Below are 115,343 nucleotides of genomic sequence, written 5' to 3'. Positions count from 1 at the left end.
ATAATAACCTTGCCAAGAATATCCTTGTAACCATCATCGGCTTATTCCTGATGGGACTAAATATTGCGGGGGTCCGGGTTACCGCCGTTCTTAATAACATTGTGACGGTTGGTAAATTAATTCCAATTATCATGGTGGCGGTACTTGGTCTATTCTTCCTCCATCCTGCCAATTTCACTCCCTTCTTCACCCCCGGTCACAGCGGCAGCGCTAACTTCGCCCAGGCAACCTTGACCCTCTTTTACGTCTTTACTGGATTTGAAGGTTTGGTAGTTGCAGCCGGTGAAATGAAGAATGCCAAGCGGAACCTGCCACGTGCCTTGATGATCTCCATGGCAACCGTTGTCGTTATCTACCTTCTGGTCATGGTTGCTTGCATCGGAGTTCTTGGCTCAGGCCTTACTAAGTCAACCGTCCCACTCCAAGATGCAATGACGAAGATGGTTGGTGCCTGGGGTGGCGCATTAGTTGGCGTTGGTACCCTGCTTTCAATTGGTGGGATTGCCGTGGCCTCCTCCTTCATCACCCCTCGTTCTGGTGAAGCCCTGGCTGACCACAAGATGATGCCAAGTTTTCTCGCAAATAAGAACCGTTATGGTGCACCATACAACGCAATTATTATTTCAACCGTAATTGGCCTGCTGTTAGCATACAGTGGTACCTTCTCCAAGTTAGCAATGATTTCTGCCATCTCACGGTTCGTTCAATACATTCCTACTTGTCTAGCAGTAATTGTCTTCCGTCACACCAAGAAGGATGTGGCACGGCCATTTAAGGTTCCACTGGGACCCGTTATCCCCGTGATCGCCCTACTAATTTCTGGTTGGCTACTCTTCAACACTCCTAGTGCCAACCTTATCTGGGGCTTTGGTGCCTTAATCGTCGCCATCCCGTTCTACTTCTTAACCGGACGGCATGCGGACGAAAACTTTAGTTGATAAAAAAGACTGGGAAAACTCTTCTCAGTCTTTTTTATCGGGGCTGTGATATAAGTTCACCTATATAGATCAAAAGCGAACAGCGCGGAAATAACAGCTCCTCACCCATTCCATTAGGATCTGAAATTTTCCAGCTTTCTTACTAGTCTTTTCAGTGGTCATTCTTACATGATTGTCTTGTCTTTACTGAAAATGCTTACTAAAATAAAAACAGACTTGAAAGTGGGTGACATTATGACGAAGAACTTATTACTGTTGTCAACTGGGGGAACAATCGCTTCGGTTGCCTCCAATGAAGGACTAAAGCCAGGAGAATCAGGCGAACAACTGCTGAAAATGCTTGGCGCTATGCCCTTCAACGTAACAGTCAAGGATATCCTTGAAATGGATTCTTCCAATATCCAGCCAGAAGAGTGGGAATTGATTGCTAAAAAGATCAATGAATACCGGAATGATTTTGACGGAATTGTTGTTTCACATGGAACAGACACGATGGCTTATACCGCCTCAATGCTGACGTTCATGCTGCAAAACATCAATATTCCCATCGTCTTAACCGGAAGTCAGGTACCAATGAACGTTCCGCTCTCAGATGCGCCAGACAACATGAGCCTGGCTTTTACCGCCGCTGCTAAGTGCAAACCCGGCGTCTACCTTGCATTTAACCGTAAAGTCATGCGGGGATGTCGGAGCGTTAAGGTGCGGACAACATCCTTTGATGCCTTTGAGAGCGTAAACTTTCCGCCAATTGCCCAGGTAACCTCAGACGGCTTCCAGATTATGCGGGAACAGCCCGCAGTTAACGGGCAGTGCCACCTAAATACAAAAATTAATACAAACGTTTCACTGGTCAAACTCTTTCCCGGCTTTGATCCTAACCTATTACACGCGATGGCTGACAATGGCTGCCAGGGAATCGTGATTGAAGCATATGGTCTGGGAGGAATGACCTTCATCCGGCGGAACCTTGTTGCCGCTGTCGGCAAACTAATCCGCAATGGAATCCCGGTAATTGCTTCTAGCCAGTGCCTATATGAACGAAGTGACCTTACCAAGTATGAAGTCGGTAAGCAAGCATTGCTAGAAGGTGCCATTAGTGCCCATGATATGACTTCAGAATGTGCAATCACCAAGTTAATGTGGGGCCTCGGTCAGGGGATGAACGTAAATGAAATTGCTAAATTCTTCAATACTGATGTTGCAGGTGAAGTAACATTATAAAATCATCGATATTCATACTATAAAACTGCACTAAAAGTGACCTCCTTAATTGTTTTCGGGTAATGGCCTTAATTAATGCTTTTCAATACTACACATTAATTTATGAGCCTAAATCCCTGCGTCAATAATTAAGGAGATCACTTTTTCGTTTTACTCATCATTTTCACCCGCTGTATTTGGCCGCTGCTGGGGCTGCTGAGGACGATTTAAGATATAACGCTGGATAATATCAATTACCTGCTTATTTTGCGGGAGGGCCGAATGCTGGGCCAATTTACCAGTAATTGTGATCTGGGTGTAATGTTTAACGTTTCCTTGATAAATATACTTACCCGCTTCAACACTTGAAACTGGAACCAGCCCATCTTCAATATAATTTTCTGACCCGGCGACAGAATAGACAGTTAAATTCTTTGGCAGATTATCCCGGTACCTTTCAAAATCACTCAACATCTCCGTTTTCCGGTTAGTCGGTTCCGCAAAGTTATACGGACTCGCAATCGTTAACAAGCGGGTAATCCGGATCTGGCGTTCATGAAAGTAGTGCTCAAGAAAGTAGGTGTAAACCAGGCCCCCGTTAGAGTGACCAATCCCCTTAAAGTTATTAAAGGCATACCGGCTCTTTAGCTGGTTAAAGGCCTTATTGAACATCTGCGCTTGGAGCTTAATATTGTTATAGCCATCATGGTTATTTTGAAAGCCAACCACGATGAAGGGTTCACGGTCACGAGGTCGTATCCGCCCGGTATAAGTAATTTTGCCATTGTTATAAACTTTCACTTTGAGCAAACTGTGGTTCTGGTGGTCCACCTTATTTAATTTCCGAACTAACGGGTCAAAGCGGTTAACCGTGGCGCTTGAACCGGGAATCATAATTACTGGTGACATTGTCGACCGTTGCCGGTTCTCCATCAATTCAACATTATGGTCCGTCCAGTGGCCCGCTAAAATACCAAGGATAATAATCGCGCATGTCAGGCTAACCACTAACCAACGCCGGCGCCGTTTAATCTCTTGCATGTGGTTCACCCACCTTTCGTTGACCCTGGAGCCAGTCTTCTACCCGGTCCGCAATTTTAACAAACGGGATATAGGCAAGCACATCAACAATTAGCAACAGGACTGCCCAAACTAGTGCCCACCAGTCGCCACCGGTTCCAATTAGTGGCGCTAAGATACCCGGAGTCCCCACCGGTACCGGGTAAACCAGTGGCGGCAGAATATGGAGCATGATTAATCCACTAGCCACCAGCATGTTAAAGATCGGCAGCAAAACGAACGGCAGGAGGTAAAGCGGGTTGAGCATGACTACAGCTCCCAGCATTAGCGGTAAATTGGTGTTGAAAAACACTGGTAATGCGCTAGCCTTCGCAACGGCCCGTTGGTTTCGGTGATGGTTGACCCAAATAATCGCAATTAACAGTGCCAGGGCAACACCGACACCACCAAACTGGCCAAAACCGTTATATAGTGCCGCGGGCGTAAATGGGTATGGCACATGTACGTTACTCTTATGGGTCAGGGCGTAATTGAGGTTAGCAAAGAGTTCCGACCGAAACATCTCGTTTGAAATACTCAATGACTCTGCAAAGCCAAGCCAAGTAAGGATGGTTGCCAATAATGAAATTAACATGGTTAAGGCGTAGTTACTGTGGTTATTTAACACTTCAACGATTCCCTGGTTAATTGCCATGTCGATCCCCAAGTAGCGGATTACCGCATAACTAAAATGAAAGATGAAGGCTACCGTTAGCGCAAGTAAAATTGGCTTCATGTTTGAAAAAGCGCTCTTTAAAATATCATTACTCTTAAGTTGGAAGTCATTGATGGTGGTCTGCTGACCGAAGCGGACAAAGACCAGGCCAACGAGGTAGCCAATTACCACCCCAACAATAAACCAATTTGCCGTATAATAGCGCATATCGATCACACTACCATTCTGACGGACCCCATGATAAAAGACTAGGACGTAGCAAGCCATTGCAGTGATGCCTGCTGAAGGAATCTCGCCACGATGCAAGCGGGTTGTCAACTGGGCACTGGTATATGCAGCATAAGGTGCCAGGAAGCCAACCGTGACGACACTAATATCATTTGAAATTGCCCGCCAGAAACGGTAAGTGGGTAGCCACCGTTTAATGTAGAGGACGCTCCCCAGGAAACCACTAGGGGATAAGAAGACGTAGCTAATGACTCCTGCAATACAGCCAATTAGGGCGATTGGAAACAAGGTAACCATTGTCCGCTGAGCTATTTGAATAAAAGATAATTGCCGAAAGCGGACTAATTTGTCCACTAATTGGTCAGTTTTAGTCATTTTGCCATCCCCTTTTCGGCTTTAATTATAACGAACTTTACTCCTTTATTTCGTAAAGAATTAATGAAACCTAGGTAGAATCCTGGGGCAACGGTTTTAATTTTTAAAACAAATGAGGTCCAGCGCCCGGCAAGACCGAACTTTGGACCTCATTTGTGCTCATAGGGGCTCCCAGAAGATACCTTCTGTCGTGCTCCCTCTTAGCCTTATTATTCAACTATTTATCATAAAAGTGTTGCCACTCTTTGTTAACATTTTGCCGGGTCGTCTTTGTCCCAGTCCATGATGGCACCTTTACTACCCCATCAATCTTACTCTTTGGTACAAAGCCCCAGTAACGACCATCATTTGAAACACTCCGGTGGTCCCCAAGAACAAAGTACTCGCCCTTTGGTACCGTGGTTGTTCCATTATGCTTCAACCAGCTATTTTGAACGGACACACTCTTCAGCGTCCAGTTACCAGTTCCCGCCTTTCGTTGGTCCATACTGATGTAGCTTTGGTTGATCTTCTTACCATTAACATAAATATTTCCATTGTCAGACCGAACCTTGTCACCAGGTAATCCAATTACCCGCTTAACATAGTCAGTCTTTTGGGCTACTTGGGGGTCAACCCCATTAGCATCAAAGATAACCACGCTACCGTGGTGGATCTTAGCTGTCTTTAGGCAAAAGACCCGTTCATTGTTTACCAGGTTGGGTTCCATTGATGGCCCATCAACCCGGACGATTTGAAATACAAACTGTTTAATCAGCAGTGCAATCAACAGACCAATGACAATTGGAACAATCCAACTCATCGTTTCCCGAAATGCTTTCATATTTGCGCCTCACTTAATTAGTTACTTTTCAATTTCCTGAATGTAATCAGCTGCAATTTTACTATCCGTTGCGTATGGCGTATCAACACCCTTAATCTTCTGGTATGGGTCTTCACCCTTACCAGCAAGGACTACAATATCATCACTACCACTAGCATCAATGGCTGCTTTAATCGCCTTTTCACGGTCCATGATGTATTGGATTTCACCAACCTGTGCATGGTCGATATGGGAATTTATTTCCCGGGCAATATTCATTGGATCCTCAAAACCGGGGTCATCAGTTGTTAAAATTATCCGGTCTGGATGCTCTTCAGAAAGTGCCTTACCAAAGCCTTGCCGCCGGGAAATCCCCTTATCGCCCGTCGCACCAAGAACCACCGTAACTTTACCCGCAGCGGTTTGCCGCTTGAGGAAGGCCAATAGCCGCTTCAAGCTAGCGTAATTATGTGCGTAGTCAATATAGATAGTACCATGTTGCTTCGTTTTTTGCATTTCCATCCGGCCACGAATATGAACATGGTCCAAAGTTGCTAATGCATCTTCTGCCGTTGCGCCAGCAAGTGCGGTCGAAATAATGGCCGCAACCGCATTTCCTTCGTTATAATCGCCAGGAACGCTGGTCGTATACCGCTGATGAAGGTTTAGCCTGTCCGCTTTTTCGGAGCAAGCAACCAGTTCAAACTCACTTTCATGCAAGTCTTCGAGGTCGTTACGGTATTCAAAATCAAGCGTAACCCCCGCAGGTAAATCAACCTTTGCACCATGACGGGCAAAGAGATAAATATTCTCCGGTTGTGTCGTCGCCTTAGCAGTGTAGTATACATCAGCAAAGTGATCAGTTTCCGCATTAATAATACAGGTTTGCGAATTGACCAGGAGCTGTTCCTTACAGTGGAGGTAGTCCGCAAAGGTAGGGTGTTCGTTTCGTCCAATATGGTCAGGCGTAATATTCAAGAAAATCCCAACGTCAAAGTGCAAGCCGTAAGTCCGGTTCTTCTTATAAGCCTGGGAGGAAACCTCCATTACTAAGTGGGTCATCCCGTTATCAACGGCGGCCCGCATATCATGGAAGAGGTCCAGTGATTCCGGGGTCGTTAAGTCTGACTTAAAACGGTCAGTTGGCCCATTACCCAGTACCCGGTCAAGGGTTGAAAATAAGGCTACGTGTTTGTCGGTAGCATGTTCCAAAACGTGGTCAGCAAAGTAGGCTGTCGTTGTTTTTCCCTTCGTTCCCGTAATGGCAGTGATTGTCAATTCATTTTGCGGGAAGCCATAAAAGGCCGCGCCGAGTAGCGCCATTGCCTTTTGCTCATTTTTAACAATAATTGCGGGCAAGTCACTGCCTTCCGGGTATTCTTGTTCGGCCACGTAGGCAATCGCGCCCTTTTCCTTTGCCATTGTTAAGTATTTTGGCAAAAAGTTTCCCTTGCAAAAGAAAAGCGTTCCCGGTTCAACCTTTCGTGAATCGTAGGATACCTTGGTTGCCGTGAAGTCGGTTAAATTATTAGTATGATCCAGTAAATGGTGCTCGCGCAATAACGTTAGTGCAGGCGTAACATGCAATTCCATGTGTTATTGACCCCTCTTGATTTTCTCTCTTAAAACTCTATTATTTCATTTTTTGCTATAAAAGTGAACATGTAATAAAAAAGGCCGTGACAGTAACTGCCACGGTCCAATATTATTAAGCTTCAGCAGCAGTTGCCTTCGCCTTATCAATTCCTGATTCATCAATCTTGAAGTCATCGATAAAGTACAACTTGTACCAAATTAAGAAGGTGTAGACTGTCCAAATCTTCCGACGACCGTCGACCTTGCCTTCAAAGTTGTCATCAGCTAACTTCAACAGCTTATCTTGGTCAAAGAATTCCTTCACGAAGTCCTGGGCAAACAAGTCGCGAACTTCTTGGTAGTACTTCTTTTCCCGTAGCCATGCCCGAACTGGGGTTGGGAAACCAAGCTTTGGCCGGGTAGCCCATTCTTCTGGCAGGTGACGGTTGGCAGCCATCCGGAAGGCCCACTTAGTCCCCTTGTAGTTAAAGAGGTACTTAGTTGGCGTCGTTTCAGCTACCTTCATTACTTCCTTATCAAGCAGTGGTACCCGGATTTCGACCGAGTTAGCCATACTCATCTTATCGGCTTTCAGGCAAATATCACCAGGCATGAAGCGGTGAAGGTCAACGTATTGCTTCCGGGCAACGTCATCAACGTCCGTGCCTTCGTACTTATCATAAAGTGGCTTCAATAAGTCGGTAATCGTTGGCCCACAATCAAATTCTGGCTTCAGGTAGTCAGCCGCTTCTTCTGGACTAAAGATGTAAGCCTGGCCAATAAAGGTATCACGAGCTGGTGCCAAATTCCGGTAGAGGTGTTCAGACCCATGGAAGTGCTTGCCTTCCAGCCATTGGCCAAACTTGTACCGCTTCTCCCGTGGCATCTTCTTCAATTGGTCGGTCACCCACCGGATAAACTTAATCTTAGTGTTGAAACCATAAGCCGTGTAGCCAGCGAACAGTTCATCAGCCCCTTCACCAGACAGGAGCGCCTTGTAGCCGTTATCCTTAGCCAGCTTGTTTAAGAAGTACAAGGGAACAACGGATGGGTTGGAGTCTGGTTCATCCAGGTAGTATTGAATCAATGGGAAGGCGTGGAAGGCTTCCTCATTGGTCAGTTTCTTATCAGTGTTCTTCAGGTCCAACTTAGCAGCCAGTTCACGAGCTTGCTTAGTTTCATCGTAGGTACTGTCAAAGCCGATTGAGAAGGTGTTATTTGGCCGCATCAGTGCAGTAACTAAACTAGAGTCAACCCCGGCGGACAGGAATGAGCCGACCTTAATTCCGTTATCAGCATAGGTGTGGGCCTTAACGGAGTTGTCAACGACCTTATCAATCTTATCAACGGCTTCATCAAAGCTTTCATTTTCTGGTTCAAAGTCTTCGTCCCAGTATTGTTCCATGTCAAACTGGCCATCCTTGTAAGTAAAGTAGTGGGCTTCTGGCAAACGGAAAACTCCCTTAAAGAAGGTTTCCTGGGTAACGTTATACTGGAAAGTCATGTACGGCTTCAGCGCTTCCTTGTTTAACTTCTTTTCGAAGTTCGGGTGATCCAAGAAAGCCTTGATTTCAGAACCGACAAAGAAGGTCCCATTCATCTTGGCGTAGTACAATGGCTTAATTCCGAAGTGGTCCCGGGCACCAAACATTTCCTTCTTCTTGGTATCCCAAATAATGAAGGCAAACATTCCCCGGAGCTTTTGCAAGACATCCTTACCCCATTCTTCGTAACCATGCAGGATAACTTCTGTATCAGCGTGAGTGGTAAAGGTGTGGCCTTTTTCAATTAATTCGGCCCGCAACTCTTCAAAGTTGTAGATTTCACCATTAAATTCAATGATCTTGGAATTATCTTCATTGAAAATTGGTTGGTTACCGGACTTAACGTCGACAAAGCTCAGCCGCCGGAACCCAAGGGCAACGTCATCATCCACGTATTGGCCTTCTGCATCAGGGCCCCGGTGGATAATCCGTTCTTTCATTTTTTTAATTAAAGTATCTTTTAATTGTGGTTTTTCGTTATCAACAAACGCAACAATTCCACACATTGCAAAGTTCCTCTTCTTTCCCTAAATTTTTAACCGTAATAATAAAACTTGAACCTAAATTATAACATATCACACTAATTTTCACTAAAGGAACTCTTATCTTTAAGAAGATATTAAAAAAGGCTGGGAAGAAATGCTTTCTCCTCGACCCTATTATTTTATATTTCCCGGGAAATATTATTTATGATCCTTCTTCGAGAATTTCCCTTGCCGAATGTAGACACTCAAGATTGCCAGGTCAGCCGGATTTACCCCACTGATCCGTGAAGCTTGAGCTAACGTTTCTGGACGGATCTCTTCAAGCTTTTGCCGCCCTTCAGTTGCTAGGCCATCGATATCTTCATAATCAATATCGTCCGGAATCCGCTTGGCTTCCATCCGCTTCATCCGTTCAACCTTTTGTTCTTCCTTCTTGATGTAGCCCGCATATTTGAGTTGAATCTCAACTTGCTCAATCACGTGACGGTCCAACTCTTCAGCTGGCGCCGGAATAAACTTCAAAAGGGTTTGGTAGTCAACATATGGCCGCTTAATAAAGTCGGCTGCGGTAATTGCATCTTTCAGCCGGTTGTCACCATTTTCCTCAATAAAGTCATTAACTGCCTGGTCACTTGGCTTGAGCTTGAGTGACTTTAACCGCTTAATCTCAGCCGCAATCTTAGCCTTCTTATCTTCCATCTTTGCAAGACGTTCGTCACTAACTAGGCCAACATCATGACCCTTTTCCATCAAACGCAGGTCAGCGTTATCGTGACGAAGAATCAACCGGTATTCAGCTCGACTGGTTAAGAGACGGTAAGGTTCCTTAGTCCCCTTAGTAACTAAGTCATCGATCATCACACCAATGTAAGCATCGGACCGTCCCAAAACAAATGGTCCCTTGCCCTGGGCACGAAGACCGGCGTTGATTCCGGCAATTAGTCCCTGCCCAGCAGCTTCTTCATAACCGGAACTCCCGTTAGTCTGACCAGCAGTGTAAAGATTCTTAACAATCTTAGTCTCAAGCGTCGGGTGGAGTTGGTACGGTGCCACCACATCGTATTCAATTGCATAACCTGGCCGCATCATTTCGGCCTTTTCCAGCCCCTTAATTGAGTGCACAATCTTTTGCTGAACCTCTTCCGGCATGGAAGTGGAAACACCATCCAGGTAGTATTCGTCGGTGTCCCGGCCTTCTGGTTCCAAGAAGACCTGGTGACGCGGCTTATCAGCAAAGCGAACAATCTTATCTTCAATTGATGGGCAGTAACGAGGGCCAACCCCCTTGATAATTCCGGAGAACATCGGTGCCCGGTCCAGGTTAGCCCGGATAATGCTGTGGGTGCCCTGGTTGGTGTAAGTCAGCCAGCATGCTAACTGGTCAGTTACCGAGATGTACTTACTGTCGGGAGTATCAAAACTAAAGTGGTGAACTTCTTCATCCCCTGGCTGCTCCTCAGTTTCATCAAAGTTAATTGTGTTCCCATTAACCCGTGGTGGTGTACCGGTCTTAAACCGTTCCAGGTCAAAGCCCAGCTCCTCCAGATTTTCGGACAACTTAACCGCTGATTTGGAGTTATTTGGGCCAGATTGATACTGTAATTCACCAATGATAATCTTGCCCCGGGCTGCGGTACCAACGGTCAGGACAACCGTCTTAGCATGGTAACGGGCACCAGTATTAGTGATGACTCCCTTGCAGACACCGTCTTCAACAATCAATTGGTCAACGGTTCCCTGACGGAGGGTTAAGTTTGGTTCCCGTTCAATTGTTAACTTCATTTGCCGGTGGTAGGCATGTTTGTCGGCCTGAGCCCGTAATGCACGGACGGCGGGACCCTTACCAGTGTTTAGCATCCGCATCTGGATGTAAGTCTTATCAATGTTATGTCCCATTTCGCCACCGAGGGCATCGATTTCACGGACAACGATCCCCTTTGCTGGACCACCAACAGATGGGTTGCATGGCATGAAAGCTACCATTTCCAAGCTAATTGTTACCAGGAGGGTCTTATTACCCATCCGGGCTGCTGCTAGTGCCGCTTCACAACCAGCATGGCCAGCACCAACAACGATTACGTCATAATCACCGCCCTCGTATTGGACAGCGTCTGAGGTCTTTAATGATTCACTTGACTTCACGATTTTCCCTACTTTCCTAGACAGAATTGGCTAAATAATTGGTCGAGGAGCTCGTCTTGGTATGAGTCACCAGTAATTTCTCCCAAAAGGTCCCAGCACCGGGTCATGTCGATTTGGACTAGGTCCACCGGCATCCCATCGTTAATTCCTTTTAACACGTCAGACAGAGCATCATTAGCTTGGTGGAGGAGGCCAATGTGACGGGCGTTGGTAACCATCACATTGTTTTGACTGCTTTCAATCCCCTCATCAAAGAACATCTTACTAATTCGTTCACCGAGTTGGTCCATCCCTTCATGCTTAACAATGGAGGTCTCAATCAACGCATCCCCGTCAACCAGCTCCTTTAATTCATTTAAGTCTACCTTCATCGGTAGGTCGGTTTTGTTTAAGATGACGATCCGCTGCTTACCTTTTGTGGCATTTAATAAGTCGCGATCCTCATCGGTTAGTGGTGCAGAATTGTCGATTAATAAGAGAATTAAGTCCGCCGCATCGAGGGCCTTTTTACTCCGCTCTACCCCAATCTTTTCAACTGTATCATTGGTATCACGAATTCCGGCAGTATCGATCAGCTTCAGTGGAACCCCGTTAACATTGACGTATTCTTCAATCACATCCCGGGTAGTTCCGGCAACGTCAGTGACAATCGCCTTATCTTCATGCAGAAGTGAGTTCAGCAGACTCGACTTACCGACGTTAGGCCGACCAATAATTGCGGTTGCCAAGCCTTCTCGTAAGACCTTCCCCTGCTTAGCTGTCTTCAAAAGGGCTTGAATCCGCTGTTGGATATCAACCGCCTTTTCCTTCAGCATCTTCGTGGTCATTTCTTCAACCGCGTCATACTCAGGGTAATCAATATTAACTTCTACCTGGGCTAAGACATCAAGGATATCCTTTCGCAGGTGCCGGATTAGACGGGAGAGGTCCCCATCTAGTTGGTTTAATGCCACCTTCATTGACTTGTCAGTCTTGGCCCGGATTAAGTCCATTACCGCTTCAGACTGTGACAGGTCAATCCGCCCATTCAAAAATGCCCGCTTAGTGAATTCACCTGGTTCGGCCATCCGGGCACCATAACTTAGTACTAATTGAAGGATCCGGTTGGTTGCCAGCAATCCCCCGTGGCAGTTGATTTCAACCACGTCCTCACAGGTATAGGTATGAGGTGCCCGCATAACAGAAACCATCACCTCATCTACTTCTTCACCATTATCAGGATCAATAATGTGCCCGTAGTTGATGGTGTGACTAGCTACTTTTTCTAGGTTTTTACCCTTATAAATCTTTTCAGCAACCGGAAGTGCATCTTCACCACTAATCCGGATAATCGAAATGCCCCCTTCACCTACTGGGGTAGAAATTGCCGCAATGGTGTCATTTTCACTATTCGCCACTAGTCGATGCTCCTTTCAATAAAAAAAGTGCTAGTCCACGTCAGCTACTGCAAACATGGTCAAAGCACTTTCACTACTTTAACAACTCAATTTTGATATCGCCCATATTTTAGGTTCTTAACCGCCAATTGTCAACTTTATTACTAATCTTTTGGCGCAATTACAACGCTCCGGTAAGGCTCACGGCCGTGGGAATATGTCCGTACATGGCCATTATTTTCCAACTCCTTATGAAGCTGTTTCCGTTCACGTGCCGGCATCGGATCCAGGTAAACTGCCTGTCCACTAGCAACTACTTCCGTCACGGACCGTTCCGCAATTTCGTGTAGTGCCTCCCGCCGCCGTTGACGGTAATTTGAAGTATCCAAAATCACGGTCGTCTTCGGTGAACCATGGTAATTCATAAAGGCGGCACTAATTTGCTCCATCGCATTAATCCGCCGGCCGTGGTGGCCAATTACCCGGCCAGAATTAGGCGTCTTAATGTCGATTTCAATCGCATGGGCCTCAACCTTGGTAATTTCAGGATTAGCTTTAATGCCTAAAGTGTGGAAGACCTTTTTAAGGTAGCTGGTTAGTTGCTGACCAGCATTACGAGTATGGCGGACATTGGCCTCATGCCGGGCCGCAATTACTGCCGGGTCCTCTTCATCCCCCATCCCATTTTCATTTGTTGGTACGACGACATCCTTGCTTACTGGCGCCTGTTCTTTTACCACCTTTGGCTTTGCCTTTTGCGATGACATCGCAGCCTTGGTCGTTGCAGTCGCCTTCATTGGCGTTTGCTCTGCAAGAGGCGGCTTAACCGTTGCTTCAATTTTCGCCGGGCGCCGGCCAATGCCAAGAAAGCCATGACGAGGCTGGTCGATTATTTCCACTTTAAGTCCGTCTTCTGGTTTATGTAAGGAATGACTCGCCTTTAGGATGGCATCCTTAATTGTTTTTCCCGTAAAAACTACCATAGACATTTCCTCCACAAATTAATCTTTACTGTCCATTATAAACAAAAAAAGGCCATGACGTTCCCGTCAAAGCCCTATTTACAATATTAATTTTACTTACGCTTGCTTTGGTAAGCACGCCGCTTAGCCTTTTCCAGCTTACGTTTCCGCGCTTTGGCTGCCTTTTGCTTTGCCTCCCGTTCGCGCCGAATCTTAAATGGATTCTGGATCAAAAGGGTTTGAACAACCTGGAACGCGTTGGATACTACCCAGTAAAGGGTGATGGCAGATGAGAAGCCAAGCGCCATGAAGAAGACCATGATCGGCATGAACCACGTCATCGCCGTTGACATACTGTTTTTCTCTGGCATTGATGCCATTGACAGCCATGAACTAATAAAGGTAAAGACGGCCGCCAAGATTGGCATTACATAGTAGGGGTCGGTGTGCCCTAATTGCAGCCATAAGAAAGTCCCGTGCCGCAATTCAGGAGTCCGCCAAATAGCTTGGTACAGGGCCCACATGATTGGCAACTGGATGATCAGTGGCAACATGGAAGCCATTGGGTGAACGCCAGCTTCCTTGTAAATCTTCTGGGTTTCTTCCTGCATCTTCATCATGGAATCGCGGTCCCGTGATGAGTACTTATTTTGAATTGCCTTTAATTGCGGGGTCAATTCTTGCATCCGCATCATTGACTTCGTTTGGTAGAACATCAGTGGCAATAACAATACCCGGATGATGATCGTAAAGATAATGATCCCCATCCCGTAACCACCGGTGTGATTTGAGAGCCAAATAATGAATTGCGAGAAGTTATAGACAATGTAGTGGTCCCAAAAACCGGTACTATGACTCGTAACTGGTTTATTGGAACAAGCAGCCAGCAACATCGTCAGACTGGCGATCGCTGCCAAGCTCAGGGCTTTTTTCTTCTTTTTCACGCTATTGTTCCTCACTTTTTACTTGATTAACTTGGCTAGCTTTAAGGCGTGAACCAAGTTCTTTTTTGTTTCTGCCATCTCAAGGCCATCAGCTGCCGGCCGGGCAATCACCAAAAAGTCAACGTCTGACCGTAGCTGAGGTTTGACTTCGAGGAGGGTTTGTCGGATCCGCCGCTTCACCCAATTACGGTGAACCGCGTTACCAATCTTTTTACCAACCGAAATACCAACCCGGAAATGCTTCTGCCCCGGCTTAGCCATTTGATAAATAATGAATTTATGGTTGGCAACGGAATTATGGGTTTCGAAGACCCGTTGAAATTCACTTTCCTTTTTTACTCGGTATGACTTTCTCATGATGTCTTATCTCCAGCCTTACTCTAAATATGAAAAAAGGGTAGGCAAACAACAACGCCAACGATCGTTGTTCGCTGAATTGCTTGCCCGCCCTATACAATAAAAAAAGCCACTGTAACAGTGGCCGTGGTTATGCAGATAATACTTTTCTGCCCTTTTGACGCCGACGTGCTAATACCTTACGGCCATTGCTGGTGCTCATGCGCTTACGGAAGCCATGGACACGTGCACGGTGACGCTTCTTTGGTTGAAACGTGCGCTTCATGCGGTTGCACCTCCTATTTTTTCAATGGGTTTGTTTCTTTTCTTTCTTCAAACATACTTTGGAAGTATAACATACTTTTTACGATTATTAAACGGCAAAAAAATATTTAAACTTTTTAGTTATCCACAGAAAGTGCGAAATAATCCACAGCGTTGTGTAAATCACCTAATCACCGCCACCTAATCCACAGGCTTTTTCCTGCTCCATCCCCATAATCACACCCTGTGATCAAAGTTATCCACAGGCCTGTGATTACCTGTGTAAAACCTGATTAAACACTGCTATAACAGCTTTTAGTTATCCACAGGTACTTGTTCATTAGTCATTGGTTTTTACAAGATTCCACCGTTTCCACACCCGATCTGCAAATTTACACACAGAGTTGTGTAAATTTTTTTCACTCGTCCACTAACCTGTGGAAAACTTTTTAGGAGAATGATAAAATACCGGTTGGACTTATATATAACCTAGGAGGAATTATTTTGACTGAGCTCGATTCTCTGTGGGAAGCGATCCAAAATTCTTTTCGTCAATACACCGGCCAGGTGACTTTTGACAATTTTATTGCTCCGGCAAAACCGATTTCTCTCTCGCAAACACGTCTAGAAATTGAACTTCCGACGCCAATGCATCGCGATTTCTGGAATAAGAATTTAACTGAAAAGCTCAAAGAGTACGTCCAGCGCGAACTGGGCCGCCCGGTTGAGCCTATTTATGTTTTAACGGGAGAAAAGACACAATCGCAACCCCCCAAACCTACTACTGCACCAACTTCTAACATTCCATTAAACCCGTACTATAACTTTGAAACATTCGTTGTTGGTGATGGCAACAAGATTGCCCATGCGGCGGCCCTCAATGCGGCTGAACGCCCGGGTTACATGAACCCCCTCTTCATTTATGGTGGAGTGGGACTCGGTAAGACCCACTTAATGGAAGCAATCGGTAACTACATGCTTAAAATCAACAAGAATGCCCGGGTAAAGTACGTTACTAGTGAAGAATTTACTAACGACTTCATCAATTCGATTCAAAAACGGACTACCGAACAGTTCCGTGAAGAGTACCGTAACCTTGACCTACTATTAATTGATGATATTCAATTCCTCGCCGACAAAGAAGGGACCCAAATTGAATTCTTCAATACCTTTAACACCCTTTACGACCAGCAAAAACAAATCGTGCTTACCAGTGACCGGATGCCACGGGAAATCCCTGAATTACAGGACCGGCTCGTTTCACGATTTATGTGGGGAATGCCAGTAGAAATTACCCCTCCAGACCTCGAAACACGGATCGCGATCCTGCGTAGTAAGGTTGAAGAAGATCATATTGATATTGGCAATGACACGCTAAACTACATTGCTGGTCAGATCGATACCAATGTTCGTGAACTTGAAGGTGCCTTGACCAAGGTGCAAGTCTACGCCGACTTAAGCAATGAAATTATTACGCCACACCTTGCATCACAAGCATTGAAAGATTTCCGCCACTCTACCAAGCGGCAAATCACAGTTGAAGATATCCAAAAGCAGGTTGCTTCTTTCTATAACATCACCCAGACCGATATTATGGGGAAGAAGCGGGTTAAGCAAATCGTGGTACCACGCCAAATCGCGATGTACCTTACCCGTGAACTAACCGATTACTCCCTACCAAAAATTGGGAAGGAATTCGGCGGTAAGGACCATACAACCGTTCTTCACGCTATTGATAAAATCGAGGCTTCCATTAAGGAAGATTCACAACTGCAACAGGACATTCACAAGCTAAAGGACCAGCTCAATGGTTAGCTGTGGATAAGTGCCCTACTTATCCCTGAAGTTATCAACAAGTTATCCACAAGCAGAATTCTTTAGCATAACAGGGTTAAACGACTTTTCCACAAGTTTAACAGGCCCTATTACTACTACTATTTTTAAACTATAAAATATATTTATATATAAAAGCAAAAAGGAGTGCAATTCTATGAATTTCACAATCAATCGATCTGCATTCATTAGCCAATTGAACAATGTCTTACGGGCAATTTCATCCAAGACTACTATTCCAATCCTAACTGGACTAAAAATGGTGGTTGACCAAGATAAGATCACCCTTACTGGTAGTAATTCTGACATCACTATTGAAAGCGTAATTGATGCTAGTAATGAGGACTACGCTTTAACAGTTAAGGAACCAGGTGCCATTGTGTTGCCTGCTCGTTTCTTCAGTGAAATTGTTAAGAAGCTACCAGATAAGCAAGTAACTATTGAAGTTACAAATGGCTTCCAAGCCGATATTACGTCTGGGACCGCTAAGTTCCAAATTAATGGTCAAGATGCAGGCAACTTCCCTCACCTTCCAGAAATTGAAACTGATAACACAATTACCCTGCCAAATGATGTGCTAAAGGAAGTTATCCGCCAAACAGTAATTGCGGTGTCTAAGCAAGAAAGTCGGCCGATCCTGGCTGGTGTTCACTTCACCCTGCAAGATGGCTTGCTGACAGCCGTTGCAACTGACAGCCACCGTTTAGCACAACGGAAAGTTACGTTGGAAAATGTTGATAGTAATATCAGCTTTGACATTATTATTCCTGGTAAGAGTTTGGATGAATTATCCGGAATGATTAGCGACGTTGACGAAGATGTGAAGGTACAAGTTAGCGAAAACCAGGTTCTGTTCATTTTCGGCAACACGCACTTCTACTCCCGTCTACTAGAAGGTAACTACCCAGAAACAAGTCAGCTGATCCCAACGACTGCTGATACGACAGTTGAACTGGATGCTGGGACCTTCCTGTCATCAATTGAACGTGCTTCCCTGCTTTCACATGAAAGTCGGAATGACGTTGTTAAGTTAACGCTGCAGCCAGGTTCTAACCGGGTTCAAATTAGCAGTGATTCCCCTGACATCGGGACGGTTGAAGAAGAGGTCGCAACCTCTGCTCTTGAAGGACAAGACCTTGAAATTTCCTTCAATCCTAACTACATGAAGGATGCACTCCGGTCCTTTGGCCAGGCGACAATCAAGATCTCCTTTACTTCACCACTGCGGCCATTTACCCTGGTGCCAACTGAAGACAAGGAAAACTTTGTCCACTTAATTACACCGGTTCGGACCTTCTAAATTAACAAATTAGTGAAAAAGGTAAAACAGGCTCCCGCCATTTTTGATGGTCGGGGGCTTTTTTACTTGCTTAAATTTAGTGAAATTAGTTTATTTGCGAAATGAGCCGTTTTAGGCCAATTTTGATAAAAACGGTTCAAGAAAGTCGAATTGGCTGAGATGGGCTAATAACGGAATTTGACTTGTGATTGTGATATAATAGATAAAGTAAAGTAGGTGAAATACAGTGGAAATGAAAAAAGTAATAATTGACCGGCCATTTATCACGCTTGGCCAATTACTTAAAGAAGAAGCAATCATTCCAACTGGCGGTGCTGCAAAATGGTACCTTAAAGAAAACACCGTCTTGGTGAATGGTGATGCCGATGACCGGCGGGGACGGAAGCTATACCCTGGTGATGAGGTGACTCTGCCAGACAGCGGTAAGTTAGTCATCGAAAGTAAGTAGACCGGCTATGATTCTGACGGAGTTACACTTACATCATTTTCGGAACTATGAAGAACAAACCGTTCACTTCGCGCCAGGGGTGAACGTTTTAATTGGCCATAATGCTCAGGGAAAGACCAACATGCTAGAGGCAATCTATGCCTTGTCATTGACCCGGAGCCACCGGACAAACAACGACCGTGAATTGATTAACTGGCAAGAACAGTCAGCATCAATTAGTGGAGTGGTTCAAAAGGCAACGGGGAAGGTACCGCTTGAATTGCAGTTTACCAAGGAAGGCAAACGGGCAAAGGTCAACCACCTAGAGCAGGCACGGCTCTCTTCATACATTGGCCAACTTAACGCAATTTTATTTGCGCCGGAGGATCTCTCCTTGGTAAAAGGGGCCCCATCAATCCGGCGGCGTTTTATGGATATGGAATTTAGTCAGATGAGTAGTAAATACCTCTACAATGCCAGTCAGTACCGGTCATTGCTCCGGCAACGAAACAAGTACTTGAAGCAGCTGAAGTATGGGCAACAGCATGATCAAGTATTGCTTGACGTTTTGTCTGACCAGCTAGCGGCGTACGGGGCAGAGATAATTATTGCCCGTTATCACTTCTTAAAGCAGCTTGAGAAATGGGCAGCTGACCTCCATTACCAAATTTCGTTAAATGCTGAAAAACTGCGGTTAGTTTATGCGACTCAGCTACAGGTTGGTGACGAGACGACGGTTGATGAGGCCTACCAACAGTTGTTGACGATTTACAAGGAGAATAAGCCCCGCGAAATTGAACAGGGAAGTACCATGTTTGGTCCACAGCGGGATGACATTCGGTTTATGGTGAACGGCAAGAACGTTCACTCATTTGGTTCACAGGGACAGCAGCGGACGACAGCCCTTGCCGTCAAGCTGGCAGAGATTGACTTGATGAAGGAACAAACGGGTGAGTACCCACTTTTGCTCCTTGATGATGTCCTCTCTGAACTTGACACGGTTCGGCAAACACACTTATTGACGGCGATTCAAGACAAGGTCCAAACCTTCTTGACGACGACTAGTCTTAGTGATGTTGCCCGCCAACTAATAAATGAGCCGACAATCTTTAATATTAAAAATGGGACTTTGATTAAGGAGGAAGCATAGTGAGCGACGAACAAAAAGAAACAAAAGCGCAACGGGCGAGCGAATATGACGCCAGCCAGATTCAAGTCTTAAAGGGCCTGGATGCTGTTCGTAAGCGTCCGGGGATGTACATTGGTTCGACCTCGGCCCAAGGACTTCACCACCTGGTATGGGAAATTGTCGATAACGGGATTGATGAAGCCCTGGCTGGTTTCTGTACTGAAATCAACGTTGAAGTTAACCCCGACAACAGTATTACCGTCCGCGATAACGGACGGGGGATCCCGGTTGATATTCAAGAACAAACCGGTAAGCCAGCCTTGGAAACAGTCTTCACGATCTTACACGCCGGTGGTAAGTTCGGCGGTGGCGGATACAAGGTTTCCGGTGGTTTGCACGGTGTTGGTGCATCCGTTGTTAACGCCCTTTCAACCGAATTGGACGTTGAAGTTGCGCGGCAAGGCAAGCGTTACTACATGGATTTTGACCATGGTCACGTCAAAACCTCAATGAAGGTAATCGACGAGAACTTGCCAGAAGAAGAACACGGGACGACAGTACACTTCAAGCCAGACCCGGCAATCTTCCGCGAAACCACTACTTATAACATCAAGACGTTAACTAACCGGTTGCGCGAACTGGCCTTCTTAAACAAGGGCCTGAAGATCACCATCGAGGATAAGCGTGATGAGAATCCGGAACGGCAAGAGTTCCTCTTTGAAGGTGGAATTCGCCACTATGTTGACTTCTTAAACGAAAACAAGACCACCCTCTTTGAACCACCAATCTACGTTGAAGGTAAGGAAAACGGGATTACGGTTGAAGTATCACTTCAGTACACTGATTCGTACCGGAGCGAGTTGTTAACCTTTACTAACAACATCCACACATACGAAGGTGGTACTCACGAAACCGGGTTCAAGATGGCCTTAACCCGGGTAATTAACGACTATGGGCACAAGGCTGGCATCCTCAAGAGCAATGAAACTTTGTCAGGGGATGATGTTCGTGAAGGGCTAACGGCAGTCGTTTCTATCAAGCACCCAGATCCACAATTCGAAGGGCAGACTAAGACCAAGTTAGGTAACTCCGATGCCCGGACTGCTACTGACCACGTCTTCGCAGCCACCTTTAACCGTTTCCTGCTCGAACACCCAGACGAAGCTAAGCAAATCATTGAAAAGGGACAGTTAGCATCAAAGGCGCGGGTTGCCGCCAAGCGGGCCCGGGAAGTTACCCGGAAGAAGAGTGGGTTGGAAATCTCCAACCTGCCTGGTAAATTAGCCGATAACACTAGTAAGGATCCAAATATCTCTGAATTGTTTATCGTCGAAGGGGACTCCGCCGGTGGTTCAGCTAAGCAGGGACGGTCACGGCTGACCCAGGCAATTCTGCCAATTCGGGGGAAGATCTTGAACGTTGAAAAGGCCACCCTGGACCGGGTCTTGGCTAATGATGAAATTCGTTCCCTCTTCACTGCGCTTGGAACTGGCTTTGGTGACGACTTTGATATCACGAAGGCTAACTACCACAAGCTGATTATTATGACCGATGCCGATGTCGATGGTGCCCACATTCGGACATTATTATTGACCCTGATTTACCGCTTCATGCGGCCAATGATCACCCACGGCTACGTTTACATTGCGCAGCCACCGCTATACCAAGTTCGGCAAGGGAAGTTTGTTAAATACATTGAAACTAATGAAGAACTGGACCAAGTGGTTAGTTCACTGCAGCCAAGTCCAAAACCAGTTATCCAACGGTACAAGGGGCTTGGTGAAATGGATGCCGAACAACTCTGGGAAACGACAATGGACCCAGAAAACCGGCACCTACTCCGGGTTCAGCTTGATGATGCTGAACAAGCAAATGAAATCTTCCCAATGCTGATGGGGACAAAGGTTGGCCCACGGCGGGACTTTATCGAGCAAAACGCTAAGTTTGTTGAAAACCTTGACCTGTAATCAAGGAGACTGAAAAGGAGGAACGACATTGGCTGAGAATATGTCAGATAATCGAATTACGGACGTTAAACTGACGAGCCAGATGAAGAATTCATTCTTGGATTATGCCATGAGTGTTATTGTTTCACGGGCTTTGCCGGACGTTCGTGATGGATTAAAGCCCGTTCAGCGGCGGATCCTGTACGGGATGAATGAATTAGGGGTTACCCCAGAAAAGCCATATAAGAAGTCTGCCCGGATTGTTGGGGACGTCATGGGGAAGTTCCACCCCCACGGTGACTCCTCGATTTATGAAGGGTTAGTCCGGATGGCCCAGGACTTTAGTTATCGTTATATGTTAGTTGATGGGCACGGTAACTTTGGTTCAGTTGATGGTGATAGTCCGGCCGCCATGCGTTATACCGAAGCACGGATGAGTAAGATTGCCGTCGAAATGCTGCGGGATATTAACAAAAACACCGTTGACTTTATGCCAAACTACGATGGAACCGAAAAAGAACCGGCTGTTTTACCAGCCCGTTTCCCGAACCTGTTAGTCAATGGTGCCTCCGGTATTGCCGTTGGGATGGCAACTAACATCCCAACCCACAACCTGGGTGAAGTAATCAGCGCAATCCATATGCTGATGAATAATCCCGACGCTACTATCCCAGACCTGATGAAGGTATTACCTGGTCCGGACTTCCCAACTGGTGGGGTTGTAATGGGCAAGGCCGGTATCCGGAAGGCCTATGAGACTGGCCGGGGCAGCATTATTGTCCGGGCAAAGGTTGATATTGAGGAACAAAAGAACGGTAAGCAACGGATTATCGTCCACGAAATTCCATTCATGGTTAACAAGGCCAACCTGATCAGTCGAATTGCTGACTTGGCCCGGAATAAAGAAATTGATGGGATCACCGATGTTAACGATGAAACTGACCGTGATGGGATGCGGATCGTAATCGATGTTCGCCGGGACGCCAGTGCGGAAGTCATCTTAAATAACCTGTACAAGATGACATTGATGCAGACAACCTTCAACTTCAACATGCTCGCCATTGTTAATGGTGCGCCAAAGATCTTGAGCCTGAAACAAATTCTCCAATATTACTTGGAACACCAGGAAGAGGTTGTTCGCCGGCGGACCGAATTCGACTTAAAGAAGGCACAAAGTCGTCTGCACATCGTTGAAGGTTTGCGGATTGCCCTAGACCACATTGATGAAATCATTAATATCATCCGGAAGTCCCAAACGAGTGAAATTGCCAAGAATGAATTGATGGGTAACTATGGCTTGTCAGACCGGCAAGCACAGGCAATCTTGGATATGCGGCTGGTTCGTCTGACCGGTTTGGAACGGGAAAAGATTGAAGCCGAATACAAGAAACTCACTGATGCCATTGCTGACTACAAGGATATCCTGGCCCACAAGGAACGGATTAACCAGATCATTTATGATGAATTGATGGAAATCCAAAAGAAGTTTGGTGACAAGCGGCGGACGGAACTTCAAGTTGGTGATATTACCAACATTGAAGACGAAGATTTGATTGAAGAACAAGACATTATCGTTACCTTGACCCATAACGGCTATATCAAGCGGTTGCCAGTGGACGAATTCAAATCCCAGCACCGTGGTGGTCGTGGTGTTAAGGGGATGGGTGTTCACCATGATGACTTCATCGAGCAGTTAATCTCTAGCTCGACCCATGATCTCCTGCTCTTCTTCACCAATTCAGGGAAGGTTTACTCCATGAAGGGGTACGAAATCCCAGAATATGGTCGTGCAGCACAGGGAATCCCGATTATCAACCTGCTAAACATTGATAGTGATGAGAAGATTAGTGCGGTGATCAATGTTTCACATGAAACAAATGATGACGACAAGTACCTCTTCTTCACTACTAAGCATGGGACCGTTAAACGGACACCAGTTCCTGAATTCAAGAACATCCGTAGTAATGGTTTGAAGGCAATTAACCTTCACGATGGTGATGAACTGATGGCGGTTGATGTGATTGAAGATCAACAACCAATGATCATCGGTACCCACCATGGTTATGCCTTGAGCTTCAACTCATCCGTTGTTCGGTCAATGGGTCGTGGCGCTGCCGGTGTTCGGGGAATCCGTCTCCGTGATGACGACTACGTTATCGGTGCTGCACCATTACACAAGGACGACAGTGTCTTGGTTATCAGTGAAAATGGGTTTGGTAAGCAAACGCCAGCTGCTGATTACCCAATCAAGGGTCGTGGCGGCCTTGGTGTAAAGACCGTTAACGTTACCAAGAAGAATGGACCACTGGTTGGGATGACTACCGTTGCCGGGGATGAGGACATCATGCTGGTTACTGACCAGGGTGTTATCATTCGTTTCGGTATCGAGAGCGTTTCACAAACTGGGCGTTCAGCTGTTGGTGTCCACCTGATTAAGATGGATAACGGAGCAAAGGTTGCAACGATGGCAAAGGTTGAAAAGGAAGACGATAGTGACGATTCTGCTGATGGTGATTCAACGGATAACACTGCTTCTGCCGACCAAACAACCGAGACCGAAGAAAATCCAGAATAAAAAAGAACAAATCCTGAGTTTTGCGTATTTATTAAGTAGCCGCAAAACTCAGGATTTATCGTTATTTGCACCTTGTTTTAAATTTGTATCTATGCTATATTCTATATTTGTGAGTATACGTACAGACGTCTACTCTCCTTGTTCTTTCCTACTGTTGGGAAGGACCAGAGTCCATAAGGAGGTGTAACATTCATGGAAACACGTAAATATGAAATTACTTACATCATTCGTCCTGATATCGAAGAATCAGCTAAGAGCGAACTGGTAGACCGGTTCGACAAGGTTCTGACGGACAATGGTGCAACCATCGCTGAATCAAAGGACTGGTCAACTCGTCGCTTTGCTTACCCAATCAACAAGTACACTGAAGGTACTTACCACGTAGTTACTTTAACTACTGATTCTGACGAAGCATTAAACGAATTTGACCGTCTTTCAAAGTTCAGTGACGATATCCTACGTCACATGATCGTTAAGCTTGATGCTTAATTAGATTGTCAATTTAATAGAGAGGAGAACGATCGATGATTAATCGTGCAGTCTTAACTGGGCGTTTAACGAGAGATCCTGAGTTGCGGTACACTACCAGCGGAACAGCCGTGGTATCATTTACCTTGGCTGTTGACCGGCAATTCCGGAACCAAAATGGGGACCGGGACGCCGACTTTATTAACTGCGTCATTTGGCGTAAGTCCGCGGAAAACTTTAGTAACTTCACACATAAGGGTTCACTCGTTGGAATTGAAGGCCGGATTCAAACCCGGAACTATGAAAACCAACAGGGTAACCGTGTGTACGTTACCGAAGTGGTAGTTGACAACTTCGCATTGCTTGAACCCCGTCAAAATAACGGGATGAACCAGGGCGGCCAGCAACAACCATTTAATAATGGCAGCAATCAACCGTTTGGTGGTCAGCCTCAGCAATTCGGTGGCAGTCAACCACAAACTAACAATGCTCCTCAAGGAAATAATCCATCATCAACTGGCTTTAGTGGTAATAACCCAGCCAACAATGCGCCATTCTCAACCGGCAATGATAACAATGACGGTGAAAAGAAGATTGACGTTTCAGATGATGAATTACCATTCTAAAATAAATTTTTTACCGGATAGGAGGGTAATTTCATGGCACAACAACGTCGTGGCGGACGTCGTCGTCGTAAGGTCGACTTCATCGCCGCTAACCACATCGAATACATCGATTACAAAGATACTGACTTATTACGTCGGTTCATTTCTGAACGGGGTAAGATTTTACCACGTCGGGTTACTGGTACCAGTGCTAAGAACCAACGTAAGTTAACCATCGCTATCAAGCGTGCACGGATCATGGGTCTTCTGCCATTTGTTGCTGATGACTAATCTGTGAAATTAAAATAGCTGCGGTAAGCATATTGTGTGTTTACCGCAGCTATTTTTTTGTCCTTTTTTCACTACAATTAATTTACAATATTTCATATATCATTGAACATATGTAAAAAATACGGTAAGATAAGAACGTAGAAAAAAGGAGTGAGTTTAAGATGAAGTTAAACAAGTACATTGACCACACACTGTTAAGCCCAGACGCAACCGAAGAACAAGTGGAGACGGTTATTAAGCAGGCAATTGATAATCACTTCCACACCGTCATGATTAACCCGTACTGGGTTGCTAAGACGCACAAGGCACTTGAAAGAACCGACGTTGTTACCGCCACCGTGATTGGTTTCCCACTCGGTGCAACCACCACTGCAGCAAAGGTTTTTGAAACGGAGCAAGCGATTAAAGATGGCGTTGATGAAGTCGACATGGTAATGAATATCGGCGAAATGAAGGGTGGCAACTTTGCCAAGGTTGAAGATGATATCAAGGCAATCGTTAAGGTTGGCCACGATGCTAACAAGGTTGTTAAGGTGATCATTGAGACTGCTCTTTTGACTGACGATGAGATCACGAAGGCAGCTAAGATCGTTGCTGATGCAGGGGCAGACTTTGTTAAAACGTCAACTGGTTTTTCAACCCGTGGTGCCGCTGTTCATGATGTTGAGTTGATGTCTGCAGCCGTTGCTGGTACCGATACCCAGGTGAAGGCTTCTGGTGGTATTCATAGTGCAGCGGAAGCAGAAGCAATGATTAATGCTGGCGCGACCCGGCTTGGTGTCAGCCACAGTATGAAGGTTATCGGTAAAGAATAATTAGCAAAAATATGCCAAAATCCAGGGATGGAAGGGACGCGACGAAACTTTTTCAGCTTCGTGCTCCCGTTCATCCCCTTTTTATTTTAGAAAAAATTCAAGTATACTAGGTACATGATAAAAGTCAGAGGAGGACGGTATGATGGACAATCGGCGGCAAATTAAGCAGGCAGTTGAAATTAGCAAGTTATACTACCTGGATGGTGCAACACAAGCTGAAATAGCTAAGAAACTGCACCTTTCGCGGCCAACGATATCGCGGGCCCTCCAATTTGCACGGGATAATCAAATTGTAAAAATTCAGGTAAGTGACCCCCTGAGTGATTTAAGTGATTTACGGGAACAGGTTAAGGAGCGTTACCACCTGGATGAAGTTGTGATCGCAACGCCGGATGGTGATGGGACAGCAGCAACGCTTGACGCGCTTGGGGCGGCTGCTGCTAAGTACCTGGAGGAGGTTGTTGTTGACAATGATACGCTAGGAATTAGTTGGGGACAGACGCTTGCAGCGGTTGCCCGCCACCTCCAGCCAAGTGCACGGAAAAACATCCGGGCAGTTTATCTGAAGGGGACGGTTGCAAATTCAACGCACAATAATTATGTGGTCGAGGTGACGAAGGCCTTTAACCGTTGCTTCCACACCCAGGCACAGATCTTACCCTTACCGGTAATTTTTGAAAATAAAGACGTGAAGGAAATGGTGGTCAAGGACCGCTTCATCAATGAAATCCTCATGACTGGCCGGCAGGCAACGGTGGACCTCTTTACCGTTGGCACCACCGAGCCTGATGCAACCCTGTTTGAATTGGGCTACCTGTCCGACCAGCAAATTGCTCAGCTGCAGAAGGAGTCGGTGGGTGATATTATTTCCCAATTTGTTGATGAGAAGGGAAAAATTGTTGATGAGGACCTGACTGCACGGACTGTGGCCCTACCATTAAATGAACTGAAAAATACGCGGCAATCGATCCTGATTGCTGGAGGGATGAACAAGCTAAAACCAATTAAGGCGGCCTTGGCTGGCCGGTATGCTAACGTATTGGTAACCGACGTTGCAGTTGCCCAGCACCTAATTGGTGAATAATAAGTGACTTTATATAGAGACTAGCATAAGGCCTGTAACAAAATTCAGTTCTGTCACTACCCTTTGTTATTTTGCCATTCTAATGGTGCGCTATTGTATTTTGAAGTGACTGAATGTGATATGATAGATTTATCCAAGAAAAAATTGGGTTACTGTGCCCTTTTTGGGAGGATTACTATGCAAAAGTTTTTCAGTCGTGAAAACTGGCTGTTTTATTTTAAACACCCAGCAGTCCGCTGGAATGTCTGCTATTTGCTATTATTAACCGTTATTAGTTTATTTTTTGCCTTTATTTTTAACTGGTTAATTGGTGTGATTGTGCTGGTAATTGCCTTAGTTGGTGGGTTTACCAGTATCAAGCAACTACGCCGGCTCGTAATCGATGCTAATGAATATTTAAACCATTTACTTTATCAAATTAAGCAGGGACAACAAGAAGCCCTGCTCGAAATGCCGATGGGGATGATCATGCTTAACCAAAAGAACGAGGTTGAGTGGATTACCCCCTACATGGCCCGCTACTTTAGCCTTGAGCGGGTTGTCGGAAAGTCATTAGCGGAGGTAGATAATGAGTTAGCACAACTAGTTCAGCAGCATGCGGACGATGAAGAATCACAAGTAGTTTCATGGCAGGGACGGCAGTTTGAGTTCCTGGTTCAAAATCAAAATCACGTTGTCTACTTGATGGATGTTACCAAGTACGAACAAATCAGCAAACGCTTCAAGCAGGAACAAATTTTCCTGGGAAATATCTACCTGGATAACTATGATGAATTGATTCAGGGGATGAGTGACTCGGATGTGTCCAACCTTCACAACTACGTTACCTCGGAGATTAATAAATGGGCGACCGAGAACCACCTGCTGATGAAGATTATTGATGATGATAATTACCTGATTATTGGACATCAGCTTTCACTTGAGGCGGTCGAAAAGAAGAAGTTCAAGATCCTGGATACTATCCGGGAGAATACTTCCCAGCAAAACTCACCGGTAACGTTGAGTGTGGGAATTGCTTACGGTGAAAATAACTTGATTAGGTTGGCTGATACCGCCCAGGATAACCTGGACCTTGCCCTCGGGCGGGGTGGTGACCAGGTTGTTGTCCGGTCAAAGGATAAGCCCGCTCGTTTCTACGGTGGGAAGACCAACCCGATGGAGAAGCGGACCCGGGTTCGTGCCCGGATGATTAGCCAGGCCCTAAAAGAATTGATTAGCCAGGCGGACCAACTCTTTGTTATGGGACATAAAACCCCTGATATGGATTCCCTTGGTGCCTGCTTGGGAATTCGCCGGATTGCAGAAATGAACGGTAAGGAGTGCTGGATTGTCGTTGATGATGAGCACCAGCACTCTGATATCCAGCGCTTGATGCGGGAAATTAATAATTACCAAAGCATCAAGGATCATATTATTTCGCCAGCCGAGGCGATGGAAAGAGCAACCGGCAACAGCTTGCTGGTGATGGTTGACCATGCTAAGAAGAGCATTACGATCTCACCAGAGCTCTACGAGAAGCTCCAAAACCGGCTAGTGATCATTGACCACCACCGGCGGGGCGAAGAGTTCCCTGAAAATCCGCTGTTGGTTTACATTGAGCCGTATGCTTCCTCAACTTGTGAACTGATTACTGAAATGTTTGAGTACCAGCCACGTGAAGGTGAGGGGCTCAATAAGCTCGAGGCAACAACCATGCTGACAGGGATCCAGATTGATACGAAGTCATTTACTAAGAGTGCCGGGACGCGGACCTTTGATGCCGCTAGTTACCTTCGTTCGGCGGGGGCTGACGGGATGATGATCCAGTCCTTCATGAAGGAAGATTCCCGGAGCTTTATGCAACGGAACCACCTGCTTGCACGGGCTGAGATTAATAGCCATATTGCAATCTGTGCCGGTGAAGAAGACCGTTACTATGACTCCGTAACTGCTGCCCAGGCGGCGGATATGCTTTTACAGATTTCAGACGTCGACGCTTCCTTTGTGATTACGAAGCGGACTGACGGTGAAATTGGGGTTTCTGCCCGGTCACTAGGCGACTTTAACGTACAGGTAATTATGGAAAAAATGGGTGGTGGTGGCCACTTAGCCAATGCTGCTACCCAGATTAGCGGCAAGACAATTGCGGACGTTAAGCAGGAATTGCTTGATATCCTCAACCATAAAGATACTGCTGCTAAGGATGAAGAAGAAACAGAGGAGTGACAGAGATGAAAGTTATTTTTACACAAGATGTTCGTGGACGCGGTAAGCGGGGACAAGTTAAGGAAGTTCCTGATGGTTACGCACAAAACTTCTTGATCAAGAAGGGGATGGCTAAGCAGGCTACTAAGGCTGCAATGAGCCAACTTGCTGGTCAAAAGCGGGCCGAAGAAAAGCACGCTGAAGAAGAATTAGAAGAAGCAAAGCGGGTAAAGAAGGTCTTGGAAAATGACAAGACGATCGTTGAACTGAGCGGGAAGGCCGGTACTGACGGCCGGATGTTTGGTTCAATCTCCACTAAGCAGATCGCAACGGCATTGCAAAAGCAATACAAGGTTAAGATCGACAAGCGGAAGATCGAACTTGCAGCGCCAATCAAGGCCCTCGGTTACGTTAATGTGCCGATTAAGCTGCACCCAGAAGTAACTGCCGAAATCCGCGTTCACATTGCAGAAAAGTAGGTATTTTGATTAGTAAGTCAAAGGAGCGGTATCGTCATGGATAATGCACCGATACAAGAAGAACCCCGCGATCTTGAAGCCGAAAAAGCAGTTCTTGGGGCTGCTTTTTTAAGTAAGAACGCGCTGGCCGATGCAATGGAATATTTGGAGCCGCGGGACTTTTACCGGCGTGCCCACCAGATAATTTTTGAAAAGATGGTCGACCTTTATGAAGACGACCAGCCAATCGACCCCATTACGATGAACAACGCCTTGACTAAGGATAACCAGACGGAGAATGTGGGTGGTTCAGCATACATCGCAGAACTGGCTTCCTCGGTGCCTTCTGCGCGTGACGTTGGCTACTATGCCAAGATTGTTCATGATAAAGCGACCCGGCGGCGGTTAATTGAAACTGCGACGAAGATCATTAACGAAGGGTACGCTGATGACCAGGGAATCGATGACCTGCTTGATTCTGCCGAACGGGGAATTATGCAGGTTTCTGAAGGGAATAACCAGACCGATTTTAAGAAGATTTCGTCGGTCCTGGATGAGTCCCTTGCCCATATTGATGAGTTGTCCCAGCAAAAGACTGATGTTACTGGGCTGAAGACTGGCTACAAGCAGCTCGATGAAATGACCACTGGTCTTCACAAGGATGAACTGGTAATTATTGCTGCCCGGCCGGCCGTTGGTAAGACTGCCTTTGCCCTAAACATTGCCCAAAACGTCGCAACGCGGACTGATGAGGATGGCAAGCGGACAACGGTTACTATTTTCAGCCTTGAAATGGGGGCCGAGTCACTGGTTAACCGGATGCTGTGTGCGGAAGGAAATATCAACGCCAACCACCTGCGGACAGGACAACTGACGCCCGAAGAGTGGGAAAGTATGTACATGGCAATGGGGACCCTCTCGAATGCCCAGATTTACATCGACGATACGCCGGGAATTAAGGTGTCGGAGATTCGGGCCCGTTGCCGGCGGCTGGCAAAGGAAAAGGGAAACCTAGGCCTGATCGTAATTGACTACCTTCAGTTGATTGAAGGTAATAATCCCGATAACCGGCAGCAAGAAGTTTCGGAAATTTCCCGGCAACTCAAGAAGCTGGCAAAGGAGTTGGAAGTTCCCGTCATTGCTCTTTCGCAGCTATCCCGTGGAGTTGAACAGCGTCAGGATAAGCGGCCGGTTTTGTCTGATATCCGTGAATCAGGGTCAATTGAGCAGGATGCCGATATTGTCAGCTTCCTCTACCGTGATGATTATTACGAGCATGAGGGCGATGATGAGGACCAACAAGATGGCGGTGGCGCCGCTCAACAAGAGGACGACGATGACGCTGCCAACGTTAGTGAAGTTGAAGTCATAATTGAAAAGAACCGTAGTGGTCCGCGGGGAACTGTCAAGCTGCTGTTTGCAAAGTCGTATAACAAGTTTGCATCGGTAGCCTACGTACCAGAAGACCATCAATAACAAGCGATAAAGGGCTGCGTCAATTTGCTTTGTCACAGTCCTTTAAGTCTAGCTAACAACTGGGAGATGGCCGTAGTGCAACAAGAGAGTGGTGTTAAATTAAAGTGGCTGCTGGTTTGTATGTTTATTAGCAGCATTGGAAACAGCTTTGTTTGGCCGTTAACGACCATATACATGCATGAACAATTACATGAAACATTAACCATGTCGGGGATTATCCTGCTCTTTTATTCCGGCGCCAATGTCGTTGGAAGCTATATCAGTGGGATCCTCTTTGATCGCCACAATCCGCGCTGGCTGCTTTTCGGTGGCACTGCCCTGGCAACGGTCGTGATCGCCCTAATGATCTTTTTCAATGGCTGGCCAATCTATGCCTTCCTGTTAACGGCAATTGGCTTTTTTAACGGCTGGATTATCACGATGATTAATTCTTATGGGACTAAGATTAGTAAGGACGGACGCTACGTTTTTAACATGCTCTACTTTGCCAATAATTTAGGAATGGTGCTGGGAACAACAATTGTCGGCCCGCTTTACCAGTATTCTGATGGTAGTATTTCCCCCTTATTCTCAATCACAACGGTCCTCTACGTCTTTTTCCTGGCGATCATCCTCCTCTGCTTTAAGGATAGTAAAGCGCCAGCAGTGGCCGCTCAGCCATTGACAGACGAGGAAAATGCCAGGGGAACGACAAAGATGCCTGCAGCCAACCTCTGGATCTGCTGGACATTCTTCCTCAGTCTTTGTGTAATCTGGACGATGTATGAACAATGGTCTAGTAACTTGTCAGTTTTTATGACCGAGCAAGGAATCTCAATGACGAAGTATAGCCTGTTGTGGACGATTAACGGAATTTTGATTGTCCTCTGCCAGTTACTTATTTCCTGGCTAAACCGGTGGTATAACAACCCTTACATGCTGGTATATATTGGAACCTTTACGATTGCCCTTTCGTTTATCCTGTTGTTAGCGGCAAAGTCATATGCTTGGTATATTTTGGCGATGGTTGTATTAACGATTGGCGAGGCAACGGTGATCCCAACAATGCCGGCAATTGTTAACAGCCTGTCGCCCGTGGCAGTAAAGGGAAAGTACCAGGGAATCCTGAATGCCTATTCCTCACTAGGAAAGGCGTTTGGTCCGTTATTTGGGGGCATAGTAATTGGAGCTGCCTCCTACCACCTGCTGTTTATTATCTGTGCGGTGGCAATTTTTGCGGTTGAACTGGTAATTCTCCTGGTGGCCCGGCTAAAGCGGCAAGCGACGAAGGAGTACTAGTGATGTTTTACAATAACTTCGATAATGTGCATGGTGAAGATCGTTATGGAATGGTCGGAAAAACGGGTGATGGTTTCCGGGAAAATTGTCGGTTAACCATTCCGTGCTACAAGTGCCACCAGCAACCACTGATAATTGCTGAGCGGAATTGGATGGATACCAATAATGACGATTCCCAGCGCTATCAGATTGTGGTAACCTGCGAACACTGTGGAGCAGTTGACCAGTTTATCGTCAATGAAGGTCGTGAAAAACGGATTAGTAAATTAAAGTACGGGCACCAACGCCCAAGCGAGCAGGAATTGGAATGAGCTAGCAAAAAGGTGGGGAACAAAGTCACACAAACGACTTTGTTCCCCACCTTTTTGCTTTATTTTGTTATTAATTGAACATAGTAAAAAACGAATTTTACTAGTAAAATTGCTTATATATCAAGATTTTTTAAAATAAACATTAGAGATAAAAGAAAAATTGTGATACTTTAAACATTGTAAGCGATTTAATCAAGGAGATGCTTCTTATGAAAATTAAAGCTGCCGTTGTTGATAAAAAAGGCGCAAAATTTGATATTCGTGATGATGTTGAATTAGCTGATATGCAAGCTGACGACCTTCAAATTCACATGGTTGCCACTGGTATTTGCCACTCTGATGAAGCCCTTCGTAAGGGTGATGCCGAAATTGGTTACCCAATCATCCTTGGTCATGAAGGTTCTGGGATTGTCGAAAAGGTAGGCCCAGAAGTTAAGGACTTCAAGCCTGGTGACCACGTTATCCTGTCATTCTATGGCTGTGGTAACTGTATTAACTGTTTGAAGGGTAAGCCAACAAAGTGCTTGAACTACGCTGCTAATAACTTATCAGGGGTTCGTCCTGATGGTAGTGCCCACTTTACCGAAAACGGCCACCAAGTTGATGATATGTTTGACCAATCATCATTCACCACGGCGACCGTTGTTCGTGAACGGAACGCTGTTAAGGTACCAAAGGATCTGGACTTGCGGAAATTGGGACCGCTGGGTTGTGGTTACGTAACGGGTTCAGGAACGGTCTTTAACACCTTGAAGCCGGAACCAGGTTCTACCATTGCCGTAACTGGTACTGGTGCTGTTGGTTTGGCTGCAATGATGGCCGGTAAGATCTCTGGCTGCACGAAGGTAATTGCCATTGACCGTAACGATCCACGGCTTGAATTAGCTAAGGAATTAGGTGCAACTCATACTATTAACACTAATGACCAAGACATGGTTAAGGCAATCCAAGACTTAACTGATGGTAAAGGTGTTGACTACATTGTTGATACGACTGGTGCTACTAAGGTTATGGAAGACGCTATCCAGGCCCTGGCACAAGGTGGTGTCCTTGCAGCAATCGCTGTTACTGCTAACCATATTGACGTCAACACTTGGAATGACCTTTGCCCTGCTGACCGGACAATCATCGGTGTTAACATGGGGGACTCAATTCCACAAGTTGATATTCCACGGTTAATTGAGTTCTACAAGCTTGGCATGTTTGATTTTGACAAGACTGAAAAGTTCTATGACTTTGACCAAATTAACGAAGCTAATGCTGATTCAATTTCGGGTAAGACTATCAAGCCGGTATTGATTATCGACAAGGATTACAAGCCAGGAAAGTAATCACCTTATTTAGTATGTAAAAAGTCCACTAACGTTCGTTATCCAACGAATGTTAGTGGACTTTTATGCTTTTAGCGGTGTATTAATGAATGCCGAGAAAATTTCCCGGGAAATAAACTAAAGTTCGTTAGCGACGATGTTATTTTGGTCACCTAACTTGTCATGATCAAGTTCACCCATATTCTTAGCGGTAACTACCCCGGCAAGAATTGAGTCATTGACGTTTAAGGCAGTCCGGGCCATATCGATGATGGGGTCTATGGCAATTAGGACTCCCATGATAGCAACGGGAAGGTTTAACGTTCCTAATACCATCAGAGTTGTAAAGGTTGCCCCACCACCAACACCAGCAACCCCGAAGGAAGCAATCACGTCAATCGCGATCAAGGTCAAGATAAATTGCCAGGAGAGAACGTTAATACCAGCAGTTGGGGCAATGATTGCCGCAACCATTGATGGGTAGATTCCGGCACAGCCATTCTGACCGATAGTCAATCCAAAGCTAGCGGCAAAATTAGCAATTGAAGAACTTACTCCTAACGAATCACGTTGGATTTTAACGTTGATCGGCAGGGTGCCGGCACTAGTCCGGGAAGTAAAGGCAAAGATCAGCGCTGGCCAGGCCTTTTTATAGTAGGTAACCGGGTTGATCCGGTTGGCAATCAAGATTAGTGTGTGGACGATAAACATAGCGATAATTGCAACATAGGCCGCAATAATGAAGGTTCCAAGCTTGGCAATTGAAGCAAAGCTGCTGGTAGCAGTTGCTTTAACCATCAAGGCGAAAATACCATATGGCGTCAATTCAAGAACCATCTTAACCAGGCGGCTGACGATTCCTTGCAGGGCGGCAATTCCCTTAGCAAAGACCCGCGCTTCTTCTGGTTGGTTATCCCGCAGCCAGAGGTAAGCAATTCCTACCATTAGTGAGAAGATTACGACCGCAATCGTACTTGAAGACCGGGTGCCTGCAAAGTCAGCAAAAATATTTGTTGGCAGGAGGCTCGTAATCTGTTGGGGAAGTGTCAGCCCCTTTAATGTTGCCTGATGAGTTTTAATGGCATCAATGGCGGTTGAATTAGCAGCCATCCCCCTGATAAACCCAGCTCCTTGGAGGTTGAAGAGGAGGACGCTCATGATTCCGATAAAGGAAGCAACCGCGGTGGTAGAGAGGAGAATTCCCAAAACATTGGTGGTCATCTTCTTCAGGTTAGTCTTGGCCTTAAGACGGGTAAAGGCGCTTACCAAAGAAACGAAGACCAGGGGAATTACCAACATTTGGAGGAGGGCGATGTAGCCGTTCCCGACAATGTTAATCCAATCAATGGCGTTAGTAACGGTTTTACTAGTGGGGCCGTACATAAGTTGAATGGCCGCCCCACCGATAATTCCCAGTACTAGGGCCAGAAAAACTAACTTATTAAATCCCCAGTGGCGGCGGTGGAGGTAGATCATCCCCGCCATGATTGCGGCGGCGATAATGACAATTATTAGTGCTTGCATATTTAGTGCCTCTTTCTAAATTTCATGGAATGAGTTCAAAATCTTAGCAACAAAAAAGAGTTCCCAGTGCGCGCACTCTGAGAACTCTTATCGGCAAATATTTAAAAACGACAAAACTACTTGTTGATTAACTTTGTCGTCCGTTTGCTGAGTAATTATCAGGTAACGCAAATAGCATGTTGGCGTTCGCACAACATGCACAACAAGCAGTATTCTTGGTAAAGATTGCGTTAGTCATCATAATTACTCCTTTCGTTTCTAAGATTACACCAAATATACCTGCCAGCTTACTTTTTGTCAATATAAATTTCGACAAATTGCAGTTTTTCTCTCGGCAAAGACTACCGGCAACGAAATAGGGTTAACGACTCCCAAGAAAGTGGTGTAACATTAAAGTGACACCCTAAAGGAGGAACTAATATGGACAACAAGCAATACCGTTACGTTGGTCATAACTTTAAGATCAAACAAGCACCAACCTTTGTTGAAGATTCTAGCAATGAATTAAAGGCAATTAAAAAACAAATCAAAAAGAATGTTAAACGAATCCATGAAGCCCAGGAAAAAATGTATGCCCAACGGAAGTATGGTGTCTTAGTAGTCTTCCAGGCGATGGATGCTGCGGGGAAGGATAGCATGATTACGCATATTTTTTCTGGCGTAAACCCAGTTGGCTTTAAGGTGGCTAATTTTAAACAACCAACATCAAATGAATTGCGTCATGACTACCTCTGGCGGATCAACCGAGAACTACCACTGCGGGGAAATATTGGGGTCTTTAACCGTTCCTACTATGAAGACGTGCTTGTCTCCCGCGTCCACCCGGAAATTATCCTGAACGCCAACCTGCCACAAATTCATTCACTAAAAGACGTTAATGACGACTTCTTTGCCAACCGTTACCAGGATATCCGTGAATATGAAAATTACTTGACCCGTAATGGCTATGTGGTAATGAAGTTCTTCCTCCACGTTTCCAAGGAAGAGCAACGGCAGCGCTTCTTGGCGCGGATTGATACGCCAGAAAAGAATTGGAAGTTCTCAGCTGCTGATATCCGTGAACGGCGGTACTGGGATCAATATCAGACAGCATATGAAAAGGCAATTAATGCGACGGCCAGCAAGGAAAACCCGTGGTATGTCATTCCGTCAGATGATAAGTGGTACTCCCGACTAATTGTCTCCGATATTTTGACCAAGCAAATTGAGAAGTTACCATTGTCGTACCCAACGATGACACCACAGCAAAAGGGTGAGTTGGCAGAAGCACGGCAGATGTTAATTAACGAAGATAAAAAATAACAACTTACTATTGACAAGTGATTCTTTGATGGTATACTAACCATAATTTAATTTTCTAACGATACTTTAATAATACGCTGATGAGAAGAGTAGGAACAAGAGGTTTCGTCAGTGACTGTCGATGGTGTGAAGGCAGGTTACCAACTGTTCTGAAGATGAGCTCGGAGTAATAAATAACGGTTGAATGGCTGTTATTTCGGCAGGATCCGTTACCATCCCTGGCATGTTTGTGCTGTTGAGGCCGGGTTTTCCGGTGAAAATGGGTGGTACCACGTTGTTGACGTCCCTTAGTAGTTTAATGCTGCTAAGGGGCGTTTTTTATTTAAGGAGGAAGAGAGAATGACCAAATTTGATACAAAATTAGTTCATACACCAGTCCAGGGGGACAACAACACCGGTGCCGTGACCGTCCCGATTTATAAGGCAACGACTTTTGGCTATCCGCAGATTGGTGCCAAAGTGAAATATGATTATTCACGCTCTGGAAATCCCACACGGCAGGCGCTAGAGGACCAGTTAGCAACACTTGAAGGCGGGCAGTGGGCCTTTGCTTTTTCCTCCGGGATGGCGGCGATCCACGCGGCATTAGCAATCTTTAAGGCGGGCGACCACCTAATTGTTGGTAACCAGATTTACGGTGGGACCTTCCGCCTCCTCTATCAATTTTTCGCCCAGTGGGGTCTTGAGATTACGGCAGTTGATACCCGTGACCTTGGGGCAGTTGAACGGGCAATTAAGCCAAATACAAAGGCAATTTACTTTGAACCGGTTACTAACCCGCTGCTGCAAGTTACCCCGGTTCAAGCAGTTGCTAATCTTGCCCACCAGCACCACTTGCTGACAATTGTTGATAACACGTTCTTAAGCCCCTACTTACTGCAACCATTACAGCTGGGTGCGGACATTGTTATTCATTCAGCAACTAAGTACCTTTCTGGCCATTCTGACGTTTCTGCTGGGGCGGTAATAGTAAACGACCACGAGTTAGCTGACCGGATTTACTTTGTTCAAAATGCTCTTGGCGCCATCCTTTCGCCAGAGGATAGCAATGAATTAGCGCGCGGAATTAAAACACTGGCAGTCCGGTTAGACCGGCAGGTAGCGAATGTCAAACGGCTGATTGCTGATCTTCAGACGACGGAAGTAGCTGATCGTATCTACTATCCAGGGATAGAAGGCTTAGCGGGATACGATACACTTCACCAGCAAGCTCGTGAAGCTGGCGGCGTCTTCTCATTTGAGTTAAGTGACCGCTATGATCCAGTTGCCTTTGTTAATAATTTAAAGATTTTTAGTCTGGCAGTAAGCCTTGGGGCAGTAGAAAGCCTGGTTGAGTTGCCAAGTAAGATGAGTCATGCTGAGCTTAGCCCGCAAGAACAGCTAGCAGCTGGAATCAAACCGGGATTAATTCGGGTGTCAGTTGGAATTGAAGACGTTAACGATTTAATCACAGATATCCATCAAGCCTTAGACATCGCTAAAAAGTCAGGAGGAACTTATATGTGTAAAAACTCAATTGAAACAATTGCAGCGCAGGCTGGTAATAAGGAAGATGGCAATGGGGCAGTAACCTTACCACTTTACTTTTCTTCTAACTACCGTCATTCAACCTTGGAAGAAGCTAAAAATTTTGACCCCCACCAATGTTATACATATTCACGGATTGCGACGCCTAATCGTCGAGTATTAGAGCAGACGATGGCCAAGCTAGAAGCGGGCACGAAAGCCTTTGCCGTCAGTTCAGGAATGGCCGCAATCCAACTAGCATTAAGCATCCTTAAAACCGGTGACCAGCTTATTTCATTAGATGACTTATACGGCGGTGACTTTCGTTATTTCCGCTACTTGCATGAACATGCGGGAATTGATTTTGCCCAGTGGGATGGTGAAAAGATTGCGGACCTATTAAGCAAAATTACTGAAAAGACGCGGATCGTTTGGCTAGAGACCCCGTCAAATCCAACGATGAAAGAATTAGATATTGCAGCAGTTGCGAAGGCCGTGCACGAGGTAAACCCATCAATTCTGATTGCTGTTGATAATACCTTTTACACCCCCGTTTACCAACGGCCACTGACTCAGGGTGCTGATATCGTGGTTCACTCAGCAACCAAGTACTTGTCAGGACACAATGATTTACTCGGTGGAATTGTTGTCGTGAAGGACCAGAAGTTGGCGGAAGAATATTATGAATACTACATTACGACGGGCGATACCCTTGATTCGTTCGATTCATGGCTGCTATTACGGAGCCTAAAGACGTTAACGGTCCGGGTTAAGCAACACACCGCCAATGCTCAAAAAGTAGTTAAATTTCTCAATGCTGATCCCCGGGTAACAAAGGTCCTTTATCCAGGAAAGGGCGGGATGATTAGCTTCTACCTTGAAACAGAAAAGGAGGTTGAGCGAATTCTAAATAACGTAAAGGTCATTTCATTTGCTGAAAGTCTGGGTGGAATTGAAAGTTTAATCACCATTCCCTTTTACCAAACACACGCCGACGTGGAGTTAAAACAACGGGAACGGCTCGGAATAACACCAAAGTTGCTGCGGATTTCGGTTGGCTTGGAGAATCCACGGGATATTATTAATGACTTAAAGCAGGCGCTTGATGGTGAATAAGTAATTTCCCGGGAAATAATTTAAAAACAAAAAAAGCACTTGCAATCGCAAGTGCTTTAGTAATGGGCAGTCAGGGGATCGAACCCTGGACCCACGGATTAAGAGTCCGTTGCTCTGCCAGCTGAGCTAACTGCCCATGTCATATCGACAACACAAATTATAATATCAATTTTTCTTAAATTTGACAAGCCTTTTTTAAAATTTTCTTGAAAAAGGTGAAAAATCGATGGTGGGTTGCCGATATTGAATACTAACTATTCATAATTTGATCAATTGCCGCTAATTCATCACCACTGAAACTTAGGTTGTTAAGTGCCTTAACATTGTCGACTAACTGACTAGGACGGCTAGCGCCAACAAGAACACAGGCAATCTCTGGCTCCCGTAAATTCCAGGCAATTGCCATCTCTGCCAACGACTGGCCCCGTTGTTGGGCGATGGCGGTTAATTGCCGAACCTTATCGATGGTTGCGCCAACCTGGTCTTCATGAAGGAAGGGGCTGGTGGATTTAGCGGCCCGTGAGTCTGCAGGAATCCCGTTGAGGTAACGGTCAGTCAACAGACCCTGGGCAAGTGGACTGAAGCAGACAGCAGCCTTGCCCTCTTCTTTCAAGACCGGAAGAAGGTCACCTTCAATATGGCGGTCGAACATATTGTACCGTGGTTGGTGAATGATGAACGGGGTGTGGAGGTCCTTAAAGATCTTCGTAATCGCCGCCGTTTGTTTGCCATCATAGTTGGAAATGCCAATATAAAGGGCCTTCCCTTCCCGAACTAGCTGGTCAAGGGCTTCTGCCGTTTCCTCAATTGGTGTTTCGGGATCAGGACGGTGGGAGTAAAAAATATCAACATAGTCTAATCCTAACCGTTTAAGACTCTGGTTGGTACTTGCGATAATGCTCTTACGTGAACCCCAGTTGCCGTAAGGGCCATCCCACATTTCATAGCCGGCCTTACTGGTAATGATCATTTCATCGCGGTAAGGCTTCATATCAGTGGCCATAATCCGGCCAAAGTTTTCCTCGGCACTTCCCGGAACAGGACCGTAGTTATTAGCGAGGTCATAGTAGGTAATTCCAAGGTCGAAAGCCTGGTGGACGATTGCCTTTTGATTTTCGTAAGGGTCAACACTACCGAAATTGTGCCAGAAGCCGAGACCGATTGCGGAAAGCTTAAGGCCGCTATTTCCGACCCGGTTGTAACGCATTTGTTGATAGCGGTTTGGGTTTGCTTGATACATTAAGTAATCCTCCTTTTAAGGCAGCTTGTGACCGGCAGCCAGGTAGAGGTCGTACCATTCCTGATTAGTGAGGTCAACATTGGCACCCTTAGCACTGTCAGCAATATGGGCAGGAGTCATTGTCCCCATGATCATTTGGATTTGGGCCGGGTGCTTAAGAATCCACGCAGCAGCAATGGCATTCTTACCAACACCATACTTATCCGCTAACTTCTCCAGTTCCTTATTTAATTCTGGATAATCAGGGTTGTTAATAAAGGTCCCTTCGAAGTTGCCGTATTGGAATGGGGACCATGCCTGGATAGTAACGTGCTTGCGCCGGCAGAAGTCGAGTAAGCCGCCATCATGGTCCGTGCCGTCAGCATTACTGATGTTAGTATTGATTCCAAAGTCCACCATTCCGGTGTGCATTAAACCGAATTGAAGCTGGTTGAACATTAACCGTTGGGTAATGCTATCTTGAACCATTTGGAATTGTTGCGGGTTAAAGTTGGAGACACCAAAGAAGCGGACTTTCCCACTTGCTTGCAGGATGTCGAATGCTTCCTTAATTCCCTCAAGGTCCATTAGTGGGTCAGGACGGTGGAGTAAAACGGCATCCAGGTAGTCGATATCCATGCGCTTCAGTACCCCATCAACTGCATCGAGAATATGTTGCTTCGTAAATTCGTACCGGCTACCGAAAACAAAGCTACCGTGACTACGGGCGGGGTCAACGATGATCCCAACCTTAGATTGGATAAAGAGGTCTTCCCGGTTAACCTTTGCAAGTTTGAGTGCCTTACCAAAGACCTCTTCAGACTTGCCTTGGCCATAGATATCTGCCGAGTCAATATAGTTAATCCCGTTGTCGTAAGCAGTGTCGATTGCCTTTGCTGCTTCTTCAGGTGTCTTGGCCTCCATCCGCATAATTCCTAGTCCCATTGCGGGAATCTTCAGACTGGTCGAGCCTAAGTTAATTTGTTTCATAAATAAAAAACCGTCCTTTCAGTCAATACTTGTTAAGCTACTTTTATGGTAGTAAACAAGTGATGAACCGACAAGACGGCACTTTATTTTTACTAGGTTACTTTGAGGTGCTCTGGTTATCGTTAGGGAGCCAGTCACCAACATGGTCTGCTTCAAATTGGTCATAGAGGTCATGGAGCCGCTTTTCCTTGATCTGCCGGGTATGGTCATTGTACTCACAGGTAGGGTGTTTGATGTTGTAGCCACCTTCGTTGAGGTAGCCCCAAGCACACATTATATCCAGGATGGGGAATAGTGACCGCCCATGGTTAGTAATACTGTATTCAACCTGGACAGGAACGGTGGGGATGACGGTCCGCTTAATGATATCATCTGCTTCCAACTCACGAAGTTGGGCAGTTAACGTCTTCTTAGGTGCCGTATCAAGGTAGCGTAAAATTTCGCTATACCGTTTAGTACCCGTTTTTTCCAAGTAATGAAGGATCAATGGCTTCCACTTGCCACCAATCACGTTAAGGGTAATCTGGATTTCAGTAAGTGCTTCTTTCTTTGCCATGGTGAAGCTCCTTTCAAATTAACCAAAAAAAGAGACTGAGAAAAAATCTCAGTCTCTGTAAACCTCTGATGGGCAGTCAGGGGATCGAACCCTGGACCCACGGATTAAGAGTCCGTTGCTCTGCCAGCTGAGCTAACTGCCCATAACCTTTAACAAGGTACTTTAATAATTTAACATCGTTAGGCGGACTTGTCAACGCTTCGTGCTAAAAAAATTATAGGTAGCTGTGCTATAATTGTATTAGCTATTTAAAGTATTAAATATATGGTCATTAACACCCATTGGAGGGATTATTGATATGGCAAAAAAGATCTTAGTTGTGGATGATGAAAAGCCGATTTCAGATATCATCAAGTTTAACTTGGAAAAAGAAGGCTACGAGGTAGTAGTTGCCTTTGACGGGGAAGAAGCCCTGGAAAAGGTTGAATCAGAAAGCCCAGACCTGATTATCCTCGACTTAATGTTGCCAAAGATTGATGGCCTGGAAGTTGCCAAGCGGGTACGGGCAAAGCACACCACCCCAATTATCATGGTAACTGCCAAGGATTCAGAATTAGATAAGGTCCTCGGCCTCGAATTAGGTGCCGATGACTACGTGACAAAGCCATTTTCAAACCGTGAATTAGTCGCACGGGTTAAGGCTAACCTGCGGCGTGAAGCGGCAGCAAAAGCACCAGCTGAGGAAGATAAGAATACTGATATTAAGGTTGGCGATATTACGATCCACCCCGAAGCATACACGGTAACTAAACGGGGTGAAAACATCAACCTTACTCACCGGGAATTTGAATTACTTCACTACCTGGCCCAACACATTGGTCAAGTTATTAATCGTGAACACCTGTTGCAAACTGTTTGGGGTTACGATTACTTTGGTGATGTACGGACCGTCGATGTTACTGTCCGGCGGCTACGGGAAAAGATTGAAGATAATCCAAGCCAACCACAATGGCTGATTACCCGGCGTGGTGTTGGCTACTATTTAGCAAATCCTGATCAAAATTAGAGGCTGAGCATTTGTGAATAGCAAACTAAAATTTTATCAATCAATTCGGGTAAAAATCGCCCTCGTATTCGCGTTAATGCTGATGTTAACGCTGGAATGCGTTGGGGCGGTTTTTGTGCGTCAATTGGAGCACCAAAACCTGAACACCTTTAAGCAAACGATTGAATTACCTTCGTATGTTGACAACTCGTTGAGTGAGCAGTTAACGCGGTCAAACACGAAGCGGGCTAACCAAGATATTCGGCAAATCCTGTCCGAGGTTAATAACAACAACATTTCAGAGATTCGGGTGATTGATAGTAAGGGGGTCATCCGGGGAACGAGTAGTTCTGATAGCCGGAACATTATTGGCCAGAAGACAACCGACAGTACGGTTAAGGCGACCCTGTTAAATAACCGGAGTCACTCTGAAAATATTTATGATAGTTCTAACCATAACCGTTACTATGTAAATGTAATTCCGCTAAATGATAGCAATAACAACGTCGTCGGTGCGGTACTTTTACGGGCGAGCCTTGAAGGGGTTTACTCAAACATTAACAGTATTACCCTGATTTACCTATCCGCGGCCCTAATTACGATTGCGTTGTCACTAGTACTAGCAGTCTTTATTTCCCAGGAAATAACCCGGCCAATTGAAGAAATGCGGAAGCAAACTCTGCGGATTGCCCGGGGGGACTTCTCTGGTCAAGTGAAGGTAATGGGCAATGATGAGTTGGGACAACTCGCCGGCGCAATTAATAACCTGTCTGTCCGGGTTGAGGAAGCCCAGGAATTGTCTGATTCTGAACGACGGCGGTTGGATAGCGTTCTTTCACACATGTCTGATGGGGTTATTGCGACCGACCGGCGTGGGAACGTCACGATCGTTAACAACATGGCACTCCAGCTGTTAGGTGTTGACCATGAAGATGACCTAATTGGTAAGTCAATCATCGATGTTTTAGACATCCGTCATGATTATACGGTTCGGCAGTTAATTGATACGGACCAGCAGGAAATGATTATTGATATGTCTAACGGCGGCAATGACCTGATCCTCAATGCGTACTTCTCCCCAATTCAGCGGGAGTCTGGCTTCATCAGTGGGTTGGTGTGTGTTCTTCATGATGTAACTAGTCAACAAAAGGAAGAGCGGGAACGGAAACAATTTGTTTCCAACGTTTCCCACGAATTGCGGACACCGTTGACCAGTGTGCACAGTTACGTTGAAGCATTAAGTGATGGTGCATGGAAGGACAAGGAGATTGCTCCCCAGTTCCTGACCGTCATCCAAAATGAAACTAACCGGATGATCCGGATGATTAATGACCTGTTGAGCTTGTCACGGATGGACTCCGGGACCACAAAGCTCAACCTGGAATACGTGAATATTAAAGAGTTATTTAACTACATCCTGAACCGTTTTGATATGATCATCAAAAAGGATGAGGAAAACGATCAGGATAGTAAGAAGTACACGATCGAAAGGCATTTCACCAATAAAGATTTATGGGTTGAAATTGATACCGATAAGTTTACCCAGGTAATTGATAATATTATGAACAATGCGATTAAGTACTCGCCGGATGGTGGGGTAATTACGACCCGCCTGTTGGAGACGCATAACCACGTTATCCTGAGTATTTCTGACCAGGGACTAGGAATTCCGCGTAAGGACCTTGGGCGGATTTTCGACCGGTTCTTCCGGGTTGATAAGGCCCGGAGCCGGAAACAAGGTGGTACCGGGCTGGGACTAGCAATTTCGAAGGAAGTTGTTAACATGCTCGGTGGCCAAATCTGGGTCGACAGTGTTGAAGGGAAGGGCTCAACCTTCTATATCTCACTGCCATATGTACCTTATGAAGAGGAGGATGACTGGGATGATCAAAAACCTGAAGACTAATTGGTTATCAATTGCCTTGACGGTTGTGGTAATCATCAGTCTATTGTTATCCGGATTGATTTGGACGAACCCCTTTCAATATGAGGGGCCGCGTCATGAAAATTTGATGCGGGGAAACCAGCAGTACACTACCCAATCAATGGGGGATGTTTACCTGCCAACCACGGTTGTTCGGACGGACCGGCACAACAGCCAGTCAATCCTCTACAGTCCAGAAATTAGTTTGGTGCGGGAAATGAAGGACAGCATCCGTTCATGGCAATTTGGCCGGGTAACTACGGTCAAGAGCAACAATAGTGATGTTTACTTGAGCTACTTGCGGCGGCGGAATTCAATCATGCTGAGCTACCCTAATGCAATTCCAACGCTGGTCTTTAACGAAACTTTCTCACAGTCAATTAACAGTGACCAAGTTAACCAGATTAACCATATCGTGATCCCAATCAACGGGCCCCGCGAAGTTTACCTCTTGAGTGACCACCATTATGGTGTTTACCGGCTGCGGGTTAGCAAGGGGAACTTCAATAAGATCATCAAATTATCCAAGGGCGCAAAAAAAATTGCGGTTGACCACAAGATCGTTAATGGGCAGACAATCATGACCTACCCAAAGAGCTTTAGCCTGCCGTTCTTTGCCTACCAGGTTACTAACCAGAATATTGATACCCTCAGTACCAACCTGATGAGTAGTAATCAGCGAAGCAACATCACTACCAGCAAGAGTGGCGACCGGACCGTTTACACTAACGGGAATAACCGCCGTCTTTCTTACAACCGGTCAAACGGGACGGTTAACTATGAGTCATACGTTGGTAATGATGAGCGCCACACAACGGAACAGCTTTATTCTTACTTCTACAACCGGCTGGTTAAGACCGGGGTTCAATTAAATAACGTTCGTTTTGATGGGACCAGTGACCACCAGCGTTCCTTTACTTACCGGAGCTTTGTTGATGGCTTCCCAATCTTTAATGACAATGGGTATGGGACCATCACCATGCAGTCTAAAGACGGAACCGAACGTTGTAAGATGAGCCAGTATTCCGTTCAGGTGCCACTACCGATTGATCGGCAGGAGGTAAAGCTGCCACCAAGTAACGTCATCCTGGATGAACTTCACGCTAGTCCACGTTTTAAGGACTTAAAGGGTATCCGTGTGGGCTACCTTTGGAAGACTAGTGATAACAATAAAGTCGTAAAGTTAACCCCAACCTACTTTGTTAAGTACCGTGGAAACTGGGTTAACTATGAAGAAGTAATCAAGTGAGGAGGCACGGAAGTTGAACTTTAAACGAATTCAATGGATCTTTTTAGTTGCCTTCTTGGCCTTCGATATTGTCGTGGGGTGTGAGCTGCTCTTCCAAAACCGCTTTACTATTTCGAATAGTAGTCAAAACCGTCAAGCAACGGTCTTAAAGGAAATGCGGACCGACTCGATTAGCTATGGGACCCTTTCTAAGCACCAGCCAACGGCATACTATATTTCCGGTAGCCGCTCTGGTGATGGCGGTCAGTTGGAACAAGAGATGGCCAAGCTGCATAACCAAACATCGCGGTTCGTCAACACGCAACTGACTAGTGAATTTGACAGCCCGGTTAAGGTTAGTGCTGAACACCCAAACCAGCGCCTTGACCGGTTAATCAAGCGGTCGCGCAACGTGCCGCTCGGTGAAGCCTACCAATACAATCGTCAATTGTCAGATAAAAAAACGGTTGTGTATACCCAGATGGTTAAGGGTCAACCGGTCCTGTCAAGTGACGGCCAGATCCGCTTTCACCTCAATAGCAACCACGAGGTGACTGGTTACACGCAGGGGTATTTGGAGAACACGGCAACGCTACAGCAGCGGATGACAGCAATTAGTCAGCAGCGGGCAGTAGTTTGGCTTTACCGGCATAACCAAATTCCAAATAATTCGCAAGTTCGGTGGGCAATTATGGGCTATACCAAGTTGCTGACGACGAATAACCGTAACCAGGCAGTCTACGTACCAACCTGGGTTGTACAAATTAAGACAAAGACTGCGGAGACGGTCCAGCGGTTGAACGTTAACGCCTTTAACAGTACGGTGATGAAGACGTCACCTGATACCGTCAACATGGATAGCATTAAATAAGTAAAAGGAGCACTTTGTAGTGACAGAAAAAGATCCGTTACGCTATAGTATTCTGGCCAGTGGAAGCACTGGTAACGTTACTTACCTTGAAACCAACCACCACCGGATTTTAATTGATGCCGGCCTGAGTGGCAAAAAAATTGAAAATTTGATGAGCGAAATTGACCGGTCACTTAAGGATGTTGAGGCAATCTTTGTGACCCACGAACACTCTGACCACTGTCACGGGGTTGGTGTGCTAGCCCGGCGGTATGGGATGGCGGTTTATGCTAATGAAGGAACCTGGCAGGCGATGGCCAATAAGGTTGGCAAGATTCCAGAAGATCAGAAATTCCTTTTCTCACCCAATACGGTGAAGGAATTCGGTGATATGGATATTGAAAGTTTTGCGGTTTCCCATGACGCTGCCCAGCCACAGTTTTATCAGGTTCACCACGATAACAAAACCTTTTGTATCCTGACTGATACTGGTTATGTATCAGACCGGGTTGCGGGGACGATCCGGGATGCGGATGCCTACCTGATGGAATGTAACCACGATACCGAAATGCTGCGAATGGGGCCCTACTCCTGGCCGTTGAAGCAACGGATCCTGGGGGATGAAGGACACCTTTCCAATGAGGAGGGGGCCGATGCCTTGATGGATGTGGTCGGTCACCGGACAAAGGAGATCTTTCTTGGCCACCGGAGCCAGCACAATAATATGCGGTCACTGGCACACTTAACCGTTGCTAGCTTGATGGAACAGCATGATTTTGGCGTAGGGCAGGACTTTCAATTAGCCGATGCAGAGCCAGAAAAGCCAAGTAAATTAATGCTCCTGTAAGGTAAATTTCAAGTTTTCTTCATAACTATCCGGTATGGTAAAGGTAATAACTGATTGATTTGGAGGAATTGAGTAATGAGTGATGAGAAGCCACGAAGTAACCGTTTTTGGGTAAAGGTCGCAACGGTTGGCTTAGTTGCTGGTCTAATCGGTGGTGGAATTTCACTGGGTGCTAACGGTGTTATTCAGCACTTCCGTGAAAATGCAGCAACCCGGGTACCAACTGGTTCGAACCGGTCCGGTGGGACAAAGGTTAACGGGAATAAAGCTGACTTAAACACTGAATCAACCAAGGCGTATGACTCCGTTCAGGGCGCTGTGGTAAGTGTGCTTAATAAGCAGAAGATTCAACAAGGTGACAGTGCGCTTAGCATGTTCGGGATTATTGATCCTAGCCAAGGGAGCAGCAGTTCCTCGTCCAGTAACAGCGGGAAGTTACAGACGGCCAGTGAAGGTTCTGGTGTAATTTACAAGAAGTCAGGGAATGCGGCTTACATCGTAACTAATAACCACGTTGTTTCTGGCTCCAACGCCCTGCAAGTAATCCTGAGCAGCGGGAAAAAGGTTAATGCTAGCCTAGTCGGTTCTGATTCAGCTACTGACTTAGCGGTCTTAAAGATTAATTCTGCTGATGTAAAGACCGTTGCTTCGTTTGGCAACTCAAACTCAATTAAGGCCGGTCAAGATGTCCTGGCAATTGGTTCACCAATGGGAAGTGAGTACGCCAATACGGTAACGAAGGGGATCATTTCCGCAAAGAACCGGACGTTAAAAGCCGGTACGGATGGAACAATTACCTCTGTTATCCAAACTGACGCGGCAATTAACTCTGGTAATTCCGGTGGTCCACTGATTAACATGGCTGGTCAAGTAATTGGGATTAACTCAATGAAACTATCTGCCAATACTGATGGTTCCTCTGTTGAAGGGATGGGTTTTGCCATTCCAAGTAATGAAGTTGTCAGCATCATCAACCAGCTGATTAAGAAGGGGGGCATCGAACGTCCAGCACTTGGCCTAGGAATGATTGACTTAAGTAATATTTCCTCTGACCAGCAAAAGACGATCCTGAAGTTGCCAAGCAGCGTAACGAAGGGGGTTGTCGTTGCCCAGGTTGCGGACGGTTCGGCCGCTGATAACGCTGGTATTAAGAAGTACGATGTTATTACCAAGATTGGCAACACGAAGGTTAGTGATAGTAGTGAGCTGCGTGCTGCCCTGTACAAGTACAAGGTTGGCGACAGTACTAAGATTACCTTCTATCGTGGTGGTAACCAACAGACAGTCACGGTGCACTTAACAAAGGCGGCATCAAACGACAATAGCCAGCAGGAAGAAAATAATTAAACCATGAAAACGGGGACGGAAAGATTTTCTTTCCAGCTTCCCGTTTTTTAATATTACAGGAATACTGCATAATACAACCCCGGGCAGCTTCTCTTTATGTATCCCAAGTAGATAAGTGGTAAAATTGCTCTAAATCTTTCAATAGGACGGTGAAAAAATGAATAATCGTAAATTTAAGTATCCTGATACAAAAGCTTATGAATTTGTGGTTAACCGCCTGCAAGAACGGGGAGTTAACCTGGATGACCTGGCAGAAATCATCTATAATTCACAAATTGAATTTGAACCAACATTGACAATGGACCGGGTTCAAGAATATCTGCAGGATGCAATGCATAAGCGGGAATTGTTGAATAATGCGATGGTGATGTTGGAATTAGACCGGTTGACTGAGGCCGGCCAGATAGCAGAACCTCTTTCGAGCATTGTCAGAAATGATGCTGGTGTATTTGGTGTTGATGAAACACTAGCCCTCCAAATTGCTAATATTTATGGGACGATCGGGACGACGAATTTTGGCTACTTTGACCGGGTAAAGAAAGGCATTATTGCTAAGTACGACCATGATCGGAAGCACGTCAATGCCTTTATTGATGACCTGCTAGCCGCAATTGTTGCCGCGGTATCAGGTAAAATTGCACATAAGTATGCTTAGTGAGGAGCGAGCAAGGAGTTCGAAAGAACTTTACTTGCTCGTTTTCTTTTATGAAAATATGAAAGGCTTGTGTAAAACTTTCCCCGAAAAAGGGTTAAAGGTAGGAAGGTTGGGCTTGGGAGGTACGTAAGAGATCAGAATTTATACTTTTAAAAACGAATAATTCATAATTTTTTCGTAATTAACATTCACCTAACCACGGTGAGTTGCTTCAATGTAACGAACCGTGTTATTTTAGGAGAGAATTATGAAAGAAAAACTGTTAACAATTTCTGTGGATAAGTAGGTGGAAAACTGGGGATAAGTTTTTACCCTGGTAAAGAATGCCGGTTTAACAGGATTTTTGATTGTTGAAAGTTATCCACAGGCAACGGGGATGGCGGTGGATAAGTGGATAATTTAGATGGTGTTCCCTTTCTAAATATTGATATACCGGCACTTTTAGATATCCACAGCGAACAATTGTTTTTGTGGACAACTGTGGATAAGTCCCCTCTCAGAAAACGGTTTTATTTTTAGTTTAGAAACGAACATTCGGAAAACAGGTGGTGATTATCAACTGCCTGTGGATAACTCTGTGGATAATATGTGGAAAGCGGTGGATATTTTGAACATTAAGATCATCGGTGTTGGTAAGTTAAAGGAAAAGTATTTTAAAGCGGGAATTGCGGAGTATGCTAAACGACTAGGGCGCTTTTGTAAATTTCAAATTGTTGAGGTACCGGACGAAAAGGCACCTGAATCACTAAGTCAGGCTGAGATGGATGAAGTAATGGCAAAAGAGGGGGAGCGGATCCTCAGTAAGATCAAGGACCGCGAATATGTCTATGCCCTTGCGATTAAGGGAAAAGAACGAACTTCAGAGGAGTTTGCCAAGGAGATTAACCAACTGACGACTTACGGGCATAGTGACATCACGTTTGTAATTGGCGGCTCACTGGGGCTTAGTCCTGCGGTCCTTAAACGGGCGGACACCCAAATCTCCTTTGGCCGGTTTACCCTCCCGCACCAGCTGATGCGGTTGGTATTAAGCGAGCAAATTTACCGGGCCTTTACGATTATTAATGGCCTGCCTTACCATAAGTAGACTAAAAAGCAGTATCATAACCAAAAAGGAGTTGGTCAATAATGAAGAAAGTTGCAATTATTGTTGGTAGCGTTCGTCCTAACCGGCGGAGCAAGCAAGTAGCAGACTGGTTGCGGGTTCAATTGTTGAAGAGTAGCAGTGTTCAATTTGATGTGGTTGACCTGAAGAAGGTGGACTTGCCAATGCTTGATGAGCCACAAATCCCATTTACCGGTCTCTACGCCCACGCCAAAACCAGGAAGTGGAGTGAATTGGTCCAGTCATATGATGGCTTCGTCTTTGTCTTCCCCCAATACAACTGGGGTTATCCAGCCGTATTAAAGAACGCAATTGACTACTTAGGCAAGGAATGGCAAGGCAAGCCGGTTAGCCTGGTGACCTTTGGCGGCCATGGTGGTAGTCAGGCACAGGCCGCAATGCGGTTAGTTGTTACCGGGTTAAAGATGAAGCAGATGGCGGTTAACCCTCAGATTAGCTTGATGCCTAATGATTCACAAGCAACCGCGGACTATCGTTTGCACACTCATGATGCTGAAGCGGCATTGTTAAGAACTGAATTTGAAAATCTTTTAAAGTAGGTAGCTGGGAACCTTTCACTGTCCGGACCGTCGTTTAACCTAAGCTTGTGAGAAATATCGACAATTTCTATCTTCAAAGTGACTCATAATGCGACAAACCAACAAAAATGGCTCGTGAAAAAGTTGCACTCTTGTGAAAAATGTGCAATCATAAGCATTGTTCATTTAAGATAGAAAGAGGTTGTTAAAGAATGGAACGTCAATTTGATTTTTTGATGCCTAGTGTTAACTTCTTTGGCCCTGGTGTAATCAAGAAGATTGGTGACCGGGCAAAGATGCTCAACATGCACAAGGTATTGGTTGTTACTGGTAGCCACATTGGTAAGATCAAGAACGGCCCGGTTGACCAAACCCTGGATTCATTGAAGGCAGCGGGCGTTGAATACGTCATCTTCAATGGCGCCGAAGAAAACCCAAAGATTCGGGACATCAAGAAAGGTAAGCAAATCTACCTCGACAACAACTGTGACAGTATCATTACTGTTGGTGGTGGTTCTGCGCACGATTGTGGTAAGGGAATTGGTATTATCCTGACTAACGGTGATGACATCACTAAGCTGGCTGGTATCGAAACGCTTGATAAGCCATTACCACCATTGATGGCGGTTAACACCACTGCCGGTACTGGTTCAGAATTGACCCGTCACGCGGTTATTACCAACGAAGAAACACACCTGAAGTTTGTTGTTGTTTCATGGCGGAACATTCCATTGGTATCATTTAACGACCCAATGCTGATGCTGGACATCCCACAAGCAACCACTGCTGCAACTGGTTTGGATGCTTATGTTCAGGCAGTTGAACCATTTGTTTCCGTTGACCACAACGACATCACTGATAGCCAATGTGAAAAGGCTATTAAGGTTATCCAAAAGTACCTGCCAGAAGCAGTTGCTAATGGTCACAACGTGGAAGCACGGACAAAGATGGTTGAAGGTGAAATGCTTGCTGGGATGGCCTTCAACAACGCTAACCTGGGTTACGTTCACGCAATGGCTCACCAACTGGGTGGCCAATACGACGCCCCACATGGTGTTTGCTGTGCACTGATGTTGCCAGTAGTTGAAGAATGGAACATTATCGCCTGCCCAGACCGGTTTGCTAAGTTAGCTCAAATCATGGGCTACGACACAACGGGAATGACGACGATGGAAGCTGCTCACAAGTCCATTGACGGGATGCGTGAACTGGCTAAGTCCATTGGTATTCCTGACTCAATCAAGGCAATTGGTGCAAAGCCAGAAGACTTCGAACTGATGGCCGAAAACGCATTGAAGGACGGTAACGCCTTCTCTAACCCACGGAAGGGTACCAAGGAAGACGTCGTAAAGCTGTTCCAAAAGGCTTACGATGGAATTTATTAATTAAAAATGTAAGACCGGTTGGCGTGGAACGCGTTAACCGATTTTTTTTACTGCATTTAGTTATGTCCTGAAATAAGCTATAATAGGTGAGTAATAACTAATAAACCGTTTACATGTCTAATAGTGGAGGGAGCGACTGAGATGCATAAGATTGCGGTAATTGGCTTAGGTCATGTTGGTACGACGGTGGCCCACATTTTGTTGATGAAGGGCCTAGTTGATGAACTGGTTCTGATTGACCATAACGAAAAGAAGGTTGATGCAGAATACCTAGACTTCAGTGACTCGTTTGCCCGGACTGAGTCGTCAGCGGTAATTAAGCGGAACGATTATGGTGAACTGGCGGACGCTGACATTATTGTTACGGCTTTTGGTGATATTGGAGCCACGGCTCGGACAGGTGATCGTTTTGCCGAATTGCCAATTAATAAGAAAAATGCTGCCGAAGTTGGTAAAAAGATTAAGGAAAGCGGCTTTAAGGGAATCCTGGTTAACATTTCCAACCCCTGTGATGTAATTGTTAATGAATTACAAAAGGCCAGTGGAATGCCACGGAACCGGGTCTTTGGAACGGGGACCTTCCTTGATACTGCGCGGATGCAACGGGCAGTTGGTGACCACTTTGGCGAAGCACCACAAAATGTCAGTGGTTTTGTGCTTGGCGAACACGGTAATTCTCAATTCTCCGCATGGTCAACGGTTACCCTGGATGGTGAGCCGGTAACTAAGTTTGCTGAAGAAGGGAAGATTGACCTAGATAAGCTGGATGGCGATATCAGGGATAGTGCCTTTAAGGTGGTTGCCGGTAAGGGCTACACCTCATTTGCGATTGCCACCTGTGCGGTCCGGATTGTTGAAGCGATCTTTAATAATAAGCACGAATTCATGCCGGCCTCGGTTTACCTTGAAAAGTATGCTTGCTACATTGGCTACCCAGCCGTAATTGGCAAAGATGGGGTTGAGAAGATTAAGCCAGTTAAGCTAACGGCTGAAGAAACTGCAAAATTAGAAAACTCGGTTAAGACAATCAAAGAAAAAAACGAAGCATAATGAAAATGCCGGTACCAATTTAAGCATTGGTGCCGGCACTTTTTTGCTATACTAGTAGCTAATACGAAAACGGATGGTGAAATGATGGCTAAATCAGCGCGGAACAAGACAATTGATTTTGACCTCGATCATGCGCCAGCAGGTGTTCTTGAACAAATGCTGACTGCAGGGGATGACTTAACATCACGTGATGCAGTTCTTGACCACAGTATTAATGGCGATTCATTTAAAATCCTGCCGCAATTGCCGGATGGCTTTGCTGATCTGGCATTGATCGACCCACCATACAACCTTGATAAGCGTTATGACGGCCTTAAATTTAAGCACCTGAACGACCATGATTATCAAACCTATACCCAACGTTGGATTGACTTAGTAAAGCCTAAACTGAAACCCACGGCCAGCATCTACGTCTTTGCTGACTGGCAGACGAGTATCGCAATTGCCCCCATTCTGGCCCAGAATTTTACGATTAAAAACCGGATAACCTGGCAGCGCGAGAAGGGCCGGGGCGCCAAAACCAATTGGAAAAACGGGATGGAAGATATTTGGTTCCTCACCCAGGATGACAAGGAATACACCTTTAACGTTGACCAGGTAAAACAACGGCGCCAAGTCATTGCTCCTTACCGGGAAAATGGTAAGGCAAAAGACTGGCAGGAATCCGCAGCCGGTCGCTTCCGGGATACGATGCCTTCTAATTTCTGGGATGACATCTCAATTCCATACTGGTCAATGGCCGAGAATACCGGTCACCCGACGCAAAAGCCGGAAAAGTTGCTGGCAAAGGTAATCCTCGCTAGTTCCAATCCGGGTGATGTAATTCTTGATCCTTTCGCCGGGGCAGGGTCAAGCCTAGTAACCGCTAAAAAGCTAAACCGTCACTTTGTGGGGGTGGAACAGAGTAAGCTTTACACTGCCTGGGGGATTTACCGACTCCAGCTGGCTGACCAGGATAAAACCATTCAGGGATACGCTGATGGGGTCTTTTGGGAAAGAAACACTGGTGCTTTGCAGCGCCGGATTAGTAAAAAATAAGCGGGGAAGAGTCGTTTGCGATGTTCACTCCTGCAAGAAAAATAGCTCGCTAGCGTTCATTAGTTGATGGACGTTAGCGAGCTATTTCGATTTTAACGAAGCGAGTTATCACCACTGTCATTAGTTAAGTGGATTAGGTTAGGGTTATCAGTATCCCGCTGCAAGGTACCGCTATCATCATTTTCCTGGTGATCTAGTTCATTATCGCCATTGCTATTTGTAAGGATGGCACCAGGATGGTTGCTAGTCTTAACATCAATATCACCTGTTTGGTTGTTAACCCGGTAGACCCCTTGGACGGTCAGCTTATTGGCAGTAAGGTCGCCAGAAGATAGGCTGGATTTACCACCATTAACAGTGACCCGAGAAAGGTCAATATCTCCGCTTTCAGAGTTTAACCGTGTTGCGGATAACTTACTATTGGCGATATCAATATCACCACCATCGTTAGTTAACTGGCCGCCCTTTATCTTACTGTTATTGACAATAATGTCCCCGCCGTTGGTACTGATATCCACATTCACTAAGTTAACATTTTCAATCCGAAGATCATCATTAGCTGATACGGTTAAATCGTCCAGGTTAGTTCCGCGTGGCACAGTGATAACAATCCGGTCATCGGTATCGAAAAAGTGAACGTGCTTGGTTTGTGTAACGTGCGTTTGGGTAATATTGAGTTGCCCATCCTTAACCGTTGCCTTAATCGCTGGATGACGGGTTCCGTAGTATTTAGCTGCGAAGTGATCACCCTGCTTGAGGCTGACATTTGCTGAAGCGGCAGTAACCTTAACCCGGCTGAAGTGCTTAGTAGTGAGGGTGGCTTTCTTTGTCAGTGCCTGTTCCGGTTCGGAAACCGGGTGGAAAGGCTGACGGTGACTAAAGAACCCAACTGCCGCAATGATGGCACCAATGATTACCAGAACGCCACCAATACTGAAGGCTTTTTTCATTAGGCTACCTCCTTAAACTTTGTTTTCAAATACTGGATGAGGTTTTTGCAACCACGGATGCACCATTTGGCAGCCCAGGCGATGATTGCAATAAGGATGATTAAAATTCCGATTAATGCAATCCCACCGCCAAGGTAAAAGATGCCACCCCATGCATCGGTGGCAAAGATTGGGATCGCCATGCCAAAACTAGCAATGCCAAAGCCAACCGTTGCGGCAATAGCGGCAATTGCCAGGCCGATCAATTCAATAATGATGGGAATAAAAATTATGAGAAGTACTACCACTAGGCAGATGAGTAGGATTTTCTTTAACCGTTTGTCGTTATCAGGGTTAAGTGAACTATTGGGCTCGGTTCCGGTCGTCTTAGCAATGATCTCACTACTGAGCTGCTCGGGCGTACCAAGCTTGTCAACGATTGCGGAGATGGTAGTGAAACCAGCATCTGCGATATATTCATCATAAAATTCAATTGCTGATTGTCGGTCATCACTAGAAAGTGGTGTTAGGTAATTTTTCAATTCCTCGATATATTGTTCACGAGCACTCATTTAGTGTCCCCCTCCTTGTCAGCAGAATTAAATACATTATCTAGACTGGTCTTATAGTCGTTCCATAGCTTACGGATCCGGGCAAGGTGTTGGTCGCCCTTGCTGGTGATCCGGTAATAGCGGCGGTTCCGGCCCTGGTAGCTTTGTTCATAGGTGGTCACATAGCCACCCTGGTTGAGTCGGCGCAGTACCGGGTACATCGTTGATTCAGAGATAGTAATCGCCTTTTGCATTTCCTGGGTGAGGGCATAGCCATAGTAGTCCTGCCGTTCAAGAATGGCGAGGACTAGCCCGTCAAGCAGGTCAGCCGTGATGGTGATTTTCATGGTGCTCCCCCTTTGCTTATTTCTTATCTAATATTATATCTTGTATAGTATTGTGCTGACAATAGTATTCCAATAAAAAATTAGCCCAGGTTAAATGATGCCTTTGACCCGGACTAAATTTAGTGTCTATAATAAAGTGTTATCCTGGCTGCAAGCCGTTAGAATGGGGAGATCGCGATGAAGTATTCGCACCGGTTAAGTGACGCGGTACATATTTTAGTGTACTTAGAAATCTTAGGAAGTAATAGTAGTTCAGCAATTGCGGATAGTGTAAATTCTAACCCGAGCTTAATCCGTCGCTTGATCGCCCGGATGGTGAAGGCGGGGATCCTTGACCGGAGCGGTCAGCGGGGTGAAATTAACATCCGTTTGACCCGGCCAGCAGGAAAGGTCAACCTGTTGCAAATTTACCAGGCGGTAGAAGACCACCAGCAATTCATAGATGTAGACCAAGAAGTTAACCGCCTAGAACCGCTTGGACGGAGTATGCCGGCGGTCCTTAGCGGTGAATATGACCGTGTTCAAACGGCGGCCGAACAAGAAATGGCCAAAATTAGCCTGGAATCAATTGTGGACCAGGTAAAGGGTAAGATTGAAGATTAGCGAAGTCTCCCATGTAGAGTGAGTGGACGTGAGAGTTTAAATCGCCCGCTAGTGTTTGTCATTTCAGGCAAATACTAGCGGGCGGTTTGTGTATCTTGACTTGCTTATTACATTTTCCGAAAAACTATAATGCGGGGTGCTTCATACTAATATGCTGGCGGTCTGCCTCGATGAACGTGTCGCCGAAAGGAACAAAGCCAAACTTGGCGTAATAGCGCCGGACGTAATACTGGGCGTGGATAATTATTTCATGTCCCGGGAAATATTTTTTAATCCCACTCATGATTTTCTCCATTAGCGGGGTGGAGAGGCCAGTTCCACGGTAATCCTTGGCGATAACCACCCGGCCAAAGGTAACGTGGTCGCCATCCATAAAGTAGCGGGCATAAGCAACAACACGGTTACCATCCTTACAGAATACATGCCGGGCCGTAAGATCCTCATCATCAGGGTCGGGATAAGTACTGTCCTGCTCAGCATTAAAAACAACCGTCCGCAGTTGGTAAATGCGGAATAATTCATAAACGGTCAATTCGTCAAATGATTTGTCATACCAATCCAATGTAACTCGCTCCTAGTTAACTTCGTGCGGCGACGGCTTACCAGCGAGGACTAAGAGGACATCCTCTAGGGAGAAGTCTACCATGTTCTTAACAGCGAGGTTAGTGAAGAATGCAATGTGGGGTGTCAAAATGACGTTGTCCATGGCGTGTAGCTCTTCGATCAACGGAACATCGCTCAGGCCCTTTTTCCGGCGGTCGGTCATAACCACTTCATTTTCACCTTCGAAAGTATCGAGGGCCGCGGCCGCTAATTCCTTCTTATTTAAAGCATCGACGAGGTCAGCGGTGACCACTACCGGCCCCCGGCTGGCATTTACCAGGGCCGCGGTTGGCTTCATTAAAGCAAAGTCCTTTGCCCCCAGCAGGTGTGTTGAAGTAGGATTTAGGTCAACGTGGAGTGAAATAACGTCAGACCGCTTAAGTAGTTCTTCCTTAGAAACGTACTCGACGATTCCCTTCATTTCTTCACGAGGTTTGACATCAAAGCCCAAGACATGTGCACCAAGGGCGTTGAGGAGCTTGGCGAGGGTTCCCCCAATCCGACCAACCCCAATAATTCCAACGGTAGCGGTGTGAATTTCCATGGCCTGTTCATCACTGAACCAGCGGAAGTCGTCCGCGGCAACCTGGGTGTCGAAGCGGTAAGACTTGCGAAGTAGACGGAAAATTTGCATCAGAGCGTGTTCAGCAACGGAACGTGGGGAGTAGGCGGGCACGTTAGTAACGGTGAGCCCGTTTTCGTGGGCCTTCTTGATATCAACCATATCAAATCCGGCAGTCCGAGTAGCAATTTGTTTAATTCCATTTGCCTTTAGCTTAGCGTAAACGGCCGGGTCCACCTTGCTGCGTTGCTGGATAACGAGCCCATCGACGTCTGCCGTCATATCCACCGCATCATCAATTAACTTGGGTGTGGTAATGATCTTAATATTATGTTCCTTAGCAAAAGCATTAATTGCGTCCTGTTCATCTTCGCGAACGCTAGTCATTAAAATTTTAGTCATTAGTTAGTCCTCCTTTAAAAATTCGGCAATTCGATCGACAGCAAGCTTCAAATTATCCATGCTGGTTGCATAGCTGAGGCGTAAGAATCCTTGACCGCCGGCGCCAAAGTATGAGCCAGGGATAACGGCGACCCGGCCTTTTTCTGCTAACTTAGTGGCGAAGGCAACGTCGTCATTTCCGGCGCTGTTAGGAATCTTGGCAAAAACGTAGAAGGCACCGTGTGGGGTTGCCAGGTCAAAACCAAGCTTGTGCAGTGCACCAACGAGGAAGTCCCGCCGTTCTTGGTAAGCTTCCTTCATTTTAAGAGTAGCCTGGTGGCCGGCTTCAGTACCAAAAGCAGCAGTGGCAGCGGCCATGGCAGAGTCAGTAGCGGAAGTAATCATCATCCCACTGATCGCACTGACTGGCCCCATTAGTTGCTTGGGACCAGCAATAAAGCCGATCCGGTAGCCAGTCATTGCGTGGGACTTGGAAGCACCATTGATGATGAGCGTTTGGTCGGGGATGAACTTAGCAATTGATGTGTGCTGGCCATCGTAAACTAATTCAGAGTAAATTTCATCAGCAATCACGACTAGGTCGGTATCCTTAACTGCTCCAGCAAGTGCTTCAACCTGTGAGCTACTGTAAGTTACCCCGGTTGGGTTTGATGGGTAGTTAAGAATCAACGCCTTAGCACTAGGGTGAGCAGCGATGGTTTCTTTTAACTTGGCGGGTGTTAGGACAAAATCGTTATCGCTGGTATCAATTTCAACAACCTTCCCGCCGAGGATGGTGGTAATAGCCATGTATAGTGGAAAGGTAGGGGTAGCAATTAAGATTTCATCACCCGGGTTAATCAGGGCAGAAAGGGCCGCGTAAATCCCCTGGGTTGCACCAATCGTGACGGCAATTTCACCATCCGGGTCGTAGTCGAGTTGGTAACGATCATTTAAGAAGAAGTGGGCAATCGCCTTCCGAAGTGCCGCGGTTCCGACACCGGGGGCATAGTGTGAATCATTATTCTTAATGCTGTTAATTGCTGCCTGCTTCATGGCGTCGGGAACGTTAAAATCAGGTTCACCGAGGGTTAACTTAACAATTCCGGGAACGGCACTTGCCTTGGCATCGAATTCACGGATACCAACAGGGGTGAGGTTAGCGAAGTTATTGTTCAAATGGTTCATTAGACTTGGTTTAGTAGCTGGCATAAAAATTCCTCCTTGAAAATGAAAAGACCCGGACTGGTATAACCATATCCGGGTCTTTTCATCAGATTGGAATGAGTATGATGAGGAGGGCTCCGGATATTTTAGCTCATCCGGAAACCGCCAATGACAAAATCACTGCTGGCTAGCGGATAACGATTCGCTAAACCAGAAGTAATATGCATTATTTAACTGTTGCATACTTAATTTCATCATTGGTTTACTCCTTAATTAACTGATTGCTAATCATTCTAATTTGTTTTTAATATTTGTCAAGGGATATTTCATAATTTGTCATCTGTCATTAGTGATAAGTGCTGCTATATCAACGGTTAGCGTGAATTTTGTTTTAAATTCAATTCTAAGCAAAAAAATTCAAAATCATTTCACTTTTTTGCTATATTACACTTGTGTTATACCACAGATGTGATATAATAATAACAGTGAAGGAAGTGAATAGCGATGCAGATCGATATAAAACGATACTTGGAAGTTCATAAACTAACGATTTACCAAGTTTCAAAGCGTTCTGGATACGGCTACACGACTTTGCATAAATCATTCAATAAACCACAATCGAGTTCGACGTCGCTTAATCTGCGCGACCTTGATGCTCTAGCGCAGGCTGAGCACAAGGCGATGTGGGAGGTCCTTCGTGATTTAGAGAATCATTATCTTAGTGATGATGATTAGTCGGTAGCCACCCAGCATAGAATTTAACAATGACTACAAACTAATGAAAATAAAAGTACAGGGGGTACTTAATATATGGCACAAAATCCAATGAATCCATTTGACAATGACATGAACGACATCTTCAACCAATTAATGGGCGGGATGAACGGATACAACTCAGAAAACCGTCGTTACATGATTAACGGCCGGGAAGTAACACCAGAAGAATTCGCTCAATACCGGCAAACTGGTCAATTGCCTGGTGGCGCAATGCCACAACAAGGCGGCCGTCCAGGTCAACAACCAAATGAAGGCAAGGACAGCATCTTGCACAAGCTTGGCCGGAACTTAACCGAAGAAGCACGGCAAGGTGAACTGGACCCAGTAATTGGCCGGAACAAGGAAATTCAAGAAACTGCTGAAATCTTAAGCCGGCGGACAAAGAACAACCCAGTCCTCGTTGGGGACGCCGGGGTTGGTAAGACTGCCGTTGTTGAAGGTTTAGCACAAGCAATCGTTGACGGTAATGTTCCAGCTGCGATCAAGGACAAGGAAATTATCAGTATTGACATTTCCGGCCTTGAAGCAGGGACTCAGTACCGTGGCAGCTTCGAAGAAAACATGCAAAAGCTGATTGATGAAGTCAAGAAAGCTGGCAACATCATCCTCTTCTTCGATGAAATTCACCAAATTATTGGTGCTGGTTCTACCGGTGACGCTAGTGGCTCCAAAGGGATGGCTGACATTATCAAGCCAGCATTGTCCCGTGGTGAAATCACGGTTATCGGTGCAACTACCCAGGATGAATACCGAAACACAATTATGAAGGATGCTGCCTTAGCACGGCGGTTTAACCCAGTAACGGTTAACGCCCCAAGCAAGGCTGACACGGTAGCTATCCTGAAGGGAATTCGTGACTTGTACGAACGTCACCACAACGTTAAGTTGCCAGACGATGTTCTCCAAGCCGCTGTTGATTACTCAGTTCAATACATGCCACAGCGTTCACTTCCTGACAAGGCAATCGACCTGGTAGATATGACTGCTGCTCACCTGGCTGCCAAGCACCCAGTACATGATGCAAAGCAAATCGAAAAGGAAATCGAAAGCCAAGAAAAGAAGCAAAAGGAAGCTGCTAAGAAGGAAGATTACACGGCAGCTCAAGCCGCAAAGGACAAGATTGCTGAACTGAAGAAGCAACTTGGCCAAAATTCCGAAAACGAAAAGGTAACTGCAACGCCAGAAGATGTTGCTAACGCGGTTGAACAGATGACTGGTATTCCAGTTTCCAAGATCGGTGCTAGTGACGTTGAACGGTTGAAGGACATGGACAAGCGCCTTGAAGGCAAGGTAATTGGCCAGGACGAAGCCGTTGAAGCAGTTGCTCGTGCTATTCGGCGGAACCGGGCTGGCTTCGATGAAGGGGACCAACCAATTGGCAGCTTTCTCTTCGTTGGACCGACTGGGGTTGGTAAGACTGAACTTGCTAAGCAATTAGCACTCGACATGTTTGGTTCCAAGAACGACATCATTCGTTTGGACATGTCTGAATACTCTGACCGGACAGCCGTTTCTAAGCTGATTGGGACTACTGCTGGTTACGTTGGCTACGACGACAACTCCAATACCTTGACTGAAAAGGTTCGTCGTCACCCATACTCCATCATCTTGCTTGATGAAATTGAAAAGGCTAACCCACAAGTGATTACCTTACTCCTTCAAGTGCTTGATGACGGTCGTTTGACTGACGGTCAAGGTAACACCATCGACTTTAAGAACACGATTATCATCGCAACTTCTAACGCGGGCTACTCTAATGACGCTCCAGTTAAGCTTGGCAACGATGAAGACGAAGAAGACTTGATTAAGAAGCTGACCAACTACTTCCGTCCTGAATTCTTGAACCGGTTCAACGCAATTGTTGAATTCCACAGCTTAACTAAGGAAGACCTGCAACAAATCGTTGACCTGATGCTGGCTGATGTTAACAAGACCTTAGCTAAGAAGGACATGGACGTTAAGGTTACCCCAACTGCTAAGAAGTACCTGATTGATGAAGGTTACGACGAAGCAATGGGTGCTCGTCCACTCCGTCGGGTAATTGAACGTGAAATCCGTGACAAGGTAACTGATTACTACCTTGACCACCTTGATGTAAAGCACTTAGTTGCCGAAATGCAAGATGGCAAGCTAGTAATTGTTGACGCCAAGGACGCTGCCAGCGATGACAGTGACCAGTACCAATCACCAGAAGACAAAAAAGATGACGCTAAGGACGACAAAGAAGATAAGTAATCCTTAGCTGATAAAGGGAGATGTGACACAACCCCGGTTAGGGCCTGCGACGCGAAGCTAGCCTATCTGGTATGGCTAGCATAGGACGATCGTTAGCACGGAACGGGCTAGCGATTGTCCGTAGCTAGACACTAAGGCCCTGGGGTTGGGTCACGCGATATCTCTGTAATATTCGGAGCTAAAACAAGGGCTCGTGACAAAACCGAGTTTTGTCACGAGCCTTTTTTGCGTTATTACATATTAATGCTTTTTACTAATAGATTCGTTTGCTAATCCAATGGTCAATTTCAGCGTAAATTTCCCATTTCCGACTTGGCTCGTTCAAGATTTCATGCATGAGGAATGGGTAAACGTGGAGTTCCTTATCCCGCGAAGCAATCTTAGCGTAGGCTGTTAGTGCATCGCGGTAGGAAAGCAACCCGTCATCTAGCCCCTGCAGGTAAAGGAGGGGGTCGCTGATCTGGTCGATGTGGTCACGAAGGTAGAGCGCACCCTGGTAAAGAGTGTTTTCAATCCCGACCGTTAGCTGGTGGAGGACTTGGGGGTTATGCTTGTATTTCTCAACTACCCGTTTGTCGGTTACTAGTCCTTCGCCGATTGCGTTTGGAATGACGTCTTTTTCGTTGCCGGGAACTGGGAGAATTTTTGCCATCCCAATTTCTTTATCCATCATTAAGGAAGCGGGGTCAGTGACAACCATTCCGTCAACCGTGTGCGGGTACTTGGCGCCGTAAAGCAGAACGGTTTCCCCACCCATACTGTGGCCAAGGATAAACAGCGGTAGGTTGGGATAATTGCTTTTAACCCGGTCAACCATTACCTTCATATTCTCCGATAAGTCATCAGGTGAGGAGAGGAAGCCGCGCTCACCATCTGAACCACCATGGCCCAGTTGGTCATAGCGAAAGACATTATAGTCATGCTTAACCAGGTAGCTGGCAATGGGGTCAAAGCGTCCAGAATATTCGGCAAGGCCATGCGAGATAATAAGGTTGGCCTTGGGGGTGGCGGCAAGGTTTGTCCGGGTAAGAATTTTTAATCCGGGTGTTGCAGAATCAACCTTTTCAACTACTTCGTCACCATAGAAACTCATAACAGTTCACTCCTTAATTTTGCATTTGTGATTATCAGTCACAGTGCTATTGTAGTAAGTCCGGCCAGCTAAGTAAAGCGCTTACATTATTGCTATAACAACAAGTTTGTTGATTTGTCGCCAGCTAAAACGTTTTACTTGTGATATAATTAACTTGTATTTATTGTTTATATTTATTCAGCGAAAGGAAGCGGACGCAATGATAACTTGGTGGGGAGCATTGCTGGGACTAGCCCTGGCAATCTTCTTGATTTTGAAGAAGTTAAACCCGGTTTACTCACTGCTCCTGGGTGCCATTGTTGGTGCCTTACTAGGTGGCGGTGGACTTGAAAACACCGTTAATATCCTGGTTAAGGGTGAGCAAAGTGTAATGGGGACGGTTCTCCGGGTCCTGGCCGCGGGGATGTTAGCTGGCGTTATGATGGATTCCGGTGCCGCTGAAACTCTTGCTCGGACGATTGTTAATAAGTTTGGGGACCGGCTGGCAATCTTTGCACTGGCACTGGCGACAATGGTAATCACTGCCGTTGGGGTATTTATCCCAGTAGCAGTCTTAATTGTGGCCCCAATTGCCCTTGAAGTCGGTAAGAAGATGCACATCTCTAAGTTAGCCCTATTGGTTGCCTTATCTGGTGGTGGTAAGGCCGGAAACATTATTTCGCCAAATGCCAACACGATTGCTGCTGCCAAGGGCTTTGGTGTTGAACTGAGTCAAGTAATGATCGCCGACTTTATTCCTGCCGTCGTTGCATTGATTGTAACGGTAATCGTTGCCCGGTTAATTCGGGGCAAGGGGAATGCAGTTCAAGATGATGACCTGGAGGAACAGTCGACCAAGGTTGATAGCAGTGACCTGCCAACCTTCAAGCAGGCAATCGTAACACCAGTAATTGCAATTGTTCTTTTATTACTAAGCCCAATTGGTGCGATTTGCCACATTCAATTCTTGACGAAGATTAACCTGGATGCCACTTATGTTTTGCCATTCGCCGCGGTTGTCGGTGCACTAGTAATGGGGAAAGGGAAGCAAATTAAGAGCTTTGCCGAAACTGGTGTCAGCCGGATGACCGGGGTGGTAATGATTTTAATCGGTGCCGGTGCAATTGGTGCAACGATCACCTCATCTACTCTGCCACAACTGTTGATTACGGTTATTAAAGCCGGCCACGTACCTGGTGTCTTGCTAGCACCACTTTCCGGTATCCTAATGGCCGGAGCAACGGCTTCTACTTCAACCGGTGTTATCCTGGCTACTGGTTCGTTTGCCAAGTCAATTCTCGGCTTCGGTGTTGCCCCACTGGCTGCGGCAGCGATGGTTCATACCGGTGCAATTGTGATTGACCAATTGCCACAGGGTAACTACTTCCACGTTACTGCCAACGCCATGCACATGGACATTAAGGAACGGTCACAAGGGATCTTCTATGAATTCCTGGTCGGTGGTTCCGCAATGCTGACAGCAACAATTCTTTACGGTTTCTTGCATTTAATTTAAGTGAGGGATAAAAATGAAATTTTTAATCGCACCTGATTCATTTAAAGGAAGTTTAACGGCCAAGGAGGCAGCACAGGCAATTAAGGCCGGTGTTGAAAAAATTTTTCCAGACGCCGACTATGAACTGGTTCCAATGGCCGATGGTGGTGAAGGAACCGTCCAGTCATTAGTTGACGCAACCGAGGGTCAACTAGTCACAAAGCAGGTTCATAACCCGCTGAACAAGTTAGTTGATGCCCACTATGGCTTGCTTGGTAATTCCAATACCGCGGTGATTGAAATGGCTGAGGCAAGCGGGATTCAGTATGTGGACGAACAAACCAAGAACCCGTTGATCACTACCACTTACGGTACGGGTGAATTGATCCTCGATGTCGTTAAGCACGGTGTTGACCAAATTATCATTGGAATTGGTGGCTCTGCTACAACCGATGGTGGTGCCGGAATGGCTCAGGCACTGGGTGCCAAGCTTCTTGACAAGGATGGCAATGAAATCGGCTTTGGCGGTGGCCCATTGGCAGACCTGGACCGGATTGACATTAGTGGGATTGCTCCTGAAGTAGCGAAGGTTAAGATCTTAATTGCGTCAGATGTTACCAACCCGTTAACTGGGAAGGATGGCTCAGCAGCGGTGTTTGGCCCACAAAAGGGTGCTACTCCGGAAATGGTAAAGACGTTGGATGCCAACCTTCACCACTATGCTGAAGTAATCAAACGCGACCTTGGCAAAGACTTAGAAATGGCTGCCGGAGCTGGTGCCGCTGGTGGCCTTGGGATTGGCTTAATGGCCTTTACTAACTCCACCATGGAAAAGGGTGTGGAAATTGCTCTGAAGTACAGTCAATTAGCAGAACGGGCTGCTGGCACCGACTATGCCTTTACCGGTGAAGGTAGCATTGATTTCCAGACCAAGTTTGGGAAGACGCCTTATGGGGTGGCAACAACCGTTAAGAAAGTTGCGCCAGCCGCACCGGTAATTGTCTTGGCAGGTCACATTGGCAAGGACGTGGATTCACTTTATGAAGATGGAATTATGGATGCAATCTTTGCCACGCCAAATGGTGCTAAGCCACTAGACCAAGCAATTAAAGATGCTAAGGCGGACGTTGCGATTACGGCAGAAAACATTGCACGCCTGATCAAGGTAAATCATGGATAGTTTGTTTCACGTGAAACAACTGTAAGCTCACACAGATATTAAAAGGGGTCTAAAATACGGGTACTAATTTCACCGGATTTTGGACCCTTTTTGGGAATGGAAGATGATCGTTCTATCTTCGGTCACTGCACTTTTTGCTTGCTTAAAGAAATATTTTTTATTGTTTGTGCGAAGTAATAGAATAAAGTTCTTGGGGGAGTTAATAATGAAAAAGAAACTGATTACAGTAGCCGGTATTGCCACATTGGGTTTGCTATTAGTAGGGTGTGGCAACCAAAGTACTACTAAGAGTAGTTCGAGCAATGCGGTTAAAACAACAAAGGTTGCACACCACCAGCAAGATCAAATTGTTGGTTCATTTAAAGACGATAAGGATGGCGCAGCAATTACGCTAAATTCTGACGGTACTGGTCAATATGTCTATGCCGATAGTGATGAGCCAGATACTAACGACCAATTAACGTGGAAAAAGGATGGCGATAATTACACGATCACCCTTAAAGATAGTAACGTTAGCGGTCCGTTAACGGCAAAGCTGACCGGGAAACAATTAACGCTATCTGGCGACAGTAATTGGAATACTGAGACCTTCACTAAGGTTAAGGGAAAAATAGATCTTAACAAGTTTTTGAGTGACGCCCATAATGAAGGGCAGTCAAGCAATGGTTCAACGAGTGAGCAGACCGGAAACTCGGGCCAGCAAGCTGGAAATAGTGGCAGTGAAGCTGGCAATACTAAAGACTATAGTGATGCAAGCAACGGTACAAGTCACCATGTGGTAATGTCCGGTAATGATGATGGTGAAGGTCACCAAATGGGAGTTGACTACGAAACCGATGCTGACGGTCACCAACACGTCTTCCAGTATGTTCAACAATAAGGGGCACGTTCGGGAAGTTATGTGATTGCGGTGTAATATTTAGAGAAAAGTAGACGAGCCTGGGAAGAAAATTTGGCTTCTTCCCAGGCTCGTCTGTTTTTAGTTCTTATGAATTAATGGTTTCATGAAATTATTATCGACATGGTATTCAACAGGGAGACTATTCGTCGGTAAGTTCAATTCGTATGCTAGGCGGTGTGGGTCGATTCGATCATCAACCTCGACCGTTCCACGGTATTGGAAATTAAACTTCTTCGCAATCTTTTGCATTGCCAAGTTCTTCTGGTGAGTATCTAAGCGAAAGTCGCTGAACCCTTTTTCTTGGCCAACCGTCAATAGGTTTGAAAAAAGAAAGTCGCTAAGGTGCTTTCCACGGCATTGGTTACCAATCGCGACCCGGTGGATAGTGAGGTAATGGTCATTGTCATTATGCCAAGAACCACCTGCTAGTTCCTGGTAGCTCTTTTCTGGACCTGGTTGGAGGGTTGCAACCCCGACTACCTGGTTATCGAGAACAAGTGCCCAGGATTGGTGGTGGGTAATGTCATTGACGATCATTCCCCGGGAAGGGTGACCATCTTGCCATTGTGGGCTACCAGCGTCCTTCAATGCTTGCTTGGCTTCGGCAATAATTTTATTAATTGCTGGAAGGTCGTGCATGTATGTCCGCCGTAAATAAATCGAACTCAAGTATTTCACCCCTTATCGATTAATTTGTTATCATTCTATTATCACTGAATCGCTTATGACAATCAAGTGCCCATATTTGGGTCACTAAAAGGGTTGCGGTAAAATAGTTGTAATAAAGTGAAAGGAGGGTAAAGATGGGCATTACTTGGGAAATTATTCGTTGGATTATATTAGGAATTATCGTGATTAACGAGTTGGCGGCCATCTTTACCGTCTTTCGGGAACGGAGGGACATTGCGGCCACGTGGGCATGGCTCCTGGTGTTGACGTTAATTCCGGTAATTGGTTTTATTATTTATGCATTCCTAGGACGGAAACCAACGCATAAACGGTTAAACCGGATCAAATCACAGACGAGGCTGAAATTAAAAGAGGCGGTTGAACGGCAAAAGAAGCAGTTCAGCAACATGCCGAAGCCGAAGTACTCGATCACCCAGGTCTACCGGCGGACGATCATGCTCTTCCAAAGTATTGACGAGTCCTTTTTAAGTCGGCACAACCACGTCGATGTTTTTACTGACGGTAACCAGCTGTTCGACAAGATGTTTAATGACATTGCCGATGCCAAAAAGAGCATCCATATTGAGTTCTACACGATTTATAATGACCAAATTGGTAACCAGTTGCGGACCCTACTTGAACAAAAGGCGGCCGAAGGGGTTGAAGTGCGGGCCCTCTACGACTCATGGGGTTCAATGGGAGTTAAACCAAGCTTTTACGCTAACCTCCGCGAACTAGGCGGGTATGCAACGCCTTTCCTGATGACCAGGAGTAACATCTTCGACTTCCGGATTAATTACCGTGACCACCGGAAGATAGTGGTGATTGATGGCAAAATTGGTTATGTCGGCGGCTTTAATGTTGGTGACCAGTATTTGGGCCGGCTGCCAAAATTTGGCCCGTGGCGCGATACGCACTTGCGGGTGATTGGTGGTGCCGTCTATGGTATGCAACGCCGGTTTATTGGTGACTGGAATGCCTCGGTGAAGAAAAAGGAGTCCCTGATCGCCCACTACCACCCATATTTCCCTGAAATTAAGGCCCAAAACGGCAATACCGCGATGCAGACGGTAGCCAGCGGACCAGAAGGGGAACTAGAAAAAATCAAGATGGGTTACCTCCGCCTTATCAATGCGGCCCAGGACCACATTTGGATTCAGACCCCTTACCTGATTCCGGATGATAGTATCCTCGATGCACTACGGGTGGCAGCCCATTCTGGAATCGATGTCCGGATTATGATCCCTTGTAAGCCTGACCACCCCTTTGTTTACCGGGCAACCCAATTCTATGCCAAAACGTTAGCGGCCGAAGGAGTAACGATCTATACCTACCAACGTGGGTTCCTTCACGCTAAGGCGATGATGATTGATGGCCGGATGGCGTCAGTTGGTTCAGCTAACATGGATTTTCGGAGCTTTAAGTTAAACTTTGAAATTAATGCATTTATTTATGACCTTCAGCTAACCGACCAGCTGGAACAAATCTTTGTCAACGATATTCGTGACAGTCGGGTGATGACCAAAGAGCGCTTTGAATCCCAGCCCCGGTGGCTTAAATTTAAGCAGTATTTCTCCCGGTTACTTTCGCCTATTTTATAGGCTGGGGTAACGAGATCAAGTGTGTTATAATTACGGGCGGCATATCAGAATTAAGTAGGAAGAGAAACGGTTATATATTCTTGAAGTGTATTCGGGGATAATTGCCGTTTTAATTATTTAAGGGGTGAAATTGATGGGCGCTAAATATCGGAGTGTATTTGACATTATCGGTCCAATTATGATTGGACCATCAAGCTCGCATACTGCTGGTGCGGTTGCGATTGGCCGGGTTGCACACAAGCTGTTTGGTGAACCGATGACGAAGGTAACGGTGCACTATTACGAGTCATTTGCGAAGACCCACCGTGGTCACGGAACCGACTATGCAATTGCTGCTGGGATTTTGGGGATGGCACCGGATGACCAGCGGGTTCCACAGGCACCACAGATTGCGCGTCGTAATGGCATTGACCTGCGTTACGTTGAAGAGGAGGAACCAAGTCCGATCCACCACCCAAATACAGCGGTACTATGCATTAGCAATAAGCATAAGAAGATCTTGGTAGCGGGCTGCTCAATCGGTGGTGGTGCGATTGAAATCAGGAAACTAGTAGTGGAAGGCGTTAAGATTTTCCCTGCTGGTCCACTGCCAATTGTGTTGTACGTTGACCATGGCAAGAAACATCCAAACGCGGTCGAACTGACGGCGGAAGTGGAAAAGTTAGCGCCATTTTATCGGAAGCAGTCAATGCGTGGTGAAGAATGCGATATTTACGAGTACGACATCAAGCATTACATGAATAAGAAGACCATTGATAAATTGGAAGCTGATTTTGATAACTTGATTTGTCTTTAATTAAGGGGAACAGAAGATGAACATGTACGATAGTATTCAGGCCATTGTCGATGACGCAAACGAGAAGAACAAGCCGATCTCGGAATTAATTATTGAGCAGGAATGCCAATTGTCAGGTGCCGACCGGGAAACGGTTTGGAATAAGATGGCCAAGAACCTAGAAATTATGCGGGCAGCAGTTAAGCGTGGTCAAGAAGGTAATGGGGTTTACTCCGCGACTGGCTTAACTGGCGGTGAAGCCGTTAAGATTAAGAAGTACCGTGAAAAGCACCAGACATTATCCGGGGATACCATGATGTCAGCCGTTCAAAACGCAGTTGCCACCAATGAAGTTAACGCCGCAATGGGGGTTGTCTGTGCGACACCAACTGCTGGGTCATCCGGGACCCTTCCTGGCGTTTTGTTCATGCTTGAAAAGCGGTTGAACTTAAAAGAGGAGCAGATGATTAGGTTCCTCTTTACTGCCGGTGGTTTAGGAATGGTAATTGCTAACCACTCCGGAATCGCTGGTGCGACTGGTGGTTGCCAGGCCGAAGTTGGTAGTGCTGCTGCAATGGGCGCCGCCGCTGCAGTCGAAATCGCTGGCGGGACTCCAGAACAGTCATCCCAAGCCTTAGCGATGGCGATTTCAAACTTGCTGGGGTTAGTTTGTGACCCAATCGCGGGGCTAGTTGAAATTCCGTGTGTAAAACGGAATGCCATTGGTGCTGGCAATGCATTGATTGCGGCCGATATGGCACTGGCGGGGTGTATTTCAAAGATCCCGGCAGACGAATGTATCTCGGCAATGAACAAGGTTGGCCGGGGCTTGCCTGCTTCCTTGCGTGAGACCGGGATTGGCGGTTTGGCTGGTACACCAACTGGTCAGGCGATCCGTGCGCGGATTTTTGGTAATAATGTATAGGAGTAAGAGAAAATGCGGGATGAAACAACAATCCGTGACGACATTGTTAAACAATTAGCTACCGTTATTGACCCAGAGCTAGGTGTCGACATTGTTAACCTTGGTTTGGTTTACCAAATTGACCTGGATGAAGATGGAATTTGCCTAGTTGAGATGACACTAACGACGATGGGCTGTCCCTTAACTGGTGTGCTGGCCAAGATGGTTACCGACGCGGTTAAACGGGTGCCAGAAGTAAAGAACGTTGATGTTGAATTTATCTGGGAACCGGCGTGGACAGTTGACCGGCTGAGTCGGGCAGCTAAACTCGCATTAGGAATTCATTAAACGATAAATAAGAAAGGGGTTCAGAATTCGGTTGCACTACCGGATCCGGACCCTTTTTGTGTATCGTAACTTACCTCCTAGCATTATCCGAAAATACGTTCGCCCATTATGATAAAATATTGATAGCATTTTGTACGGAAAGGATGAATTATTGTGGGTAGACTTGGTTTTGTCTTAGGAACCGCGGCAAAGGACCACCAGGAAGTCCTGGTTGACCAGATGATTGACCAGCTAAAAGCTGCTCCAGCGGGGGACACCTTCTTTTATATTGTGCCTAACCATATTAAGTTCCAAACGGAAATTGAGGTTTTAGACCAGTTGCGGACCCAGCAAGGAAAGGGTCAGGCTGACCGTTTTGCTGCCTCCAGGATCCAGGTCCTATCGCTGAGCCGGCTGGCATGGTTTCTTTTACGGGACACACCGGCACTCCAGCGCCCGCGCCTTTCAAAAATCGGTTTGACCATGCTGGTGGCAAAGGTTGTTCAAGAACATGAAGATGAACTACAACTGTATGCTAGTGAGGCCCGGCAGCAGGGCTTTATCCAGAAACTGACCGACCAGCTTAACGAATTGGCCGGGGCCAACATCACTGCTGATAATCTAACTGACTTATTAAAGCAGGCTAAGCAGGACCCAGCGGCCAAGGTTAATCAGGCCTGGCTGGCAAAGATGCATGATGTCGAGCTGATTTATCATGCCTATGAAAAACGAGTGACGGGCCGTTTCCTGGGGAATAGCGAGCTCTACCAGCAATTAGCCCAGTTCCTACAAACGGACTCAACGGTAAAGGGAATGCACTTCTTTGTTGACCGCTTTGCGCAGTTTACCCCTGGTGAGCAGCAAGTAATTGACGCTATGATCATCAATGGTGCGTCGACAACGGTTTCCTTTGTCTTGGACCGTGGCTACCCTGACCAAGGCCACCCTGATGCAAGTGAATTGCCGGGATTAACCGACCTTTTTTATCCTGCCTCAATGCAGTACCACCGCTTGTGGGAATTTGCACAGAAACATCCGCATGAGGTGACCCTCATGCCGAACGTTGTCATGGCAACTAAGGACCGGGTTAGTCCTACCCTTAGTCAGGTTGACCGTTTCTTTGCTGAGTACATCAAAAAGCCGCTTGACCTAACTACTGGAGGGGGCCAAGTTGATCCCGCCGATCTGCAATTCATTACCACCGTTAACCGGCGGACGGAGTTGGAACGGGTCGCCACGATGATCCACCAGCTGGTAGCAACAAAGGGGTACCGTTACCGTGATTTTCTAATCTTAAGTCGGCACCTGGATAAGTACCAAACGATGATTGCGCCGATCTTTGCGGCCCATAATATCCCAATCTTTAACGACCACGAGCGGCGGATGGACAACCACCCGCTTGTAACCTTGCTGGCGGCCCTGTTTAACCTACCGCTGTACCGTTACCGGACGGCGGATATCATGCAGCTGCTTAAGACCTGGCTGTTTGCAGAGTATAACCCGGCAACCGGTGACTACCACGCGCTTGACCAAGACGCGGTTTTTGCAACCGAAAATTGGTGCCTGAAGCGGGCAATTGAAGGTCACGCGACCTGGGCAAATGCTGATTCACCAATTTGGCAGGTAGGCACGCCAACGACCGACGCCGTTACCCAGCTTCAGGACCAATTACGGCAAGTTCAGGGCTTCGTTGCCAACCATATTCTGGCCTTTTTTGCTGACCTTAAAAAGGTTAAATCTGGCCGGGAACTGGCTAGGGCGCTTTACCATTTTCTTGTTGAAAACGGGGTAACTAAACGGTTAGCGGACTGGCAAAAATACCAAGCCGATAAGAACCTGGACTTAGCCCGGCAGCCCCAGCAGGTGTGGAACACTTTTTGCCAAATCCTAGACGAGTACGTGCAGATTCTGGGTGACACACCCATAACCGCTGATAACTTTAATACGGCCCTTGCTAACTTCAGTGAACTATTGCAGGCTGGTTTTGCGTCAGCCCAGTACTCACAAATTCCGGCAACCCTGGACCAGGTTACAATTTCTGAAACGGGGATTACCCAAAACCTTGACCGGAAGATTGTCTTCATGATTGGGTCGACGGACGATGTGATGCCTGAGATTCAACAACGGGAAAGCCTATTAACTGACCAGGATAAGGAGCTCTTAAGTGACTACCTTGACCCGGCAACCCAGTATTTACCAGCCGGGGCGACCGGCCAGTTGCGCGATGAGCCGTTCCTACACTATTCGGGGATGATGACCGGGACGGAGAAATTAGTGATGACTTCACCGACCGCGAGTGGGGACGACCAGCCCATCACTCCGTCTGCTTACCTGGTTGATATGGCTAGGTATTTCGGCCAGCCAATCACTGCCTTCCCGCTGGTTTCAAGTCCAGCAGGTCAGACACGGGTAATTGACTATGTGTCAACTCCGCAAGCGACACTAAGTCAGTTGGTACAAGTTGAGCGCCAAGCAAGAAATGACCAGGCAAGGGGACCGATTACCCTTGCTCCTGGCTGGCAAACTGTCCGCCAAGCCCTGGTGGGTGAAGCGGCCCAGCTTCGTTATTCACCGGCGGCCAGTGACCAAGAACGGGGCCAGCGGTTGACGGACCGTCTCCGGCTAGTGGCGGCGGGCTTTAATTACCGCAATCAGGTAGATAACTTAACCGAGCAACTAGCGGCAGCGCTATACCTCCGTCACAATCAGGACCAGCAGATCCTCTATTCATCCATTTCCCAACTCCAGGACTATTACGTAAACCCTTATGAGTACTTCCTTAAATACGGCCTTGGCCTGAAAAAACGGGACCAGTTGGCAATGTCGGTTGACCGAATTGGGACCTTCTTCCATAAGGCAATGGAGTGGTTCGTCAACGCGGTTAATAGTGATGAATCAACTAGTTTTACCCAGCTAGCTGGCGAACCGGGGCAACTTAACGAGCTGATTAAGCAGGCACTAAAGGTTGCTAAGGATGACCAGCCCGACTTGGAAATTTTAACCCAGTCCTCCCACCAGGCAGCCTTTCAGTACCAGCAGCTAACCGGGATTGTCCGGACAATGCTGACGGTAATGTGCTGGCAGGCCAAGTACACGGCCGCCCGTCCTCTCGATACTGAAATCCGCTTTGGCCGCCTTGGCGCTGCTAAAAAAGATGACCTAAAGCCATTGGAATACCCACTGCGGCCAAAGAATACGCATATTTACCTACGGGGACGGATCGACCGGATTGATCAATTAAACCGTGACAACAAGGACTACCTAACCGTTGTTGATTACAAGTCAGGAAATCGGACCTTTGATTTAACCGCTGCCTATTATGGCCTCTCCCTCCAGTTACTGGCTTACCTCAATGCCATTTCTGGCAACCAGCAGGAATTGCCAGCCCGGCTGCATACGGCTAACCCCGATTTGCAAATCGCCGGTGCGCTCTACCTTCATTTAAGCAACCCGGTAATTAAGGCGGCCAAGCTGAAGGCTAACACGGACCTGACCACGGTACGGATGCAGCAGCACCAGTACAAGGGCCTCCTATTGAATGACCCTGGCCTTCTCAAGCAGCTAGATAAGAATCTTGATCAGCAGGCAATGCTGTACCCATTACGGGAACGGGGCGACAAGATTACTGGGAATAAAGATGCGTTGCTGGTGACTCCTGACCAGTTGAACTGGCTGCAAAACCGGAATAAGGAACTGATTATTAACGCTGGTAACAATATTATTGCCGGAAACGTGTCTTTGAAGCCGTACCGGTTGCTAGAGGGCAGCAACTGGCGGACCGGCCTTGATTTCACCGATTTTAGCGATATCTACCAGTTTGATAATATGCTTGACCAGCAAAATTACCGTCAGCTTGATCCCCGGCTGGCAAAGGATGAGTTTGACCAGTTAGGTGGGGATGACGAGAAAGGAGGAGACAAGTAATGGCAACATTTAAACCAACCGCTGCCCAGCAACAGGCCATCAGTGACCGGGACCAAAACATTATTGTTTCTGCCTCTGCCGGTTCCGGAAAGACTGCCGTCCTGGTTAACCGGGCCGTGGACCTGATCAAGGAAGGACGGGCTAGTGTTGACCGGATGCTGCTCGTAACATTTACTGACGCAGCGGCTAAAAATATGCGCGATAAGATTCGCCAGCGGATGCAGGAAGTGGCCCAAGAAGAACCGCGGCTCCGTGACCTGATGAACGAGCAGGTAAACCGATTAGCAGTGGCGGACATTAGTACGATCCACGCTTTTTGCCTAAAGCTGATTAAGCGTTATTACTTTTTGATCGACCTTGATCCCCAGTTCCGCCTCATTACTGATGAAACCGAACGTCTCCTCCTTCAAGAGGACGTCTGGCACCAAGTGAGCGAGGGCCTTTACGCAAACGCAAATGAGGAAAGTGAGGATGCTGCTTCCTTTGGCCAGCTGGTATTAAACTTTTCTGGTGACCGTGATGACCAGGGGCTCAATGACCTGGTCCTCCGGTTGGCGGAAATTGCAAATGCCCAGCCCAACCCTGAAACGTGGTTGAAAAGCTTGCCACAAAGTTACGAGTTAGGGAAAGACATCCTTGCCTCGCCGTTTTTTAAAGAGCAACTGCGCCCACTAGTTCTCCAGCGCCTGGACCAGCTTTGTCGCGACTTTGAAGAATTAACAGAGCGGGCGGCCCAGGAAGGGTTAGATAAGGCACAAGCAGTACTGGAAAGCGACCAGCAGGTAATTAACCAGCTCAAAGTGGCCCTTGACCCTAGTAAATTAACTCCAGAAATGGTCCAGGACATTTTAGGACAGGTATCCTTTGGCAGCTTCAGTGGACGGCCAAAGAAGGGTGAACCTGGTTATGAGGAGTTTAAGGCGGATAACCAAGCCCGGAATGAACTGAAAAAAGAATGGGCCAAGGCCGTCGCAGGAGTTACCGATAAGGATGCGGCACTAGGGCTGCTGGACCACTTTACTGCCCAGTTTACCGACCTGCGAAATGCGGTTGCCAAAGCCGGTCTGAGTGACAAGACGGTCGCTGCCGTAGATAAGGACCTCCAGCAATTTAACCAGGCCCGAAAGCTATTGGTACCAAACTCGTGGGATGCAATTCGGGCACTCTTTAACGGCGCGAAGTTTCGGACAATGGCGCGGAAGCCAAAGGATGACCCGGTTGCCGAAGAAGTCCACAAGACAATTACGGCTTCCCGCCAGACGTTGAAAAAGCAGCTGGGCAATATCCAGGATAGCTTCTTTGCCTATGATGAAGAACAGTTTAAGGACATCTCACGCCAGGCTAAGCGCCTACTGACGAAGTTAAGTCAGGTCACGATTGCTTTCCGGAGGGTCTACCAGCAAGTTAAACTGAGCCGGCACGTTCTTGAGTTTAGTGACTTGGAGCACTATGCCTACCAGATCTTAACCCCGCCAGCGGACCAACCGGACTGGCAGGAGTTGGTCCGCAACCTTCAACGGCACTACCAGGAAATCATGGTTGACGAGTACCAGGATACCAACCGGCTCCAGGAAGCCATCCTGATGCGGTTAACCAACCAGGACCAGCACAACCTCTTCATGGTGGGGGACGTTAAGCAGTCAATTTATCGTTTCCGGCAAGCGGACCCCTCCCTCTTCTTGAACAAGTACCAACGATACCGTCAGGATGACCAGGCGGATGAAGCGATTGTTTTGGGTGAAAATTTCCGGTCAATGAGCAATGTTACCGACTTTACCAACCTCTTGTTTGCCCAGTTAATGGGGGCAGACGTTGGTGAAATTGATTATGACGAAGATGCGTACCTGAAGTATGCTGCTAAATACTATGACACTGCAGAAAATAAGCCACAGCCAACCGAGATCATGCTGTATGACGCTAATGCGGACAAGCAGGCATTGCAGGAAAATCCGGGGCTGCACGAGGATGATAAGCTAGCCGGTGAACTCCGGATGGTGGGGATGCGGATTAAGCAGATGGTAGAAAACGGTGAGCAGCTTTTTGATGCGGGAACTAACCAGATGCGGCCAGTAACCTATGGTGATATTGTGCTGCTAGAGCGGACCAAAAGTATTAATAATACACTAATGGAAGAGTTTAGCAAGCTTGATATTCCCCTAACCGTGCACGATGTTGAGAGCTACTTCCAAGCGACTGAGGTCCGGGTCATGATGGCCCTCCTGCGGCTGATCGATAATCCACAGCAGGATATCCCATTAGTAGCAGTGTTGCGGTCCCCGTTAGTTGGTTTGACTACCGATGAACTGGCCTTTATCCGCCTACAGAACCGGACTGCCAACTACTACACGGCCCTGCAGACCTTTAAGAGTAATTATGCAGAACCTGGCCGGCACGTGGTAAAGGCTGAACTGCTGGCAGCAACGGATGGCGGTAACCCCATTGATGCGTTATTTAAGAAGGTTAACCACTTCTTAGACCAGCTTAATACTTTCCGGCAAACGGCCCAGCAGCAGTCCCTCGTTGACCTGATTTGGCAGATCTATAACGAGACCGGCTACCTTGACTATGTCGGTGCAATGCCGGGTGGGGCCCAGCGGCAGGCTAACCTGCATGCCTTTTACCAGCGGGCCCATGATTATGAGCAAACTAGTTTTAAGGGCCTTTACCAGTTCATCCGCTTTATTGAAAAAATGCAGGAACATGATAAAGACCTTGGTGTTGCACCAACCCAGTTAGCGAAGAACACTGTCAACGTAATGACCATTCACGGTAGTAAGGGGCTTCAATTCCCGGTTGTGTTCCTGATTGACGCAACTCATGGCTTCAACCAGGGCGCCACCCGGGAAACGGCGGTTGTTGATGCCGTGAATAAGGTTGGAATTGAATATACTGACCATGACCAGGTTCGTTATGATACGCCGCAACGGCAAGCAATTATCAATAATGTCCAGCAGGGCGAACGGGCCGAAGACTTACGGGTATTGTACGTGGCCTTGACCCGGGCAGAACAGCGGCTGGTAATCACTGGTTCCTTCAACGAGGAGAACCGCGGGCAGAGTCTGGTTAGCGCTTGGCAACGGTGGCAAAAGGCTTTCCAGTCGACTGGCACGTTATTAGGTCCCCAACTACGGGTAAATGCGCGGTCATTCATGGACTGGATTGGCCTTGCACTGGCCCGGTCGGCAGACTTCCGTGCTGAGCAGGTGGCGCCAGCAGGGATTGAGTTAGCTGAAAGTGCGATGGCTGATTACCACCGCCAGCAAAGGCTATTTACTAGTCAGCAATTCACGGTTGCCAGCTATACCGTGACTGACGTTGACATGGAATTAATGAAGCTGCAACAGGAACAACAAGCTGCGGCAAGTACGGATAAGCAGGCAGTTGACCAGGAAAGTTTATCAAAGGTAATGGCAATTATGGACAGTCATTACCCATACCAAGTGGCCACGAAGACGACTGCCTACCAGTCCGTAACGGACGTTAAGCGCCTGTTCGAGTATCCTGACAATTCCGTTGAAGCCCAGTGGGATTATGAAAAACAACAGCGCGAAAAGCAGGCGCAGGGGGTCTACTTCAATAACCAGTTTGCAGAACCGGACTTTGTTAAGCAGGATGATGAAGCGCCAAGCGCCACGAGTGTTGGGACTGCCACCCACCTTGTATTTCAAAAATTATCGTTAACGGCGGATGGTGTTACACCAAGTGGGGTTAAAGGTGCCATCCACCACCTGGTTGACCAGCAGCTGATCACGCCGGCGGTTGCCGCAAAAATTAACGTCGCCGGGGTGAGCCAGTTCTTCCAGACTGATATTGGTAAGCAGATCCTTGCTCAGCCAACTAATTACCACCGTGAAGAACCATTTGCGATGGTAATGAATGGTGCGGAATTATTTAAGGAGATTAAGACCAGCAATAATGAGCAGGTCCTCCTCCACGGGATCATTGACGGTTACCTGGAAACTAGCGACGGCATTATCCTAGTTGACTACAAGACTGACCACCTGTATCCGGGCTTTGGCGACGCGGAAGTAATTAACCGCTACCGGGGTCAGCTTAACTTATATCGGCAGGCGCTGACGTTGATGAAGACGGTACCAGTTGTCCAAATGGGTCTATATCTGGTAGAATCAGGTCAGTTTGTATCGATTAAATAATGGTGTGGGGTGTTGAACAGTGGCAACAATTAGAGACATAGCAGAACAGGCCGGAGTCTCGGTTTCAACGGCATCGCGGGCGCTAAATGACAACCCGCGGATCAGCCTGAAAACCCGGCAACGGATAAAAGAGATTGCGGACCAACTAGGCTACCAACCAAATTACAACGCGCAAAATTTGACACGGGGAGAGTCAAACATGGTGGGGCTGGTGTTCCCAGTGACTAGTGATACCGCACCGGCTAACCCCTTCCACATCGACTTAATGCGGGGAATTAGCGTAGCGTTAAAGCCTCATCACTATGAGATGGTTGTTGCGATTGCGCCCACGGCCGATGAACTGCTGGCAAGTGTGAAGTCAATGGTTAACCAGTCAAAAGTTCATAACTTCCTGGTCTTTTATACAATTGAAAACGACCCGGTAACAAACTACCTCCGGAAGAACCATCTCAACTTTGTGGTAATTGGGCACCCAACCGCTGACCATCCAGACCGGTATGTTGATAACGATAATGTGGCGGCAGGGCAGGAAGCCACCAGCCACTTGTTGGACCACCACCAGGTGAGCCACCCGGCATTTATTCAAACCGCGAATGACTGGGTATATGAACATTCGCGGCGGCTAGGATACGAAGCCTGTCTGGAAGAACGGGGACTTAAGCCCTGTGTTTGGCACTACCAGGAAGGTGGCGCGACGATTACGGAATTTCTACGGGCTAACCCGGAAGTGGATTCTCTGATCTGTTCCGATGACTTACTCTTGGTTCGCTTGAATGACCAGTTGCAATCATCCGGGTTCCCGGTTGCGTGCTTTAACAATAGCCGTTTGGTGGGGATGTTGTTGCGTGATAATGAGCGAATCGACATGCAGCCACGTAAGCTGGGCCTAGAAGCTGTCAACTTATTATTTGAACCGACTGAACACCACCGGATCGTTGAATTTAATGTGTTTGATTAAAGCTAAGCAGGTTGAAAAAATAGAAAAATTAGCAGAGCCCCGGTTAGGTAAGCGAGGACAGACGTTGGCGCAGGACGGGCCGTCGTCAGTGCTTGCTAGCCTTAAGGGGCTCGTTTTTTCTTGGTAATTAAACGAGATATTTGCAGTTATTGCGGTAAATCGGTAAACTTTGGGAGAGGATTAGTGGCAAAGGTCACGTTAACTGGAGGAACGAATTGATGGAAAAAGTATATATTGTTGCCGCCCAACGGACGCCAATTGGTAAATTTGGTGGTGCACTGGCGCCGGTATCAGCGGTTCAGCTGGGAGCTGTCGCAATTAAGGCCGCGGTAGCGAAAAGTGGGCTTGATCCACAAGTGATTGACCGGGTCCTGATGGGCAATGTTATCCAGGCCGGCAGTGGTCAAAATCCTGCGCGGCAAGCAGCGATTGCGGCGGGAATTGACCAATCGGTGCCGGCAATTACGGTTAATGATGTTTGCGCTTCGGGGCTTTCCAGCATTAACCTTGGTGCTAGCTTAATCCAGTCTGGTCAGGCAAGCATTGTGGTGGCTGGCGGAATGGAAAGCATGTCGCGGGCACCGTACCTCCTACAGCGTGCCCGGGAAGGCTACCGCTTCGGTGATGGCCAGCTAGTTGATGCCCTGCAAAAGGATGGCCTTAATGATGCCTGGGGCGGTTACCCAATGGGGATTACCGCAGAAAACGTTAGTGACCGTTATCAGGTGAGTCGGGAAGAACAAGACCAATTTGCGTTAACCAGTCACCAGCGGGCCGTTGCTGCCCAACAGGGGCATGCCTTTGATGAGGAAATTGTTCCAGTTCCGGTGAAAACCCGGAAGAAAGAGTACGCGGTTAACCATGATGAGGCACCGCGCCCGGACACCTCACTTGAAGCCTTGAGCAAGCTTAAGCCAGCGTTTAAGGATGGTGGCTCAGTGACGGCCGGTAATTCTTCTGGCCTTAATGATGGTGGTGCGGCAGTGATTCTTGCTTCCGCAACCGCAGTGGAGCAGTACCACCTTCAGCCACTTGCCCAGTGGGTGGCATCCGCTCTGGTTGGTCTGGATCCAACGGTGATGGGGCTAGGACCATACTATGCCATTAATAAGTTATTTCAGACGACGGGGAAAACGGTGGATGATGTTGACGTTTTTGAACTGAATGAGGCTTTTGCCAGTCAGACAATTGTTTGCCAACGACTTCTCCATGTTCCTGATGAAAAACTTAACCCCTATGGTGGGGCAATTGCGCTCGGCCACCCCCTTGGATGTTCTGGTGCCCGGATCCTGGTAACACTAGTTCACCAGCTGCGAGCCCTGGGCAAACATACAGGCATCGCCAGCCTCTGTGTGGGCGGTGGTATGGGTGCTGCAACCTTAATTAAACGCTAAAAAAATTGCCGTGGCCAAAATCCGGTGGTCACGGCTTTTTCTTCGCTTTCATAAATGGAAACGGTTAAATAATTTTGCGCAAACGATTGCACAATTTGAATAAGTTTGTTATATTAAGAATCGTACAAAATGATAAAGCGTTTACAAGGACGCTTGATAGTTAGTAAGTGTTGTATAAAGGAGTTGTTTGTAATGAGTCAAGAAAAGTCAGCGACGGCCGGCTTACCTACACTCCCAAAGTCAACCATTTGGATGATTAACTTTGGTTTCTTAGGTGTTCAGACCGCCTTCACTTTACAAAGTTCTCAAATGAGCCGGATCTTCCAAACGATTGGTGCCGACCCTAACAATCTCGGGTGGTTCTTCATTTTGCCACCACTCGCTGGTATTATTGTTCAACCAATTATTGGTTACTACTCAGACCGTACCTGGGCACCAAAGCTCGGTGGTCGTCGTCTCCCTTACTTACTGTTAGGGATGATTGTTGCCGTTATCGTTATGATGCTGCTGCCAAACTCTGGTAGTTTTGGTTTCGGTTATGCATCATTAGCAGCCCTCTGGTTTGGTGCCATTACGGTTGCCTTACTGGACTTGTCATCAAACGTTGCCATGCAGCCGTTCAAGATGATGGTCGGTGATATGGTTAATGATGACCAAAAGAGTTACGCTTATGGAATTCAAAGTTTCTTATCAAACACTGGTGCCGTTCTGGCTGCCATCTTCCCATTCCTGTTAACCTGGTTCGGGGTTGCTAACACCGCTAAGAAGGGTGTTGTTCCTGACTCAGTTATCATTTCCTTCTACGTTGGTGCCGCACTGTTAGTTATTACTAGTTTGTTTACTGTTTTCCGGGTTCACGAATATGACCCTGCTACTTACGCTAAGTACCATGGTATTTCTGAAGAAGATAACTCTAAGGGCGGTAACTGGTTCACGCTGTTGAAGCACGCTCCAAAAGCCTTCTGGACTGTTACCCTGGTTCAATTCTTCTGCTGGTTCGCATTCCAATACCTCTGGACTTACTCCGCTGGTGCCATTGCCAAGAACGTTTGGAACACGACCAATGCTACTTCCGCAGGTTACCAAGCTGCCGGTAACTGGTACGGTGTTTTAGCCGCGGTTCAATCAATCGCCGCTGTTGTTTGGTCATACGTTCTGGCCAAGGTTCCTAACAAGTACCACAAGGCTGGTTACGCCGGAAGTCTGTTACTTGGTGCTCTTGGTTTTATCTCCGTCTTCTTCATCCACTCACAAGGTGCATTGATCTTCTCATACATCCTTGTCGGGATTGCATGGGCCGGTATGAACACTTACCCACTGACCATCGTTACTAACGCATTGTCAGGTAAGCACATGGGTACCTACCTTGGTCTCTTCAACGGTTCAATTTGTTTCCCACAAATCGTGGCTTCACTGCTTAGTTTCGCACTGTTCCCACTGCTTGGTGGTTCACAAGTTAACATGTTCATCCTTGCCGGTATCGTAATGGCTTGTGGTGCACTTGCCGTTGGTACGATTAAGGAAACTTACGCTGAATAATAACTGAATTAAGATTAAAATAGAGCTGTGACGACCCTTTGCCACATCCCTATTAGTAAAGAAAGGAATTCTAATCATGAAACAAACATTTGAAATTGCTCCATGGCATGTTGCAACTAGAAAATGGGATCCAGAAGACAAGCGCCTTCAAGAATCAATGACTAGTTTGGCTAACGAAAACCTCGGTATGCGGGGCTTCTTTGAAGAAGGCTACACTGGCGACCACATGCAAGGTGTTTACCTTGGCGGTGTTTGGTTCCCAGACAAGACCCGTGTTGGTTGGTGGAAGAACGGTTATCCAAAGTACTTCGGTAAGATGATCAACGCGGTTAACTTCATGAAGATGGTCATCAAGGTTAACGGCGAACAACTGGACCTGGCTAAGCAAACGCCAAAGGACTTCAAGTTAGACCTCGACATGAAGCGTGGTGTCCTCACCCGTGAATTTACGGTTGAAATTGGTGGTACTGAAATGTACTTTAACTTCGAACGGTTTGTTTCCGCAGTTCAAAAGGAACTAGTTGGTCAACGGCTCCACATTAAGAACCGGGGCAACAGTGACGCTAAGGTTGAAATCACCAGCATGATTGATGCCGATGTTTACAACGAAGACGCTAACTACGATGAACAATTCTGGAACGTACTAGGCAAGGAAGCTAACGGCGAACGGGCTGAACTGACTTCCATGACCAAGAAGAACGACTTTGGCACTCCACAATTCATCGTTGGGATGCAAACTACTTCCAAGACTGACCTGGACCACGTTGGCGACGGTACCGACGAAAAGGACGCTTACAACAACTTTGCTGGTACTGTTGCTGCCGGTAAGGAAGCTACCTTTGAAAAGCGGACGGTCGTTGTTACTTCCCGTGACTTTGACACCCAAGAAAAGATTGAAAAGCACCTGGACGAATTAAGCGACCAATTCGATGGTCAAAGCTTTGATGACCTCCTTGACCCACACGTTAAGGAATGGGCCGACCGGTGGACTAAGTCTGATGTTGAAATCGATGGTGACGAAGGGGCTCAACAAGGGATTCGTTTCAACCTCTTCCAACTCTTCTCCACTTACTACGGTGAAGATTACCGTCTGAACATCTCACCAAAGGGCTTCACTGGTGAAAAGTACGGTGGTGCTACTTACTGGGACACCGAAGCTTACTGTATCCCAGTTTACTTAGGGGTTGCTAACCCAGAAGTTGCCCGTAACCTGCTGATGTACCGTTACAAGCAACTCGATGGGGCTTACGTTAACGCCAAGGAACAAGGCCTTGACGGGGCACTGTTCCCAATGGTTACCTTCAACGGGATTGAATGTCACAACGAATGGGAAATCACCTTCGAAGAAATTCACCGTAACGGGGACATTGCTTACGCTATTTACCTTTACACGAAGTACACTGGCGACAAGTCATACGTTCTCCACGAAGGTGCAAAGGTTTTGACCGAAATTTCACGGTTCTGGGCTGACCGGGTTCACTACTCACAACGGCAAAACAAGTACATGCTGCACGGGGTAACTGGTCCAGACGAATACGACAACAACGTTAACAACGACTGGTACACCAACCTGTTATGTAAGTGGACTTTGAAGTACACCTTGGAAATCTTAGACGAAGTTGACGAAGATGTTGCTAAGAAGCTGAACGTTTCCGAAGACGAAAAGCGTCGTTGGAAGGGTATCGTAGACAACATGTACCTGCCATACGACAAGCAAAAGGATATCTTCCCTGAAAACGATGGTTTCTTAGACAAGGACCTGACCCCAGTTTCAGAAATTCCTAGTGACCAATTGCCAATTAACCAAAATTGGTCGTGGGATAAGATCTTACGTTCACCATACGTAAAGCAGGGTGACGTTATCCAAGGTCTATGGGACTTCATCGATGACTTTACTCACGAAGAAAAGAAGAACAACTTCGACTTCTACGAACAATTTACGGTTCACGAATCAAGTCTGTCTGCTTCTGTTTACTCCATTATCGCTTCTGATATTGGTTACGAAGACAAGGCCGTTGAACTGTACGAACGTTCCGCACGGCTTGACCTGGACAACTACAACAACGATACCTCTGATGGTCTGCACATCACTTCCATGACTGGTTCGTGGCTGGATATCGTTCAAGGGTTCGCTGGCATGCGGGTTCGTGACGGTCAATTGCACTACGCTCCATTCCTGCCAAAGAAGTGGAACTCTTACCAATTCCGTCAAATGTTCCGTGGCCGGATCCTGAAGGTTAAGGTTGATAAGAATGGTACTAAGATCGACTTAGTATCCGGTGACCCAATCACCATCGACCTTGACGGTAAGAAACTCGAATTAAAGTAATTACGGGGGCAATTAAAGAATGAAGTTTGAAGATTTAAAGGGATTTGCCTTTGACCTTGACGGTGTTATTGCCGACACGGCCCGTTTCCACGGCCAAGCATGGCACCAACTGGCTGATAAGGTTGGTACTGAATGGACACCAGAATTGGCTGACAGCTTAAAGGGTGTTAGCCGGATGGACTCCCTGGAACTGATCTTAAAGGCTGGCGGTCATGAAAATGACTACAGTCAAGATGAAAAGGTCGCCCTGGCAACGGAAAAGAACGACAACTACATTAAGTTAGTTGAAACGTTAACGCCTGCCGACATCCTGCCCGGGATGAAGAACTTTCTGGACGAATTAAAGGACAATGGTTACCACATTGTCTTGGCATCTGCTTCAAAAAACGCACCAAAAGTTTTGAAGTACCTGCAAATCACTGACTACTTTGAGGGCATTGTCGACCCAGCCAAGCTAACTCATGGTAAGCCGGATCCTGAAATTTACAGTGAAGCTGCTAAATTGATGGACCTGCCAGCTAACCAAGTTGCTGGTTTGGAAGATGCTCAAGCCGGGATTGAATCCATCAATCGCGCTGGTGAAACGTCAATTGGTTTCGGTGCTTCCTTAACGGATGCTGATGTCAAATTTGACGAAACCGGTGAAGTCTCACTGGCTGCCATCAAGAAGCAAATGGCCTAACAATTCTTTATACAACAACCTATCAATCACATTGCTGTTTGCTTCTAGCAAAAAGTCGACTGGAGATTTTCAGCCGGCTTTTTTGCTTTCATCGGAGTAGACAATGCTTCACTTATGAGAAAAGTAATATAGAATAAAAGTATAGCTATTTAACTGAAAAAAGAAATGGGTGATTTTAATGGTTGAACTAAAAAATATTAACTCGATTTACCACTTAAATAACGGGGTTAAGATCCCATGTGTTGGTTACGGAACTTTCCGGACACCAGCAGACGTAGCCGAAAAGGCAGTTGCTGATGCGATTGATGTTGGTTATCGTTTAATCGACACGGCCGCTGTTTACGGCAACGAAGAAGCGGTTGGTAAGGGGATTAAGGATTCCGGCATTGACCGGCACCGCCTCTTTATTACCAGTAAATTGTGGAATGACCACCGGGGTTATCAAAAGGCCAAGGAAGCCATTGATGAAACCCTTCAACGGATGCAGCTCGACTATTTGGACCTTTACCTAATCCACTGGCCAGCTAACCAAAAGCAGTTTGGCACTGAGGCGGCTGAAATCAATGCGCAAACTTGGCGGGCAATGGAAGAAGCTTACCATGAGGGGAAGATCCGGGCACTGGGCCTTAGCAACTTTATGCCCCACCACATTGTTGACTTGATGCGGACCGCAGAAGTAGCACCAGCCGTGGACCAAATTGAAGTTCACCCGGGCTGGCCACATATTGAAGAGGTTAAGTACCTGCAAGCTCATAATATCCTTGTTGAAGGTTGGGCCCCGCTTGGTGGTCAGGGTGCCAAGGTAATGTCTAATGAAACGATGCTCCAGTTGGCAGACAAGTACGGTAAGACGGCCGCACAGATCAGCTTACGGTGGTTGATTCAACGTGGCGTCCTGCCATTGCCAAAGTCAGTTCACAAGGAACGGATGGTTCAAAATACCCAACTCTTTAGCTTTGAACTGAGCGATGAGGACATGAAGAAGATTGACCGCTTACCAAACTTGGGCGGTCAGTGTGCCGATCCCGATGATGTTGACTTTTAACCAGTGAGGAATTAGCAATGAAATTTATTAAGACAGACGCAAATGTTGACCTGGCAGAAAACATTGTTGAAACCCCGCGCCAGGTAGTTACCCACCTGGTAATCCCGGCGGGGAAGGTAGTCCCTAAGCACCATGTCCCATACGATGTCATTGTGGTCCCAATTAAGGGAAAGGTGGTCTTTGGTGATGTTGACCATGACCACCGAGAGACGCTAGTACCTGGTGATATTGTCAAGATGGCACCGGGTGAGTGGCATGACTTAAAAGCGGTTGATGACACAGAAGTAATGGTCATTAAGTCAAGTTTACGTTAGGTGAATTAGCCGGCGGTATAGCGAACTTTGCTATAAGCGCTGGCTTTTTTTGTGATAAGGTAGAACTAGAAATTTTTGATAAGGAAGTTATGTTGGGATGGCTAAGAAAAAGAAGGAAACAATTTTTACGAAGGATGTTGTGCTAGTGATGGTCGCAGCATTCTTCTTCATGTTTAGCAACATGTACTGCAACCCGCTGATTAACGGTTATGCAAAGGAACTGGGGGCCAGCAGTGCTTTTGCCGGGGTGATTGTTGGAATGATGAGCATCGTTGCCATGTTTCTCCGTCCCATTGCGGGGAATTTGACTGACCACTTTTCAAAGTACCAACTGTCTTTCATCGGTGGACTCCTATCGTTTGTCGGGGTGCTTGGCTACGTTTTTACGCCGAATAGCGGCCTGCTGTTAGTATTCCGCCTAATCAATGGGCTCGGCTACGTTCTTTGCACCGTCTGCATGACTACCTGGCTTTCCTACCTGGTGCCATTTTCTCATGTGGGTGAGGCGATGAGCTTTTACGGGTTGATGAATGCCTTGGCAATGGCCTTAGCGCCTGCAATCTCGATTGACCTGTACCGGGTGATTGGCTACCGGATGGCAATTGTGATTTCAGCGGTTGCTGCCTTGATGGTGGTTGTGACGATCCAATTTGTTAGTAACCATGCCGAACCAGTAGCGGCGGCCCAGCCGGTTGGTGGTCACGTCCATATCAAGATTATCCAACGGGACTCAATCCCAGTGGCTGCCATGATTGCACTGTTTGCTATTCCGTATTTTGCCACCCAGGCAGACATTGTTACCTATGCTGAACAACGGCAGTTGCCAATTGCTGTGGGCGCATATTTTATGATCTATGCGGTAGTCCTGCTGGCAATTCGGCTGGTGTTACGAAACGAGTTCGACACAATCCGCTTTGGGGTCTGGCTAATTGCTAGTGTAGTTGCGACTGCTTTCTATCTGGTAATGCTGGCAATAATGAGGACCAACTGGGAAATGGCCCTGGCGGCAGCAGGGATGGCCCTTGGTTACGGGACGATTTATTCTGTCTGCCAGTCAACGGCCATGATGCTAGCGCCTGCTGGCGACCGTGGGCTAGCCAGTGCTACCTTCTTCCTTGGAATTGACATCGGGATGTCGCTCGGCCCAATTGTCGGTGGGATCATTGATAGCTTACTACCGGTATCTTACTTCTACCCAGTAATGTTAATAATTATCCCGCTTATCCTGTTGATTTACTTGGCCAACCGGAAAAAGCTCAACGGAGCAGTTGTCCACCACCAAGAAGATATTGGCTAGTGGAGGAAAGCGATGAAGAAAATTTGGCGAGAAATCGGTCAGGGCACAGGTCAGTTTAAACGGCACTGGCTCCAGTACCTGGCCCTTTTTATTAGTGTTGGCCTCATTATTCAGTTGCTGTGGATCCCTATTTTTCGCTTGGTGACCACCTTTGTCCTCCAGGCAGGGGAGATCCCCTTTGTTTCCTACCAGAACATTGTGACAATCATCCGTGAACACCCACTAGTTGTCCTTGTCCTGCTGGTTGAACTATTACTAGTGTTAGTGGTTATTTACTGGCAATTTGCATTTATCCTCTTAGGGGTCCGGGATATTTCCCGGGAAATGATTACTGTTCGGGGAGTGTGCCAGGAAGCTTGGCAGTGTGTGCGACGCCTTCACTGGGCTTCACTCTTTGTTTTACTGGTTTACTTTGTCCTCGTAATTCCCTTTGCCGACTTAGTATTTCGAACACCACTACTGGCCAAGGTCCAGGTGCCCCAATTTATCTTGGACTACCTTACCCGTAGCGGCTTATTGCTAACCCTCCTAATCATTTTTTACCTGCTGATGATTTTCCTGGGCGTCCGGTTAGTATATGCGCTTCCCCTGATGGTCTACCGCGGGCAGCAGCCACGGACGGCACTTGCTAGTAGCTGGCAACGGACTAGAAAAATGGCATGGTGGCCCGTTATTGCCCGGCTATTAACTATTAGCATTGTAGCTGCGCTGGTGATGGCAATCTTTTATGCGACGGTGGTTGGTGCCCAGTGGGTAATGGACGTCTTACCCCATCCCATTCCGTACTTATCTGCAAACTTAAATCTCCTGCTAGTTCAGTTTGGTAGTGAAATTTTGACCACCTGGACCGGTGTGTTAACAATCAACTTGCTTTTCCGACCGCTCCTAACGATGGCAGGGCCAAACTTTACCCCTTCTATTATTACACGGGGGGTCAAAAGGGTGGTAGGAGTCGGCCTGGCTTTACTAGCACTGGTAACGGTTATCAGCGATGGCCTTTACCTCAATGGGAGCGAGAACCACCGCCCCGTAACGGTTTCTCACCGTGGGGTTGCGGATAAGAACGGGGTGCAAAACTCAATTGCAACAATGGAAAAGACCCACCGCCTTCACCCGGATTATGTTGAAATGGACCTTCACGAAACGAAGGACCACCAATTTGTGGTCCTCCATGATGAGAATTTAAAGCAGCTCACGGGTGTTAATAAACGGCCGAGTCAGTTGACACTGAAACAACTAACCCGGTTGACGGCCCGTGAAAATGGTCATTCCGCTAAGATTGCCAGCTTTGATGACTATTTGCGAGTAGCGAACCGGCTCCACCAAAAACTGCTGGTCGAAGTGAAGACAACGCCTTATGATTCGCCTGATATGTTGCGGCGGTTTGACCGGCGGTATGGCAATAATTTGGTCCAGCACCATGCTAAAATTCATTCACTTGATTACAGTGTTGTTCAACGATTAAAGAAGATTGATCCACGGTTATACGTAATGTATATCCAGCCCTATAATTTTACCTACCCTAATATTGCGGCCAATGGGTATTCGATGGAGTATTCAACATTGACCTATGACTTCATCACCTTGGCCCATCTCCAGGGGAAACAAGTCTATTCCTGGACGGTTAATAATCCCAACGTGATGAAGCAGTTGATGTATAAAAACGCTGATGGGATTATTACTGACAACATGGTTGAGCTTAATCGGGCGGTTGCCCAGTATGAAAGCCACGGCAGTTACGCACGAAAGATCCTTAACTATATTATGGTCGTGCCGACAAGTACCGAGTTCGCACCTTAAGACTTTTTAAGTATTTCGGTCAAAACAAAGACAAAAAACGTTGGTATAATGATTTGAATGATAAGGAGCGGTGATCAATATGTCGATTTACGGACCATACGAGGATACCCTTAACGCGATCCTCATCGATGTAAAACAACGAATTGAAGAGTTAAATAACCGCCAAGTTGTGGCTAACCAGCCCAAATTATATGAACACTTGATTGGGCGGGTGAAGACGCCCACCAGCATGGTTGAAAAGTGCCACCGAAAAAATTACCCGGTTACCACTGAGGCAGCGTTGCGGCAATGTCGGGATGCGATTGGCTTGCGGATAGTCTGCAACTTTGTCAGTGACATTAGCCGGTGCCTGAAGCTAGTCCGGCAGGCGGATTGGTGTACGGTGGTAAAGGAAAAGGACTATATCACCAATGCCAAACCGAACGGCTACCGGAGTTACCATTTGATCTTAGATGTTGTTGAACCATACCAGGATGTAGATGGCCACTTACCCGGGCACTTTTTCGTCGAAATTCAGTTGCGGACCATCGCAATGGATTCCTGGGCCAGTCTGGAACATGAAATTAAGTACAAACACCACGTAAAGGACCCAGAACGAATTAGCAAGGAACTTAAGCGGTGCGCGGACCAGTTGGCTTCATGCGATGTGCAGATGCAAACGATCCGTCAGCTCGTTCAGGAAGGGGAAAGCGAATAATGAAAATCCTGTTAGCAGAAGATGAGGTCCAGTTGGCCCGGGTCCTTAAAATGGCCATGGCGACTAGTGGCTATGAGGTCGATACGGTCGACAACGGCAAAAAGGTGGTTGACCTGGCAAGCCAGAACGCCTATGACGTGATGATCCTAGATATTATGATGCCGGTGAAAAGCGGACTAGAGGCGCTGAAGGAGTTACGTGCTCATGGTGACCAAACATATGTGATTATGTTAACGGCGATGGCTGAGGAGGACGACAAGGTTAATGGCCTAGATGCTGGTGCAGATGATTACTTAACCAAGCCGTTTTCTTTGAAAGAATTACTGGCCCGGTTGCGGTCACTTGAGCGGCGGACAAAGGACTACCAGAAGGATGAAATGGACTTTAACGACCTCCACCTGAATAGTGGCGAACAGGTCCTTGAAAGTCATAATTCAATCAGCCTTTCACGGGAAGAGACACAGATGCTCCAGTACCTAATCCTAAATGCTGGTAAGGAACTGAGTGCTGATGACCTCCGTCAACATGTTTGGGGTGATGGGGATGAGGCAGATAACGGTGACGTGTGGATTAATATTTGCTACCTGCGGCACAAGTTAGAGTCAATCCAGTCCCAAACCCATATTGATGGTGAAAAGGGTGGTCCATATACGTTAGCGGGGTGATATGATGATTCAACACTTTCGGAAAAAGTTCATCATTTTCTCAACTTGCGCACTGGTACTGGTAATTTTAACGATCGTTGGTAGTATTAGTGCGATCACATATTACCGGGCGCGGCAAGAGGTTAACACGGTTCTGACAATTCTGACCGATAATGAGGGGCGGATTCCGGACCGGCAAATACAGAGCCGTCCAGAAATCATTCCGCAGCCGCAATTTACCCGGGAAAGTTTATCGCAGTACCGGTATTTTAGTGCAACAACGATGGGGGATGGCGAGATTGCGGTGGATAACCAGCATATCTTGTCCGTTTCACCCGCAGCAATTCGGCGATTAACTAAGCGGGTTATCCGTCGTGACTCAGCCCAGGGACACGTAATCTATAAGAAGACGGTTTATGCCTATAAGGTTAAGCAGACCGGCAAGCAAACGATGGTTGTTTTCCTTGATGAAAGCCTGATGATGGCAAAGGCTCGTGAAATTATATATATCGGGTTAATCCTTGGTACTATCAGCCTGATCTTGTATACGGTTATCCTGGTTCTCTTCTCGCGGCGGGCAATCCGGCCGATTATTCAAAATGAAGAGCGACAAAAGGAATTTATCACTAATGCGGGGCACGAGCTGAAGACACCACTGACGGTTATTTCGGCTAATACGGAGATGCAAGAGTTAACGAACGGTGAAACCGAGCTGACAACTAGTACCAAGCAGCAGGTGGACCGGATGACGAAGCTGATCAACTACTTGGTCTCCCTCGCCCGACTACAGGAACAACCGCAGTTAAATGTTGTGGTAGTTGATGCCAGCCGGTTGGTTGGACGGGTCGCTACTAGTTTTAAAAACGTGATTACTAATGATGAGCACCAGTTTAAGCAGTCAATTGCACCAGGGATAACCGTCAAGGCAGACGAAAATTATTTCTACGAGTTGATCAGTATCCTGGTTGATAATGCTAATAAATACTGTGATCCTAATGGAACGGTGGAAATTAACCTCAAGAAAACAAAGAAAAACATGGTACTGACGGTAACAAACAGTTACGCCAAGGGGGCGAACGTTGATACTAGCCGGTTCTTTGAGCGCTTCTACCGGGAGAATAAGGCCCGGACACTGACTAAAAAAGCAGGGTATGGAATTGGCCTCTCGATGGCCCAAACCCTTGTCCGCAACTTTAACGGCCGGATTAATGTTAAGTACGTGGATAAGAAGATTTCATTTGTAGTGACGCTAAAGCGGGTTGATAGTTAAAATTTAAAAGGGCTCGTGACAAAACACGGTTTTGTCACGAGCCCTTGTTTTAGCTCCGAATATTACAGAGATATCGCGTGCCACAACCCAGGGCCTTAGTGTCTAGCTACGGACAATCGCTAGCCCGTTCCGTGCTAATGATCGTCCTATGCTAGCCATACCAGATAGGCTAGCTTCGCGTCGCAGGCCCTACCCGGGGTTGTGTCACAGCTCCTTTTGTGTTAATTCCTGATATTATATTTTTAATAGTCACCGTTCATAATTGAGTTTTTAACGATAACGTAGTCGACTTTCCGAATTGATTCAAGGTCACGACCACCGGCGTAGGAGATCGATGATTGTAAGTCCTCTTTCATTTCCCGTAAGGTGTCCTTGATGGAGCCACGGAAAGGTACTAACATCTGCTTGCCTTCGACATTTCGGTAGGCACCTTTTTGAACTTCTGAAGCGGAACCCCAGTATTGCTTGTATTGCTTGCCATCAATTGTGATCACGTGACCAGGTGATTCGAGGTGTCCGGCAAGCATTGAGCCAATCATAACCATGGAGGCGCCAAACCGAACGGACTTAGCAATATCGCCATTATGGCGAATCCCACCATCAGCGATGATTGGTTTCCGGGCGGCCTTAGCACAGAGCCGGATAGCAGCAAGCTGCCAACCACCAGTACCAAAGCCGGTCTTTAACTTTGTGATGCAGGCCTTGCCAGGACCAACCCCGACCTTGGTAGCGTCTGCACCGGCGTTCTCGAGATCCCGAACGGCTTCGGGAGTTGCAACATTACCAGCAGTAACGAAAGTGTCTGGCAATTGCTTCTTAATGTATTGGATCATTTTAATAACAAAATCCGAATGACCATGGGCAACATCAATAGTAATGTACTCTGGAATCGATTGTTCGGCTTTTAACTGATCGATAAAGTCGTATTCACCGTCTTTAATGCCAACCGAAATTGAGGCAAAGAGTTTTCGCTGGTGCATCCGTTGGACAAAACCGAGGCGGTCATTTGGTTCAAAGCGGTGCATGACATAGTAGTAACCATTTTGTGCAAGCCAGGTGGCCAGCTCTTCATTAATCACGCTTTCCATGTTAGCGGGAACGACTGGAATCTTAAATGTCCGGGGGCCAAACTTGACACTAGTATCGGCCTCTTTACGACTCTTAATTATGCATTTATTAGGAATGAGCTGAATATCATCATAGTCGAACGTTTTCACGGGAATAGCTCCTTTTGTTAAAATTTCCGCTTGCTATTATGAACTAAACTTTTCGCGCCGTCAATGGTAAATTCGTACGTTTTACGTGATTAATTTAAAAATAGTTCGAAAAACGTGTTGACGAGGCAGGAGAAGTTCGGTAGGATAGTGAAGTAAAAACGTCTTTTACGAAAATAAACGATGAGGTGAAAATAAATGTCATCAGTTGTTATTGTTGGTAGTCAATGGGGAGACGAAGGTAAAGGTAAGATGACCGATTACCTGAGTCAGGACGCAGACGTGGTTGTTCGTTCTCAAGGTGGGAACAACGCCGGTCACACGATCTCTTTTGATGGTAAGAAGTTTGCCCTTCGCCTGGTTCCATCTGGTATCTTTGGGAAGGACAAGTTAGCGGTAATTGGTAACGGTGTTGTTATCAACCCACCAGCCTTGTTGAAGGAATTGCATTACCTCCAAGACAACGGGATTGATGTTTCTGGCTTGCGGATTTCCAGCCGGTCACACATTACTTTCCCATACCACATTCTCTTAGATAAGTGCCAGGAAGCGGCCAAGGGTGACCACAAGGTGGGGACCACTAAGAATGGTATCGGCCCAACTTACATGGATAAGGTTTCCCGGGTTGGTATCCGGATGTGCGACTTGCTTGAAAAGGATACGTTCAAGGTTAAGCTCCAACGAAACTTGGCAGAAAAGAATGAATTATTCACCAAGCTTTACCATGTTGACCCAATTAACTTTGATGATATTTTCGAAAGTTACTACGAATATGGGCAAGAATTGAAGAAGTACGTTACCGATACTGCACGGATCGTTAACGATGCTTTAGACGACGGCAAGCGGGTCCTCTTTGAAGGTGCCCAGGGGGTAATGCTGGATGTTGACCAGGGTACTTACCCATACGTAACAGCCTCAAACCCAATTGCTGGTGGTGTCTGCACTGGTGTCGGCGTAGGCCCTAACAAGATCAACACGGTCGTTGGTATCTGCAAGGCTTACTCCACCCGGGTTGGTGCCGGCCCATTCCCATCTGAACTGACTGATGAAATTGGTGACCAGATCCGTGAAACCGGTCATGAATACGGGACGGTTACTGGTCGGCCACGGCGGGTTGGCTGGTTCGACAGTGTTGCCATGCGTCATGCACGGCGGGTATCTGGTCTTTCCTGCCTTAGCTTGAACCTGCTTGATGTGCTGACTGGTTTGAAGACCATCAAGATCTGCAAGGCTTACAAGCTTGATGGCAAGGAAATTGACTACTACCCAGCTAGTCTCAAGGACTTGGAACGTTGCGAACCAGTCTATGATGAACTGCCTGGTTGGGATGAAGATATTACTGGTGTGAAGAAGTTTGAAGACCTGCCAGCAAATGCGCAAAACTACCTGAAGCGGGTTAGCGAACTTTCCCAAGTACCATTGGCAACCGTTTCTGTTGGTGCTGACCGGATCCAGACAATTATTGTTAAGAATCCATGGGACCTGGCAGAGAAGTAAAAAAATAAATAAGGTTTCGGCTGACGAGTCGAAACCTTTTTCTTTTACCTTAGTAGAAGCGGTACAATATTATTGCAAATTTTATTAGGCGAGGTAAATTAAATGGCCAAACTACAAATCACGGCGGCACGACACTACTTAGACTGGCCGCTACACCAGACGATTAACCAAACTGATTTAATCCAGCAACTTGGTGTTCACGCTAGCGGAAACAACGGTGAAGACCTGACGGGAAAGGTTATTATGAACCTAACGCAGGTTAATGTTGACCAGCAGGGTGAATATCCGGTAATGCTAAGTGTAATGGATGCTAGTGGACAGTCAGCCCAGGATAGTATCACACTCCACGTTCGCCCAGCTGCTGAAGTTAATAACCAGCAAACGATGACAGCGACCCCACAACAAAAGAACGGCAAGAAGCGTAACTGGCTAATTGCAGTATTAGTGGTGATCATTTTACTGCTGGTTTGGTGGGGCGTTAGTGCACATAACCGTGCCCAACAGCAAGAACAAGCGGCAAATAATGACCAGCAAAGCAGCCAGATCAGCAATAACTCCAGCAGTATTTCGAAGTTGACCTCTGATAACCAGAAGCTGGCCAACCAGGTAGCAGAGTTAAAGGGCGCAGCTAAACAGTACCAGCGCGACCATGACCAGCAGGCATTGAATAACCGGCTAGACCAAGTTCAATCAAAGACGGAACAGCTGCAAAATCAGACGTCAAGTTCCACTACTAAGAATAACGTGAATGAGGTTACCAATGTTATCAACCAGGTACGGCAGGACCCTGAAAATGGGGTAAGCACGGTTAATAACCTGAAGGACCAACCTGGCTTTAGCAAGGTCTGGGACGCGGTTTCTGAACGGGTATCAACCTGGCTGAACCGGTTTAGTAACTAGCAATTGACAGTGCTTTATTCGCCCATTAAAATAAAATAAATGGATCCCTTTAAGTGGCCCAGCGAGACCAACAAGGAACGATGGAAATTACCCGAGTTCTCCGTTAGTTATGAGCTACTAGTGGAGGACTTTTTTACGTTGGAATTGTGAATGGAAAAGGAGCGGCAATTATGGCACACGAAATCGTTGATGGATCAAGCATGCAACGGGCACTGACCCGGATTACCTACGAAATTATTGAGCAGAACAAGGGGGTTGAAAACCTGGTCTTTGTTGGAATTAAGACGCGGGGTATCTACTTGGCTAATCGGTTAGCTAAACGGCTTAACCAGTTGGAAAATGTCGACGTCCCTGTTGCGGCCCTGGACGTTTCCTTGTACCGGGATGACCGGCACGTTCCAGACAACCATGTTGAGCCAACGGTGCACACCAAGAAGCTCGATGTTGATATTACGGATAAGCATGTCATTTTAGTTGATGATGTACTCTTTACGGGTCGAACAGTTCGTGCTGCTTTGGATGCCTTGATGGATATGGGCCGGCCAAAGCGGATTTCACTGGCAGTGCTGGTTGACCGGGGACACCGTGAGTTGCCAATTCGGCCAGACTTTGTCGGTAAGAATATTCCAACCTCATCTAACGAAACGGTCCACGTTGCCGTTGAAGAATACGACGGCCATGAAGACATCACGATTGAAAAAAACTAGTTAGAAATTAAAAGGAGCATGGCAGGAGTTTGTTAACAACTTCAACCGTGCTCTTTTTAGAATGGGGGAAAATAAAATGGCGTACAATTTTAAGAAGGAACAAAAGGACCTTTATAATCCGGGAAAGCGGCCGATGGTAATTGACGTACCGGCAATGAACTATCTTGCGGTCCGTGGCCACGGGGATCCTAATGCAGCCGATAGTGAATACCAGCAATCAATTCCGTTGCTTTATGCGGTAGCTTACACGATTAAGATGAGCAAAAAGGGCGACCACCAGATTCCAGGCTATTTTGACTTTGTAGTCCCACCACTTGAGGGTTACTGGTGGCAAGAAGGCGTTAAGGGGATTGATTATGACCATAAAGAAAAGTTCAGCTTTATTTCAATGATTCGGATGCCGGATTTTGTTGACCAGGCAACCTTTGAATGGGCGGTTAAGGAAGCTAGCGTGAAAAAGCGGCTTGACTTAGCTAAGGTAGAATTTTTATCACAACACGAAGGACTTTGCGTGCAAGCACTGCACGTTGGCCCATATGATGATGAACCGGCAACGGTCAAAAAATTGCATGAATTGATGGCAGACAAGGGGCTGCAACTTGACATTAATGACCACCGGCACCACCATGAGATTTACCTTTCCGACCCCCGGCGGTCACAGCCGGAAAAGCTAAGAACAATTATCAGAATTCCGGTAAAGAAATAGTACCTCGCGAGAACGATTGGAAATTCAAGACTATTATCGTGGTGATTTTCTACTTATACTTCTTTTTATTAAGGAGGAATAATTATGGGATATTTAGAACTGGGTATTGCAATTGTTGCCGAAGTGGTTGGAACCAACTTTATGAAGGCATCTGATGGCTTTTCTCGTTTGGTACCGACGGGGATCACAATTCTTGCTTACCTAGTTTGTTTCTTTTTCTTTGCGCAGTCGCTTAAGACAATTAACCTCAGTGTTGCCTATGCTTCCTGGGGTGGCCTAGGGATTATCTTGACGTCAGTAGTGGCCGTTTTAGTATGGCACGAACGAATTTCTCTCCCAGAATTAGCAGGCATTGTATTAATTATTATCGGGGTAGTATTGTGTAACTTCTTTTCTAACGCCCGGTAGGTAAATAAAATTGTTCAAAAATGGTATCCTTATCAATGTGAATTACTGATTGAGGGGGATAATTAATAATGAATGGTAATTTATGTCCCAAGTGTGGGGCCCGTGTTGGGAAAACAGCTAAGTTTTGCTCCAAGTGCGGGTTCGACTTGCGAAAGATAAAAACGTCGACAACCCGTAGTGAAAATGATGGTGCAGCGGTTAGACCACGCCAGCATAAGAAAATTGGCTGGAAATTACCGGCAGTTATTTTAGGGATAGTTATTATCCTGGTAGCTGGATTTTTTGTTTATCAAAACCATCAAGAACAGGAGTCAACAGCAGCTAATCAAAATTCGGGCAGCCAATACTCGGCAACCCCATCAACTAACGGCAATAATACTGGCAACACTAATAATTCAAATAATAGTAATTCAAGTGCATTACCGGCTGACGTTGGACCAAAGGGGACGACGGCGGCGATCACTTATTATGCTGCTAAGACGGGGATTGGTAACTGGTCTGGTGTATTAAACGAAGATGACGGTATTACAGTGGAATTGTCAACGGATGATGACTTACTAGACAGCCTTGCCGATAAGGGGCAAGGGATGGCCTATGAAGTTTATGGTTACCATAATCTGGATGATGACGACGAAACTGATTTTGTTTACACCCTCGATTCTGATAACACCGTTAATATTTACCAACTTCCTAATGACCTTGATTCCGATAAGGTTTACCAACCGAAGACGAGAATTAAGAAGAGCGACCTGATTAACTATTTGAATGACCATAACTATGCTTCACGGGTTAAGGACCTTACAAGTAAGGTTGACTTGGTTAAAGATTAGATTTTTGTTGCAAATGCAACAAAAATATTATAATATGCGGTGAGGAGTTTTTTATCAATGATTGATATTTTAAGAGAAATCGGAATGATTAATCGGGCACTGGATTCAATCTCTAACATTGAATTTAAGGAAATTGAACTGGCACGTGGTCAATACCTATACCTGGTCCGGATCTATGAACACCCAGGGATCATTTCAGAACAATTATCAAACTTGATAAAAGTCGACCGCACAACCATCGCGCGGGCTGTCAAAAAGCTGGAAGGAAATGGCTTCATTGAACGGCACAAGGATCCTGATAACAAAAAGATTAAACACCTTTACGTGACAGAAAAGGGAAAGAAAATTTACCCGTTTATTATTCGGGAAAATGAATTTTCAAACGGCGAAGCGCTGAAGGGGTTTAGTGACCACGAAGCCCAACAGTTACATGACTACCTGGTCCGGGTCCGGCACAATATTGACGGTGATTGGGACTTTGTTAAACATGGTGGTAAGCGGCAATATTAATCGCAAGGAGCAGGAAATAAAATGAAACAAGTATTAGTAGATCCAAGCTTTTGGGCACTTTTCCCCGATGCGCAAATTAATATCTTATATGCTGATGGAATTAATAACCACAGCAATGACGATAATCTTTCGGACCGCCAACAGCTGCTAAGTGAGGCAACAACGGCAGCGGGCAAATTTTTGACTAATGAAACTTTCCGCTTAAATCCGGTTGTTGACCAGTGGCGGATCGCCTTTCAACAATTCAAAAAGAAGAAAGGTGCCCGCTCATCAATCGAAGCATTACTCAAGCGGGTTAACCAGGGGCATGAATTTTCACCGATTGACCCCATGGTTGATGTTTACAATAGTGTTTCCCTGACCTATGGTGTGCCGGTTGGAATTGAAGACCGGGATAAGATTAAGGGAGATATGCACTTGGGCCAGGTTGAAGGTGGTCAGTCCTTCCAACCGGTTGGTGCTGATGAAGACGAACCAACTTTGCCAGGAGAAGTTGCCTATTACGATGAAGAAGGGGCTGTTTGCCGGTGTTTAAACTGGCGGGATGCTCAGCGGACGATGTTGACTGAGGATTCGCAAAACATCGTCGCGGTTATTGAAGCCGTGACACCAGAACAAATTGCGCGGGCAAATGAAGCGATGGATGAACTGAGTAAGTTGGTCAGCCGCTATTTCGGGGTTGAACCAAGTCCGGTTTACCACTTAACAAAGGACAATCCAGCAGCAGTTGTCCCGGATAACTTTAACTAAATAAGAATTCCCCACCGGGGGAGGCCAGTTACGCTTACTTTCATTAGGTCATTGAAGAAAGTGAGCAGTAGCTGGCTTTTTATTTTAAGGAGGAATGATAAAATGGCATGGCTTTTTCTTATTATTGCGGGGATTTTTGAAGCCTTTTGGTCAACGATGATGAAGTTGAGCAATGGCTTTTCCAATATTTACTACTCAATTTTGACGGTGGTGGGGATGATTTTGAGTTTTGCGGGCTTAATTATTGCCACTAAGCACTTACCACTTAGTCTTGCATACCCAGTGTGGACGGGGATTGGTGCAGTTGGCGCAATCCTTGTCGGCGTTTTATGCTTCCAAGAGCACCTTTCCCTTAGTACGGGGATCTTTACGGTGATGTTGCTGGTCGGGATTATTGGAATTAAGATTACCGCTGGCCACTAAGTACGGTGGTATTAAAAAGGAGTGTGGAGGCAAAGCCAATTGCAGCTTTGTCTCTACACTCCCTGCTTTATCGTGATGTATTAATGGGAAACAAGCTTCTTTCGCACCAACGTCAGTCCTAGTTTATCCCTTTATTTACGAATTAATTCCTCTAAATACTTAATCTTCTTGTCTAATGTGTGTTCAAGTTGCGGATCAAGGTCACCAATTAGTTCATTTAGGTTATTAAAAATCTTATCCGTTTTCGCTGTTACCTCTTTCCCTTTTTGGCAAAGGAATAGCTGTTTTTGGCGACCGTTTTGCGGGTCAGTTTTGCGGACTAGCATTGCTCGTTTTTCAAGAAAGTTGATTAGGTTAGTTAAGCTGGCCGGTTGGTAGTCAAGGTAATCAGCAACTTCTTTTTGGTGGCAACCAGGATGCTGGTCAATATAATGCAGTACACGGGCATGGTTCATTCTTAACCCGACTGGTGCTAATTCTCGGTCAATTAGTACCCGTTCGATGTGTCCTAGCCGGTAGATTTTATTTGCAAGCTGCTTTTCTGTCATTGTTACCCCGCCCAATTAAATAGTTATCTTTACTTTAGGGTTAAATGAGCATGGATGCAAGCATTATTACTAATGGCAAAGTAATAACGGAAAGCAGTGTTGACAAGCATAAGGCCTGGGATGGAAATTCAAGTGAATGGTTATTCATTAGGCTAAGCATGACAATTAGGCCGGCAATTGGGCAGGAGGCCATAATTACGATTGCGAGGTAAGCAGTTTGGGTTAGTGGCAATAGCCGTAAGATGAGAAGAATCATTGCTGGGAAGACAATGTTGCGAAGCAGGCAGATAAACCATATCTTCTTATCTTTTACCATTTCCTTGCCGAGCCCACCAAGGTTGGCACCAATAACGATCATACTTAGCGGGGTGTTGACATCCACAATATCTTTAATTGGTTGTGTGATTATTTCAGTTAGGGGAATATGAACGATAAAAATAATAAAGCCAATAAATGTGGCAATGATGTTAGGGTTGAAGATAATTGTTCGAACTTGATCGATAAATACCTGCTTTTTTCCTTGTTCAAAGATGCCGACCCCGTGACTCCACAGAAAAATATTATAGACCACTAAGTAGGGGACGGAATAAAAGGTGCCGGCGGTCCCCATCATTGCTTGGACTAGTGGGATCCCCATAAAGCCACCGTTGCTATACGTTGCAGCAAACTTCATTGCGTTAACTTGGGGGTTGTTTTTAAATACTGGCAAGCTGAAGATTAATTTAGCAACTATGATAGAGACAGAAAAGACGACGGCGGTAGCAACTATCCCCCAGAAGAAACCAGCTAGTAGGGCGCTTGTGGCTGGCTGGAGGAATGAATTGATAATAATACATGGTGAAACAACATACAGGAGGATCTTAGTAAGTTCCTTGTTGGTTTGATTGTGCATTAGGTTGGTGTAGCGACACAGAAAGCCAATTCCCATGAGGATAAACATAATTGCAATTTGTTTAAGTGAAATGAAGAAATACATTAAATTCCTCCTAATAAATAGTTGTAAATACAATTGCTAATAATAGTTGTATTTACAACTGCTTGTCAAATAAAAAAAGAGCTATGACACAGCTCTTTATTACCCGGGAAATTATTTTTCTTTCCAGTAACGGGCGTTGATTAAAATTTGTTTTGATCGCTCATCGGCTGGCCGGTACCCCTTATTAAATGAGTGCCGGAAGTACATCATGTTATAGAAAACCGCGAACACAAGTGATGGCCACGGGAATTCTAGTAGCCAGTTCCACCCGAAAAACATGGCAACGAGGACGTAATCAAGATCGAGGACGATCATTAAGATAAAGTTGTAATAATCACCACGGAAGAGGGCTGGCAATGGCCCAAACCACAGCGTTGTCCATGAAACGCCAACCTTGGAAATGCGGATGTCACCCTGGTCATTAACAATCTTAGCGTAATTCGGTGGTAGGGGGAGATTATTTAAGTTGAACGGGTTTTGGTCGTTGTTATTGTTATTACCAAATGGGTTTTGCATATCTCTTTTCCACTTCTTTCTATAGATATTAATGATAACACATTCGGCTAGTCCACACGAACTTAACGCCGTAACGATAGCTTGACAACTGCTTCACACCGAGCCGTTTGGGGCATCATGTCGATTGGCTGAATATAGTCAACATGGTAAACACTAGTCAACCGCCGGAGGTTCCGGGCTAGTGAAGCCATCCCACAAGAGACGTACGCAAACTTGCGGGGCTTAACTTTTAAAATCTGCTTAATTAATTCGTCATCCAATCCGGCGCGCGGTGGGTCAACAACCAGTGCGTCAAAGGTGAGCCCTTCATCGAGCCACTTTGGCATTAATTCTTCGGCCTTACCAACTTCATAATGAGCATTATCAATCCCGTTTAACTTGGCATTAGTGTTGGCGTCAGCGACTGCCTCGGGAATGATTTCCATCCCGCGAACTTCCTTTACCCGTGGCGCGAGTGAAAGACCAATTGTCCCAATCCCTGCATAGGCATCAATTAAGGTATCACCCTTGTCAAGTTCAAGCGCATCGGCTGCTTGTTCGTAAAGGACTTCGGTTTGCTCTGGATTTAGTTGTAAGAACGACCGGGCGGAGAGCTCGAAGTCGAGGCCCATCAAACTTTCACTGATCGTCTCCTTACCAGCAAGGTGGATCATCTGGTCGCCCCAAACTAGTGGGGTGTCGCCAGCGTTGACGTTTTGCATGACCGATACCACTTCGGGGAGCTGCTCGGCGATTCCCGCCAATAATTGCCGCTTGTGGATCAGTTTTGGTGTGTTGGTAATAAAGGTTAGCTGGAGTTCGCCAGTTGTCCACGATTCCCGAACCACGATCGTTTTGATAATCCCACTGTTATGCTCTTCTTCGTAGACCGGGATCTTCAGTTCTTCGATTAGCTTGACGACGGTGCGGACAACCTTCATCGTCCGTGGCATTTGGACGGCACACTCTTGCATGTCAACAAGGTCATGACTATTTGGCTTATACAGGCCAGCAGCCACGTGGCCATCAACCATCCGTACCTGGAATTGCGCCTTGTTGCGGTAATGGTACTCTTCAGGAGCGGCAATTGTTTTCCAAACCTCATAATTGCGATAGCCATAGGGCTTAAACTTTTCGAGACTATCAATAACTACTTGGCGCTTAAAGGCTAATTGTTGTGGGTAGGCCAGGTCTTCTAGTTCAAAACCACCGGCAATATCGGCATAACTGTCCTTGGGTGTTACCCGGTGCTTGCTGCGCTTGCGGATCCGGTGGATTTTAGCCTCCAGAAAGCGGGGGTGAATCCGGATAACTTCGGCCACCACTACTTCCCCAGGAAGGGCGCCGGGTACAAAACAAACCTTATGCTTGTAATAGCCGATCCCATGGCCATTTACCCCGAGCCGCCGGATGGTCAATGGAAAACGATCACCAATCTTTACTTCAACACCTGCTGTTACTTTTTCTTTTGCCATCGTTTTTCTCCGTTCAAATTAGTAATGTCCCTTCATTTTAGCACATCTAAGCTTATTAATTGATTGTTGCGATAAGAGGACTTTTATAATCAAATCGTTGAAAATCATCTAATAAGTAGAGAGATTACTAATAATTGTCGTCATTCAGTGTCGTTAAGGCCAAAAATATAGTAAAATAACTGTGTGAAATGTTGCATAAATAGTTATAAGGAAGTGACAAGTTTGAAGATTGCTGCAATTGCAGGATCCAATGCGAACCATTCTTATAATCGAATGCTGTTAGAGTTCATCGCGAAGGACCTTCGTGATACTGACGATGTCGATGTGATTGACATTCGCAAGGTTCCACTTTTTAACGAAAACTATAAGGGTAAGACGCCGGAAGTAGTTGCTGACATTGACCGCCGGGTTGCTGCGGCTGATGCGGTAATTATTGCCAGTCCAGAATATAACCACTCAATTACCTCTGCTTTGAAGAGCATGATTGAATGGCTGTCATATGAGTTGCACCCATTGGAAAATAAGCCGGTAATGATTATCGGTGCGTCGACGCACGAACAAGGGTCATCACGTTCCCAGGTTCAATTACGGGATATTTTGATCTCACCAGGTGTCAATGCGCACGTCTTCCAGGGTGAAGAATTCTTTATGAGTAACGTAGCGGACATGATTGATGAAGACGGTAATATTACTGATGAAGGAACAATTAGTTTCCTGAATAAGTGCATTAGTGAATTTAAGCCGTACGCTGAAGCCATCAACGGAATGGTTGCAAAGAAGGAGGCAGCTGATAACTAATGAAGATTTTAGCTTTAGTTGGGACCAATGCTAACTTCTCATACAACCGGATCTTACTCCGCTTTATGAAGAAGCACTTTAAGCAAATGGCCGACATTGAAATTTATGAAATTAGCAAGTTGCCTGCTTTCAGCGTCGATGTTCCGCTCGAAGAACAGACCGAAGTGTGGAAGTTAAAGCAGAAGGTTAAGGAAGCCGATGGGGTTGTCTTCTCCACGCCAGAATATGACCACGGTATTCCATCTGCTTTGAAGAGTGCTATTGAATGGCTGTCATACCATACTGAAGTTTTGAAGCACAAGCCAGTAATGGTTGTCGGTGTTTCTTACGGTCGCCAGGCTTCTGCTCGTTCCCAAGTTCAAATGCGGCAGATCTTGATTTCCCCAGACTGTGACGCAAACCTCCTGCCAGGAAATGAAGTATTGATTGGTGGAGCCAGCCGGGTCTTCTCTAAGGATGGCCGCCTGATCAACGCAGATATGCGTGACAACCTTGAAAAGTGCTTTACTAACTTTGTTGAATACATTCAAGTATTCCAAAATATTGATGAGGAGGAAGTCAAGATGCCTATCAAACGCCCAACGATTAGTGATGCTTATATCAACTTCCCAACTGGCCGGATGACGCTAAAGGAAGTTCAACAAATTTTCAGTACGATCCCATTTGAAATTGACTTAGTTGATAGTTCAGACCGCTTTGCTTGGTACTCAGACAAGCCAAACCGTGAACACGTTCGTAACGTGGCTTCACTGAATGAACCAATTACTGAATGTCACCCACCAAAGGCTGTGCCGATCGTTACTAAGATTATTAACAGTTTCCGTGATGGTGAAAAGGATGTTGTAACCCGGCCATTATGGATGCACGGCCACCGTTCATTGATCCAATACTACGCCCTGCGTGATATCGATGGTCATTACCTGGGAACCATTGAATTCACTGGTAATGTTGAATACATTCTGAACCTCTTTGAAAATGGTGCTTGGGGCGACAAGCCAGATGCTACTACGGGTGCATCTAACAATGGTGCTAACGAAGAAGGAAACACCACGGCAGTCGTTGATGCATCTACTGGTGCTTCCCAATCATCATCTGATGATAATGCTGCACCATCAGCCCCTGCTGAAGACGGCAACGATGATGCTGACGCTTCAACTGGTGCTTCTGAAAGTGGCAGTGTTGATGCGGACGACGAAAGTGCCGACGCCACCACTGGTGCTTCCCAAAATTAATTACGCTGATGACAAGTGATTTAATGGCCCAAAAACATAGTATGGTCCACCGGGCGCTGGGGACGAGAATTGTCCTTACCATTTATGGTGACCAGTACTTCCCCCTCCTCAGTCAGTCAATGAAAATGATTGACAATTTTGAGGACCGGTTGACGGTTAACCGTCCTGTTTCAGAAGTGATGTCGGTCAACCACGCGGCTGGCCGGATGCCCAAAATGGTGTCCAAGTCAACGTATGACTTAATCAAGCTGGCGGTACGGTATAGCCGGGAAAATTTCGGCTTCAATGCGCTGATTGGTCCGCTGGTAAAGTTATGGAAAATTGGCTTTGAAGGGGCTAACGTGCCTTCTGCTGAAGCAATCAAGGACCGGTTGAAATTGACTGACCCATACCAGGTTCTCTTAGATGATGATAACCAAACCGTTTTTCTTGAACAGGCGGGGATGGAACTTGACCTTGGTGGAATTGCGAAGGGCTACATTGCTGACCGGATCCACGACTTTTGGCAGGAAAAGGGTGTCCCGGCCGGGATTATCAACCTTGGCGGGAACCTGCTCTTTGTTGGTAAGTCGCCACGGCGGGCTGACGGGCAATGGATAATTGGTGTCCAAGATCCTCAATTAAAACGGGGGCATGACATGGAAACTGTCCGCCAGCCGGCTTGCTCGGCGGTTACTTCCGGGATCTATGAACGCTTCTTGGTAAAGGATGGCAAACGATACCACCACTTACTTGACCCGCGGACAGGCTACCCGCTTGATACTGATTTGAGTAGTGTAACGGTTTTTACCGATGAATCTGTACTGGGTGAAGTAGAGGCTAAGCGGTTGTTCTTCAATGGTGGACCAATTGCTGGTTGGGCTGACCAGCCAGGCAACCGGGGTGCGGTCTTTATTCACAATGATGAGCGAATTGAAAATATCAACCTATAAATTTTTGAGCGACGTCAACCCTAGTGGGGGCAAGGGACGTCGCTCTTTTATTATTAAAAAGTCTTAATTTATGATTGCGAAAATGAGATAGATGTAATATGATAATGGCGAAATATGAAACACGGATGCATTTCAAGTAGGTTATCCAGAGAAGCTGCGGGTGGTGTGAGCAGCTGACCGAAACTCCGGTGCAGTTAAGTAAGTGGGCGGGTAATGCCGCACGGCCGATGACCGTTATCCATCACGAGGGTGACATTTAATGTCAAACTTGGGTGGTACCGCGGAACTAAGAGCCATTTCGTCCCAAAATTTTTTGAGGATGAAATGGCTCTTTTTCGTTAGGAGGAGATACGATGTTAGATATTAAGAAGATTCGTAAGGACCCCGAATTCTTTAAGCAAAAGTTAGCTACCCGGGGAATTAAGGCCGAAGAAATCGATGAAGTCTTGGAATTAGACCAAAAGCGGCGGGACCTGCTGCAAAAGACGGAAGCGCTGAAGGCACAACGGAATGAAGCTTCTAAGAAGATTGGTGAAGCTAAGCGGAACGGTGAATCCGCCGACGAAGCTATCAAGGAAACCCGTGACCTGGGTGACCAAATCAAGGAACTTGATGAAAAGGTTGAAGCCAACGATGAAGTATTCCACGACAAGATGTCACGCTTACCAAACGTCCCTCATGAAGGTGTTCCGGTTAGTTTGACGGAAGAAGGCTCGGTTGAATTACGGAAGGTTGGTAAGATCCGTGACTTTGACTTTGAACCAAAGCACCACTGGGATGTTGGTGAAAACCTGGGGATCTTGGACTTTGACCGGGCACGGAAGGTATCTGGTGCTCGTTTTGTCTACTACCTTGGTTTAGGTGCCCAACTTGAACGGGCCGTTTACAACTTCATGTTAGATGAACACATGAAGGATGGTTATACTGAAGTTCTGCCACCATACATTGTCAAGGCTGACTCAATGTACGGTACTGGCCAATTCCCAAAGTTTAAGGAAGGGGTTTACCAGGTTAACGGTGAAGATATGACCTTGATTCCGACGGCCGAAGTTCCATTGACCAACTACTACCGCGGCGAAGTTATCCCTGCTGAAGAATTGCCAGTTTACGTTACTGCCTTAACGCCTTGCTTCCGTTCTGAAGCTGGGGCAGCCGGCCGTGACACCCGTGGTTTGATTCGGATGCACCAATTTAACAAGGTTGAAATGGTTAAGTACACGAAGCCTGAAGACTCATGGGATGAATTGGAAAAGATGACGGCTAATGCCGAAAATATTCTGAAGAAGCTGGGCCTGCCATACCACGTTATCACATTGACAACGAGTGACATGAGCTTTACTGCTTCTGAAACTCATGACCTTGAACTGTGGATGCCTGCCCAGAACAAGTACCGGGAAGTATCATCTTGCTCGAACTGCTTGGACTTCCAAGCACGGCGGATGCACACCCAATACCGTGACGAAAACGGCAAGCTTCAGTACGTTCATACCCTGAACGGTTCTGGCCTGGCTGTTGGTCGGACGGTTGCCGCTATTTTGGAAAACTACCAAAACGAAGATGGTTCAGTTACGATTCCAGAAGTCTTGGTACCATACATGCACGGTGTTACTAAGATCACCAAGGAAAACGCCGTTCCATTCCGGAATAAGTAAAATTATTTTGAGAGTAACGAAGCTCTTTAGCGTTCAATTATGGACGTTAGAGAGCTTTTTTGTTGTGGAAATATTTCTCGTGATTCATTTGAACTATAATTAGAGTTTTCTCATTTAACAGTAAGCCACTAAAATAACACTTTAAAAAATTAACCTTTTATTAGTGCCAATCTTTTAAAAGCATCTCTACAAACCGCTTACATCTTGGATATAAACGGCATTTGCTTAATCCTATTCACTTTGCAAGGGCCGGGTGATAAGGTATTAGCAACGTTAAAATTTGATTAAAAGGAGTCGGTAGAGATGCAAAGCAAACGCTGGAAAACATTATTAACTGCCTGCGTTGCAATGATTGGAATTGTGATTGGGTGGATGCTGGTCGAACCGCAGAGCGTATCTGCTGACCCGACTTATACTTTTGCGACGAACAACACCTTCGAGCCATTTGAAATCCAGGATAGCAAGGGTGGCTATTCTGGCAAGAACCCGGGGATTGAAATTGAAATGTTAAAGAAGATTGCAAAGCATGAGCATTTCAAGTACAGACTTAAGCCCATGAGTTTTAACGGTGACTTGCAAGCCCTGGAGGGTGGCCAGGTTGATGCCGTCATTGCCGGAATGAGTGTTACCGACGAGCGGAAGCAAAAATTTGACTTCTCTAAGCCTTACTACACCGATGGGGTTATGATGGCCGTTGCTAAGGACAGTAATATCAAATCGCTTAAGCAACTTAGGGGGAAGACCGTTTCTGCTAAGTCTGGGACTAGTGCCGCCCTCTTTGTTAAGAACAACCAAAAGAAGTACGGCTACAAGATTAAGTACTTTGACTCTTCTAACACAATGTGGAACGACGTTAAGAACGGCAACACTGCTGCTACCTTTGATGATGGCCCAGTTCTCCAATACGGGATTCGGACCGGTGTTCCGCTGAAAATTGTGACGAAGAAACCAATTGATGCCCAACCAGTTGCTGTCGGCTTCCAAAAGGGTAAGAACCTGGCCTTACAAAAGAAGGTTAATAATGGTATTACCTGGTTAAAGAAGACTGGTCAGATGCAACAGATTATTGACAAGTACACAAAGAGTTCTAAGACAACTAAGAGTAGTACGGCTAGTCGGACTATCTGGGGCCTACTTAAGGCCAACCGTTCTGCCCTGTTAAATGGTCTGTGGATGACAATCCAATTAACCATTGTCGGGATTATTTTGGCAATGATCTTTGGCTTAATCCTCGGTGTCCTGGGCGTAATGCAAAGCAAGGTTGCCAATGCCATTTCTAGCGTTATCATTTATATTTTCCGTGGCTTACCAATGATCGTTTTGGCCTTCTTCATTTACATGGGGTTGCCAAACGTAATTGGCCACAAGGTACCTCTCTTCCTTGCCGGGGTTATGACTCTGATGTTAGATGAAGGGGCCTACATTGGTGCCATCGTCAAGGGTGGCTTTGATGCCGTCGATCCTGGGCAGTGGGAAGCTGCCCGGAGTCTGGGGCTGCCATACCACAAGGCCCTAGTGAAGGTCGTAGCGCCACAAGGGATTAAGATCATGGTACCGTCACTGGTTAACCAATTCATCATTACCCTGAAGGATACCTCAATCCTATCCGCAATTGGGGTGATGGAATTGACACAAACCGGTACCGTCATCATTTCACAAAACATGGAAGGGTTCAAGATGTGGCTCATCATCGGAACGATCTACATCATTATCATTACCCTGTTAACTTGGTTATCAAACTACATTCAAAAGAGGATGGCTTAATATGGACAAAAGATACAAGGTACAAGTAAAAGATTTGCACAAGAGCTATGGTAAAAACGAAGTCCTCCAGGGGATCAACCTCAACGTTAAGCCCAGTGAAGTGGTTTGTATGATTGGCCCTTCTGGATCCGGTAAGAGTACCTTTCTTCGGTGCTTGAACCGGTTGGAAATTCCTAATGGTGGGCATGTTTACGTCGATGGTTATGATATCGCAGACCCTAGCGTAAACATTAATAAGGTCCGGGAAAACATCGGAATGGTTTTCCAGCACTTTAACCTTTTCCCAAATATGAGCGTAATCGATAATATTACGCTGGCACCTGTTCAATTGAAAAAGGCGGATAAGGCAACTGCGGAAAAGGACGCAATGCACTATTTGGACATTGTTGGTCTAAAGGACAAGGCAAACGTTAACCCCAAGACTCTTTCTGGTGGGCAAAAACAACGGGTTGCCATCGCGCGGGCCTTGGCAATGAAACCCGATGTAATGCTTTTTGATGAACCAACCAGCGCCCTTGATCCTGAAATGGTGGGTGACGTGTTGGAAGTTATGAAGAATCTGGCTAAACAGGGGATGACGATGATCGTTGTTACCCACGAAATGGGTTTTGCCAAGCAAGTAGCTGACCGGGTTGTCTTCTTCCATGATGGTAATATTCGTGAACAGGGAACGCCTGAAGAAATCTTTGACCATCCTCAACATGAAGATACGAAGAACTTCTTGGATAAGGTATTGAATGTTTAATCTTTTCTGCTTCCTAAAAGTAAGCGTGGTGCCGCGGATGGTGGGGCTTTCAAAAACGAATAATTTCCACTAATTTCGTAATTTTGTTTGACTTTTATGATAGGATCATTATAATTATTAGTAATTTCTAATGGTTGGCTAACAGAGAGCCTGGCAATTGCTGAAAACCAGGACCAACTAAATGGCATGTTCGTGAAATGGGTGGTTCCACTATCAACTGAGAGGTAGTCCTATTAAGTGGACTATGAAAATGGGTGGAACCGCGTTAAAAAACGTCCCTGGTATTAAGTTACCAGGGGCGTTTTTTAGTTGTTGCGAGCAGGCTGGAAAGAAAACCTAAGGAGGTCACATTTTATGGATGAACAGCAAAGTAAAAAATTAAAGCGTTCGTTAAAGAGTCGCCACATTACGATGATTGCGATCGGTGGTGCGATTGGAACAGGTCTCTTTCTGGGTTCTGGTTCTGCCATTCACGCTGCGGGACCCTCAATTATTCTTTCCTACCTGATTGTCGGTATCTTCATCTTCTTTATGATGCGGGCGCTAGGAGAGTTGCTCCTGGAAGATACATCCCGTCATTCATTTATTGATGCAATCCAATTCTACCTGGGTGACCGGATGGAATTCATCGCCGGGTGGATGTACTGGGCATGCTGGCTGACCCTTGCCATGGCCGACCTGACGGCGACTGGGATCTACCTTCGCTACTGGTTCCCGTGGTTACCACAGTGGGTTGGCCCACTGGTAATCGTTGTTGCGTTGATGTTAATTAACATGATCAATGTCGGATTATTTGGTGAGCTTGAAAGTTGGTTCTCGATGATTAAGGTTCTGGCTATTGTTGCCTTGATCGTGGTGGGATTAGTATTAATCATCATGCACAGCCATGTCAGTGGTCGGACAGTGTCGCTTGCTAACTTGGTCAACCAAGGGGGCTTTTTCCCAACTGGTCCCGCTGGTTTCTTGCTTTCCTTCCAAATGGTCGTCTTTGCCTTCGTTGGAATTGAGATGGTGGGGTTAACTGCCGGCGAGACTCGGGACCCGCAAAAGGATATCCCCAAGGCAATCAATACCTTACCAGTACGGATCGGTCTCTTCTATATCGGGTCAATGATGGCATTGATGTCGATTTATCCCTGGTTTAAGGTGAAGACCACTTCTAGTCCATTTGTTCAGGTATTTGCCGCAATTGGTATTCCGGCTGCTGCTGGGATCCTAAACTTTGTTGTTTTAACGGCTGCCATGTCAGCAACTAATAGTGCGATTTTTAGTACCAGTCGGTCGTTATATGCTCTTGCTGCAAGTGGTAATGCGCCGCGGCGCTTTAAGGAATTAAGCCCACAGGCGGTTCCTACTAAGGCATTGACCTTTTCAACGTTGATCCTCTTCATTACGGTTGTGTTGAACTACATTATTCCCGCGGGCTTCTTTAATGTAATTGCGGGGGTTTCAACCATTACTTTTGTCTTCACCTGGTTAATCATCCTCCTTGCCCACATTAAGTTCCGCCAGGCCCACCCAGAAGGGATTAAGAATTTCCGGATGCCCGGGTACCCACTGACTAGTTGGCTAACGGTTATCTTCTTTTTCGGTGTACTAGTAATCTTACTGTTCATCGATGCAACCAGGGTCCCGCTGATCATCTCAATAATTATTTTTGCCTGCCTCGCAGTTGGCTTTAACTACACGGCAAAGGGTAAAAATAAAAAATAAAATTTTTATCATTAGATATTAATCAAAAAGAATCAAAGAGTTTAAAACCGATTTGCTATTTGGTTAAATGGCCAAAAATGTCTAGCTGTTAAAAGTGGTTTAAACGTTGATATGACGCGGTTCGTTTGACCTTTAGCTGGCGAGGGATTATACTTTAACTGTGAAGAGGTAATGGCCGATTTTGAACGAACATCTTCTCATAATAAACTACTTTGAAGCTAGTTAATTAATAACACGATAATTAACGACACCCCACTCCACATGAAACGCTTTAGTTTCCTTGAAAAGTATGTTAGCTAAAAATTAGTGGCCATATCTACAACCTTAAATGATTAAGCTTTAGTTCTTCATCCTTGGCGGAAGAACGGATATAAAGACAC

The 115,343-nt window shown here is 46.4% G+C and carries 101 protein-coding genes, 2 tRNA genes and 1 pseudogene (1 of these 104 only partly in view); 74 read left to right on the top strand and 30 right to left on the bottom strand.

The annotated features are described in order from the left end of the window. Positions 1-938 carry the 3' portion of an APC family permease gene (locus tag QOS07_RS00780; protein WP_283587110.1) on the top strand. It extends 364 nt beyond the left edge of the window, so only the last 938 of its 1,302 coding nucleotides appear in the window; its start codon lies off the left edge, out of view; it ends in the stop codon at positions 936-938. A gap of 234 nt (positions 939-1,172) precedes the next feature. Continuing rightward, a complete protein-coding gene (locus QOS07_RS00775) occupies positions 1,173-2,159 on the top strand; it encodes an asparaginase (protein ID WP_283587109.1) in 987 nt (328 codons plus the stop codon). A 150-nt stretch (positions 2,160-2,309) separates the two neighbouring features. Here the strand turns inward: QOS07_RS00775 and QOS07_RS00770 are convergent, their stop codons facing one another. From QOS07_RS00770 to rpmH, 11 genes are all read right to left on the bottom strand, one after another. After that, positions 2,310-3,179: an alpha/beta hydrolase gene (locus QOS07_RS00770; RefSeq protein ID WP_283587108.1), complete on the bottom strand. Its 870-nt coding sequence runs from the start codon at positions 3,177-3,179 to the stop codon at positions 2,310-2,312. Further along, complete coding sequence (locus tag QOS07_RS00765) at positions 3,166-4,476, bottom strand: PTS transporter subunit EIIC (RefSeq protein WP_283587107.1); 1,311 nt, start codon at positions 4,474-4,476, stop codon at positions 3,166-3,168. Before QOS07_RS00765 ends, QOS07_RS00770 begins: the two co-directional genes overlap by 14 nt. 217 nt (positions 4,477-4,693) lie before the next feature. Further along, a complete protein-coding gene (gene lepB, locus QOS07_RS00760) occupies positions 4,694-5,299 on the bottom strand; it encodes a signal peptidase I (protein ID WP_283587106.1) in 606 nt (201 codons plus the stop codon). Positions 5,300-5,320: 21 nt separating this feature from the next. After that, entirely contained in the window at positions 5,321-6,871 is a 1,551-nt protein-coding gene (locus QOS07_RS00755; protein ID WP_283587105.1) for a UDP-N-acetylmuramoyl-L-alanyl-D-glutamate--2,6-diaminopimelate ligase, read from the bottom strand. Positions 6,872-6,986: 115 nt separating this feature from the next. Further along, positions 6,987-8,903, bottom strand: a complete 1,917-nt coding sequence (asnB, locus tag QOS07_RS00750) for an asparagine synthase (glutamine-hydrolyzing) (protein ID WP_283587104.1) — start codon at positions 8,901-8,903, stop codon at positions 6,987-6,989. A gap of 177 nt (positions 8,904-9,080) precedes the next feature. Next, complete coding sequence (mnmG, locus tag QOS07_RS00745) at positions 9,081-11,024, bottom strand: tRNA uridine-5-carboxymethylaminomethyl(34) synthesis enzyme MnmG (RefSeq protein WP_283587103.1); 1,944 nt, start codon at positions 11,022-11,024, stop codon at positions 9,081-9,083. Positions 11,025-11,032: 8 nt separating this feature from the next. After that, positions 11,033-12,421 carry a tRNA uridine-5-carboxymethylaminomethyl(34) synthesis GTPase MnmE gene (mnmE, locus tag QOS07_RS00740; RefSeq protein ID WP_283587102.1) on the bottom strand — a complete coding sequence of 463 codons (1,389 nt, stop codon included), beginning with the start codon at positions 12,419-12,421 and terminating at the stop codon, positions 11,033-11,035. A gap of 143 nt (positions 12,422-12,564) precedes the next feature. Continuing rightward, positions 12,565-13,383, bottom strand: coding sequence for an RNA-binding cell elongation regulator Jag/EloR (jag, locus tag QOS07_RS00735; protein WP_283587101.1), 819 nt, complete (start codon positions 13,381-13,383; stop codon positions 12,565-12,567). Positions 13,384-13,475: 92 nt separating this feature from the next. Further along, positions 13,476-14,255, bottom strand: coding sequence for a YidC/Oxa1 family membrane protein insertase (locus QOS07_RS00730; protein WP_283587125.1), 780 nt, complete (start codon positions 14,253-14,255; stop codon positions 13,476-13,478). A gap of 69 nt (positions 14,256-14,324) precedes the next feature. Then, on the bottom strand, positions 14,325-14,663 hold the full coding sequence (rnpA, locus tag QOS07_RS00725; RefSeq protein ID WP_283587100.1) for a ribonuclease P protein component: 339 nt from the start codon (positions 14,661-14,663) through the stop codon (positions 14,325-14,327). A 130-nt stretch (positions 14,664-14,793) separates the two neighbouring features. Beyond that, positions 14,794-14,928 carry a 50S ribosomal protein L34 gene (gene rpmH / locus QOS07_RS00720; protein ID WP_003665227.1) on the bottom strand — a complete coding sequence of 45 codons (135 nt, stop codon included), beginning with the start codon at positions 14,926-14,928 and terminating at the stop codon, positions 14,794-14,796. A gap of 482 nt (positions 14,929-15,410) precedes the next feature. Here rpmH and dnaA point away from each other — a divergent pair, with 482 nt between their 5' ends. The 17 genes from dnaA to QOS07_RS00635 all read left to right on the top strand — a co-directional run bounded on the left by dnaA (position 15,411) and on the right by QOS07_RS00635 (position 34,417). Continuing rightward, positions 15,411-16,721, top strand: coding sequence for a chromosomal replication initiator protein DnaA (dnaA, locus tag QOS07_RS00715; protein ID WP_283587099.1), 1,311 nt, complete (start codon positions 15,411-15,413; stop codon positions 16,719-16,721). A gap of 175 nt (positions 16,722-16,896) precedes the next feature. After that, entirely contained in the window at positions 16,897-18,039 is a 1,143-nt protein-coding gene (gene dnaN / locus QOS07_RS00710) for a DNA polymerase III subunit beta (protein ID WP_283587098.1), read from the top strand. Between the two features lie 226 nt (positions 18,040-18,265). After that, positions 18,266-18,487, top strand: a complete 222-nt coding sequence (yaaA, locus tag QOS07_RS00705) for a S4 domain-containing protein YaaA (RefSeq protein WP_283587097.1) — start codon at positions 18,266-18,268, stop codon at positions 18,485-18,487. A 7-nt stretch (positions 18,488-18,494) separates the two neighbouring features. Then, positions 18,495-19,616, top strand: a complete 1,122-nt coding sequence (gene recF, locus QOS07_RS00700; RefSeq protein WP_283587096.1) for a DNA replication/repair protein RecF — start codon at positions 18,495-18,497, stop codon at positions 19,614-19,616. Beyond that, positions 19,616-21,562 carry a DNA topoisomerase (ATP-hydrolyzing) subunit B gene (gyrB, locus tag QOS07_RS00695; protein WP_408613237.1) on the top strand — a complete coding sequence of 649 codons (1,947 nt, stop codon included), beginning with the start codon at positions 19,616-19,618 and terminating at the stop codon, positions 21,560-21,562. The genes recF and gyrB overlap by 1 nt, the downstream gene beginning before the upstream one ends. A 40-nt stretch (positions 21,563-21,602) precedes the next feature. Further along, entirely contained in the window at positions 21,603-24,116 is a 2,514-nt protein-coding gene (gene gyrA, locus QOS07_RS00690) for a DNA gyrase subunit A (protein ID WP_283587123.1), read from the top strand. 192 nt (positions 24,117-24,308) lie between these two features. Continuing rightward, the gene (gene rpsF, locus QOS07_RS00685; RefSeq protein WP_283587095.1) at positions 24,309-24,605 is read left to right on the top strand and encodes a 30S ribosomal protein S6; all 297 of its coding nucleotides are present in this window, start codon (positions 24,309-24,311) and stop codon (positions 24,603-24,605) included. 35 nt (positions 24,606-24,640) lie between these two features. Further along, positions 24,641-25,210 carry a single-stranded DNA-binding protein gene (ssb, locus tag QOS07_RS00680; RefSeq protein ID WP_283587094.1) on the top strand — a complete coding sequence of 190 codons (570 nt, stop codon included), beginning with the start codon at positions 24,641-24,643 and terminating at the stop codon, positions 25,208-25,210. A 33-nt stretch (positions 25,211-25,243) separates the two neighbouring features. Then, on the top strand, positions 25,244-25,480 hold the full coding sequence (gene rpsR / locus QOS07_RS00675; protein WP_283587093.1) for a 30S ribosomal protein S18: 237 nt from the start codon (positions 25,244-25,246) through the stop codon (positions 25,478-25,480). 161 nt (positions 25,481-25,641) lie between these two features. Beyond that, positions 25,642-26,295 (top strand): deoxyribose-phosphate aldolase, encoded by a 654-nt coding sequence (gene deoC / locus QOS07_RS00670; protein WP_283587092.1) that lies wholly within the window; start codon positions 25,642-25,644, stop codon positions 26,293-26,295. A 139-nt stretch (positions 26,296-26,434) separates the two neighbouring features. Then, positions 26,435-27,379: a sugar-binding transcriptional regulator gene (locus QOS07_RS00665; protein ID WP_326521317.1), complete on the top strand. Its 945-nt coding sequence runs from the start codon at positions 26,435-26,437 to the stop codon at positions 27,377-27,379. A 177-nt stretch (positions 27,380-27,556) separates the two neighbouring features. Further along, positions 27,557-29,584, top strand: a complete 2,028-nt coding sequence (locus QOS07_RS00660) for a DHH family phosphoesterase (RefSeq protein ID WP_283587091.1) — start codon at positions 27,557-27,559, stop codon at positions 29,582-29,584. 5 nt (positions 29,585-29,589) lie between these two features. Further along, entirely contained in the window at positions 29,590-30,042 is a 453-nt protein-coding gene (rplI, locus tag QOS07_RS00655) for a 50S ribosomal protein L9 (protein ID WP_283587090.1), read from the top strand. Positions 30,043-30,078: 36 nt separating this feature from the next. Beyond that, positions 30,079-31,497 carry a replicative DNA helicase gene (dnaB, locus tag QOS07_RS00650; RefSeq protein ID WP_283587089.1) on the top strand — a complete coding sequence of 473 codons (1,419 nt, stop codon included), beginning with the start codon at positions 30,079-30,081 and terminating at the stop codon, positions 31,495-31,497. Between the two features lie 120 nt (positions 31,498-31,617). Then, entirely contained in the window at positions 31,618-32,775 is a 1,158-nt protein-coding gene (locus tag QOS07_RS00645) for an MDR family MFS transporter (RefSeq protein WP_283587121.1), read from the top strand. 2 nt (positions 32,776-32,777) lie between these two features. Beyond that, a complete protein-coding gene (locus tag QOS07_RS00640) occupies positions 32,778-33,086 on the top strand; it encodes a hypothetical protein (protein ID WP_283587088.1) in 309 nt (102 codons plus the stop codon). Between the two features lie 209 nt (positions 33,087-33,295). Then, positions 33,296-34,417, top strand: coding sequence for an NAD(P)-dependent alcohol dehydrogenase (locus QOS07_RS00635; RefSeq protein ID WP_283587087.1), 1,122 nt, complete (start codon positions 33,296-33,298; stop codon positions 34,415-34,417). A 117-nt stretch (positions 34,418-34,534) separates the two neighbouring features. On the opposite strand, the gene QOS07_RS00630 is transcribed toward QOS07_RS00635, so the two are convergent. Then, entirely contained in the window at positions 34,535-35,920 is a 1,386-nt protein-coding gene (locus QOS07_RS00630; RefSeq protein ID WP_283587086.1) for an L-cystine transporter, read from the bottom strand. A gap of 420 nt (positions 35,921-36,340) precedes the next feature. Here QOS07_RS00630 and QOS07_RS00625 point away from each other — a divergent pair, with 420 nt between their 5' ends. From QOS07_RS00625 to QOS07_RS00615, 3 genes and pseudogenes are all read left to right on the top strand, one after another. Further along, positions 36,341-37,222 (top strand): PPK2 family polyphosphate kinase, encoded by an 882-nt coding sequence (locus tag QOS07_RS00625; RefSeq protein ID WP_283587085.1) that lies wholly within the window; start codon positions 36,341-36,343, stop codon positions 37,220-37,222. 339 nt (positions 37,223-37,561) lie between these two features. Further along, a pseudogene (locus QOS07_RS00620) lies at positions 37,562-38,704 on the top strand (trans-sulfuration enzyme family protein); the annotation flags it as partial. 18 nt (positions 38,705-38,722) lie between these two features. Further along, on the top strand, positions 38,723-39,844 hold the full coding sequence (locus tag QOS07_RS00615) for a trans-sulfuration enzyme family protein (protein ID WP_283587120.1): 1,122 nt from the start codon (positions 38,723-38,725) through the stop codon (positions 39,842-39,844). Positions 39,845-39,907: 63 nt separating this feature from the next. Here the strand turns inward: QOS07_RS00615 and QOS07_RS00610 are convergent. From QOS07_RS00610 to QOS07_RS00590, 5 genes are all read right to left on the bottom strand, one after another. Then, positions 39,908-39,980, bottom strand: a tRNA-Lys gene (locus QOS07_RS00610). A gap of 114 nt (positions 39,981-40,094) precedes the next feature. Further along, the gene (locus QOS07_RS00605) at positions 40,095-41,084 is read right to left on the bottom strand and encodes an aldo/keto reductase (protein ID WP_283587084.1); all 990 of its coding nucleotides are present in this window, start codon (positions 41,082-41,084) and stop codon (positions 40,095-40,097) included. 15 nt (positions 41,085-41,099) lie between these two features. Further along, positions 41,100-42,053: an aldo/keto reductase gene (locus QOS07_RS00600; RefSeq protein WP_283587083.1), complete on the bottom strand. Its 954-nt coding sequence runs from the start codon at positions 42,051-42,053 to the stop codon at positions 41,100-41,102. 97 nt (positions 42,054-42,150) lie between these two features. Beyond that, positions 42,151-42,609: a winged helix-turn-helix transcriptional regulator gene (locus QOS07_RS00595; RefSeq protein WP_283587082.1), complete on the bottom strand. Its 459-nt coding sequence runs from the start codon at positions 42,607-42,609 to the stop codon at positions 42,151-42,153. A 69-nt stretch (positions 42,610-42,678) separates the two neighbouring features. Next, positions 42,679-42,751, bottom strand: a tRNA-Lys gene (locus tag QOS07_RS00590). 156 nt (positions 42,752-42,907) lie between these two features. Between QOS07_RS00590 and yycF the strand changes: the two genes are divergently transcribed. The 12 genes from yycF (at position 42,908) to QOS07_RS00530 (ending at position 55,562) form a co-directional block, all read left to right on the top strand. Beyond that, a complete protein-coding gene (gene yycF / locus QOS07_RS00585; protein WP_283587081.1) occupies positions 42,908-43,615 on the top strand; it encodes a response regulator YycF in 708 nt (235 codons plus the stop codon). A gap of 13 nt (positions 43,616-43,628) precedes the next feature. Beyond that, positions 43,629-45,500, top strand: coding sequence for a cell wall metabolism sensor histidine kinase WalK (gene walK, locus QOS07_RS00580; protein ID WP_283587080.1), 1,872 nt, complete (start codon positions 43,629-43,631; stop codon positions 45,498-45,500). Continuing rightward, positions 45,478-46,767: a YycH family regulatory protein gene (locus QOS07_RS00575; RefSeq protein WP_283587079.1), complete on the top strand. Its 1,290-nt coding sequence runs from the start codon at positions 45,478-45,480 to the stop codon at positions 46,765-46,767. The genes walK and QOS07_RS00575 overlap by 23 nt, the downstream gene beginning before the upstream one ends. A 13-nt stretch (positions 46,768-46,780) precedes the next feature. Continuing rightward, the gene (locus tag QOS07_RS00570) at positions 46,781-47,617 is read left to right on the top strand and encodes a two-component system regulatory protein YycI (RefSeq protein ID WP_283587078.1); all 837 of its coding nucleotides are present in this window, start codon (positions 46,781-46,783) and stop codon (positions 47,615-47,617) included. 19 nt (positions 47,618-47,636) lie between these two features. Further along, positions 47,637-48,443 (top strand): MBL fold metallo-hydrolase, encoded by an 807-nt coding sequence (locus QOS07_RS00565; RefSeq protein WP_283587077.1) that lies wholly within the window; start codon positions 47,637-47,639, stop codon positions 48,441-48,443. A gap of 75 nt (positions 48,444-48,518) precedes the next feature. Next, on the top strand, positions 48,519-49,790 hold the full coding sequence (locus tag QOS07_RS00560) for a S1C family serine protease (protein ID WP_283587076.1): 1,272 nt from the start codon (positions 48,519-48,521) through the stop codon (positions 49,788-49,790). Between the two features lie 157 nt (positions 49,791-49,947). Then, the gene (locus QOS07_RS00555) at positions 49,948-50,445 is read left to right on the top strand and encodes a phosphatidylglycerophosphatase A family protein (RefSeq protein WP_283587075.1); all 498 of its coding nucleotides are present in this window, start codon (positions 49,948-49,950) and stop codon (positions 50,443-50,445) included. Between the two features lie 607 nt (positions 50,446-51,052). Beyond that, positions 51,053-51,532, top strand: coding sequence for a 23S rRNA (pseudouridine(1915)-N(3))-methyltransferase RlmH (gene rlmH / locus QOS07_RS00550; RefSeq protein ID WP_283587119.1), 480 nt, complete (start codon positions 51,053-51,055; stop codon positions 51,530-51,532). Positions 51,533-51,573: 41 nt separating this feature from the next. Then, the gene (locus QOS07_RS00545; RefSeq protein WP_283587074.1) at positions 51,574-52,110 is read left to right on the top strand and encodes an NADPH-dependent FMN reductase; all 537 of its coding nucleotides are present in this window, start codon (positions 51,574-51,576) and stop codon (positions 52,108-52,110) included. Between the two features lie 191 nt (positions 52,111-52,301). Continuing rightward, on the top strand, positions 52,302-53,474 hold the full coding sequence (locus QOS07_RS00540; RefSeq protein ID WP_283587073.1) for an iron-containing alcohol dehydrogenase: 1,173 nt from the start codon (positions 52,302-52,304) through the stop codon (positions 53,472-53,474). Positions 53,475-53,615: 141 nt separating this feature from the next. Further along, entirely contained in the window at positions 53,616-54,524 is a 909-nt protein-coding gene (locus QOS07_RS00535; RefSeq protein ID WP_283587072.1) for an L-lactate dehydrogenase, read from the top strand. Between the two features lie 156 nt (positions 54,525-54,680). Next, positions 54,681-55,562: a DNA-methyltransferase gene (locus QOS07_RS00530; protein ID WP_408613238.1), complete on the top strand. Its 882-nt coding sequence runs from the start codon at positions 54,681-54,683 to the stop codon at positions 55,560-55,562. Positions 55,563-55,654: 92 nt separating this feature from the next. On the opposite strand, the gene QOS07_RS00525 is transcribed toward QOS07_RS00530, so the two are convergent. Genes QOS07_RS00525 through QOS07_RS00515 form a run of 3 tightly spaced genes read right to left on the bottom strand, consistent with a single transcriptional unit; the run spans position 55,655 to position 57,389 of the window. Next, positions 55,655-56,512, bottom strand: a complete 858-nt coding sequence (locus tag QOS07_RS00525) for a DUF4097 family beta strand repeat-containing protein (RefSeq protein WP_283587071.1) — start codon at positions 56,510-56,512, stop codon at positions 55,655-55,657. Next, positions 56,512-57,063 (bottom strand): HAAS signaling domain-containing protein, encoded by a 552-nt coding sequence (locus QOS07_RS00520; RefSeq protein ID WP_283587070.1) that lies wholly within the window; start codon positions 57,061-57,063, stop codon positions 56,512-56,514. The genes QOS07_RS00525 and QOS07_RS00520 overlap by 1 nt, the downstream gene beginning before the upstream one ends. Beyond that, the gene (locus QOS07_RS00515; RefSeq protein ID WP_283587069.1) at positions 57,060-57,389 is read right to left on the bottom strand and encodes a PadR family transcriptional regulator; all 330 of its coding nucleotides are present in this window, start codon (positions 57,387-57,389) and stop codon (positions 57,060-57,062) included. The genes QOS07_RS00520 and QOS07_RS00515 overlap by 4 nt, the downstream gene beginning before the upstream one ends. 177 nt (positions 57,390-57,566) lie before the next feature. Here QOS07_RS00515 and QOS07_RS00510 point away from each other — a divergent pair, with 177 nt between their 5' ends. After that, positions 57,567-57,992: an Rrf2 family transcriptional regulator gene (locus QOS07_RS00510; RefSeq protein WP_283587068.1), complete on the top strand. Its 426-nt coding sequence runs from the start codon at positions 57,567-57,569 to the stop codon at positions 57,990-57,992. A 124-nt stretch (positions 57,993-58,116) separates the two neighbouring features. On the opposite strand, the gene QOS07_RS00505 is transcribed toward QOS07_RS00510, so the two are convergent. Genes QOS07_RS00505 through QOS07_RS00495 form a run of 3 tightly spaced genes read right to left on the bottom strand, consistent with a single transcriptional unit; the run spans position 58,117 to position 60,750 of the window. Beyond that, positions 58,117-58,554, bottom strand: a complete 438-nt coding sequence (locus QOS07_RS00505; protein ID WP_283587067.1) for a GNAT family N-acetyltransferase — start codon at positions 58,552-58,554, stop codon at positions 58,117-58,119. Between the two features lie 12 nt (positions 58,555-58,566). After that, entirely contained in the window at positions 58,567-59,559 is a 993-nt protein-coding gene (locus QOS07_RS00500; RefSeq protein WP_283587066.1) for an NAD(P)-dependent oxidoreductase, read from the bottom strand. 3 nt (positions 59,560-59,562) lie between these two features. Next, positions 59,563-60,750 (bottom strand): aminotransferase class I/II-fold pyridoxal phosphate-dependent enzyme, encoded by a 1,188-nt coding sequence (locus tag QOS07_RS00495; RefSeq protein ID WP_283587065.1) that lies wholly within the window; start codon positions 60,748-60,750, stop codon positions 59,563-59,565. A gap of 459 nt (positions 60,751-61,209) precedes the next feature. On the opposite strand from QOS07_RS00495, the gene QOS07_RS00490 reads away from it, so the two are divergent. Next, complete coding sequence (locus tag QOS07_RS00490) at positions 61,210-61,440, top strand: transcriptional regulator (protein WP_283587064.1); 231 nt, start codon at positions 61,210-61,212, stop codon at positions 61,438-61,440. A 75-nt stretch (positions 61,441-61,515) separates the two neighbouring features. Further along, a complete protein-coding gene (locus QOS07_RS00485) occupies positions 61,516-63,717 on the top strand; it encodes an ATP-dependent Clp protease ATP-binding subunit (RefSeq protein ID WP_283587063.1) in 2,202 nt (733 codons plus the stop codon). A gap of 253 nt (positions 63,718-63,970) precedes the next feature. Here the strand turns inward: QOS07_RS00485 and QOS07_RS00480 are convergent, their stop codons facing one another. Beyond that, positions 63,971-64,810, bottom strand: coding sequence for an alpha/beta hydrolase (locus tag QOS07_RS00480; protein ID WP_283587062.1), 840 nt, complete (start codon positions 64,808-64,810; stop codon positions 63,971-63,973). Positions 64,811-65,009: 199 nt separating this feature from the next. Between QOS07_RS00480 and QOS07_RS00475 the strand changes: the two genes are divergently transcribed. From QOS07_RS00475 to QOS07_RS00465, 3 genes are all read left to right on the top strand, one after another. Next, positions 65,010-66,305: a GntP family permease gene (locus QOS07_RS00475; protein WP_283587061.1), complete on the top strand. Its 1,296-nt coding sequence runs from the start codon at positions 65,010-65,012 to the stop codon at positions 66,303-66,305. Positions 66,306-66,318: 13 nt separating this feature from the next. Beyond that, on the top strand, positions 66,319-67,464 hold the full coding sequence (locus tag QOS07_RS00470) for a glycerate kinase family protein (RefSeq protein WP_283587060.1): 1,146 nt from the start codon (positions 66,319-66,321) through the stop codon (positions 67,462-67,464). A 205-nt stretch (positions 67,465-67,669) separates the two neighbouring features. Further along, positions 67,670-68,344: a lipocalin/fatty acid-binding family protein gene (locus QOS07_RS00465; RefSeq protein ID WP_283587059.1), complete on the top strand. Its 675-nt coding sequence runs from the start codon at positions 67,670-67,672 to the stop codon at positions 68,342-68,344. Between the two features lie 99 nt (positions 68,345-68,443). Here the strand turns inward: QOS07_RS00465 and QOS07_RS00460 are convergent, their stop codons facing one another. Next, a complete protein-coding gene (locus QOS07_RS00460; RefSeq protein ID WP_283587058.1) occupies positions 68,444-69,034 on the bottom strand; it encodes a GNAT family N-acetyltransferase in 591 nt (196 codons plus the stop codon). A 134-nt stretch (positions 69,035-69,168) separates the two neighbouring features. On the opposite strand from QOS07_RS00460, the gene cls reads away from it, so the two are divergent. The 18 genes from cls to QOS07_RS00370 all read left to right on the top strand — a co-directional run bounded on the left by cls (position 69,169) and on the right by QOS07_RS00370 (position 94,688). Then, complete coding sequence (cls, locus tag QOS07_RS00455) at positions 69,169-70,635, top strand: cardiolipin synthase (RefSeq protein ID WP_283587057.1); 1,467 nt, start codon at positions 69,169-69,171, stop codon at positions 70,633-70,635. Positions 70,636-70,768: 133 nt separating this feature from the next. Next, a complete protein-coding gene (locus tag QOS07_RS00450) occupies positions 70,769-71,431 on the top strand; it encodes a serine dehydratase beta chain (RefSeq protein WP_283587056.1) in 663 nt (220 codons plus the stop codon). A gap of 22 nt (positions 71,432-71,453) precedes the next feature. Continuing rightward, entirely contained in the window at positions 71,454-72,335 is an 882-nt protein-coding gene (sdaAA, locus tag QOS07_RS00445; protein ID WP_283587117.1) for an L-serine ammonia-lyase, iron-sulfur-dependent, subunit alpha, read from the top strand. Between the two features lie 12 nt (positions 72,336-72,347). Then, entirely contained in the window at positions 72,348-72,662 is a 315-nt protein-coding gene (locus tag QOS07_RS00440) for a metal-sulfur cluster assembly factor (protein ID WP_283587055.1), read from the top strand. 153 nt (positions 72,663-72,815) lie between these two features. Continuing rightward, entirely contained in the window at positions 72,816-76,565 is a 3,750-nt protein-coding gene (locus QOS07_RS00435; RefSeq protein ID WP_283587054.1) for a PD-(D/E)XK nuclease family protein, read from the top strand. Continuing rightward, the gene (gene addA / locus QOS07_RS00430; protein ID WP_283587053.1) at positions 76,565-80,719 is read left to right on the top strand and encodes a helicase-exonuclease AddAB subunit AddA; all 4,155 of its coding nucleotides are present in this window, start codon (positions 76,565-76,567) and stop codon (positions 80,717-80,719) included. Before QOS07_RS00435 ends, addA begins: the two co-directional genes overlap by 1 nt. 19 nt (positions 80,720-80,738) lie before the next feature. Further along, positions 80,739-81,677 carry a LacI family DNA-binding transcriptional regulator gene (locus tag QOS07_RS00425; protein WP_283587052.1) on the top strand — a complete coding sequence of 313 codons (939 nt, stop codon included), beginning with the start codon at positions 80,739-80,741 and terminating at the stop codon, positions 81,675-81,677. Between the two features lie 218 nt (positions 81,678-81,895). Then, a complete protein-coding gene (locus QOS07_RS00420; RefSeq protein ID WP_283587051.1) occupies positions 81,896-83,071 on the top strand; it encodes a thiolase family protein in 1,176 nt (391 codons plus the stop codon). 192 nt (positions 83,072-83,263) lie between these two features. Next, positions 83,264-84,610, top strand: a complete 1,347-nt coding sequence (locus QOS07_RS00415) for an SLC45 family MFS transporter (RefSeq protein WP_283587050.1) — start codon at positions 83,264-83,266, stop codon at positions 84,608-84,610. A 76-nt stretch (positions 84,611-84,686) separates the two neighbouring features. Continuing rightward, positions 84,687-86,939 carry a glycoside hydrolase family 65 protein gene (locus tag QOS07_RS00410; RefSeq protein WP_283587049.1) on the top strand — a complete coding sequence of 751 codons (2,253 nt, stop codon included), beginning with the start codon at positions 84,687-84,689 and terminating at the stop codon, positions 86,937-86,939. A gap of 19 nt (positions 86,940-86,958) precedes the next feature. Beyond that, complete coding sequence (gene pgmB, locus QOS07_RS00405; protein ID WP_283587048.1) at positions 86,959-87,621, top strand: beta-phosphoglucomutase; 663 nt, start codon at positions 86,959-86,961, stop codon at positions 87,619-87,621. Positions 87,622-87,799: 178 nt separating this feature from the next. After that, the gene (locus tag QOS07_RS00400; RefSeq protein ID WP_283587047.1) at positions 87,800-88,666 is read left to right on the top strand and encodes an aldo/keto reductase; all 867 of its coding nucleotides are present in this window, start codon (positions 87,800-87,802) and stop codon (positions 88,664-88,666) included. Between the two features lie 17 nt (positions 88,667-88,683). Next, positions 88,684-88,980 (top strand): cupin domain-containing protein, encoded by a 297-nt coding sequence (locus QOS07_RS00395; protein ID WP_283587046.1) that lies wholly within the window; start codon positions 88,684-88,686, stop codon positions 88,978-88,980. Between the two features lie 97 nt (positions 88,981-89,077). Next, a complete protein-coding gene (locus QOS07_RS00390) occupies positions 89,078-90,277 on the top strand; it encodes an MFS transporter (protein WP_283587045.1) in 1,200 nt (399 codons plus the stop codon). 12 nt (positions 90,278-90,289) lie between these two features. After that, positions 90,290-92,077 carry a glycerophosphodiester phosphodiesterase gene (locus QOS07_RS00385; RefSeq protein ID WP_283587044.1) on the top strand — a complete coding sequence of 596 codons (1,788 nt, stop codon included), beginning with the start codon at positions 90,290-90,292 and terminating at the stop codon, positions 92,075-92,077. Positions 92,078-92,156: 79 nt separating this feature from the next. Further along, entirely contained in the window at positions 92,157-92,774 is a 618-nt protein-coding gene (locus QOS07_RS00380) for a GTP pyrophosphokinase (protein ID WP_283587043.1), read from the top strand. Then, positions 92,774-93,439: a response regulator transcription factor gene (locus QOS07_RS00375; protein WP_283587042.1), complete on the top strand. Its 666-nt coding sequence runs from the start codon at positions 92,774-92,776 to the stop codon at positions 93,437-93,439. Before QOS07_RS00380 ends, QOS07_RS00375 begins: the two co-directional genes overlap by 1 nt. A 1-nt stretch (position 93,440) precedes the next feature. Beyond that, complete coding sequence (locus QOS07_RS00370) at positions 93,441-94,688, top strand: sensor histidine kinase (protein ID WP_326521316.1); 1,248 nt, start codon at positions 93,441-93,443, stop codon at positions 94,686-94,688. Positions 94,689-94,930: 242 nt separating this feature from the next. On the opposite strand, the gene QOS07_RS00365 is transcribed toward QOS07_RS00370, so the two are convergent. After that, positions 94,931-95,905 carry a GMP reductase gene (locus QOS07_RS00365; protein WP_283587041.1) on the bottom strand — a complete coding sequence of 325 codons (975 nt, stop codon included), beginning with the start codon at positions 95,903-95,905 and terminating at the stop codon, positions 94,931-94,933. A gap of 195 nt (positions 95,906-96,100) precedes the next feature. Between QOS07_RS00365 and QOS07_RS00360 the strand changes: the two genes are divergently transcribed. The 9 genes from QOS07_RS00360 (at position 96,101) to QOS07_RS00320 (ending at position 102,633) form a co-directional block, all read left to right on the top strand. Then, positions 96,101-97,399 (top strand): adenylosuccinate synthase, encoded by a 1,299-nt coding sequence (locus tag QOS07_RS00360; protein ID WP_283587040.1) that lies wholly within the window; start codon positions 96,101-96,103, stop codon positions 97,397-97,399. A 102-nt stretch (positions 97,400-97,501) separates the two neighbouring features. Next, complete coding sequence (locus QOS07_RS00355) at positions 97,502-98,299, top strand: hypothetical protein (protein WP_283587039.1); 798 nt, start codon at positions 97,502-97,504, stop codon at positions 98,297-98,299. Between the two features lie 170 nt (positions 98,300-98,469). Beyond that, complete coding sequence (pyrR, locus tag QOS07_RS00350; protein ID WP_283587038.1) at positions 98,470-99,006, top strand: bifunctional pyr operon transcriptional regulator/uracil phosphoribosyltransferase PyrR; 537 nt, start codon at positions 98,470-98,472, stop codon at positions 99,004-99,006. A 76-nt stretch (positions 99,007-99,082) separates the two neighbouring features. Continuing rightward, the gene (locus QOS07_RS00345; RefSeq protein ID WP_283587037.1) at positions 99,083-99,712 is read left to right on the top strand and encodes a GyrI-like domain-containing protein; all 630 of its coding nucleotides are present in this window, start codon (positions 99,083-99,085) and stop codon (positions 99,710-99,712) included. Positions 99,713-99,796: 84 nt separating this feature from the next. Next, entirely contained in the window at positions 99,797-100,120 is a 324-nt protein-coding gene (locus tag QOS07_RS00340) for a DMT family transporter (protein WP_283587036.1), read from the top strand. Between the two features lie 68 nt (positions 100,121-100,188). Beyond that, entirely contained in the window at positions 100,189-100,950 is a 762-nt protein-coding gene (locus QOS07_RS00335) for a zinc ribbon domain-containing protein (RefSeq protein WP_283587035.1), read from the top strand. A gap of 57 nt (positions 100,951-101,007) precedes the next feature. Continuing rightward, on the top strand, positions 101,008-101,460 hold the full coding sequence (locus QOS07_RS00330) for a MarR family winged helix-turn-helix transcriptional regulator (protein ID WP_283587034.1): 453 nt from the start codon (positions 101,008-101,010) through the stop codon (positions 101,458-101,460). A gap of 21 nt (positions 101,461-101,481) precedes the next feature. After that, a complete protein-coding gene (locus QOS07_RS00325; protein WP_283587033.1) occupies positions 101,482-102,210 on the top strand; it encodes a B3/B4 domain-containing protein in 729 nt (242 codons plus the stop codon). A 102-nt stretch (positions 102,211-102,312) separates the two neighbouring features. Continuing rightward, positions 102,313-102,633 (top strand): DMT family transporter, encoded by a 321-nt coding sequence (locus QOS07_RS00320; protein ID WP_283587032.1) that lies wholly within the window; start codon positions 102,313-102,315, stop codon positions 102,631-102,633. Between the two features lie 131 nt (positions 102,634-102,764). Here the strand turns inward: QOS07_RS00320 and QOS07_RS00315 are convergent, their stop codons facing one another. From QOS07_RS00315 to rlmD, 4 genes are all read right to left on the bottom strand, one after another. After that, complete coding sequence (locus QOS07_RS00315; protein ID WP_283587031.1) at positions 102,765-103,181, bottom strand: MarR family winged helix-turn-helix transcriptional regulator; 417 nt, start codon at positions 103,179-103,181, stop codon at positions 102,765-102,767. Between the two features lie 40 nt (positions 103,182-103,221). Continuing rightward, a complete protein-coding gene (locus QOS07_RS00310; RefSeq protein WP_283587030.1) occupies positions 103,222-104,157 on the bottom strand; it encodes an AEC family transporter in 936 nt (311 codons plus the stop codon). 111 nt (positions 104,158-104,268) lie between these two features. Beyond that, positions 104,269-104,673 (bottom strand): hypothetical protein, encoded by a 405-nt coding sequence (locus QOS07_RS00305; protein ID WP_283587029.1) that lies wholly within the window; start codon positions 104,671-104,673, stop codon positions 104,269-104,271. 62 nt (positions 104,674-104,735) lie between these two features. After that, positions 104,736-106,127, bottom strand: coding sequence for a 23S rRNA (uracil(1939)-C(5))-methyltransferase RlmD (rlmD, locus tag QOS07_RS00300; protein ID WP_283587028.1), 1,392 nt, complete (start codon positions 106,125-106,127; stop codon positions 104,736-104,738). Positions 106,128-106,349: 222 nt separating this feature from the next. Here rlmD and QOS07_RS00295 point away from each other — a divergent pair, with 222 nt between their 5' ends. The 7 genes from QOS07_RS00295 to QOS07_RS00265 all read left to right on the top strand — a co-directional run bounded on the left by QOS07_RS00295 (position 106,350) and on the right by QOS07_RS00265 (position 114,963). Next, positions 106,350-106,925 (top strand): NADPH-dependent FMN reductase, encoded by a 576-nt coding sequence (locus QOS07_RS00295; RefSeq protein WP_283587027.1) that lies wholly within the window; start codon positions 106,350-106,352, stop codon positions 106,923-106,925. Further along, positions 106,925-108,157: an NAD(P)H-dependent oxidoreductase gene (locus QOS07_RS00290; protein WP_283587026.1), complete on the top strand. Its 1,233-nt coding sequence runs from the start codon at positions 106,925-106,927 to the stop codon at positions 108,155-108,157. The genes QOS07_RS00295 and QOS07_RS00290 overlap by 1 nt, the downstream gene beginning before the upstream one ends. 8 nt (positions 108,158-108,165) lie before the next feature. Next, on the top strand, positions 108,166-109,089 hold the full coding sequence (locus tag QOS07_RS00285; RefSeq protein WP_283587025.1) for an FAD:protein FMN transferase: 924 nt from the start codon (positions 108,166-108,168) through the stop codon (positions 109,087-109,089). Between the two features lie 353 nt (positions 109,090-109,442). Further along, positions 109,443-110,741: a serine--tRNA ligase gene (gene serS / locus QOS07_RS00280; protein ID WP_283587024.1), complete on the top strand. Its 1,299-nt coding sequence runs from the start codon at positions 109,443-109,445 to the stop codon at positions 110,739-110,741. 303 nt (positions 110,742-111,044) lie between these two features. Next, positions 111,045-112,505 (top strand): ABC transporter substrate-binding protein/permease, encoded by a 1,461-nt coding sequence (locus QOS07_RS00275; protein ID WP_283587023.1) that lies wholly within the window; start codon positions 111,045-111,047, stop codon positions 112,503-112,505. Between the two features lies 1 nt (position 112,506). Continuing rightward, on the top strand, positions 112,507-113,250 hold the full coding sequence (locus QOS07_RS00270) for an amino acid ABC transporter ATP-binding protein (RefSeq protein WP_283587022.1): 744 nt from the start codon (positions 112,507-112,509) through the stop codon (positions 113,248-113,250). Between the two features lie 354 nt (positions 113,251-113,604). Then, positions 113,605-114,963 carry an amino acid permease gene (locus tag QOS07_RS00265; RefSeq protein ID WP_283587021.1) on the top strand — a complete coding sequence of 453 codons (1,359 nt, stop codon included), beginning with the start codon at positions 113,605-113,607 and terminating at the stop codon, positions 114,961-114,963. Positions 114,964-115,343: the final 380 nt, after the last annotated feature.

The organism is Limosilactobacillus viscerum (genome assembly GCF_947387525.1).
GTDB classification, from domain to species: domain Bacteria; phylum Bacillota; class Bacilli; order Lactobacillales; family Lactobacillaceae; genus Limosilactobacillus; species Limosilactobacillus viscerum.
This window is presented reverse-complemented; position numbering and strand designations above follow the sequence as displayed.

Coding starts and splice junctions, on each gene's coding strand:
- QOS07_RS00335 (WP_283587035.1), top strand. CDS start 100,189: ATGAATGGTAATTTATGTCCCAAGTGTGGGGCCCGTGTTGGGAAAACA.
- rpsR (WP_283587093.1), top strand. CDS start 25,244: ATGGCACAACAACGTCGTGGCGGACGTCGTCGTCGTAAGGTCGACTTC.
- gyrA (WP_283587123.1), top strand. CDS start 21,603: ATGTCAGATAATCGAATTACGGACGTTAAACTGACGAGCCAGATGAAG.
- QOS07_RS00545 (WP_283587074.1), top strand. CDS start 51,574: ATGAAGAAAGTTGCAATTATTGTTGGTAGCGTTCGTCCTAACCGGCGG.
- QOS07_RS00440 (WP_283587055.1), top strand. CDS start 72,348: ATGCGGGATGAAACAACAATCCGTGACGACATTGTTAAACAATTAGCT.
- QOS07_RS00345 (WP_283587037.1), top strand. CDS start 99,083: ATGGCGTACAATTTTAAGAAGGAACAAAAGGACCTTTATAATCCGGGA.
- QOS07_RS00635 (WP_283587087.1), top strand. CDS start 33,296: ATGAAAATTAAAGCTGCCGTTGTTGATAAAAAAGGCGCAAAATTTGAT.
- QOS07_RS00770 (WP_283587108.1), bottom strand. CDS start 3,179: ATGCAAGAGATTAAACGGCGCCGGCGTTGGTTAGTGGTTAGCCTGACA.
- QOS07_RS00420 (WP_283587051.1), top strand. CDS start 81,896: ATGGAAAAAGTATATATTGTTGCCGCCCAACGGACGCCAATTGGTAAA.
- QOS07_RS00500 (WP_283587066.1), bottom strand. CDS start 59,559: ATGACTAAAATTTTAATGACTAGCGTTCGCGAAGATGAACAGGACGCA.
- rlmD (WP_283587028.1), bottom strand. CDS start 106,127: ATGGCAAAAGAAAAAGTAACAGCAGGTGTTGAAGTAAAGATTGGTGAT.
- addA (WP_283587053.1), top strand. CDS start 76,565: ATGGCAACATTTAAACCAACCGCTGCCCAGCAACAGGCCATCAGTGAC.
- ssb (WP_283587094.1), top strand. CDS start 24,641: ATGATTAATCGTGCAGTCTTAACTGGGCGTTTAACGAGAGATCCTGAG.
- QOS07_RS00270 (WP_283587022.1), top strand. CDS start 112,507: ATGGACAAAAGATACAAGGTACAAGTAAAAGATTTGCACAAGAGCTAT.
- QOS07_RS00530 (WP_408613238.1), top strand. CDS start 54,681: ATGCTGACTGCAGGGGATGACTTAACATCACGTGATGCAGTTCTTGAC.
- QOS07_RS00325 (WP_283587033.1), top strand. CDS start 101,482: ATGAAACAAGTATTAGTAGATCCAAGCTTTTGGGCACTTTTCCCCGAT.
- QOS07_RS00265 (WP_283587021.1), top strand. CDS start 113,605: ATGGATGAACAGCAAAGTAAAAAATTAAAGCGTTCGTTAAAGAGTCGC.
- QOS07_RS00275 (WP_283587023.1), top strand. CDS start 111,045: ATGCAAAGCAAACGCTGGAAAACATTATTAACTGCCTGCGTTGCAATG.
- QOS07_RS00575 (WP_283587079.1), top strand. CDS start 45,478: ATGATCAAAAACCTGAAGACTAATTGGTTATCAATTGCCTTGACGGTT.
- QOS07_RS00520 (WP_283587070.1), bottom strand. CDS start 57,063: ATGAGTGCTCGTGAACAATATATCGAGGAATTGAAAAATTACCTAACA.
- QOS07_RS00475 (WP_283587061.1), top strand. CDS start 65,010: ATGATAACTTGGTGGGGAGCATTGCTGGGACTAGCCCTGGCAATCTTC.
- QOS07_RS00540 (WP_283587073.1), top strand. CDS start 52,302: ATGGAACGTCAATTTGATTTTTTGATGCCTAGTGTTAACTTCTTTGGC.
- dnaB (WP_283587089.1), top strand. CDS start 30,079: ATGGATAATGCACCGATACAAGAAGAACCCCGCGATCTTGAAGCCGAA.
- deoC (WP_283587092.1), top strand. CDS start 25,642: ATGAAGTTAAACAAGTACATTGACCACACACTGTTAAGCCCAGACGCA.
- QOS07_RS00605 (WP_283587084.1), bottom strand. CDS start 41,084: ATGTATCAAGCAAACCCAAACCGCTATCAACAAATGCGTTACAACCGG.
- QOS07_RS00665 (WP_326521317.1), top strand. CDS start 26,435: ATGATGGACAATCGGCGGCAAATTAAGCAGGCAGTTGAAATTAGCAAG.
- jag (WP_283587101.1), bottom strand. CDS start 13,383: ATGGTAGTTTTTACGGGAAAAACAATTAAGGATGCCATCCTAAAGGCG.
- cls (WP_283587057.1), top strand. CDS start 69,169: ATGGGCATTACTTGGGAAATTATTCGTTGGATTATATTAGGAATTATC.
- QOS07_RS00765 (WP_283587107.1), bottom strand. CDS start 4,476: ATGACTAAAACTGACCAATTAGTGGACAAATTAGTCCGCTTTCGGCAA.
- QOS07_RS00615 (WP_283587120.1), top strand. CDS start 38,723: ATGTGTAAAAACTCAATTGAAACAATTGCAGCGCAGGCTGGTAATAAG.
- QOS07_RS00410 (WP_283587049.1), top strand. CDS start 84,687: ATGAAACAAACATTTGAAATTGCTCCATGGCATGTTGCAACTAGAAAA.
- QOS07_RS00340 (WP_283587036.1), top strand. CDS start 99,797: ATGGGATATTTAGAACTGGGTATTGCAATTGTTGCCGAAGTGGTTGGA.
- sdaAA (WP_283587117.1), top strand. CDS start 71,454: ATGTACGATAGTATTCAGGCCATTGTCGATGACGCAAACGAGAAGAAC.
- QOS07_RS00370 (WP_326521316.1), top strand. CDS start 93,441: ATGATGATTCAACACTTTCGGAAAAAGTTCATCATTTTCTCAACTTGC.
- QOS07_RS00595 (WP_283587082.1), bottom strand. CDS start 42,609: ATGGCAAAGAAAGAAGCACTTACTGAAATCCAGATTACCCTTAACGTG.
- QOS07_RS00630 (WP_283587086.1), bottom strand. CDS start 35,920: ATGCAAGCACTAATAATTGTCATTATCGCCGCCGCAATCATGGCGGGG.
- QOS07_RS00385 (WP_283587044.1), top strand. CDS start 90,290: ATGAAGAAAATTTGGCGAGAAATCGGTCAGGGCACAGGTCAGTTTAAA.
- QOS07_RS00310 (WP_283587030.1), bottom strand. CDS start 104,157: ATGTATTTCTTCATTTCACTTAAACAAATTGCAATTATGTTTATCCTC.
- QOS07_RS00485 (WP_283587063.1), top strand. CDS start 61,516: ATGGCACAAAATCCAATGAATCCATTTGACAATGACATGAACGACATC.
- rnpA (WP_283587100.1), bottom strand. CDS start 14,663: ATGAGAAAGTCATACCGAGTAAAAAAGGAAAGTGAATTTCAACGGGTC.
- rplI (WP_283587090.1), top strand. CDS start 29,590: ATGAAAGTTATTTTTACACAAGATGTTCGTGGACGCGGTAAGCGGGGA.
- QOS07_RS00395 (WP_283587046.1), top strand. CDS start 88,684: ATGAAATTTATTAAGACAGACGCAAATGTTGACCTGGCAGAAAACATT.
- QOS07_RS00290 (WP_283587026.1), top strand. CDS start 106,925: ATGAAGATTTTAGCTTTAGTTGGGACCAATGCTAACTTCTCATACAAC.
- QOS07_RS00495 (WP_283587065.1), bottom strand. CDS start 60,750: ATGCCAGCTACTAAACCAAGTCTAATGAACCATTTGAACAATAACTTC.
- QOS07_RS00535 (WP_283587072.1), top strand. CDS start 53,616: ATGCATAAGATTGCGGTAATTGGCTTAGGTCATGTTGGTACGACGGTG.
- QOS07_RS00600 (WP_283587083.1), bottom strand. CDS start 42,053: ATGAAACAAATTAACTTAGGCTCGACCAGTCTGAAGATTCCCGCAATG.
- QOS07_RS00380 (WP_283587043.1), top strand. CDS start 92,157: ATGTCGATTTACGGACCATACGAGGATACCCTTAACGCGATCCTCATC.
- yycF (WP_283587081.1), top strand. CDS start 42,908: ATGGCAAAAAAGATCTTAGTTGTGGATGATGAAAAGCCGATTTCAGAT.
- QOS07_RS00640 (WP_283587088.1), top strand. CDS start 32,778: ATGTTTTACAATAACTTCGATAATGTGCATGGTGAAGATCGTTATGGA.
- QOS07_RS00730 (WP_283587125.1), bottom strand. CDS start 14,255: ATGTTGCTGGCTGCTTGTTCCAATAAACCAGTTACGAGTCATAGTACC.
- QOS07_RS00415 (WP_283587050.1), top strand. CDS start 83,264: ATGAGTCAAGAAAAGTCAGCGACGGCCGGCTTACCTACACTCCCAAAG.
- pyrR (WP_283587038.1), top strand. CDS start 98,470: ATGGCACACGAAATCGTTGATGGATCAAGCATGCAACGGGCACTGACC.
- QOS07_RS00775 (WP_283587109.1), top strand. CDS start 1,173: ATGACGAAGAACTTATTACTGTTGTCAACTGGGGGAACAATCGCTTCG.
- pgmB (WP_283587048.1), top strand. CDS start 86,959: ATGAAGTTTGAAGATTTAAAGGGATTTGCCTTTGACCTTGACGGTGTT.
- QOS07_RS00465 (WP_283587059.1), top strand. CDS start 67,670: ATGAAAAAGAAACTGATTACAGTAGCCGGTATTGCCACATTGGGTTTG.
- recF (WP_283587096.1), top strand. CDS start 18,495: ATGATTCTGACGGAGTTACACTTACATCATTTTCGGAACTATGAAGAA.
- QOS07_RS00515 (WP_283587069.1), bottom strand. CDS start 57,389: ATGAAAATCACCATCACGGCTGACCTGCTTGACGGGCTAGTCCTCGCC.
- QOS07_RS00320 (WP_283587032.1), top strand. CDS start 102,313: ATGGCATGGCTTTTTCTTATTATTGCGGGGATTTTTGAAGCCTTTTGG.
- QOS07_RS00315 (WP_283587031.1), bottom strand. CDS start 103,181: ATGACAGAAAAGCAGCTTGCAAATAAAATCTACCGGCTAGGACACATC.
- QOS07_RS00660 (WP_283587091.1), top strand. CDS start 27,557: ATGCAAAAGTTTTTCAGTCGTGAAAACTGGCTGTTTTATTTTAAACAC.
- QOS07_RS00490 (WP_283587064.1), top strand. CDS start 61,210: ATGCAGATCGATATAAAACGATACTTGGAAGTTCATAAACTAACGATT.
- lepB (WP_283587106.1), bottom strand. CDS start 5,299: ATGAAAGCATTTCGGGAAACGATGAGTTGGATTGTTCCAATTGTCATT.
- QOS07_RS00525 (WP_283587071.1), bottom strand. CDS start 56,512: ATGAAAAAAGCCTTCAGTATTGGTGGCGTTCTGGTAATCATTGGTGCC.
- QOS07_RS00360 (WP_283587040.1), top strand. CDS start 96,101: ATGTCATCAGTTGTTATTGTTGGTAGTCAATGGGGAGACGAAGGTAAA.
- QOS07_RS00560 (WP_283587076.1), top strand. CDS start 48,519: ATGAGTGATGAGAAGCCACGAAGTAACCGTTTTTGGGTAAAGGTCGCA.
- asnB (WP_283587104.1), bottom strand. CDS start 8,903: ATGTGTGGAATTGTTGCGTTTGTTGATAACGAAAAACCACAATTAAAA.
- dnaN (WP_283587098.1), top strand. CDS start 16,897: ATGAATTTCACAATCAATCGATCTGCATTCATTAGCCAATTGAACAAT.
- QOS07_RS00470 (WP_283587060.1), top strand. CDS start 66,319: ATGAAATTTTTAATCGCACCTGATTCATTTAAAGGAAGTTTAACGGCC.
- QOS07_RS00285 (WP_283587025.1), top strand. CDS start 108,166: ATGACAAGTGATTTAATGGCCCAAAAACATAGTATGGTCCACCGGGCG.
- QOS07_RS00625 (WP_283587085.1), top strand. CDS start 36,341: ATGGACAACAAGCAATACCGTTACGTTGGTCATAACTTTAAGATCAAA.
- QOS07_RS00755 (WP_283587105.1), bottom strand. CDS start 6,871: ATGGAATTGCATGTTACGCCTGCACTAACGTTATTGCGCGAGCACCAT.
- QOS07_RS00305 (WP_283587029.1), bottom strand. CDS start 104,673: ATGCAAAACCCATTTGGTAATAACAATAACAACGACCAAAACCCGTTC.
- QOS07_RS00390 (WP_283587045.1), top strand. CDS start 89,078: ATGGCTAAGAAAAAGAAGGAAACAATTTTTACGAAGGATGTTGTGCTA.
- QOS07_RS00510 (WP_283587068.1), top strand. CDS start 57,567: ATGAAGTATTCGCACCGGTTAAGTGACGCGGTACATATTTTAGTGTAC.
- QOS07_RS00450 (WP_283587056.1), top strand. CDS start 70,769: ATGGGCGCTAAATATCGGAGTGTATTTGACATTATCGGTCCAATTATG.
- QOS07_RS00480 (WP_283587062.1), bottom strand. CDS start 64,810: ATGAGTTTCTATGGTGACGAAGTAGTTGAAAAGGTTGATTCTGCAACA.
- QOS07_RS00555 (WP_283587075.1), top strand. CDS start 49,948: ATGAATAATCGTAAATTTAAGTATCCTGATACAAAAGCTTATGAATTT.
- QOS07_RS00375 (WP_283587042.1), top strand. CDS start 92,774: ATGAAAATCCTGTTAGCAGAAGATGAGGTCCAGTTGGCCCGGGTCCTT.
- QOS07_RS00400 (WP_283587047.1), top strand. CDS start 87,800: ATGGTTGAACTAAAAAATATTAACTCGATTTACCACTTAAATAACGGG.
- QOS07_RS00330 (WP_283587034.1), top strand. CDS start 101,008: ATGATTGATATTTTAAGAGAAATCGGAATGATTAATCGGGCACTGGAT.
- QOS07_RS00355 (WP_283587039.1), top strand. CDS start 97,502: ATGGCCAAACTACAAATCACGGCGGCACGACACTACTTAGACTGGCCG.
- rpmH (WP_003665227.1), bottom strand. CDS start 14,928: ATGAAGCGCACGTTTCAACCAAAGAAGCGTCACCGTGCACGTGTCCAT.
- rpsF (WP_283587095.1), top strand. CDS start 24,309: ATGGAAACACGTAAATATGAAATTACTTACATCATTCGTCCTGATATC.
- serS (WP_283587024.1), top strand. CDS start 109,443: ATGTTAGATATTAAGAAGATTCGTAAGGACCCCGAATTCTTTAAGCAA.
- QOS07_RS00645 (WP_283587121.1), top strand. CDS start 31,618: ATGTTTATTAGCAGCATTGGAAACAGCTTTGTTTGGCCGTTAACGACC.